75 protein-coding genes and 1 pseudogene are annotated in these 99,197 nt (G+C 44.5%); 30 read left to right on the top strand and 46 right to left on the bottom strand.

What is annotated here, in order from left to right:
* Positions 1 to 388: 388 nt before the first annotated feature.
* The 11 genes and pseudogenes from AB6E85_RS18770 to AB6E85_RS18720 all read right to left on the bottom strand — a co-directional run bounded on the left by AB6E85_RS18770 (position 389) and on the right by AB6E85_RS18720 (position 15,051).
* Positions 389 to 1,933, bottom strand: coding sequence for a ParB-like protein (locus AB6E85_RS18770; RefSeq protein WP_372143636.1), 1,545 nt, complete (start codon positions 1,931 to 1,933; stop codon positions 389 to 391).
* 102 nt (positions 1,934 to 2,035) lie between these two features.
* Positions 2,036 to 2,292 (bottom strand): annotated as a pseudogene (locus AB6E85_RS18765) (alpha/beta fold hydrolase); the annotation flags it as partial.
* A gap of 324 nt (positions 2,293 to 2,616) precedes the next feature.
* A complete protein-coding gene (locus tag AB6E85_RS18760) occupies positions 2,617 to 3,354 on the bottom strand; it encodes a hypothetical protein (RefSeq protein WP_372143634.1) in 738 nt (245 codons plus the stop codon).
* On the bottom strand, positions 3,347 to 4,186 hold the full coding sequence (locus AB6E85_RS18755) for a hypothetical protein (RefSeq protein ID WP_372143632.1): 840 nt from the start codon (positions 4,184 to 4,186) through the stop codon (positions 3,347 to 3,349). The genes AB6E85_RS18760 and AB6E85_RS18755 overlap by 8 nt, the downstream gene beginning before the upstream one ends.
* A gap of 340 nt (positions 4,187 to 4,526) precedes the next feature.
* A complete protein-coding gene (gene pheT, locus AB6E85_RS18750; RefSeq protein WP_372143630.1) occupies positions 4,527 to 6,914 on the bottom strand; it encodes a phenylalanine--tRNA ligase subunit beta in 2,388 nt (795 codons plus the stop codon).
* An 18-nt stretch (positions 6,915 to 6,932) separates the two neighbouring features.
* Positions 6,933 to 7,916, bottom strand: a complete 984-nt coding sequence (pheS, locus tag AB6E85_RS18745) for a phenylalanine--tRNA ligase subunit alpha (RefSeq protein WP_004734764.1) — start codon at positions 7,914 to 7,916, stop codon at positions 6,933 to 6,935.
* Between the two features lie 309 nt (positions 7,917 to 8,225).
* On the bottom strand, positions 8,226 to 9,377 hold the full coding sequence (locus AB6E85_RS18740; RefSeq protein ID WP_372143628.1) for a GGDEF domain-containing protein: 1,152 nt from the start codon (positions 9,375 to 9,377) through the stop codon (positions 8,226 to 8,228).
* 160 nt (positions 9,378 to 9,537) lie between these two features.
* Positions 9,538 to 10,770, bottom strand: a complete 1,233-nt coding sequence (locus tag AB6E85_RS18735) for a hypothetical protein (protein WP_372143626.1) — start codon at positions 10,768 to 10,770, stop codon at positions 9,538 to 9,540.
* Positions 10,771 to 10,779: 9 nt separating this feature from the next.
* Positions 10,780 to 11,571 carry an outer membrane lipoprotein-sorting protein gene (locus tag AB6E85_RS18730; protein ID WP_048617446.1) on the bottom strand — a complete coding sequence of 264 codons (792 nt, stop codon included), beginning with the start codon at positions 11,569 to 11,571 and terminating at the stop codon, positions 10,780 to 10,782.
* A 43-nt stretch (positions 11,572 to 11,614) separates the two neighbouring features.
* Positions 11,615 to 14,146, bottom strand: a complete 2,532-nt coding sequence (locus AB6E85_RS18725; protein ID WP_372143624.1) for an RND family transporter — start codon at positions 14,144 to 14,146, stop codon at positions 11,615 to 11,617.
* Between the two features lie 119 nt (positions 14,147 to 14,265).
* On the bottom strand, positions 14,266 to 15,051 hold the full coding sequence (locus AB6E85_RS18720) for a TetR/AcrR family transcriptional regulator (RefSeq protein WP_048611674.1): 786 nt from the start codon (positions 15,049 to 15,051) through the stop codon (positions 14,266 to 14,268).
* 410 nt (positions 15,052 to 15,461) lie between these two features.
* Between AB6E85_RS18720 and AB6E85_RS18715 the strand changes: the two genes are divergently transcribed.
* Together AB6E85_RS18715 and AB6E85_RS18710 are read left to right on the top strand one after the other, a co-directional pair.
* Positions 15,462 to 16,259 (top strand): hypothetical protein, encoded by a 798-nt coding sequence (locus tag AB6E85_RS18715; protein WP_372143621.1) that lies wholly within the window; start codon positions 15,462 to 15,464, stop codon positions 16,257 to 16,259.
* Positions 16,180 to 16,962, top strand: coding sequence for a hypothetical protein (locus tag AB6E85_RS18710; protein WP_050643231.1), 783 nt, complete (start codon positions 16,180 to 16,182; stop codon positions 16,960 to 16,962). The genes AB6E85_RS18715 and AB6E85_RS18710 overlap by 80 nt, the downstream gene beginning before the upstream one ends.
* A gap of 153 nt (positions 16,963 to 17,115) precedes the next feature.
* Here the strand turns inward: AB6E85_RS18710 and AB6E85_RS18705 are convergent, their stop codons facing one another.
* The 3 genes from AB6E85_RS18705 to AB6E85_RS18695 all read right to left on the bottom strand — a co-directional run bounded on the left by AB6E85_RS18705 (position 17,116) and on the right by AB6E85_RS18695 (position 23,361).
* Positions 17,116 to 17,610: an outer membrane beta-barrel protein gene (locus AB6E85_RS18705; protein WP_050648749.1), complete on the bottom strand. Its 495-nt coding sequence runs from the start codon at positions 17,608 to 17,610 to the stop codon at positions 17,116 to 17,118.
* A 143-nt stretch (positions 17,611 to 17,753) separates the two neighbouring features.
* On the bottom strand, positions 17,754 to 21,836 hold the full coding sequence (gene hrpA / locus AB6E85_RS18700; protein WP_372143619.1) for an ATP-dependent RNA helicase HrpA: 4,083 nt from the start codon (positions 21,834 to 21,836) through the stop codon (positions 17,754 to 17,756).
* Between the two features lie 196 nt (positions 21,837 to 22,032).
* Entirely contained in the window at positions 22,033 to 23,361 is a 1,329-nt protein-coding gene (locus tag AB6E85_RS18695; protein ID WP_372143617.1) for a MipA/OmpV family protein, read from the bottom strand.
* A gap of 81 nt (positions 23,362 to 23,442) precedes the next feature.
* On the opposite strand from AB6E85_RS18695, the gene AB6E85_RS18690 reads away from it, so the two are divergent.
* The 3 genes from AB6E85_RS18690 to AB6E85_RS18680 all read left to right on the top strand — a co-directional run bounded on the left by AB6E85_RS18690 (position 23,443) and on the right by AB6E85_RS18680 (position 26,620).
* Positions 23,443 to 23,895 carry a hypothetical protein gene (locus AB6E85_RS18690; RefSeq protein ID WP_372143615.1) on the top strand — a complete coding sequence of 151 codons (453 nt, stop codon included), beginning with the start codon at positions 23,443 to 23,445 and terminating at the stop codon, positions 23,893 to 23,895.
* A gap of 101 nt (positions 23,896 to 23,996) precedes the next feature.
* Positions 23,997 to 26,024, top strand: a complete 2,028-nt coding sequence (locus tag AB6E85_RS18685) for an alkaline phosphatase family protein (protein WP_372143613.1) — start codon at positions 23,997 to 23,999, stop codon at positions 26,022 to 26,024.
* Positions 26,025 to 26,170: 146 nt separating this feature from the next.
* Positions 26,171 to 26,620 (top strand): TerB family tellurite resistance protein, encoded by a 450-nt coding sequence (locus AB6E85_RS18680; RefSeq protein WP_372143611.1) that lies wholly within the window; start codon positions 26,171 to 26,173, stop codon positions 26,618 to 26,620.
* Positions 26,621 to 26,653: 33 nt separating this feature from the next.
* On the opposite strand, the gene AB6E85_RS18675 is transcribed toward AB6E85_RS18680, so the two are convergent.
* The 6 genes from AB6E85_RS18675 to AB6E85_RS18650 all read right to left on the bottom strand — a co-directional run bounded on the left by AB6E85_RS18675 (position 26,654) and on the right by AB6E85_RS18650 (position 31,780).
* Entirely contained in the window at positions 26,654 to 27,091 is a 438-nt protein-coding gene (locus AB6E85_RS18675) for a hypothetical protein (protein ID WP_019822532.1), read from the bottom strand.
* A gap of 5 nt (positions 27,092 to 27,096) precedes the next feature.
* Entirely contained in the window at positions 27,097 to 27,801 is a 705-nt protein-coding gene (locus AB6E85_RS18670; RefSeq protein WP_061039239.1) for a helix-turn-helix domain-containing protein, read from the bottom strand.
* Between the two features lie 450 nt (positions 27,802 to 28,251).
* Positions 28,252 to 28,947 carry a hypothetical protein gene (locus AB6E85_RS18665; protein WP_061039193.1) on the bottom strand — a complete coding sequence of 232 codons (696 nt, stop codon included), beginning with the start codon at positions 28,945 to 28,947 and terminating at the stop codon, positions 28,252 to 28,254.
* Positions 28,948 to 28,962: 15 nt separating this feature from the next.
* Positions 28,963 to 29,319: an antibiotic biosynthesis monooxygenase gene (locus AB6E85_RS18660; protein ID WP_372143609.1), complete on the bottom strand. Its 357-nt coding sequence runs from the start codon at positions 29,317 to 29,319 to the stop codon at positions 28,963 to 28,965.
* A 304-nt stretch (positions 29,320 to 29,623) separates the two neighbouring features.
* The gene (locus tag AB6E85_RS18655; RefSeq protein ID WP_017068784.1) at positions 29,624 to 30,154 is read right to left on the bottom strand and encodes a 3'-5' exonuclease; all 531 of its coding nucleotides are present in this window, start codon (positions 30,152 to 30,154) and stop codon (positions 29,624 to 29,626) included.
* Positions 30,155 to 30,241: 87 nt separating this feature from the next.
* Positions 30,242 to 31,780 carry a diguanylate cyclase domain-containing protein gene (locus AB6E85_RS18650; RefSeq protein ID WP_372143607.1) on the bottom strand — a complete coding sequence of 513 codons (1,539 nt, stop codon included), beginning with the start codon at positions 31,778 to 31,780 and terminating at the stop codon, positions 30,242 to 30,244.
* 348 nt (positions 31,781 to 32,128) lie between these two features.
* On the opposite strand from AB6E85_RS18650, the gene AB6E85_RS18645 reads away from it, so the two are divergent.
* From AB6E85_RS18645 to AB6E85_RS18635, 3 genes are all read left to right on the top strand, one after another.
* Positions 32,129 to 32,761 (top strand): DUF2760 domain-containing protein, encoded by a 633-nt coding sequence (locus AB6E85_RS18645; protein ID WP_017091262.1) that lies wholly within the window; start codon positions 32,129 to 32,131, stop codon positions 32,759 to 32,761.
* On the top strand, positions 32,761 to 34,710 hold the full coding sequence (locus AB6E85_RS18640) for an Hsp70 family protein (RefSeq protein ID WP_372143605.1): 1,950 nt from the start codon (positions 32,761 to 32,763) through the stop codon (positions 34,708 to 34,710). Before AB6E85_RS18645 ends, AB6E85_RS18640 begins: the two co-directional genes overlap by 1 nt.
* A gap of 153 nt (positions 34,711 to 34,863) precedes the next feature.
* Positions 34,864 to 37,704 (top strand): Hsp70 family protein, encoded by a 2,841-nt coding sequence (locus AB6E85_RS18635; RefSeq protein WP_372143603.1) that lies wholly within the window; start codon positions 34,864 to 34,866, stop codon positions 37,702 to 37,704.
* A gap of 171 nt (positions 37,705 to 37,875) precedes the next feature.
* On the opposite strand, the gene AB6E85_RS18630 is transcribed toward AB6E85_RS18635, so the two are convergent.
* The 8 genes from AB6E85_RS18630 to AB6E85_RS18595 form a co-directional block, all read right to left on the bottom strand.
* Positions 37,876 to 38,091 (bottom strand): hypothetical protein, encoded by a 216-nt coding sequence (locus tag AB6E85_RS18630; RefSeq protein WP_012604204.1) that lies wholly within the window; start codon positions 38,089 to 38,091, stop codon positions 37,876 to 37,878.
* 268 nt (positions 38,092 to 38,359) lie between these two features.
* Positions 38,360 to 38,833: a DUF2947 domain-containing protein gene (locus tag AB6E85_RS18625; protein ID WP_017060433.1), complete on the bottom strand. Its 474-nt coding sequence runs from the start codon at positions 38,831 to 38,833 to the stop codon at positions 38,360 to 38,362.
* 152 nt (positions 38,834 to 38,985) lie between these two features.
* Positions 38,986 to 39,573 (bottom strand): ribosomal protein S5-alanine N-acetyltransferase, encoded by a 588-nt coding sequence (gene rimJ / locus AB6E85_RS18620; protein WP_017060432.1) that lies wholly within the window; start codon positions 39,571 to 39,573, stop codon positions 38,986 to 38,988.
* 18 nt (positions 39,574 to 39,591) lie between these two features.
* Positions 39,592 to 41,136 (bottom strand): transcriptional regulator TyrR, encoded by a 1,545-nt coding sequence (gene tyrR / locus AB6E85_RS18615; protein ID WP_048611644.1) that lies wholly within the window; start codon positions 41,134 to 41,136, stop codon positions 39,592 to 39,594.
* A gap of 123 nt (positions 41,137 to 41,259) precedes the next feature.
* The gene (locus AB6E85_RS18610; RefSeq protein WP_372143600.1) at positions 41,260 to 42,312 is read right to left on the bottom strand and encodes a YcjF family protein; all 1,053 of its coding nucleotides are present in this window, start codon (positions 42,310 to 42,312) and stop codon (positions 41,260 to 41,262) included.
* Between the two features lie 14 nt (positions 42,313 to 42,326).
* Positions 42,327 to 43,700, bottom strand: a complete 1,374-nt coding sequence (locus AB6E85_RS18605; protein WP_372143598.1) for a YcjX family protein — start codon at positions 43,698 to 43,700, stop codon at positions 42,327 to 42,329.
* 211 nt (positions 43,701 to 43,911) lie between these two features.
* Positions 43,912 to 44,097: a hypothetical protein gene (locus AB6E85_RS18600; protein ID WP_004734731.1), complete on the bottom strand. Its 186-nt coding sequence runs from the start codon at positions 44,095 to 44,097 to the stop codon at positions 43,912 to 43,914.
* Between the two features lie 164 nt (positions 44,098 to 44,261).
* Complete coding sequence (locus AB6E85_RS18595) at positions 44,262 to 45,779, bottom strand: fumarate hydratase (protein ID WP_017068776.1); 1,518 nt, start codon at positions 45,777 to 45,779, stop codon at positions 44,262 to 44,264.
* Between the two features lie 254 nt (positions 45,780 to 46,033).
* On the opposite strand from AB6E85_RS18595, the gene pabB reads away from it, so the two are divergent.
* Complete coding sequence (gene pabB, locus AB6E85_RS18590; RefSeq protein WP_372143596.1) at positions 46,034 to 47,413, top strand: aminodeoxychorismate synthase component I; 1,380 nt, start codon at positions 46,034 to 46,036, stop codon at positions 47,411 to 47,413.
* A gap of 162 nt (positions 47,414 to 47,575) precedes the next feature.
* Here the strand turns inward: pabB and AB6E85_RS18585 are convergent, their stop codons facing one another.
* Entirely contained in the window at positions 47,576 to 49,294 is a 1,719-nt protein-coding gene (locus AB6E85_RS18585) for an ATP-binding protein (RefSeq protein ID WP_372143594.1), read from the bottom strand.
* A gap of 1 nt (position 49,295) precedes the next feature.
* Positions 49,296 to 49,838: a heme NO-binding domain-containing protein gene (locus tag AB6E85_RS18580; RefSeq protein ID WP_017060423.1), complete on the bottom strand. Its 543-nt coding sequence runs from the start codon at positions 49,836 to 49,838 to the stop codon at positions 49,296 to 49,298.
* A 303-nt stretch (positions 49,839 to 50,141) separates the two neighbouring features.
* Between AB6E85_RS18580 and AB6E85_RS18575 the strand changes: the two genes are divergently transcribed.
* The 3 genes from AB6E85_RS18575 to AB6E85_RS18565 all read left to right on the top strand — a co-directional run bounded on the left by AB6E85_RS18575 (position 50,142) and on the right by AB6E85_RS18565 (position 53,786).
* On the top strand, positions 50,142 to 50,759 hold the full coding sequence (locus AB6E85_RS18575; RefSeq protein WP_372143592.1) for a CoA pyrophosphatase: 618 nt from the start codon (positions 50,142 to 50,144) through the stop codon (positions 50,757 to 50,759).
* Positions 50,760 to 51,050: 291 nt separating this feature from the next.
* A complete protein-coding gene (locus AB6E85_RS18570; protein WP_048609200.1) occupies positions 51,051 to 52,304 on the top strand; it encodes an aromatic amino acid transport family protein in 1,254 nt (417 codons plus the stop codon).
* Positions 52,305 to 52,424: 120 nt separating this feature from the next.
* Positions 52,425 to 53,786: an L-serine ammonia-lyase gene (locus AB6E85_RS18565; RefSeq protein WP_048609201.1), complete on the top strand. Its 1,362-nt coding sequence runs from the start codon at positions 52,425 to 52,427 to the stop codon at positions 53,784 to 53,786.
* 154 nt (positions 53,787 to 53,940) lie between these two features.
* On the opposite strand, the gene AB6E85_RS18560 is transcribed toward AB6E85_RS18565, so the two are convergent.
* On the bottom strand, positions 53,941 to 55,083 hold the full coding sequence (locus AB6E85_RS18560; RefSeq protein WP_017060419.1) for an amino acid permease: 1,143 nt from the start codon (positions 55,081 to 55,083) through the stop codon (positions 53,941 to 53,943).
* A gap of 831 nt (positions 55,084 to 55,914) precedes the next feature.
* Here AB6E85_RS18560 and AB6E85_RS18555 point away from each other — a divergent pair.
* Positions 55,915 to 57,537 (top strand): methyl-accepting chemotaxis protein, encoded by a 1,623-nt coding sequence (locus tag AB6E85_RS18555; RefSeq protein ID WP_372143590.1) that lies wholly within the window; start codon positions 55,915 to 55,917, stop codon positions 57,535 to 57,537.
* An 86-nt stretch (positions 57,538 to 57,623) separates the two neighbouring features.
* Here AB6E85_RS18555 and AB6E85_RS18550 read toward each other — a convergent pair whose 3' ends face one another.
* The gene (locus AB6E85_RS18550; RefSeq protein WP_050634570.1) at positions 57,624 to 59,114 is read right to left on the bottom strand and encodes a SulP family inorganic anion transporter; all 1,491 of its coding nucleotides are present in this window, start codon (positions 59,112 to 59,114) and stop codon (positions 57,624 to 57,626) included.
* A 558-nt stretch (positions 59,115 to 59,672) separates the two neighbouring features.
* Between AB6E85_RS18550 and asnS the strand changes: the two genes are divergently transcribed.
* Positions 59,673 to 61,073: an asparagine--tRNA ligase gene (gene asnS, locus AB6E85_RS18545; protein ID WP_017060416.1), complete on the top strand. Its 1,401-nt coding sequence runs from the start codon at positions 59,673 to 59,675 to the stop codon at positions 61,071 to 61,073.
* A gap of 134 nt (positions 61,074 to 61,207) precedes the next feature.
* Here asnS and AB6E85_RS18540 read toward each other — a convergent pair whose 3' ends face one another.
* A complete protein-coding gene (locus AB6E85_RS18540) occupies positions 61,208 to 61,414 on the bottom strand; it encodes a hypothetical protein (RefSeq protein WP_004734707.1) in 207 nt (68 codons plus the stop codon).
* Between the two features lie 127 nt (positions 61,415 to 61,541).
* Complete coding sequence (locus AB6E85_RS18535; RefSeq protein WP_372143588.1) at positions 61,542 to 62,945, bottom strand: PLP-dependent aminotransferase family protein; 1,404 nt, start codon at positions 62,943 to 62,945, stop codon at positions 61,542 to 61,544.
* 218 nt (positions 62,946 to 63,163) lie between these two features.
* Here AB6E85_RS18535 and AB6E85_RS18530 point away from each other — a divergent pair, with 218 nt between their 5' ends.
* From AB6E85_RS18530 to AB6E85_RS18520, 3 genes are all read left to right on the top strand, one after another.
* The gene (locus tag AB6E85_RS18530; RefSeq protein WP_372143586.1) at positions 63,164 to 63,463 is read left to right on the top strand and encodes a hypothetical protein; all 300 of its coding nucleotides are present in this window, start codon (positions 63,164 to 63,166) and stop codon (positions 63,461 to 63,463) included.
* Between the two features lie 249 nt (positions 63,464 to 63,712).
* A complete protein-coding gene (locus tag AB6E85_RS18525) occupies positions 63,713 to 65,254 on the top strand; it encodes an HD-GYP domain-containing protein (RefSeq protein WP_052878180.1) in 1,542 nt (513 codons plus the stop codon).
* Between the two features lie 202 nt (positions 65,255 to 65,456).
* Positions 65,457 to 66,647 carry an amino acid aminotransferase gene (locus AB6E85_RS18520; RefSeq protein ID WP_372143584.1) on the top strand — a complete coding sequence of 397 codons (1,191 nt, stop codon included), beginning with the start codon at positions 65,457 to 65,459 and terminating at the stop codon, positions 66,645 to 66,647.
* A 124-nt stretch (positions 66,648 to 66,771) separates the two neighbouring features.
* Here AB6E85_RS18520 and AB6E85_RS18515 read toward each other — a convergent pair whose 3' ends face one another.
* Positions 66,772 to 67,413, bottom strand: a complete 642-nt coding sequence (locus AB6E85_RS18515; protein ID WP_029405474.1) for an outer membrane beta-barrel protein — start codon at positions 67,411 to 67,413, stop codon at positions 66,772 to 66,774.
* 150 nt (positions 67,414 to 67,563) lie between these two features.
* Between AB6E85_RS18515 and AB6E85_RS18510 the strand changes: the two genes are divergently transcribed.
* Both AB6E85_RS18510 and AB6E85_RS18505 read left to right on the top strand, forming a co-directional pair.
* A complete protein-coding gene (locus tag AB6E85_RS18510; protein WP_048609207.1) occupies positions 67,564 to 69,453 on the top strand; it encodes a DUF294 nucleotidyltransferase-like domain-containing protein in 1,890 nt (629 codons plus the stop codon).
* A gap of 5 nt (positions 69,454 to 69,458) precedes the next feature.
* Positions 69,459 to 70,175, top strand: a complete 717-nt coding sequence (locus AB6E85_RS18505) for a 3'-5' exonuclease (protein WP_050634574.1) — start codon at positions 69,459 to 69,461, stop codon at positions 70,173 to 70,175.
* 75 nt (positions 70,176 to 70,250) lie between these two features.
* Here AB6E85_RS18505 and AB6E85_RS18500 read toward each other — a convergent pair whose 3' ends face one another.
* A complete protein-coding gene (locus AB6E85_RS18500) occupies positions 70,251 to 70,943 on the bottom strand; it encodes an MOSC domain-containing protein (protein WP_372143582.1) in 693 nt (230 codons plus the stop codon).
* Positions 70,944 to 71,094: 151 nt separating this feature from the next.
* On the opposite strand from AB6E85_RS18500, the gene AB6E85_RS18495 reads away from it, so the two are divergent.
* Positions 71,095 to 71,910, top strand: coding sequence for a helix-turn-helix domain-containing protein (locus AB6E85_RS18495; protein WP_372143580.1), 816 nt, complete (start codon positions 71,095 to 71,097; stop codon positions 71,908 to 71,910).
* A gap of 25 nt (positions 71,911 to 71,935) precedes the next feature.
* On the opposite strand, the gene AB6E85_RS18490 is transcribed toward AB6E85_RS18495, so the two are convergent.
* The 4 genes from AB6E85_RS18490 to AB6E85_RS18475 all read right to left on the bottom strand — a co-directional run bounded on the left by AB6E85_RS18490 (position 71,936) and on the right by AB6E85_RS18475 (position 77,866).
* Entirely contained in the window at positions 71,936 to 73,825 is a 1,890-nt protein-coding gene (locus AB6E85_RS18490) for a diguanylate cyclase domain-containing protein (protein WP_372143638.1), read from the bottom strand.
* A gap of 20 nt (positions 73,826 to 73,845) precedes the next feature.
* Positions 73,846 to 74,994, bottom strand: coding sequence for an extracellular solute-binding protein (locus tag AB6E85_RS18485; protein ID WP_061039212.1), 1,149 nt, complete (start codon positions 74,992 to 74,994; stop codon positions 73,846 to 73,848).
* A gap of 351 nt (positions 74,995 to 75,345) precedes the next feature.
* The gene (serC, locus tag AB6E85_RS18480) at positions 75,346 to 76,440 is read right to left on the bottom strand and encodes a 3-phosphoserine/phosphohydroxythreonine transaminase (RefSeq protein WP_017065411.1); all 1,095 of its coding nucleotides are present in this window, start codon (positions 76,438 to 76,440) and stop codon (positions 75,346 to 75,348) included.
* A gap of 163 nt (positions 76,441 to 76,603) precedes the next feature.
* On the bottom strand, positions 76,604 to 77,866 hold the full coding sequence (locus tag AB6E85_RS18475) for a DUF945 family protein (protein ID WP_372143578.1): 1,263 nt from the start codon (positions 77,864 to 77,866) through the stop codon (positions 76,604 to 76,606).
* Positions 77,867 to 78,049: 183 nt separating this feature from the next.
* On the opposite strand from AB6E85_RS18475, the gene AB6E85_RS18470 reads away from it, so the two are divergent.
* The 3 genes from AB6E85_RS18470 to AB6E85_RS18460 all read left to right on the top strand — a co-directional run bounded on the left by AB6E85_RS18470 (position 78,050) and on the right by AB6E85_RS18460 (position 81,313).
* The gene (locus AB6E85_RS18470; RefSeq protein WP_372143576.1) at positions 78,050 to 79,993 is read left to right on the top strand and encodes an ATP-binding protein; all 1,944 of its coding nucleotides are present in this window, start codon (positions 78,050 to 78,052) and stop codon (positions 79,991 to 79,993) included.
* Positions 79,986 to 80,483, top strand: a complete 498-nt coding sequence (locus tag AB6E85_RS18465) for a response regulator (RefSeq protein WP_122082471.1) — start codon at positions 79,986 to 79,988, stop codon at positions 80,481 to 80,483. The genes AB6E85_RS18470 and AB6E85_RS18465 overlap by 8 nt, the downstream gene beginning before the upstream one ends.
* A 287-nt stretch (positions 80,484 to 80,770) precedes the next feature.
* Complete coding sequence (locus AB6E85_RS18460) at positions 80,771 to 81,313, top strand: hypothetical protein (protein WP_372143574.1); 543 nt, start codon at positions 80,771 to 80,773, stop codon at positions 81,311 to 81,313.
* Positions 81,314 to 81,463: 150 nt separating this feature from the next.
* On the opposite strand, the gene AB6E85_RS18455 is transcribed toward AB6E85_RS18460, so the two are convergent.
* On the bottom strand, positions 81,464 to 82,045 hold the full coding sequence (locus AB6E85_RS18455; protein ID WP_017060401.1) for a TfoX/Sxy family DNA transformation protein: 582 nt from the start codon (positions 82,043 to 82,045) through the stop codon (positions 81,464 to 81,466).
* A 358-nt stretch (positions 82,046 to 82,403) separates the two neighbouring features.
* On the opposite strand from AB6E85_RS18455, the gene AB6E85_RS18450 reads away from it, so the two are divergent.
* From AB6E85_RS18450 to AB6E85_RS18430, 5 genes are all read left to right on the top strand, one after another.
* Positions 82,404 to 83,324, top strand: coding sequence for an HDOD domain-containing protein (locus tag AB6E85_RS18450; protein WP_050643191.1), 921 nt, complete (start codon positions 82,404 to 82,406; stop codon positions 83,322 to 83,324).
* Between the two features lie 54 nt (positions 83,325 to 83,378).
* Positions 83,379 to 84,284: a lysine exporter LysO family protein gene (locus AB6E85_RS18445; protein WP_372143572.1), complete on the top strand. Its 906-nt coding sequence runs from the start codon at positions 83,379 to 83,381 to the stop codon at positions 84,282 to 84,284.
* Positions 84,285 to 84,458: 174 nt separating this feature from the next.
* Positions 84,459 to 84,986: a hypothetical protein gene (locus AB6E85_RS18440; RefSeq protein ID WP_017065407.1), complete on the top strand. Its 528-nt coding sequence runs from the start codon at positions 84,459 to 84,461 to the stop codon at positions 84,984 to 84,986.
* 118 nt (positions 84,987 to 85,104) lie between these two features.
* A complete protein-coding gene (panP, locus tag AB6E85_RS18435; RefSeq protein WP_372143570.1) occupies positions 85,105 to 86,748 on the top strand; it encodes a pyridoxal-dependent aspartate 1-decarboxylase PanP in 1,644 nt (547 codons plus the stop codon).
* Positions 86,749 to 87,107: 359 nt separating this feature from the next.
* A complete protein-coding gene (locus tag AB6E85_RS18430) occupies positions 87,108 to 87,962 on the top strand; it encodes a MurR/RpiR family transcriptional regulator (protein ID WP_004734686.1) in 855 nt (284 codons plus the stop codon).
* A gap of 123 nt (positions 87,963 to 88,085) precedes the next feature.
* Here AB6E85_RS18430 and AB6E85_RS18425 read toward each other — a convergent pair whose 3' ends face one another.
* Complete coding sequence (locus AB6E85_RS18425; protein WP_372143568.1) at positions 88,086 to 89,378, bottom strand: iron-containing alcohol dehydrogenase; 1,293 nt, start codon at positions 89,376 to 89,378, stop codon at positions 88,086 to 88,088.
* Between the two features lie 406 nt (positions 89,379 to 89,784).
* On the opposite strand from AB6E85_RS18425, the gene AB6E85_RS18420 reads away from it, so the two are divergent.
* Together AB6E85_RS18420 and AB6E85_RS18415 are read left to right on the top strand one after the other, a co-directional pair.
* Complete coding sequence (locus tag AB6E85_RS18420) at positions 89,785 to 90,048, top strand: GrxA family glutaredoxin (protein WP_009847069.1); 264 nt, start codon at positions 89,785 to 89,787, stop codon at positions 90,046 to 90,048.
* Positions 90,049 to 90,297: 249 nt separating this feature from the next.
* On the top strand, positions 90,298 to 91,980 hold the full coding sequence (locus AB6E85_RS18415) for an aspartate:alanine antiporter (RefSeq protein WP_017060395.1): 1,683 nt from the start codon (positions 90,298 to 90,300) through the stop codon (positions 91,978 to 91,980).
* Positions 91,981 to 92,295: 315 nt separating this feature from the next.
* Here AB6E85_RS18415 and fabV read toward each other — a convergent pair whose 3' ends face one another.
* The 4 genes from fabV to AB6E85_RS18395 all read right to left on the bottom strand — a co-directional run.
* Positions 92,296 to 93,498: an enoyl-ACP reductase FabV gene (fabV, locus tag AB6E85_RS18410; protein ID WP_048664789.1), complete on the bottom strand. Its 1,203-nt coding sequence runs from the start codon at positions 93,496 to 93,498 to the stop codon at positions 92,296 to 92,298.
* Between the two features lie 209 nt (positions 93,499 to 93,707).
* A complete protein-coding gene (locus AB6E85_RS18405; RefSeq protein WP_372143566.1) occupies positions 93,708 to 95,990 on the bottom strand; it encodes an acyl-CoA dehydrogenase in 2,283 nt (760 codons plus the stop codon).
* A gap of 55 nt (positions 95,991 to 96,045) precedes the next feature.
* A complete protein-coding gene (locus AB6E85_RS18400) occupies positions 96,046 to 96,675 on the bottom strand; it encodes a TetR/AcrR family transcriptional regulator (protein ID WP_017065403.1) in 630 nt (209 codons plus the stop codon).
* A gap of 444 nt (positions 96,676 to 97,119) precedes the next feature.
* A partial coding sequence (locus tag AB6E85_RS18395) for a VCBS domain-containing protein (RefSeq protein WP_372143564.1) occupies positions 97,120 to 99,197 on the bottom strand: 2,078 nt, incomplete at its 5' end.

The following is a 99,197-nucleotide window of genomic DNA, read 5'->3' as shown; positions in this document are numbered from 1 at the left end:
TAGGAGGGCAACTAAGGAGTGCCGAGATGCGAGTTCGGAAAAGAAAAGAAGTCCCTACTAAGCGGTAGGGAGAAAAACCACAATAACACACTTTCTAGACTTTTGTTGGTTATTATTAATACGCTTTCAACATCTATCCCTTTAAGACTTAACCCATACTCGACAATTGATTAGAGATTTAAGACTTATTGTTCAACGCTTCCATATCAACCTTTCAGATACTTTTTCTAATATCAATCGGTCGGATTAGAGCTTTTAATTTAACGCGTTTATGCCCAAAAGCTTCATAGACCCAGTATATGTCGCTACATTTCCACAGCGCCAAAGAAAAAGCCCTCATTGCAACGCAACGAGGGCTTAAATCAAATTCCAATAATCAAACCGCAGTTTAATTCACAGCGTAGTGTTTTCTTGCTGCCTCAAGGATCTTGTTGGCTTCCACATCATCGCCCCAGCCTTGCAGTTCCATGCCACCGTCTGGGCCTTTGTAGTTTTCAAACCAAAGGCCAACGATGTCTTGAACACCTGGGTAGGTATTGTTTAGCTCGTTTAGAGAAGAAACATCTTTAAATGGTGAATCGTTAGTGAGAACGGCCACGAGTTTGTCGTCTTGCTCGCCATCATCTAGCATTTTCATCACACCGATCAGACGTACAGGAACAACTTCACCACGTGGTACAGACTGACCAAGAACAATCACATCTAATGGGTCGCCATCACCACCAAACTCTTTTGGTAGTGCAGTACGTGGGATAGAGCCGTAGTTACCTGGGTAACCAAGGTAGTTAACCACGCGTGGAGCGCCTTTTTTGTGTTCCCAGATAACTTGCTTGTCATTGTCTTTGCTTAGTTCCCACTTAGCGGAAGTACCTGTTGGGATCTCTACAATAGCATTGACGATGCCATCAGCAGAAGCTGCTGGGTAATCATTAAAGCTTGAGTTTGCTTCAAGGGTAAATGAGTCTAATTGTTTTAGTGCAGGCGCTGACGCCGCTGCTAAGTCATAGCTTAAACCGTTGGCGGTCGATGTTGTTTTGTATCGCAGCATGTAGTCAACCTTGCCACGCTCTTTGAACAGTTTATCGAAGCCTTTTTGGTTGTATGCGCTAAACTGCCCCATCTGTTTAACCGAAAGATTTGAGCCACCAACGTTGTTCGTATCCATAGATAGGATATGGTTGCTGACCGCATTGACTGCCTTTGCGTAACCTTCGGTAGAATTCAGATCAAAGTCTGCTGCATTAATCGCTTTACGTACTTCTTTAGACCAGTAAAACTCTAAGAACGGGACTGGCTGACTTGGCTTGTTCCAGCCCACACCACGAGAAAAGTACATCAGTGAGCGGTATTGATCGTTAGCGAAGTTGGTTAGCCCAAGAGAGGTTGGAAGTTGTTGATAGCTAATCGCTTCACCGTTGTTATCAAACAGCCATGTATTGCCGTCTTTTGCCATTTGGTTCCAGAACGCGTCCATGTTTTTGAGGTTGCGGTAATCTTTATCAACCACCACATTCACATTGAACGATGCACCACCTTGCGGCATGCGGTAGAACACATTGAACGTATGGTGACCGTCTGTCAGGTAGTATTCACCGTTGGGTGCGATAACCACAGTCTTCATGTCTTTTTTACGTGCACCTGTTTCCATTTCACAGGTGAAAGTCGAAGGAATATTCGGGTGGGCTTGGTCTTTGATGCTCACTACGCCTTTTTGACCGTTGGCTTCACAGATTTCATCAAACATCTTTTCTTGGTCAAATTGGTAACGACCCAGCTTGTACATAATTTGATCATAACCCACAGATGGTTGAGTTGGTTTTAACTCATGGAGACCAAGATTAATAACATCGCCTTCAGAGACATTACTTGCGTGAGTTGGTAAAGCGAAGATAGCCAGAGCGCCAATCGTGGCAAAAATCCCAATTTTTTTCATAAGTCCTTCTATATACGGAATAAAAATTCATACGCTAAATTAATATGCTACCGTGACATTAATATTTCACTTTAATAAAGAAGATGTTGCACTCGTTCTGTGGCGGTTGAACGATGAGTTGCCGTGGCCTGCTAAATCCTTAAACCACTCACTTGGTTCTGCCATAGCCTGCTGTCTAAGCTCCAGCCGTGAATGAAGATCAGCGCCGTACCCCCGCTCCCACTTTTACCATACGAAATTTGCTCACCATCGTGAGATATCGCAATACCGTACTTAACCGTTGAATCATGAGCCATGGCACTCATGCTACCAAGTGTCATGAATACCAAGAATGTGATGTTTAGAATTAAACGTTTCATAGTGTCTCTCTGCTTACTTTGGAGGGACTACAGAAAGCGCCCCTCTATCAATGTAGTCACTATAAAGTGTGAAGTTATAGACAGGTCAAGACATCCAGCTTCAGTTGCTCAAATCGAAAGAGAGCTTATCAGAGAACGTCAAAGAGAAGGCTAAAAGCACGTAAAGCCAAAAGGAAAGAAACTAGGGAGGCCTACAAAGCCTCCCTGTTCAGGTTAAACAAATAATAAAGAAGCTATCAATAGCAGAAGCAGCCAAGAGCTATGCATATCTAGAGCGACTATAAACAAGCTTCACATGTACTAATTTGTACTAATCCAGAAGGGCTAGTAAAGATCCGCACCACCTCCTAGTTCTTCTAGTACCTTCATGAACTCATTGTGGCCTTTGAGGTACTTCGCTGGTTCACAGTCCATAAACTGCATACTGATCATAACTAAGCGTAGCTGGGATAATTCTGTAAAACTAATAAGGGTCTGGAATTGTCCCTTTCTGATGCTCTCATCGAAACCATTAGCATCAGTCAATCTGTCAGTGACCATTCTGACTATATTGTAGAAAATGCGAATCGTATTATGAATACGCTCATCTTTATCTATCTCATCCAAAGCCAGCTCAATATCTGAGTCTTGAGCGTTGTTATCTCGCATCAACTCAATCTGATCCTCTAACTCTTGAATAGCGCAGACTCCCTCAAGTTTTTTTTCCCCAAGGTGGGGGGGAAATTCTAATTTGAAGCTAGCAAAAGAAGCTTTTTGTGCTTCTATCAGCCCAAAGAAGTAAGTTTCAAACGATCGTAGCTGTTCGTTCTTTTGATTACGCTTTACCTCAGCTCTCAGGTCTATATTAGCTTGATTCTGTAGATTCAAGGAATGAATCAGCAACACCAAGGACATAAAGCTTAGTAGTGGACTGACAATCCCATTAAAGAAGTCACTAAAATCAACCCAATCAGAGGGCTGATCTGAGATCCCATATCCTAAATTGAAGTAAAATTGGATTACAAAAGAGGTAACAACCACAACCATCAAGACGACAGCTGTAATAAAATACCTATTAAGCATCTAGTATACCTTGTACGATATATTTAATTATTCGACCATTACTCGTAGTTTGAGTGCTGGCACGAAGCTTGAGCGTTTTCCATTTATCACGATCAGCTCCCAGCCCATTATTCACATGCAAGTTATCAGAGAATTTCTGCTTCAGTGCCTTATTCTGCTCTATAAACTTTACCTGCTGAGGAAAACCAAACGCTATAGTCTCATTAGCACCTTTTAACTGAAGCCTGCCATTTCCCGTATTGATGTTCAGACGAGTAATACTAGCTTCGATCTCAATTACCTTTGCATTCATACAGGTTTTCAAAGTCGAGCCAGTCCCTCTGTCTAGCTTAGCGAGCACTCTATGTTCAGTTCGGTTTTGACGATATCTTAACTTCACGTCTTTGTTGAAATGAGTGGCAACAGAATGTAAATGGCTAAGTGCAGAAACTCTCAACTCTTCGATCAACTCTTCAGCTAAATCATCTCCAAGGTTATCCAAAGCCTTAGAAGCCTTCTTAGATAACTCAGGGCTTTCTTTATACAGTGCTTCATGCACAAAATAACCCACCAGTTCAGTGAATGGGACTTTACCGATCTTTCTAAAGCGAGTTTGTAGTTCGGGGTCATCAAGCTCAAGAGTAAAGGTTTGGATAAATGAGCCTTTAAAGTTTTTTCTGAGTTTGGTTCTCACTTTACTATCGCTAGTAAGTTGCTTAGGTACTTTATCGGTCAAAAGTGTACCAGCGACTTTACGCGTAACTTCGGAAGCACCTCGAAATGTCTCCAAGCCCGCATTCATATCAACAGAGAAATCATCACCATCAATCCAAACATCAAAATTGACGCTCATACGCATCCTTAAACCAGTTATAAATACGCAGTCAGTATATATATGACAGCTATTATTACTAGGTATGATAGTAACTTACAGACAAATCTTTGATCTAACTAATCGTTCTTCGATAAAAATGCTCAGCGATATACTCTATGCAATACATATCTGTAAGCAATTCCCTTCTACCCCCTAAACTCTTCGATCGAAGTTTACTTTTGAGCTTCTGTTAGTTCAACTTTAGGATTTCGTAACAATGAATTATCCAATGATGATTGCGCATCCGATTCCTTACCCAACAAAAACAAAAAAGGCCTCGCAATGCGAGGCCTTTGATTTTTCTATCTATCAGAAAAGATTAGTCGCGAAGTGCTGCGCCAAATTTCTCTGAGATTGAAGCTACGATAGCATCTACTGAACCAGCGATGTCTGCATCTTCAAGTGTGCGCTCTACAGACTGTAGGCTAAGTGCGATTGCTAGGCTCTTCTTACCTTCTTCAACGCCTTGACCAACGTATACGTCGAACAGTTTAGCGCCTGTTAGGAATTCGCCACCAGCAGCGATACACGCTTCAACGATGTCGCCAGAAGCTACTGCTTCGTCAACAACAACGGCGATATCACGACGGTTTGCAGGGAACTTAGATACGGCTACTGCTTCTGGAAGCACGCGAGTGTTGATAGCTGCCCATTCGATTTCGAATACGATAGTGCGGCCGTTAAGACCAAACTTACGCTCTAGTTCTGGGTGAACAGTACCAATGATACCCACTTCTTTGCCGCCTACTACGATAGCCGCTGTTTGACCCGGGTGAAGCGCTGGGTGCTTAGCTGCTTTGAAGCTGTATGCGATTTCGTTTGCAGAAAGCTCAAGAACTGCTTCTAGGTCACCTTTAAGATCGAAGAAATCTACAGTGTTAGTTGCAATGTCCCAGTGCTCTTCGCCACGAGTACCAGAGATAACGCCCGCAAGCATCATTTCTTGGCGCATGCCGTTTTCAGCCGTTGCTTCAGGGATGAAACGTAGGCCTGATTCGAATAGACGAACGCGAGACTGTTGACGCTTCTGGTTGTGAACAACTGTGTTTAGAAGACCTTGGATTAGCCCAAGACGCATTGCTGACATGTCCGCAGAGATTGGGAATGGCAGGATTAGCGGCTCAACACCAGGTACAACAAGTTTTTGCTGTTCTGGTTCTACGAAGCTGTATGTGATTGCTTCGTGGTAGCCACGGTCTACAAGAAGGTCACGAACGCGCTTAAGCGGTTGGTCAGCTTCTTTGTGGTCATTCATTTTAAGTGCCGCTTTAGGCGCTTGGTTTGGAATGTTATCGTAACCGTAGATACGACCTACTTCTTCAATTAGGTCTTGTTCGATTGCGATATCAAAACGCCAAGATGGAGACGTTGCCGTCCAACCTGCGTCCGTAGTCTCAACTTCACAACCTAGGCGAGTAAGAATTTCCACTACGTCTGTAGATGGGATTTCGTGACCTAGTAGGCTGTCTAGCTTAGCGCGACGTAGAGCAACTACGTTTGCTTTAGGAAGATCAGCTTCAGATTCGCTGCCGTTTACTGGCGCTACTTCACCACCGCAGATTTCAACTAGAAGTTGTGTTGCACGCTCCATTGCTGCTGCTTGAAGTGTTGAATCAACACCACGTTCGAAACGTAGAGAAGAATCAGTGTGAAGGCCGTAAGCACGTGCGCGACCACGGATGTGATCCGGTGCGAAGAATGCTGCTTCAAGAAGAACGTCTGTCGTTTCAGTAGTAACACCTGAATCTTGACCGCCAAAGATACCAGCGATTGCTAGTGCTTTGTTGTGGTCAGCGATAACAAGTGTGTTGCTGTTTAGTTCAGCTTCGTTGCCATCTAGAAGTGTTAGTTTTTCGCCCTGCTCTGCTAGACGAACCACGATACCGCCTTCGATCTTAGCAAGATCAAATGCGTGCATTGGTTGGCCTTGCTCTAGCATCACGTAGTTTGTGATGTCTACAACTGGGTCGATTGAACGGATACCACAACGGCGCAGTTTTTCTTGCATCCAGATTGGAGATTCCGCTTTCACGTTTACGTTCTTAACCACACGGCCAAGGTAACGTGGACAAGCATCAGTTGCTTTGATTTCAACAGACACTGTGTCTTCAATGCTTGTTGCAACAGCTTCAACTGTTGGCTCTGTAACGTCTGCGCGGTTTAGTACGCCAACTTCACGAGCAAGGCCACGGATGCTGAAGCAGTCTGCGCGGTTTGCTGTTAGGTCTACGTCGATAGTTACGTCGTTAAGCTCAAGAAGCTCACGAACGTCCATACCTAGCGTTGTGCCTTCAGGCAGCTCAAGGATGCCGTCAGACTCTACGTCGATACCTAGCTCAGAGAAAGAACAAAGCATGCCGTGCGATGGAACGCCACGTAGTTTTGCTTTCTTGATTTTGAAGTCACCAGGAAGTACTGCACCAACTGTTGCTACTGCTACAGTTAGGCCAAGACGACAGTTAGATGCACCACATACGATGTCTAAAAGTTCTTCTTCGCCGATATCAATTTTTGTAACTTGTAGTTTGTCTGCGTCTGGGTGCTGACCGCACTCAACCACTTTACCTACTTTAACGCCGGTGAATTCACCAGCAACAGGTTCTACATCGTCAACTTCCAAACCAGCCATAGTGATTTGGTGAGCTAGCTCTTCGCTGTTAATTGCAGGTTTAACCCACTCGCGTAGCCAAGATTCACTGAATTTCATAGTTTTGACTGCCCCGGATTACTTGAATTGTTTAAGGAAACGAAGGTCGTTCTCGAAGAACGCACGAAGGTCATTTACACCGTAACGAAGCATCGTTAGACGCTCTACACCCATACCGAATGCAAAACCAGAGTATTTCTCAGGGTCGATGCCAACAGAGCGAAGTACGTTAGGGTGAACCATGCCACAACCTAGAACTTCTAGCCATTTGCCATCTTTACGTTTCACGTCAACTTCAGCTGAAGGCTCTGTGAACGGGAAGAATGAAGGACGGAAACGCACTTCAACTTCTTCTTCAAAGAAGTTACAAAGGAAATCGTTAAGAATGCCTTTAAGTTGTGCGAAGTTTACGTTCTCATCAACTAACATACCTTCCACTTGGTGGAACATTGGCGTGTGAGTTTGATCGTAGTCGTTACGGTAAACACGACCCGGAGCAATGAAGCGGAATGGCGGTTTGCCGTTTTCCATCGTACGGATTTGAACACCAGAAGTGTGCGTACGTAGCATTAGATCAGGGTTGAAGAAGAAAGTATCGTGATCAGTACGAGCTGGGTGATCGTCTGCGATGTTTAGTGCATCAAAGTTGTGGAATGCATCTTCGATCTCAGGGCCAGACTCAGTGCTAAAGCCAAGCTCACCAAAGAACTGTTCGATACGCTCAACTGTGCGTGTAACTGGGTGAAGACCACCGTTCTCAATGCGACGACCTGGTAGGCTCACATCGATAGTTTCTTCAGCTAGTTTCGCTTCAAGCTCTGCACGTTGTAGTGCGTCTTTGCGAGCTGCGATCGCTTGTTGAACAGCACCTTTCGCTTTGTTGATCTCTTGACCAGCAGTGCGACGCTCTTCAGGTGGAAGTTTACCTAGGCTTTGTAGTTGAAGAGTTAGTTCACCCTTCTTACCTAAATACTGAACTCGCACTTCATCAAGTGCGACTAACGAATCTGCTGTATCAATAGCAGTCGTTGCATTAGCAATGATCTCTTCTAGATGTTGCATCATTTCCTCATCTACCAGTTGGTAGTGTCCGTATCGGATGATTAGTTTTTTTAGATAGCTACACATAGTAATCAAACACGCATCCAATGCCAAATTGAATCGCTAAAAGAGCAAGTTATTGACTAAAAACACGGCAAATTTAACAGGATATTAATGAGGAGTAAGAGGAAGTGGCACAAATACGAGTGCCACTCCTTTGTTTGGAAGTGAGCGAGGCTCTAGATTTGCAGAGAGCTGAGTTCTAAATCTCTAGTGAACCGAGATCTAAAACTAAAGCGAACTTGGATCTGAACTTGAAATAAACCAGTTTTAAATCTGAATCGAACAAACACTGTTTTTGCCTGCGTTTTTCGCTAAATAGACGGACTCATCGGCGGCTTTTATTAACTCGTTCATTGAGCCGAATTCTTGGGTTATTTCAGCCACACCGACACTAATACTGCCAATCCAAACTTGATGACTGGTTTCAACCTCTAATTCAGACACTTTCTGTCGAGCCGTTTCCGCGATGTGTATGCCACCTTTGAGGCCGGTGTTAGGGCAAATAACCAAGAACTCATCGCCACCTAACCGGCAAACAATATCATCATTACGGAACGTATTTTTCAGTTCACGCGAGAGGGTTTGTAGCACCAAGTCACCTGCATCATGACCACTGGTGTCATTAATGCGCTTGAAGTTGTCGGCATCAATCATAATGCACACTAAAGGCATACCCAGTTCTTTGGAGTCTTGCCAATGTAGCGCTAACTGTTTAAAGGCACTGCGGCGGTTAGGCAAATGAGTGAGTGAGTCTGTTAACGACAGTTCTTCAAGCTTCTTACTCGCTCGTTTCAATTCTGCCGTCCGTTCCTCGACTTTGTCTTCGAGTAACTGATTGAAGCGTAACAACTGCTTGTTTCGTTCAGAGACTTGTTCAAACAGGCCGTTAAGGGCAGCCAACAGCGGGACAGTCGCAGAGTCTTGTTGTTTTTCTTCAGCTTCAAAGGCTTGTAGAGGTGTTGCGCCCTCTTCTATGGCGGTCATTTGTCGCGCCATGTTTTGGTCGATGCCGAGGATATGGTAAGCAAGCCAATGGATGAGGAAGTCCAATAACTGCCGTGCTGACACCTGATCTTCTTCCAAGATGAACGCTTGCATACTGTAGATATCTTGCATAAACACACGATGCACTTTGATGTGCTCTTCAATGTGTAACTGATGTACACCGCAATCTCTCATCAAAGATTCTTCTTCTTTAAAGTGAAATTCGGCATAGCGTGTGAGATCAAGTAAAGCGATGTTAATGTCGTCTATAGAGATAGTATTCTCTGACAAAAGATTTCCGTAGTGGTTGATAAAACCAACAAGGTATTGATGTTGTTCATCGACAACACCAATGCCTGTTTCAAAGTTTTGATCCCAATTAAATAAACTCATAGATCCCTTAGGGCCGATACCACCAGCACAATTCACATGCATATTCGGAGGTTATAGATACTCAAAAAATATAACCATCTTACCTGTGGGACTATTCGATTATTTGCTCTATTTTATAAAAAGAAGACGTTGAACATTATAAATACAGCGCGTCTTAAATCTGAGACACACCCTTTAACAAGAACGCCCCACCAAACTAACACTAGAAATAATATTCCAACGCTACCTCAACAAAATCATCCTTTCGAGCGAAGAACAACAAGTCTTCTGGGGTTTCGTTCTCAAACAACCAAGCGTTCAATCGCCACTTGAGGTTGTTATTGATGCGGCTTGATGCTTCGAGCTTTGCGCTGTAGACATCGCTGTTATCTAAGTCTTGAGTAATGCCTGTAAGCACTTCGGTGCCGTCTTCATCATTCAAGGCGAAACGCGCGCCAAGGAACACATCGTTTTGACCGATGGTTTGGGCATTGTTACCTCTGCTGTCATACAAGTATTCCGCGATGAAGCCGATGTCCCAATAGGATTCAAACGCCCCAACCCATGTGTATTCAAAGCCTGTCGCCACGCCTGTGTGGTTGTCGTAACTGTCGCGATAAATACTTTCCAGCTTCCATAACCAGTCACCGATAATACCTTGTACATCGAGTCCGAAATGTTGCATTTGCGCGTAATACGGCTTGAGTTGATTGCCTTCTACACGGTAGTAAGGGTCACGGTTCGTACCACCTAAATAACTTAAACCGACATCCCAATCGCCGTACATTTGGCTATAACGCAATGCCACATCGACGTGCTTTTCTTCTCTCGACGATTCGTAAAGCGCATCATCCGATACAGGTACAGTTGGCCTTAATCGACCATCTTCCCCTGCGAAGGTACGTTCACGAAAATACGGCAATAACATGGCATCAATGGTTCCCCAATCTTTGATCGAGGTGAAGTGCACCATAGGCTGACCCAATTTCGATTCACCATCGACCGATTCAATAGCATCGGTTTGGTTTACCACATCGACCAAGTGCGCCGATTCGGTGACGCCCCAAAACACCTTGCCTACACCGGCTCGCAGTTCGTAATCATCCCAATACGTGAGATACAGAGCTTCACGAACGTCTCCATGGGTTCGCTCATCGTCTTCGCTGTCTAGGCGGTAAAAGGGCGTGAAGGTAAAGCTGCCGTTGCCCTCTTGTTGTTCCCAATAAAACTCTGGTTGCAACACCAACGAGCTTTGCCCTTTATCTTGCCCTTGTAAGCCGTCGCTAAAAAACTGCCTGTGCTCAAGGTTAACCTGCCCTGCGAGCTGTGGGCTGACCTGTTCTACGAACTCAGAGCTAAATCCAGCCGCCACACATGGCAACGACACCTGCATAAGCCCTACTGTCGCTGCCAAGGTTAAAGATAACTGCGTTCCTGTTAACACAATCCTTTTCATATTCTTGCCTTACTTTGCACGTTTCAGTGTGTTTTTCTGGAAATCTTTGTCCTTAAGACCGGTTTGGAACGCTAAATCTGTCGTGGTTAAAACGGTGCTTTTGCCTGTTTGATGGTTTTGCATCGACATGGTGTGTGCGCGCCAGTATTGGTTTAGGTATTGTTTGTAGTCTTGGAACGAGAGGGTTTTCAGTAATGCGCCTTTACGGTCGTAAAACTCCACTTGAACGGGGCGGTAATATTGTTGGTCTAACCATACTTTCTGCATGGTGTAGCCAGAGTTTTTATCGGTCGGTACTTGCTCCAAGACAAAGGTATCGACGCCTTCGATTTTGGCGTCTTCAATGTAGTTGAAGGTGTACTTTTCTAGCTCAAACGAGCTTAAGTCTTCGTAAGCAAATTCACTGCCCATAAACGGGCCCGACTTGTTACGTGAAGAGATGCGTTTTACACGTTTCAGAGCCGGCAAATACAACCATTGGTCATCCGATTTAGAGATGTGTGAATGGTTTAAGAAAGCCGTGCCTTTTACGTCACGTGGCTCATCAAAAATGGTTAAACCTTTGTCGCCATCGTCATCGACTTCTAATGACTTCAATCGCATTAGACGTGTGCTGCTTTCGCCTTGTTTGTTGCGAAGTAGCATTTCCATGGTCGCAACAGAATCGCCCCACCCCATATCGACGGCTTTGCGTTGCTCGGCTATTTCTAGGCCTTTCGCTGGGTCTGCTAATGCTGGGAAAGCGGCGAATGAGCTCAGCGTGAATAATGTAGTAACGAGAGTTTGTTTAACGCTTTTCATAAATATCTCCTTGAGTCAGCCCACCGTAGCGGGCTGACGATTCCTATTTGGTCGAAGTAGACAGTTCGCCAGCTGGGTTAGCTTGCGCTGATTTAGATGGCTCTGTTTTAGATGATTGTGGTTCGTGCTGAGGTTTATCTGAGTAGTGCGTCTGCTTGTCGAAGATCATCAGTAAGCTCGGTAGCAAGATGAAGTCGACCACCAGCGCAATGAAAATCACAATCGCGCTGAGCAAGCCCATGTCAGAGTTGAGTCTGAAGCTCGACATCGCCAATACAGAGAAACCCGCCACAAGCACGACTGTGGTGATCCACAATGCCCGGCCGACTGTGTGGAAGGCGTATCGAACCGCTTCTTCCGCTGATTTCCCTTCTAATCGTGCACGTTGGTATTTACTTAAGAAATGCACCGCATCATCGACCACGATACCCAGTGTGAGCGTGACCACCACGGACAAACCTAGGTTGATTTCACCGGAGATGAGCGCCCATAAACCAAAGCCAATGATCGCTGGGGCAATGTTTGGCACTAGGCTGATCATGCCTAAGCGAACCGAGCGCAATGCAAAGATCATCAAGCCAGAGATAAGTACTAAGGTGATAGGCAGAGTCGATAACATGCTCGCCATGTTGGTTTCGCCAATGTGAGCAAACATCAGTGATGGACTCGACGCGACTACTTCATACTGAGGTGCATTGGCTGCAAACCATGAGTAAATGCGCTCTTCGAGTTCAACCAATTCCACACTGCCTAGGTTGTCGACCGTGAGTACCATTTTGATCGATGACTTATCGACGTTGATCTGGTTGTTCAAGTCCAAGCCGTACGGCAGAGACATCTCGTAAAGCAGTAGGTATTGAGCAGCAAGTTCACGGTTAAGTGGCAGCTGGTAGTAGCTGTCATCGTCGCCATGCATGTTCTTGTTCAAGCGCATGTAAACATCAGAAAGCGTGGCGACATGGTCGGTCTCAGGTTGAACGCGTAGCCACTCAGTAAAGTCACCAATTGCTTGCAAGAACACAGGATCAGCAATCGCTTGAGACTCGTTAGTTTTCACTGCGATACTGAGAGTCGTCATGCCGCTTACTGTCTCTTCCATGAAGTCGGCCGCTTGTCTGAATTCGCTTGAGGTATCGAAATACTTCACCGACTCATCGTTCACTTTGTTGAGTGGAATTAACGCGGCAGCACCAACAATCACTAGCGTAGAAATAGGCAGCAGTGCTTTGCGGTTAGCAACGACAAAATCACCGAGCTTATCCATGAAAGTGACTTTGTCTTCCGCCTTAGGATTGGCAGATAGGCGTTTAACTGGCAGCAGTTTTAACAATGCAGGCAGCATAGTTACAGATAGGAAGCACGCGATGAGTACGCCTAGTGCCGACAAGTTACCGAAATCACGCAGCACTGGAGAGTCCGACATGTTCATCATCAAGAAACCAATCGCAGTAGTCACTGAGGTGATCAGAATCGGCATCGCATTGAGCTTGATGCTGTATTGAATAGCTTGTGCTTTCTCCATCCCGCGTTGCATGGCTTGTCTCATGGTCACAATCACGTGAACACAATCGGCAACGGCAAGGGTTAATACCAAGGTTGGAACGTTGACCGTTGCTGTGCTGAGAAACATCCCTGCCCAGCCAGACAAGCCCATGGTTGCGACAATAGAGGAGATGATCACAATAAGCGTGGCCACCACACTAAAGAACGAGCGCAGCATAAAGGTCAGGAACACCAACACCACCAATAGCATTAATGGCACCAGCGTTGAGCTGTCTTCTTGAGCCGAGGTCATAAAGGCGTTATTCATGGCTATGATGCCCGCTTTATGGAATTCGACATTTGGGTACTGAGCTTGGTACTTGCCAATCATGGCGTTGATGGCCGCAATCACCTCTTGCACTTCCGCGGTTTTATCCACTTCTGGCAATTGCACGGTGACGTTCACAATGGTCACATCGCCAGAGGCTGATACTAGAGCATTCTTAAGCAGTGGTTCGTTTAGGGCGATCTGTTTGACTTTGGCGATTCGCTCAGGCGTGTGCTCGTACTCTTCATACAGCAGGTCTTCCACTAACAGGTCATCTTCAACGGCTTCGGTATGCTGATAATTGGCCAGCGAATCGACACGGCTTGAGTACGGGATCTGCCACGCATCGACCGTGAGGTTTTGAATTAAGGTGAGGGTTTCTGGGGTGAAGACATTGCCGCCTTCAGGTGCGACAACAATCGCGAGGTTATCGGTTTTCGCAAAGGTAGTTTGGATTTCATCGAACGCCATCAACTGTTTGTTGGTGCCTTCGAAGAAGATGTTGTAGTCCCCTCTAAAGTAGAGGTTCTTTGCCCCTAATGCAGAGAGAATGATGATTGAAAAAACCACCAGCAGAACGATAAACGAACGCTTGGTCGGTATTGAGTGCCAACTGTTATTTAGATCCCCGTTTACGCTATCGACGTTACGGTTATCTCGATTTTGGTGATCGAAAGCTGGCTTCTGGCTGTCATGTTCCATCACAGTCTCCATTTGTGACGATTCGTCATAGTTGTGTCTTAAAAAGCCAGCCGAAGCTGACAAAAACACAATTCTTAGTCATATACTCAAGAAAACCAAAACCACACTAGGCTAAACTTAAGTTTATGACGAATCGTCACTAATGGTTATTAATAAACCCACATGAGTGGGCTTAATGGAAGCTATCGACCTACAGATTCTAAGTAGGCAATCTCTTCACTGAACAGTTCTTGTTCTACTCGACGCCAAGTTTTGCGGTAGTCCCAATCAGTAGAAAGAGGCTGCCAGTTGAGGCCGTCTAGTAGCATGTTCGCGTTGTATAATACTGAATACGGGTCTTGTAACCGTTTAATACAATGACTGTTTGAAGCATTCTGTGACAAGGCATTTGAACCAAATGCAATTGACCAGTTTGCAAACACGATGGCGTCAGAACCCATACCGGAAGGGAACTTTAGGTCACCAGCATCAACTGCTTGGTTAACCATTAAATCGGCTTGTTCAATCACCAACTCTTCTAGTTCATTCATCTCGGCTACGCGTGCACTAGACGCTTTCTCTAGTACCCACGGGCTTTTTGCCATGATCGCACAGGTTGATAATACCGGCTCCATGCGAACATAGATTCGGTAAGCAACGTGTAATGCAACGACCTTTTCGCGTGTGTTGCCTTCAAACTCTCCAGAACGAGCAAACATTAATGCTTCGGCCTTTAAAGAGTGAATACACAAGGCTAAAACTACGTCTTCTTTGCTGCAAAAGTGATTGTATATTGTACCTTTTGAATAAGAGCTCGCTGCCGTTAGCTTATCCATCGTGAGGTTTCCGAACCCTTGTTCTCGAACCAGATCTTTTGCTAACAACATCAATTCTACTTCTCGGTCTGCGATAGACTGCTGCTTTTTAGACAACACGCCTTTGCAACCAAAGATACCTTGTTTATCGCCTTTACAACCAAAGCCAAACATAATTTCTCAGTCCGTATTTTAGCTTAGCTATCATCTAAGCTTCGCCAGTATTTAAAACACTCCTATCCAATATATTAACACGAATAGTAAATTCATGTAGTTAACCATTTTGTGACGCTTCGTCATTTCTGACTTATCGTCATAATAGCGCAAATATTGATCATATCAAGGTGTTTTATAAATTAAATACAATTTGTGAATAGGTAGTGAAATTATCAATAGTCAAAAGGTGTGATGATGATGTGAGCGTGCTACGAGAAAATTGGCGAGTCATGCTGCCTTTATGGGGCAGACGTCTCCTTATGGTCAATATTTGGCTTACTAATGCCGTTTTCTGTTAAGTTGCTATAAATTCAGTAAGGGGTGACTTACAATAGTGACAACGACTTACCTTTTTTGAGAACACGATATTGAGCGCCAAATATTCTTATTTAGCTTGGCAAGTGAATACTTCTAGCCCTGCAGAAAAGCTGGTTTTATTGATGCTTGCAGACGGTGCTGACGAATTCGGCTACACCAACGTGTGCCTACAAACAGCAGGTCAACTTTGTGCTCTCTCTACGTTTGGTTTAGCCGACTGTCTTAAGTGTTTAGTCGACCAAGGTTTTCTCGATAAGGTGAAAGTAGATTATCGAGATAAAAAAGAGATTCACGTTTTCAAAATGCTCATTGAGCAAGAGCAAGCTGGGGCGCACGTTGAGGTTCAACCGACCAATAGTATTCCGGTCTACTCTACTGCACCTGCACCTGCACCTGCACCTGCACCTGCACCTGCACCTGCACCTAAGTTTCAGCCTGCTCCGGCGCCAATGCAACACATGCAACAGGCCCCTCGCCCACAAGGCCGAGGCTCAATGAACAGCAACACCGTTTCAACGCATGATTTGGATGAAGAGATCATTCCAACATGGGCGGAACGTGCGTTTAAATTCTCCGGCCTTGCTGGTGACCATAGTTTAGTATGGAAAAAATTTGTCCTCTGGTATAAAGCCAAAGCCAATGAACTAATGCCAATATCACGCATCGAATCTAAGTTGCAGTACTGGTTAGTTAACGAGAAGCAAAATGAAAGACAACAACAGCAGAAGACCTCTCAATATTCAGGAAATGCAGGACAAGCTCAAGGAAATGGGTATAGACAAAAGCTTAGCCCATCTGAACGCTTCAGGCAGCAGCTCATTCAAAAAGGCAAAAAGCCAACCTTCTGAGCCAGCTCAACCTGTTGTACCTGACGCTACAGGTCCATTAGTACCTGAAGTGATTGAAGCGCAAAGTACCGAAGTGAAAGTAGCGGCTGCACAAGCTGCGGATTCTGGTGCGTCTCAACAAGTGCCTGTTGTTGATCAAGATCCTGCAGAATTAGAACTAACGGATTGGTGTATTCACGTGTTCGGCTCTTTCTTGAGCGTGTACGAAACACAGTGGGAATATCAGTACGGTAGTGAGCCAAGCGGTAAGTTCATTGAGTTTGCTAACTCTGTTGATTCAGACGGCCTTAACCGTGTGCTAATGCACTGTCACGAGCGTATTCAGCTTGGCAACAGTTGGCCGCCACAAATGGGTGAGCTTTGGATCCTGAAAGATTCTTTGACGGAAGAAGAACTGCTAGACAGCCGTATCCGTGTGTTGTCTCGCACTGCGGTGAACAAGATTGAAAAATGGTTAATCCAAAACAAACTGTACGACTTGAAGCGCACCGCTGAGAACAAGTTGGATGGTCTGTTTAAGAAGTACTACTTGGAAGCAAAGCGTTTGGATGAGAAAGGCATGCTAGAAACGGAGTTGCCGCAATTCCTGCTTGCCGCTAACTCAGTGAAGAACCTGAACGATTTAAAACGTGAAGAGTACGAAAGCCAACACGGCAAAGCGATTAACCCAAGAATCCAGCGTATTCTAAACAGTAAAAAGTAACCGTCCGCTCGCTACCTGTTATAAGAAAACAGAGTTGCAATTACCCGGTTAACAGATACAAAAATGCCAGCTATCAAGCTGGCATTTTTTATGAATTCTCACGAACCCTTTAACGACTATCCGACCGTTATCTACGATCGTTTTACTGTTTAATTACAGTAGGTGGATAGTTGCGTTTAGCGTGAATACGCCTGAGTCGTCATCTTTCATTTTGAAGTTTTGGTAGCTAGCGCCTACAGATAGTGGACCAAAGATGAAGTATTCTGCGCCTACACCGTACATTACATCTTCACCTGATTGCTTGAAGCCGTCAGATTTAAGATCGTAAGAGTGAAGACCAGCTTTCGCGTATACGTGAAGAGGACCGAAATCGATGCTTGGTTTGATCGCTAGGTAAGCAGTGCTTGCATCTAGGTTTGTTAGGTCACGGTTGCCGTACTTAATGCTGTCGAAAGAACCTAGATCCCAGTAACCCGCTTCAACACCGATTAGTGGAAGGATGCCTGTACCCACGTGGATACCCATCGCTGTTTCTTCTTTGTTGCCTAATGAGTTTTGACCACCCATTACACCGCCGTACAACCAAGAATCAGCCATTGCTGTTGAAGATGCACCTAGTAGTGCTAGTGCCAATAACGTTTTTTTCATATTCGACCTTTTTCGTCCTAGTGGCAGGCCTTGAGTGGTAATAAATTGCCACCAAGTCGCCCTGTATGTAATAACTATTCAATTAGTAATGCAATAAGCAAGATTTATACCCAAACCTTGCCATTGCGTCTAGCTTTATTCCTTTAGCAAGCATCAATCGCGTTTTTAACACGCTTATCTGATACTGGGTAAGGCGTACCGAGCTGCTGTGCGAAGAAGCTTACACGAAGCTCTTCTATCATCCAACGCACCTCTTTTACATTTTCTGGAACCGCGATCCCTTTTGGAATTTTATTCAGCAGTTCTTTGTAATCATTCATTACTGACTCAACTTTGATCATATGAAGACGATCTTTATTCGGGTCAATTGGCAGTTTTTCCATGCGGCGTTCAATCGCTCTCATATAGCGTAGAATATCCGGCAAGCGTTTCCACCCACATTCTGTGGCAAAACCCTTAAAAATCAAACCTTCTACTTGAGCTTTTATGTCAGAAAGTGCGAATGCCATAGAAAGATCCACGCGTCCTTTCAGCTTTTTACTGATGCTGAATGCCGTGGTTAGGATGGTTTCAACCTGTTGAGCAATCTCAACAACCGTATCACCCAGCTCTGCACGCACGTGTTCTTTCAGAGCTTCAAACTGCTCTGGTTCCCAAACCAAGCCGCCCTTCTCTTCAATCAGCTTATCAATACCACAAGCGATACAGTCATCGATAAGATCGAGTACCTGTCCGTATGGGTTGAAGTACAAGCCAAGTTTCGATTTGTTTGGCAGGTTCGAGTGCAAGTATTTGATCGGTGATGGCACGTTCAACAGGATTAAACGACGCTGACCCGACTTCATTGCTGAGATCTGCTCTTGCTCGGTTTCGAACAGTTTGATCTCTACGCTGTCTTTGGTATCCACCAGCGCAGGGAAGGCTTTAACATCGTAGCCGCCACGTTTCTGTTGGTAGACTTTTGGTAATTCACCAAAGCTCCACGTATGCAGGTTCTGCTGCTCGATGTCATCGTCTGCCACTTTAGAAAGCGTTTCTTGAACCTTGTCTTTCAGGCTTTCTTTCAGCTCATGCAGGTCTTTCTGTTCTTTCAGCTTACGCTTGCGATGATCGACAGCGCGGAATGTTACCTTTAAGTGTTCTGGAATCTGGTCTAACTTCCAGTCATCACGGACCACTTCTACACCCGTCATGCGACGTAGCTCTTTCTCAAGAGAATCCAATAACGGTACTTCAAGTGGTGTCACACGTGCCAAGAATGCATCAGCGTAGTTTGGCGCAGGCACAAAGTTACGGCGTAGCGTTTTAGGTAACGACTTAATCAGGCTAATCACTAGCTCTTGACGTAGACCCGGGATCTGCCAATCAAAACCGTTCTGGTCGATCTGGTTCAAGATAGGCAGCGGGATGTGTACCGTTACACCATCGTTGTCGTCGCCCGGCTCAAATTGGTAGCTCAGCTTCAGTTTGATACCATTTTGGTGCCAGAAGTTCGGGTAATCCAGATCGGTAACGTGGCTAGCATCGCCTCGGAACAGCATCGACTTTTCGAAGTTCAGCAGCTCAGGGGTTTTCTGACTGGTCTTCTTCCACCATGTATCAAAGTGACGGCCAGATACCGCCTCTTCACCAACACGCTGGTCATAGAAATCGAACAGTTCATCATCGTCGATCAAGATGTCACGACGACGCGATTTATGCTCTAGCTCTTCGACTTCTTGTAAAAGCTTACGGTTCTGCTTGAAGAAAGCATGTTTGGTTTCCCACTCACCTTCTACTAATGCACTGCGTACAAACAACTCACGGCTGACGGTTGCGTCAATCGCGCCGTAGTTCACAAGGCGCTTAGGTACGATTGGGATTCCGTAAAGCATCACTTTTTCGTGTGCCATTACCGCTGCTTGTTTCTTCGACCAATGTGGTTCGCTGTAGCTACGTTTAATCAAGTGTTTCGCTAGTGGTTCAATCCATTCAGGTTGAATCTTCGCGATAACACGCCCCCAAAGTTTCGAGGTTTCCACCAGCTCAGCAGACATGATCCACTTCGGTTGTTTCTTAAATAAGCCAGACGCAGGGAAGATATGGAAGCGCGCATTACGTGCACCTTGATACTCATTCTTCTCTTGGTCTTTCATACCGATGTGCGAAAGCAGACCTGATAGCAGTGACATGTGAATGCCATCATAGCTGCCCGGTTCTGTATTCAACTTAGTATCCAGTTCACGCATTGCTTGGTGAATTTGGAAGTACACATCTTGCCATTCACGGATACGTAAATAGTTGAGGTAATCTTGCTTACACTGTTTGCGGAACTGGTTACTCGACAGCGCTTTTTGCTGCTGCTTGATGTAATCCCACAAGTTCACAAACGTGATGAAGTCAGACTCTTTATCGAAGAAGCGCTTGTGCTTGTCATCAGACGATTGTTGCTTATCTGATGGACGCTCACGCGGATCTTGAATCGACAACGCAGACGCGATCACCATCACTTCGTGTAGGCATCGGTTACGTGGTGCTTCGATAACCATACGCGCTAAACGTGGATCGATAGGCAGCTTCGCCAGCTTACGACCAATTGCGGTTAGCTTCTTCTTGTCGTCGCCGTGGTTCTTGTTTTTGTTTGCAGCTGGTTCAGCTGTTGCGATCGCACCCAACTCTTCAAGCAGTCTTACACCATCTTGAATGTTGCGCTTATCGGGCGCTTCAACAAATGGGAACGCTTGAATGTCGCCTAGGCCTAGCGCTGTCATCTGAAGGATAACCGACGCTAGGTTAGTACGAAGAATTTCTGGGTCAGTAAACTCTGGACGTGACTCGAAATCTTCCTCAGAGTACAGACGAATACAGATACCTTCCGCAACACGACCACAACGACCCTTACGCTGGTTAGCACTCGCTTGAGATACTGGCTCAATCGGTAGGCGTTGTACTTTAGTACGGTAACTGTAGCGGCTGATACGCGCCGTACCCGGGTCGATAACATACTTGATGCCCGGAACGGTTAACGAGGTTTCTGCCACGTTGGTTGCCAGAACGATGCGTCGACCAGTATGAGACTGGAAGATTCGGTTCTGTTCACCCGCCGATAGACGCGCGTAAAGCGGGACAATTTCGGTATCACGAAGGTTGCGTTTACTTAATGCATCTGCGGTATCACGAATTTCTCGCTCACCGTTCATGAAGATCAAGATATCGCCAAGGCCTTCATCACACAGCTCATCAACGGCTTCAAAGATGCCTTCGATTTGATCGCGGTCTGAATCACTTTCATCACCACCTAATGGGCGGTAACGGGTATCAACTGGGTAAGTACGGCCAGACACTTCAATGATCGGTGCATTGTTAAAGTGCTTAGAGAAACGCTCTGGATCGATGGTTGCCGACGTGATGATCACTTTCAGATCAGGACGCTTTGGCAGTAACTCTTTCAGGTAACCCATGATGAAATCGATGTTCAGGCTACGTTCGTGCGCTTCATCGATGATGATGGTGTCGTACTGATTTAAGAATCGGTCGTGTTGAATTTCCGCCAGTAGAATACCGTCGGTCATCAATTTGATTTGTGTGTTGTCAGAAATTTGGTCGTTGAATCGAACCTTATAACCAACGAACTCACCCAGCTGCGTTTCCATCTCTTCAGCAATACGGTTCGCAACCGAACGCGCCGCAAGACGACGAGGTTGAGTGTGACCAATTAAGCCAAAGCGGCCGCGGCCAAGCTCAGAACAGATTTTTGGTAACTGAGTGGTTTTACCCGAACCCGTTTCACCCGCCACGATAACCACTTGGTTTTCAGCGATGGCTTTCGCGATGTCTTCGCGTTTTTGGCTAACCGGTAGAATTTCTGGGTATTCAATCGTTGGTTTCTGTGCCGCACGCTGAGTTGCCGTCATCATCGACTTAGCAATGTCTAACGCAATCTCATCAAAGACAGCATGCTTAGCTTGTTCGTTCTTAATTTTGCTCGCACCAGCAATTCGCTTACTCAAACGGAAGCGGTCGCGCATCATACATTCGTTGAGCGCTTTACGAAGAGAGGCTGGGCTATTCTGAGATGATTTGTTGTTTGTCGCTGATTGATCAGCTTTTTTGGTATTTGATTGTTCAGCATTTAATTGTTTAGCAGGTCGGTTCGATGCAGGCTTATTTGATTTCGCTTCGTTCTGTGAAGAACTTGGCTGTGCTGCATTCTTGTTGTTATCTGCTTTTTCCGGAGACGAAGTCAAAGCGTGTCCTATTCTTGTACTTATTAAACTCGCGCGATTATATCACAAGTCTCAAACAAAAAAGCCTGACAGCAAAGGGAAAACCTTTTGCTATCAGGCTGATTAATCTCGCTAACACTCGCAGGAGCTATGAAAGCGAGGTCAAATGTAAGTCGTACTTAGTCAACTACGGTTAAACGACATTTCAAAACTAACCTTAGAACTCGTACTGGAAGTAAACCGTGTTGTAGTTACTGCCGCCTTTGATTCGTCCGAACTGGGACGCGTTTTCAAAGATTGCAGAACGGTGATGCAATGAGTAACCGAACCACAAGTTGTTCAAGTCATTCTTACCTATCAAGTCGCCGACGTTGACATCAAATGAGAAGTCTAAGTAGTTCAACAAATGGCTTGCGGTGTAACCTTTACGGTCCATCTCAGAGCCTTCGATGTAGGTAATCGAATCAATATAAGACATGCCTTCTGCCACACCAACACGCCACTGAGTTGGCCAATCAAAGGTGTAGTACGCCTTGATTGCGATAATGTATTCGGTGCTGCTTGATTGAACGTCTGAACTCCAGTGATGCGCAATACCTGGGGTCAAATAGATGTCCAATGGGAAGCCAAAGATCTCATCGGTTAACGGGTGTCCATAGAAGAACGAAGTCAACTGGTTGTTGTATTCGTCTTTCTCTGTATTGAACTTCATGATGTCGCCAATATTGGATGGCGTTGCCCAGCCGTGTGCGACACGTAAATACGGCGCATTGCTCAGCTTAGGTTTCGGCGCTTTCTCTTTGTCGTTAAAGAAACCAAAGCCAAGATACAATTCACCTTGATAACGGTCTTCAACAATCGAAGAATCGTAAGCGTTGTCGTCCAATCGAGTCACACTGGTTGAACCCAATAAGTACAAGTTTGAAACCACATGGTAACGCGTTTCAACACCGACATTTAAGTCCACACCAGCACCAATGGTTTCATTAGACGCGGAGTAATACTCACTGTTGAAGTCAGCACTTTTATAACGAAGTGTCGCGCTCGGGTAAAACTCCCAATCTCCGGTTTCATACTTAGCTTTAGCACGTAAGTTACCGTGGAAGTTGTATTCACTGTCGCTCATTAATTCCGTCTCAACTGACCAAAAATCATCAAGTTGGTAGGTCAGTTGAGCACCGAAATCCGCCGTATCGCCTTCAATCGCGTTCTGCTCAGATGCCGGGATATCAATAAAGCGCATGCGAGAGATAGCATTGAAAGACCACTTCTCATCGTCAGTTTGATAGAGGTATGCCCCCATCTCGGTACCGTCAATGAACACATAATCGTTCTTAAAAAACAGCATCGGTACGAATGAGCTAACCGATTGGTCACCACCAGACGTGTCATAAGGGATGCTCGCTGTACGGAACATTGCTGCGATGCCCCACTCTTGCTCTTCAGCGGCCCACGCATTAGCACTTACGAAAATGCTACTTAAGAAAGCACTGCCTAGTAAAACCACCCCAGATGAAGGGAGAGTCGGTAAATATTTGAGCTTCATTCTTATCTAATTACTCTTTGTAATAAATATTGTGTTACTGAATAGACATTTATTAACCATGACGGCTAACTATTTTTAGGTTTGCTCGGCATTGGCCGTTACAATGTAGAATATTCTCGGTTAAATGAAAGTATTGTGAAAGTCTCCGAATTACAAAACATTATAGATCACTTACCCAAATATTCCGATCCAGATATTGTTATGGGTGAGGCGTGGTTGCCCGAGCGTTTGGTGGATACCAACCTAGACGGTGACATGCTATTTCTTGAATTCGATAATGCCCCTGAAGACAATCAAGGGGATGAAGAAGGCCGTGGCTTTGTTGAGCACGAAATCGCTATGATTCGAGAAAAGCTCGAACTGTTATTAGACGAGCCTTCCGATACCAAGACCAAAGCCGATGCCCTATTGGCAATATTTCTAATGGGCCATGAACTTTCTAGCTCGGAAGTTATCGAAATACTTGAATCAACGGAATCTGAAACGACAGAGCCTGAGATTGCAGAGCATAAACAACAGAATCTGACTCAGTAGAACTTGAAGCATCACAGCTTCAAACCACAAAGCCAGACACGAACAAGCTCGAAACAAAAGAACACCACGACGACTAACCACCAACGATTTTAGGTACCGTATTGAAACCCTCTACGACATCATCTCTTCCCCTGTTACTCGCCGGACCCATTTTAAGAAAAACCACCGCGACTGAAGTGGTACTTTGGTTAGCCACCAGCTCGCCTCTTACAGGCAGAGCTGAACTTCACATTCAAGAAACGGGCTTTTCGAACGAAAAAGAGCATTCTGAAGCAGAACAAGACCAGCCGTTTTATACCTCATCGCTTGAAGAGCATGATTCGATTCAAATCGGTACACATGCGTGGGTAACGCTAATTCGCTTACAAGGTGAATTTCCGACTGATACGCTGCTTGAATATGACATTCACACAGAGTCAGGTTCACTAAAAGAGCTCGCCCCTCACCTTGTTTACAACGGTAAATCTCGCGTTGAGTTTAAGATATCGACCTCGGCTAATTACATTCTGCATGGCTCTTGCCGTAATCCCCATCATCCAAGCAAGGACAGCCTAGTCGCAGCCGACAACAAGATGGCCGAGCAAACCGTCGCTGAAAGACCCGACATGCTGATGATGAGCGGCGATCAAATCTACGCCGACCATGTGGCAGGCCCAACACTTGATGCTATTCAACAAGTTATTCGACTGCTTGGCCTTGTAGGCGAGAGCTTACCGACTGACTCGCAAATTAAACAAATCAACAGCAGTGACGCTCTGTATAACAGTGAATATCACTTATATCAGCGTCATCACTATTTACCGCACCACACCGCTTCAGAATCGATGCTCGATAAGTTCTTCCCGAATCGTGGCGTGCCGATTTTTAGTTCTACCGATTGTGAAAACCACTTGGTCACGCTGTCTGAGTTTATCGCGATGTACTTGTTGGTTTGGACTCCGACACTGTGGCAATGCGTCAATCGAGAGCGTCTAATTGAGAATAACTTCACTCAAGGGGAACGCCAATTAACACCGACTGAGCAGCAACAGTGGCGTGATGAAAGCGTCATCATGGATGATTTCATTGCTGGCTTACCGCAAGTACAACGTCTATTCGCGCATATTCCAACGTACATGATCTTCGACGATCACGATGTGACTGATGATTGGAACCTTACCGTGGGCTGGGAACATGCCGTCGACCAAAACCAGTTCGCAACTCAAGTCATTGGCAACGGCCTCGCGGCTTACTGGATGTGTCAGGGTTGGGGTAACAAACCGGAGAGCTTCGACGAAACGTTTATCGAGCAAGCAAAACAGCTTTTTGTTGATCAACCGCGCATTACTAAACAAACTCATAATGAAACCGGCAATGCAGTGACTACTCACTCTGTTAGCAACATCGAGCCAGACAAGCATCAAGCCTTTATTGAGATGCTGAGTCGCTTTGAAGAGTGGCACTACACAATAGATACCTCACCCAAAGTCATTGTGTTGGATACTCGAACGCGTCGTTGGCGTTCAGAGTCTCGCATGAATAAGCCTTCAGGTTTAATGGACTGGGAAGCCTTGATTGAATTTCAACACCAGTTAATGAATCAAGATAAAGTGGTGATCGTTTCTGCTGCACCGATGTTTGGCGTGAAGTTTATTGAAACACTGCAAAAGATGGCGACCACAATCGGAAAGCCATTAGTGATTGACGCTGAAAACTGGATGGCACATCCGGGCAGTGCAAATACGCTGATCAGTATCTTTACCCATACCAAAACACCGACCAACTTCGTGGTACTTTCTGGTGACGTTCACTACTCCTTCGCTTATGACATCAAGCTTAGGTATCGTCGCAACAGCCCGAACATCTATCAAATCACCTGTAGTGGTATTAAAAATCAGTTCCCTGCTCCGCTGCTTAAATTCTGCGATGTATGGGACCGCCTGTTATACAGCCCTCGCTCAGTTTTGAACTACTTCACTAAGCGTAAACGCTTGAAGATCGAAAAGCGAAGCCCCGACAATCAAACCTTCTATCGCCTTTCAAACCGCAGTGCGATTGGAGAATTGAGGCTAGACACTGATGGGAAACCGCAATCAATCACCACCCTGAGCGGCGATGGTAAGGTTACGCGTTTTCCGGAACCGGACTAAGAAGTGCTCCTTATCGCTCGCGTATCCGTAATGTCAGTTTTTAGTAAAGACGCTTGCGATCACACTCTGTAGACCCAATAGTTATGTTTATAGTTGATAGCTATCAGCGTTACGGAACCCGATACAAATTTTAACTGGAGCTCGTTATGTTCAATTCTCTCACATCAATGTTTAAACAATTGATTGAAGGCCAGGACCTAAGCAAAAACCAAGGCACATCACCTAATATCGCCATCGCGAGTTTGTTGTGTGAAGTCGCGGGAGCCGACCATCAGATCAATGAATCAGAAAGAGTCGCTAAGCTTCAGCTTCTGCAACGTTTGCTGGATTTAGATGAAGAACAAGCAAAGGTTCTGCTCGCGCAAGCAGAACCAAAAGTAGAGCAATCAGTATCGCTGTATGACTTTACATCGCAACTCAGAGACCTATCTCAGCCAGTGAGAATCGACTTAATCAAAGCGATGTGGGAAGTGGCGCATGCCGACGGGGAAATTGACCCTATCGAAGACTCTGTGATCCGTAAAACAGCAGAACTGCTCTACGTTGGCCACAGTGACTTTATCAAAACTAAGCTGAACGTCCTCGGTAAAAGCTAACCAAAGGTTTTCTATTCGCGTTAAGCCTCTGTATTAACGTAATCGATCGCCATGCATGATGCCTTTAAGTTCTAATGGCGCGCCTTTTTTCGTTACATAAAGGCCGCGCTGATTCGATACCAACACACTGCGCTTACCTTGGGTTTGTTGAATATATAAGTGCTTGATATTGAATGTCTGTTTATCTTGGGCCTGCTCTTGGTCCAATTGATAAAGGTAGTAGTGATTCCCCCAGCGTAAGAACACACCAAACATTTGCTTGGTTTGAGCGACGTTTCCATCCATATCGTAACCAATGTACTGCATTTTAACTCGACCATTTTCCAATCGAAGTGAGATTTTCTCCCAGCCTATCATCGGGTATTCTGCGGTGAATTTATAAGTACTTTTGGTTGCGAGCCCAGAAATCAAGCCTACATTTAGAATCACAAAAAGCGTCAACAAGATAGGCATCCAAAACTTACGATTCATATCGGCTATCCTCGCTCATCGTCATTGTCGTCGTCACAAGAGAGCGACTTAAACTGATGGCTCATCTCTTTCCAGCGCCCGTTTATCAAAGCAACAGCTTGAATGTTCTGGCACCCAACACCAATGCGATGCAGGTAAAGTGACTCAACACCGAGTTCTGACACAGTATTCAACTCAGTTAAAAGCTCTTGATCAAAATTCAAACTGTCGTGATAAACATCCATGCCGTGATAACTCGTCTTATCCATAAAAAAAGCAAACTGATAAAACAGCATGAGAAGAAATCCGCTGGCTAATATTCCTGCGATGCGAGAGCGATGACGCGCGGCAAAATGCTGCACCTGACGCTGTTTATAGAAGTCTGGTTGCTTCGTTAAGGCTGGCTCATGTTCATTGTCACCACGTTCAGTACTCGAGCTCTTTGATGCTGAGGTTACGTTAAGCGCTTCAACTTTAGGCGCTTCATATTGAGGTACTTCAACTTGAATAGCCGAGGTGGGTGTAGATAGGTAGCCACCAAGCTGTTGAGGTCTATTAAAACTGTACCCTTCCTTTTGCACCGTTAAGATTTTGCAATCACACTTAAGTGAACCTAATGCTGTACGAATATTCTTAACTGCAACATTAAGCGAACTGCCCGTCACCACCCTGCCCGGCCAACAATGCTCAAGCAAGAAGTCGCGACCCACGGCTTTGGGGCTATTCTTCACTAGGAACTCAAGAATCAAGGCTTCTGAGGGAGACAAAGTCACCCGCTTGTCCAAGTTCGAATCAATGAGTGTGTTGTTAATCATCTCAATACCCGAAGCGTCTAAGATGATTTTTTCAGGGCTACTGGCGTTCATTCCGGCGAGGTGTTCATAAATAAAAAGGTCATCAAAAAGGTGTTTGTTTGGTCGAGCTAATGCCAAACCATACATAGAAAAGAATGGTGATAAGTTTAGCCAATAATTAAGCCAAATATAAGCTCAGCAGGTAACAAGATAAAATAACAACAAGGTGAGTGAGTCATGTAGACCCACTCACCTTAGTACAAAGCCTAGCCATTAGAACAACTAATGAGGTCTATAGAAAGAAAGCTACATCGATTGATTTTGATAATTCTCGTTTTCGATAGCTTTCATTTTCTTTAGTTCTTATCGTCTATAGAACTCATTTATTTATAGGTCTAGTTTAAAGCCCAGTTCACTAACCATGACCTCAGCAAAGCCTAGCTTTACTGCATTCAACTGACTGGCAACTTCGCGAGCTTGTTGTTCGTTTTTAGCCAATATTGCCATTGAGTAGATAGGTCTGATCATCGCTTTTTGGTTTGGCTTCTCTTGGGCTATTTGTTGATGTTTTAAGTAAGCAGACGTAATCACGCCTTGAGCGCTCCAATCGACAACCATTTGTAAATCTTGACTGATAATCTCATCGACAATGAATTGATTCTCAGGCTCTGTCCAAGCGAGTTCGACTGCGTAGTTTTTGAAAGCAACTTCGGTGTTTAACCACTTATTGCCGATGTCTCTGATTTCGGTAACCTCGACAAGCTCTTTAAATTGGAATGGTAAGTTACCAATCAACTCACGAACGTGCTGTTCACTGTCCGCTTCAATCACAAACTTGATGATCGGAAACTTCTTATCTCCGACAAAGCTTTCTGATACGAACATGTCGTGGACCAATCCTGCATCAACTAAGTTAGCAAAGGCTTTTTGCTGATGAGGCATTGCCTCAAATACCGCTTGAGCATCATCGGTTTTCCAAGCCACTGACACGCCGTATGCCGCAGCATGGCTATAACTAGAGAATAGAATCGCTGAAAATAGAAAGCTAAAAATAGCTAAAAAGGTTCCTCGAATTGTTTTCATTATGTGGTTTCCTAATTAGTCGCGAATAATTTCGTACAAGTTAGGGTCAGCAGAAACCCCTTCGATTTTTAAAGGAGGTAGCTCTTTTCTCATCACTTGTATTGCATCATGGAATTGCTTCTTACTTTCCCATTCAGCGACATTGATAAAGCGGTATGTCGCGTCCGAGCTTAAAGAGCGGTGCAATTTGGTAGAGATATATCCAGGTTGCTTCACCAAAACATCTCGCGCATCTTCCCAATACGTTAATGTCGCAGCTTCATGGGCTGGCTCGACCGAAAAAGTGTTTATCAATACAACGGGTTGTGCCGAAACCAACGCTCTTACGCTTAGCGCCCCCAGTGCCAATCCATACTTAATTATGTTCTTCATCCTATTCTCCTTGTTTTGGGTGAGCTAACGCTATCATCTAGCCCTGCCCAATCAAGGCTGCTACCTGCGATTTAATATTAATTAAAAAGCTAAATTCCAAACCAATATTATTCATTCGTAAAATAAGCGATGTAGCCATTCACTATTGATAAGCTACTCGCTGAAATGAGTTTTCTTTTGAAGGAAATTTTCCTTAAATTACAGGCACAAAAAAGCCACCTAATAGTAGGTGGCTCTTAATTTGAATAACTCACAAGAGTCTTGCTGGTTTGAGTTTTAACCAAGCGCCGTTTAATGCAAACGACTACAGCATCGTCAGCGTTAGCTTAGCCAAGTTATAAGCATCGACATAACCCGAGTGCTGACGACCTTCCCACTCAATGTTTTTCGCTTCTTGTGCGGCGCGGTGACCAATGCGTTTGTCTTTCAATCGATTCTGAACTCGATAAAGCGTGGCGATATTCAAGAATTCGCTGAACGGCGGTTCGATGCCTTTTTCAATACACTCTTTGTGTAAGATGAGGTCGTCACGTCCCCACGCTGCATAGATTTTTTTTGGACCGCCGAAGTTCTTAATCATCGACTTGATGACAGACTCTAATGGGCGACCCTGCTTTTCGATTTTACGAGGTGTAATGCCCGTTAACTCGGCACAGAATAGAGAGACTTCGTCTTTCTCTGGCTTAACGTAGTATTGCGCTCGCTTCACGATAGTGCCGGATGCTAGATCAATCTCAGCAAGACCAACTTCAATGATCTCCCCTGTTGTTCCCACACCGTCTTCGCTCCAACAGCACATTTCCAAATCGAAACACACCACTCGATTGTGATTCATACGTCGCCTAATTCTCTCGTCAAAAATTTCGTGAAATTGTACATGAGCCCAATACAGAACTCGACCCTAGTTGTATCAAGTGCTCATTTAGCCTGCAATTGTCACTCGATTTCGGCCATTCGACTTACTTTGATAGAGCATACTGTCTGTTTTTTGTAGAATCTCTTCCGTGTTTTCGTTGGCTCGAATGGCAGCACCAATACTCAAAGTACAACTGAGCTGTCGACCTTTATGCTCACAATGAGAGTGACTCACTGTACTTAGAATGCATTGTAGATACCTGTCTAGGGCTTCATGGTTTGTAATACTAGAAATGATACAGAACTCATCTCCACCTATACGAAACAGGTTATCACCCTCTTTCAGGCTCACTGAAATCAGCTTGATGACATGAATGAGTAAAGCATCCCCTGCAGGGTGGCCGAATTGGTCATTAATGCCTTTGAACTTATCGACATCAAATCCGATAAGACTAAAGGGTTCATTTCGCTGTATCGCTTTATCTAACATCTTATTGAAAGCACGTCGGTTATAAACTTCCGTAAGACTGTCATGGTTGGCTAGAAAGCGAAGCTCTTCTGTTCTTTTATCAAGCATTTGATACAAACGCTCTTTCTCTCGGATTTGCATGTTAACGATATACGCCAACAACAATGAGATGGTTGTCCCCACCAAAACAATTCCGGTTAAGACCAAATAGCCATAGAAAGAGATGCATGAATCTATTTTATAATCGACCTTCCAATCACGGTTAGTCAATTCAATCGTCTTTGTTATATGGTGGCCAGAAACAGCTTCATAACCCTCAGTTTCAAATAGGATTGGGGAGTCTTCTGCTTCGAAGCCCGTATCGGTAACACGAATATAGACATCCATGTCACCCACTGCCGAAGCCAGTAGATTTTCAAAGTAATAAGTCGTGCGAACCACACCAATTACAACACCGAGCAGGTTGTCGCTTTCACCCTCAAATACAGGGTGATAAACCAGCATACCTGTCTTTGGTGTGTCTTGATCTAAGCCGTCTTGAAGCAAGCGAACTTTGTCTGAAATATTCGCTTTACGCGTCTGTCTGATGTTATCTAAAACCAGCTTGAAGCGCTCACGAGAAGAGTAAAAACCAAGAACGTTGTCGTTTGCTTGTGTATTGGGATACAGGTCACTAGCAATGAACGCCGGCTCGCCATCTAAGATGTAACCAAAGGCTTTTGCTTCGTGTTTTGGAATCGTGAACAGTTCGTAAGACGGGTATTTTTCTTTCATCTTAGCGGTATGCTCGGCAATCTCGTCTGCCGGCACTTTTTGCATCCACTGTAAGCCGATTAAGCTTTTTGAGTCATTAATCGTTTGCTGAGCAAAACGGTCAAATTTATCCCAGTTTTCAGGTTCGTTAGAATAGAAAAAATTAGCTCCTGAACCGATATAAGCCACATCATTGGCGATAAACGCTTCCAAGCTCAATGTCTGGTGAGTAGCAAAGCTATCCAGATTCATATTTAGCGCGCGGTTTTGGTTTAGCGCGACTAATATAAAACACAACACAGTAATCAAAAAACTGACCGAAAATACGACCAATGGGAGAGTTCGTCTCTTCAACCCTGTTAGTGGGTCGGTGGTGTGGGGCATGTGGCTTCCAAATAGGCTCTAATGAGTTAAAAGTATATAACGGAAGGGAATGATGCTCCATTTAAGTTTGGTTTTAAAAATGACATAAAATGGGCATTGTTTACCTCGCTCTTACATCGGCGACCAATATTCGACCGAATCTCGACTAAATTTCAAGCTAACACACCAAAAACCCACTTGATTAAAAACATTAAATACCACTCTTAAGCCTTGAATATGCTAGTATCCATCCATATTTATAGCTTGAAAGTGACCGTTTCGGCCTAGTGCCAATGAGTTTCTTTCCAACCTGTATATTCCTTTGAACCGACGAATATACCGTTAAATCAATTTTAAAGAGAAATCACTATGATCGTTGATTTGAACCTAATCCCACAGACGTTTGATATGCTTCACGCAGGCCTAACTGCATCAAGCGTTTTACTGCTGCTAATTGCCGTTTCTCGTAAAACCAAAGTGGTTGAGAAAGTCGTAGAAAAACCAGTAGAAAAGATCGTTGAAGTTGAAAAGCCAGTTGAGAAAATTGTCGAAGTAGAGAAAGTTGTTGAAGTTGAACGTGTGATCGAAAAAGTAGTCGAAGTTGAATCTAAGCTTGCTACAGCACCAACAGACTCTGCAATGCAGCTACTGTCTATCATGCAGCAAGAAGCGCGTCTTATCGACTTCCTAAAAGAAGACCTAACGTCATTCTCTGATGAAGAAGTTGGCGCAGCAGCTCGTGTTATTCACACTGGCGGTCAAAAAGTATTAGCTGATTACGTAACGCTGTCTCACATCCGCACTGAAGATGAAGAAACACGTATCACTATCGCTGAAGGTTTCAACCCTCAAGAAATTCGCCTAACTGGCAACGTAACGGGTAATGCGCCATTCAACGGCACACTGGTTCACAAAGGTTGGAAAGCAACTGACATGAACCTGCCTAAGCTTGCTGAAAACTACGATGCATCTGTAATTGCACCGGCAGAGGTGGAGCTATAATGGAACACCAAAGTCATTCAGCTCAAGAGCTATCTTCTCAAGAGCAACATCAAGCGCCTAAGTTCAGTGTTGGTATCGATTTAGGTACTACACACTGCGTTTTGTCTTACATCGACACAAGCAATGAAGACGCTCGCGTAGAGGTGATGCAAATCCCTCAACTGACGGCGCCAGGTACAGTAGAAACTCGCAGCCAACTTGGCTCGTTCCTATACCAACCGCACGAACATGAAATGAATGCGGGCTCTCGCGTTCTTCCTTGGTCTTCAGAGCCGAAAGCGCTAGTGGGTGCAATTGCTCGTAACCTTGGCTCTAAAACCCCTATCCGTTTGGTAGCCAGCGCAAAATCTTGGTTATGCCACGGTGGTGTTAACCGTCGCGATGCTTTCCTTCCTGCAGGTAGCCCTGAAGAAGTTGAAAAAGTATCTCCGCTTAAGACAACTGAATTGTACCTTGAGCACCTTAAAGACGCATGGAACCACGCAAACCCAGAACACAAACTGGCAGACCAAGACGTAACGATCACGGTTCCTGCTTCGTTTGATCCTGCGGCTCGTGACCTAACAGCAGAAGCTGCACGTAATGTTGGTTTCACTCACCTAACGCTTCTTGAAGAGCCACAAGCTGCTCTTTACAGCTGGATTGATAACAGCAACGACACATGGCGTGATGAAGTAAACGTTGGTGACATCGTTCTTGTTGTCGATATCGGTGGTGGTACAACCGACCTTTCGTTAGTTGAAGTAACACAAGATGACGGCAACCTAAGCCTGAACCGTATCGCAGTAGGTGAACATATCCTACTTGGCGGCGACAACATGGACTTAGCACTGGCTTACCGCCTGAAAATGAAACTGGCTCAAGAAGGCAAAGAACTGGCTCCTTGGCAGGTTCAAGCGATGACTCACGCATGTCGTGATGCGAAAGAAGCACTGCTAAACGATGCTGAACTGCAATCTGTACCTATCGTTGTTCCAAGCCGTGGTTCTAAACTACTTGGCGCAACACTGAAAACAGAACTGACTCAGCAAGAAGTACAACAAACATTGGTTGATGGCTTCTTCCCGAAAGTAGCTGTGACTGAGCACCCAGTACAAAAGACGCGTGGCGCACTGACTCAAATGGGTCTGCCTTACGCTCAAGACGCAGGTATTACTCGTCACATTGCCGCATTCCTTTCTAAGCAAGCGAACGCGCTTTCTGGAAATAGCGAAACGGCTCAGCAAGATTTCAACCCGTTTGCAAACATGCCAGGTATGCCAGGTGCAGAAGCGCCAGCGGCAGACTTCATCAAACCAACAGCAATCCTGTTCAATGGTGGTGTTCTAAAATCGAACCTACTTGCTGATCGTCTTTCAGATACTATCAACGAATGGTTGATTAATGCAGACGAAGAGTTCGCTAAACAACTTTCAGGTTTAGATTTAGACCTAGCGGTTGCAAGCGGCGCTTCATACTACGGCGCAGTTCGTCGTGGCCAAGGCGTTCGTATCCGTGGCGGTATCGCTTCTTCTTACTACGTAGGAATTGAAAGCGCGATGCCAGCAATCCCAGGTATGGCTCCACCAATGGAAGCACTGTGTGTTGCCCCATTTGGTATGGAAGAAGGTTCAAGCGTTCAAGTACCTAGCCAAGAGTTCGGTCTAGTGATAGGTCAGCCAGTACACTTCCAGTTCTTCGGTTCAACCATTCGCCGTGAAGATGAAGCGGGTACGCACCTTGATCACTGGGCGCCAGAAGAGCTTGATGAGCTTCCTGAAATTCAAGTGACACTGCCGGTATCTGAAGGCCGTCGCGAAGGTGAAGTCGTTCCAGTAACTTTGGCTTCTCGCGTTACTGAGCTAGGTACCTTATACCTAGAAGCGATTGCTACTGACAACGGTCAGAAATGGCACGTTGAGTTCGACGTTCGTGAAGACTCGAATAACGACTCAAACGAACAAGCATAATGAATCAACGGCACCTTAGCGGGTGCCGTTTCTTTATCAATACGGTTCTCAATCTAGTCCTGCCTGTTTCTCAGGAATGGCGTTTACGAATAACAACAATAAGACCAAAGCTATCAAAAAACTGGTCATCACTCTGGAAGAATAAGGTTTTGTATGGCAACTCCTCGTTTTTTAGTCGGCATTGACTTAGGCACAACCAATACGGTTGTCGCTTACTGTGAAATCAACGACGACCTACAACATGCTCCCGTTTCTCTTTTCGATATTGACCAACTCATCGGCCCCGGTGAAGTGGTTCGCAAGCCCCTACTCCCATCCTTTCGTTACCACCCAGCACAAGGTCAAATCTCCCCTTCTGACCTGACGATGCCGTGGGAACCAAGCCCCGTTGAAGGCGATATTAAGAACGTTATCGTCGGTGAATGGGCTCGTGAATTAGGCGCTAAGGTTGAAGGCCGCCAAGTATCGAGTGCTAAGAGTTGGCTATCACACCAAGCGGTTGATCGTAACTCCGACATTCTGCCTTGGGCTGGCGCAGCTGATGTCGATAAAGTCTCGCCAGTTGTCGCAAGTGCAAGCTACCTCAACCACATTCGCCAAGCATGGAACTACCGTAACCCGAGCAACAAGCTTGAAGATCAAGATGTTGTGGTTACCGTTCCTGCTTCCTTCGATGAGACAGCACGTAAGCTGACACTCGAAGCCGCATCACTGGCGGGCTTAGGTAAGATTCTATTACTCGAAGAGCCGCAGGCCGTTTGTTATGACTGGTATGCCCGTCACCAACAAACCGCAGCAGATGAACTTCAACAAATCCCCCTTATTCTAGTGTGTGATGTTGGTGGTGGTACTACTGACTTGAGCTTAATTGAAGCCAAATTCGATGCGAACAGCGACGGCAATAACGAACTCGCACTCGACCGTATCGGCGTTGGTGAACACTTGATGCTTGGTGGTGATAACCTCGATTTAGCACTTGCTCACCTTGCAGAGCAACGCTTCAATCAAAACAAAAAGCTGAATGCCTCTAGCCTAACCAAGCTAATTCAACAAACTCGCGCCGCAAAAGAGAGCCTACTTTCTGCCAATGCACCCGATGATGTGAAGATCACCATGCTAGGCAGCGGTTCTAAACTGCTTGGCGGTACTAAGAGTATTGGCTTAACCAAACAAGAAGTTCATCAAATCGCATTGGAAGGTTTCTTCCCGCTTTCTGAGTTTACTGAAACACCCGACAAGCGCCGCAGTGCTGTGGTTGAGTTTGGCCTACCTTACGTGGCTGACCCTGCAGTGAGTAAGCACGTTGCCGAATTCCTGGCAACACACCAACAAGTGTCTAAAGCCGCATTAGTAAACTCAGACTCTATTGAGTTCGATGACACCAAACCTGCAATTCCAGTTGGCGTGCTGCTCAATGGTGGTGTGTTTAACAGTGAATTGGTCACTGAGCGAATCACACAGCTAATTGGCAACTGGAACGGTTCTCCGATCACAGTGCTTGATAACCCTCATCCAGATTGGTCTGTTGCCCTTGGCGCGGTTGCCTTTGGTAAAGCCCGCCGTGGTGCACAACTGAAAATCGGTGGCGGTGCCGCTCGTTCTTACTTCTTGCATCTACAAGAGAAGAACAAGATGGGCAAAGCACTTTGTCTGCTTGCCAAGGGGACTGAGGAAGGACAAGAGATACGCTTAAGCAGCCGTCGTTTCTCGCTGACTTTAGGTGAGCCAGTACGATTTAATCTACTGACTTCAACACACGATCAAATTGCTCATGACACCGCCATTCAAAACGGTGTGATGGTCAATGTGGATGCCGACTTGTTCTCCCCTCTTCCACCGTATATTTCTACCTTGGAAGGCTCAGGTGCTGCAGAACTTCAAGCCAACCAAAAAGAGCGTGTTGAAGTACTGCTCGCTTGTCAGTTAACCGAAGTCGGCACACTGAAAATGGAGTGCGTGAGTACAGAAGATGACTCTAAGCGTTGGTTGCTTGAGTTTGAAGTAAGAAACAAACAAGGCGATGAATCTGATACCTCCGCGCTTCACCCAAGATTAGAAGAGTGTAAGGAGTTGATTTCTCGCCTGTATAGCGGCAACAAAAAGAGCGCTGAATCGAAAGAGATCAAAACGCTATCGAAAGATCTTGAGAAACGACTAGGTAAACGCGATGAATGGGACTTCACGACCCTTCGTCACCTGTTTGACACCTTCTCATTAGGTCGCAAGCGTCGTCGCCGCTCAGAAGCACACGAAAAGAACTGGCTGCGTTTGGCGGGTTACTCGCTACGTCCTGGCTTTGGCGATCCGACTGACTCCTGGCGTATCGAACAAATTTGGGGCCTTTACCAACAGAACATTCAGTTCAAGAACCACCAAGGCTGGACAGACTGGTGGGTATTCTGGCGTCGTGTCGCTGGTGGACTAAACCAAGAGCAGCAAGAGAGTATCTTGGCGGACATCGCTAAATACCTTCACCCAGGTGCAATGAAAAACCCTAAGACAGCCAAAGATGCGCAAGACAATGGTTATGAAGCCATGGTTCGTTTAGCGGCGTCACTTGAGCAACTTGAGGTTGAAGACAAAGTACTGCTGGCAAGTTGGTTCTTAAGCAAAGCGATTAACCATAATCAGTTTGAGCAAGCGCACTGGTGGGCGCTAGGTCGATTGGCTTCAAGAACGCCTTTGTATGGTAGCCAACACAGCGTGATTCCTAGAGAACAAGCTGAACAATGGTTACCGAAACTGCTTGAGCAGAACTGGCATAAAGAGCAGATGATCGCCTTTGCCGCGGTGATGATTTGTCGTAAAACCGGTGACCGTCAGTTTGATATCTCTGATGACTATCGCAATCAGGTGATTGAGAAGCTTAAGCAAAGCAAGGTACCTGACTCATGGTTAACACTAGTGAGTGAAGTGACTGAACTTTCTGAGAGCGAATCTAAGCGTGTATTTGGTGATGCGTTACCAAGCGGATTAAGCCTGATAAACAACTAGGTTTAAAAACGATTAGCTTTCGTTACTAATGGTAAAGAAGCTAGCAAGAAAAGAAAAAGCCACTTTCGATTCGTTGAAAGTGGCTTTTTTATTGGTGGCTTAAGGCTGGTATGTGTAATCGACTTATAGCTTTTTGGTTAAGAGCCTTAGCCGTGTTGCAGTTCATCATTGTTAATGTTTGGTTCCAGTTGGGTTGATAGGAAAATCCGTATTTTCATAAATGTCAGATAGTTTTTTCGGTTTTTTCTCTTTTGCTCCTTTGTTTGATTGATTATGAGTTTCGCTTAAAAGCCATTCCTCATGCATTTTTGCTGAATCCAAAAACTCTGGATCCTCCATTGCTTCCTTGCGAAGTTTATTTACACGTTCGAGAGTATCCCAAATCATAATACTTCACCTCCACTAAGGCAGTAATATAAAGATAGCTCAACCCCATAAAACTTCAACTAACCCAATGAGATAGCGATCTCAATTTCGTAATTTACCCGCATTGAACGAATGGAAATGGTCACCTTTGTCAGCGCTCAAATAGTGGGTACTTTTCCATGATCTTCGAAGATCATCAGGCACAAAAAAAGCGAGCTCAATGCTCGCTTTTTGTTTATCTATCTGTTTCTCGAATCACCAACACCTGCTCGATTAAATCACACCGAGGTTAAGCACGGTTACCGATTTTCACCTTGCCATTGGTAGCAAACCAAAGGGCTTCTGAACGACGACGACCGATTAGAATCGGGCCATCATCGTAGAACAAAAAGTTCTTCCAATGCTTCTTGAAAATCGCCCATTTGGTTTCAAGAACATTGTATTTTTCGTAACAAAAATAAACAGTTACGTCATCTTGCCAATCGATAAAGTTAAGAATCTCTTCTGGCATTTCAGGCTCATCCGCTTCCCAATGCGCCATCCAGCTGATCTCTTCATTCCAGTTCGATGCCTTGCTTGGCCAGTCTTGCGAGCTTAGTCGTTCTGCGTCTGGGCTTTGAGGGCTCACGTTCTCTTTCCAGAACTGAGATGCTCTCGCCTGTGTCATTGGCTTAATCTTTTCCAAGTCCTCTGCCGGCAGCGGCATTGACTGGTGTGTGAAAATCCATTTTCTTTGGTATTCGTCCAAAGTTGTGTATGACATCAAAATTCCTCAAATATCTTCTCAGGCTGATGTATTTACCATGCCTATCTGTTCTTTTTGATGCAGTGACGGTTTCATTTTATCTATGTCGTCACTGCCTCTAAATCTGTATTTACGTTTAATTGATACTTACGCCTAATGACTATTGCTCTCTATACAGCGCGCCTATCTTCCCAGTTTGGGTTAACTAATGCCGTCAGTATATGGTCTTCCCATTTACCGTTAATCTGTAGGTAGTCTTTAGCAAAACCTTCTCGTACAAAACCAAGATGTTCTAATACACCAGCACTGCGTTCGTTGTGAGGCATGTAGCCCGCCATTAAGCGGTGCATGTTCTGCACATCAAACATATAGTCTTTAGCCATGCTCAAGCCTCTGCGCATGTAACCGTGGCCCTGTGCACTTTGCGCTAATGAGTAACCGACATTACAAGCGTAGAACGGGAAACGCGACAAATTACTGAACGATATGGTGCCTAACATTTCATTAGAGTCAGCGTTAATCAGTAGACAGTAATAGCCTAGCCCCATTTTATGAAGCTCATTTAACTTGATCAGTCGCTGCGCCCAACTCGCTCTATCAAAGAACGCGTCTTCGCGAATCGGTTCCCAAGGTTTCAGGTACTCTCTGTTAACCTGAAAGTACTCGCTGATCATGCCAGCGTCATCAATTTCAGCCGTGCGTAGAATCAGATTACCATCATGCTTATAAATGCGCTCTGGTGTACTCAAATCTTCCATAATCTTGTTCTTATTCGATCAGTTCTTTCTGATACCGTAATCACGAAGCTTATTCGCAATTGAGGTATGAGATACATTCAAACGTTTTGCTAGCTTACGGCTTGATGGGAAAGACTGATAAAGCTTCTCTAGAATCTGAGATTCATAGTCTTTCATGATTTCATCGAGCGAGCCGTCTAAGCTCAGGTTCGCCATTCCAGCCGTCATTGTTTCAAGCTGTGGCAAATGGAATTGCTCAACCGTTAGTGTGTCTGAATCTAGCTCTGTTAGTGCACGTAGAACCATGTTGTCTAACTGGCGAATGTTGCCCGGCCATTGGTAATTACCAAGCTGGTCGACTAACTCTTGAGTCAATTTTGGTTTTAACATACCTAACTGCTGCGCGTACTTTGCAACGAACAGTTCCAACAGCGGTGCTACGTCGTTTGAGCGTTCACGCAATGCAGGGATAGACAGAGTCAGTACATTCAAGCGGTAAAACAAATCTTCACGGAACGAACCCGAGTCGGCTAATTCAGAAAGACGGTGGCGCGTTGATGCAATAATACGAACATCAGCGTGCATCTCTTCTTCTTCACCAACACGACGGAATGAACCATCTTGTAAGAAACGCAGTAATTTGATTTGTAGATGCGGGCTCATCTCGCCAATTTCATCTAAAAATACGGTACCGCCATTCGCTTGTTCGAAAATACCTTTATGACCTTGCTCATGGTTGAATGAACCCGGCGCATGACCAAACAATTCCGTTTCCGCTACGTCATCAGGCATCGATGCACAGCTTAGAATCAAGAATGGGAAAGACGATCGATTTGAACGGTTATGACACGCTTTCGCCAACATCTCTTTACCTGTACCCGTATCGCCTTCAATTAATAGAGGCTGATCCAGCATAGCCAATTTCTTAGCTTGGCTGATCAAGGCTTTATGGCGATTAGAGACACCAACAAAGTGTTCGAAACCTAGGTTGTTCTGTTCTGGGATTGAATCTGGCGAGTTCATCTCTTGATTACAAGAGCGAATCGTCATTACTGCGCTTGCCAGTACCGCTTCGTTGACATCACCACCAAGGTAAATCGGCAGGATCTCAATAGAGAAATCTAAACCATCCAACACGACAACTTCACGATGACGCGTTACATCGCCTTCGATCCAGCGAGCAAAGTTAAAGCTAGGAACAAACGTCGCTAGCGGTTCACCGATGACTTCATCTTCTTGTTTGTTGAAGAGGTTCAATGCAGCGTGGTTAGCCATATCGACTGAGCCTTTAAGGTCAATCGCAATCACAGGATCAGGTAGGTTTGCCAACAGAGCAATCAGCTCTGTGTTATGCCTTTCGCTTGGCATAAATTGGATTTTACGTACATCCTTCACACCTGAAATTCGGCGAATTTCAGCCATAAGTTCACTAAAAGCATCAAAATCGATATCAGGGCAGTTTAGGTAAATAATGCCTTTAACATCAATTTCGATTCCTCTTAAATCAATGCTTTTTGAGGCCAAGATATCGAGCAACTCACGCGTTAAGCCGAGTCTGTCTTCACACAATACTTCAAGACGCACAAATAGTCCTATTATAGGTGTCAGGATAAGTTGACAGTAGTGTGGATTAAGCTCTGAGTTCAGTCAAGAAGAAGAGTAAACATATGTTTACTCTTCTTCTCAAACTATTGAGCTTCAAATGCTTTATTTGAGAGTGATACGCTTTATTTCAGAAAGGACGGCTTTGCGAAGATCTGATATTTTTACTTTTCGCTCATTATGCCAAGGCATAGGACGCAGCAATGTCATGGCTTTTAAACCCAGTCTCGCAGTGAGAATACCGACACCGAGCCCCTGCCCTGCTCGAGCTGAAACCTTGCCTGCAAGATCCATCGAGACGAGATCCATACTTGCATCAATCGCGAGCTCACTGGCTCCCGCTGCTGCCATGTTGATTAACACCAATTTAAATAGCTTAATCCGAGACCAGTAGCCAAGCTCAATGCCATACACATCAGCAAGCTTGTCTATCATGGTGAAGTTTCGCCACGCCACCAGCAACATATCCGCAGCCGCCAAAGGACTCACAGCAACCAAAGCTGCCGATTCGGTCGAAAACTTAGTGACGATTTGAGTCGCTACTTTGTCTTGTTGACTCACGACTAACGCATCGTACATATCCAACACTTCTGCATCACTGTGTGCTGGGTTAATGCTGTTTCGCCACTTATCGTACGAAGGCGATTCAGCGACAATACCGCCCTGCTTCGCAATGTGTTCACAGAACGATTTGCCTTTACCGACACTTTGGCTTTGGAGTAGTTCTTCACTCTGCTCTTGCACACTAAAGTGATCTTTAAGCGAGCGCAGTTTCCACAGCTCTTTGCCTATTGCGCCTAAACCCAATGAAGCAATGGCAGCAATAAAGCCAGCCCAACCTAACGCAAGCCAGTCAGCCGTTTGAATCGCGGTAATCACCGAATCAATTGCCTGCCATCCAACTAGGCCAGAGAAAGCGACCAATAAACCCGTTCCAAACCATTTCTTCTTTTTGCTCGGTCGAATCACTTGTTCCAATTGCTGCTCAGCTTCGCCATCAAGTTCGGCTTCCACTTTCGGTGCAACAGGGACAAATTTCTCTTGTTCTGTGAACAGTTGTTGAGCGTCTAAATCCGGGCCAACTTCGCTCTTATCTTGCTCATCAAAAGAGGTCTTCAACGGCTCATTAAAGACCTGCTTTGTTTTTAATTCACTCATTTTGATTGCCTCAATTACTTCAACTTGTCGCCAATGAGATACTCTAAAACCTTGTCGACTCTTAGATGTTGGCAAGGTTCATCGGAATGTTGCTCCATCGGTCTAAAGCTCGTGAAATCAAACTGGTTGGTTTCCCAATACTGTTTGTTGGGCAACTTACGCGGCACCTCTCCCGGATACATGGTTTGAGGGACATTATCCAAAGTCACACCTTGCAACGCCGGAACATTGTCTGAGCCAGACGAGATATAACCTGCGCTGGTCGCTTGAATAGACGCGATGCTCATACAACTCATGTCTATGTGTTCAAACGCCGCCTGTTGCCAAGCCGGATGCACCATCTGTTGTAACAGTGACACCAAGTTCGGATGTTGATCCGGTGTCACGTGGTCAGCCTTGGTGGCTGCAAACAAGATCTTGTCGATCTTCGGCGCGAATAAACGTCTTAAGATATTGCTTCGACCGTACTTAAAGCTCTTAAGTAACTGTTCTAACGCGCCACGCATATCCATGAAAGAGTCATAGCCCGCATTAAGTGGTTGTAAGCAATCCACCAACACGATTTGTCTGTCGAACGTCGCGAAGTGATTCTTGTAGAACGCTTTCACGACCTTCTGTTGATACTCTTCATAACGCGCTTTCAGTACCGCATAGTTACTTGTTTTGGAGAACTTACCTTCAGGCGCGATACACGGAAAGAATTGCAACACAGGCGCGCCTTCAAGCTCACCGGGTAATACAAATCGACCCGGCTGCACCCAATGCAGTCCGTTACTTTTACAAGTATGAAGGTACTGAGCGTAGCTATCGGCAATCGCGACCAGTTTCTTTTCGTCCGCTTCTGCTAGCAAATCGATATCACCACGCATTGCGTTCCACTGTTGGGAGTAAGTTTCTCTGTCGCCTTTCAATGCGGCAAACTGAGATTGGCTCCAGGTATCGAAGTCCATATCCAGTAACGGCAAATCAAGCAGCCACTCTCCTGGATAATCGACAATATCGAGATAAAGCGTACTGTTTTTGCTCAGTAGCTTTTTCGCGCCCTTCGCAGGCTTATATTTAATGGCTAGACGAATCTCACTGACATCACGCGTTGGCACTGGCCATTCTGGTGGCTGTGCATTCAACGACTCCATCGCTTCATCATAAGAGAAGCGTGGAATCATCATGTTGTGTTGCGGGATGCGCTTTGCGCCAATAATTCTTCCATCTCTCGCTGATGCAAGTAGCGGTAGATTTTTGTGGGTAGACGTATGAAGAAGCTGATTAACCAGCGAAGTAATGAATGCTGTCTTACCCGCACGAGAGAGCCCCGTGACCGCTACTCGAATATGAGAATCCGTTCCTCTGCTTATAAAGTCACTCATTTCTTGAGTTAGGTGTTTCATTTGAACGACTCCGTGATAGTTAGGCTAGCTGGTTATGATAATAGAGAGGCAAGCCTATGTTCTTTCCCAGTTGGGATAGTTTGTATGCTTTTGTTTGTTCTTTTGCTAATAGTGGTGAGTATGCAATATCCATTCTTAATGCTAGATGAATAAAAGCCCCTGACTACATTCATAATCAGGGGCTTTAGAATTTTTGCACGATATCCGACGTTTAATCGTCTTCAATCAACTTGTAGATAACAAACAGTGCAATCTCTGCAATTAGCCAAAGCGCACATGTAATCGTCACGTATTTATTATCAAAGATACTGATCCCTTTCAAGATCAGGTCGTAGCCAACAAAAGCACCAATCACCACTGCCAAGATAATTTGTAGGATCTGAATAAAACGAGGCATTCCTCTCTCCTATGTTCTTATATCAAACTATGTGTTTATCACTATATCATTGATAATATGACAAAAGTGCAGATAATGCTGCACTTTTGTCTTTAACTTTCTGTCAAAAATTGCAATTCAAACACTGAAGTTAACGACAATTACAATTTTTTGGCGTCGGTTAATTACGCTTTCTCAGCTTCAGCAATCTTCACTTTCCAAGTGTCAGGGCCGATCTGGTGTGCGTTCACGCCGTTAGAGTCAACGGCTACCGTTACTGGCATATCTTCAACTTCAAACTCGTAAATCGCTTCCATACCGAGATCTTCAAACGCAACTACGCGTGCTTTTTTAATTGCTTTCGCGACTAAATAAGCTGCACCGCCAACCGCCATTAGGTAAACCGCTTTGTGCTCTTTGATTGATTCAACCGTTGCAGGGCCACGTTCCGCTTTACCGATCATGCCCATAATGCCAGTTTCGTTCAGCATCATGTCAGTGAACTTATCCATACGTGTTGAAGTTGTTGGACCTGCAGGACCTACCGCTTCATCACCTACAGCATCAACAGGACCCACGTAGTAAATGAACTTACCTTTGAAATCAACGCCAGCTGGTAAGCCTTCGCCGCTTTCTAGCATGCCTTGAATACGTTTATGAGCAGCATCACGACCGGTTAAGATCTTACCTGACAGAAGAACCGTTTCGCCGGTCTTCCACTCTTGTACGTCTTCTTTAGTCACTTCATCAAGGTTAACACGGCGTGTGTTTGCGCCCGCTTCCCAAGTGATGTCTGGCCACTCTTCTAGCTTAGGTGGCGTTAGCTCTGCTGGGCCGCTGCCGTCTAGTGTGAAGTGAACGTGACGCGTTGCTGCACAGTTCGGGATTAGGCAAACTGGCTTAGATGCTGCGTGTGTTGGTGCTGTTTTGATTTTCACGTCAACCACAGTCGTTAGACCGCCAAGACCTTGTGCGCCAATACCCAGCTTGTTTACACGGTTGAAGATATCTAGACGAAGCTCTTCTTCTGCGTTCTCTGGACCTTTCTCGATAAGCTCTTGGATATCGATGTGTTCCATCAAAGATTCTTTCGCTAGAACTGCTGCTTTCTCAGCCGTACCGCCGATGCCTATACCTAGCATACCCGGTGGACACCAGCCCGCCCCCATAGTTGGTAACGTCTTCTCTACCCACTCTGCAATATCATCAGAAGGGTTCAGCATAACCATCTTGGTTTTGTTCTCAGAACCGCCGCCCTTCGCCGCGATTTGAATTTCAACTTTGTTGCCTGGAACCATATTAATGTGGACAACCGCTGGTGTGTTGTCTTTGGTATTAATACGCTTACCTGCAGGGTCCATTAGGACAGATGCACGCAGTGGGTTATCTGGGTTGTTGTAAGCTTGACGAACGCCTTCATCAACCATCTGTTGTACTGTTTGATCCGTTTCCCACCTAACATCCATACCGATGTTCACGAAACAAGTAACAATACCCGTATCCTGACAAATTGGACGATGACCTTCCGCAGACATACGCGAGTTGATAAGAATCTGAGCAATTGCATCTTTAGCTGCTTGGCTCTCTTCTTTCTCGTACGCTTTTTCTAGGGCTTGGACAAAGTCTAAGGGGTGATAATAAGAAATGTACTGAAGTGCGTCAGCGACACTGCTGATCACATCTTGCTTACGAATAACCGTCATTGCATGCCTCTTTATTGTTCTGGTTCCATGTGGGTTCACAGTTTGGCTATCTATGCCAAATCGAATTAGGTGGTTTAGCTTTTTATTGTGTTGAGCTGTATTTAGTTGCTTTAGCAATCGCTTGCATAGCTTTAAACTAAACCACTTGGATTACTCCGTTCTAATCAAGAACCCATTTTATTTTCAATTTATGATACTCTTGCTTCCTCTCACACGCCATGCAGTGATCGAACTCTTTGTCACAAATTAAACAAATGAATAACAACGAATTTCGCTCTATCCAAATCAAGCCGCTTGAATATCAATCAACTTTAGCTAAACAGCTGTTTTCCCATATTGAAAACCTGCCGTGGGCAATGCTATTACGCTCCGCTTCAGAAAGCCACGTTGATAGTCGATACGATATTTTAGTTGCTCAACCCATCGCCACCTTCGAAACAATCGGTGCAAAAACCACCGTTAATGTTAATGAGACGTGCGAGGTTTCAGACTCCGATCCTTTCGAACTACTCGACCAATATCAGCAGCAATTATTGCCTGCGACTAAAGAGCACACTGAGTTGCCATTCGTTGGCGGCGCTTTAGGCTATTTTAGTTATGATTTAGGGCGCAGAGTCGAGACACTTCCATCACTCGCAACGCGTGATATTGAAGCACCTGATATGGCGGTTGGCTTGTATGAATGGGCAGTTATCGTAGACCACCAATTGAAAACGGCGTGTATTGTCGGTAACAATATCGATGAACATCATGATTGGCTGATGCAGCAAATGGCTCAATCACACCTAACACATGCGCCCTTTGGATTAACCACACCGTGGCAATCCAATATGAGCGAAGCGAGCTACGCCACCAAGTTCGATAGCGTTCAAGAGTACCTGTTATCCGGCGACTGTTATCAGATTAACTTAGCTCAGCGCTTTAATGCCCAATACCAAGGCAGTGAATGGCTGGCTTATGACAAGTTAGAACAGTACAACTCAGCGCCCTTTTCTGGTTTTATCCGTTTGGCCGACTGCGCAATCATCAGTGTTTCGCCAGAGCGTTTCTTAGAACTCAAAGACAATGTGATTGAAACCAAGCCAATCAAAGGCACACGCCCTCGTTCTGAGGACCAGGTGATTGATGATGCTAACGCGCAAGACCTAGCAAGCGCCGATAAAGATCAGGCGGAGAACCTAATGATCGTCGACCTGCTTCGTAATGACATTGGCCGAGTGGCAAAACCGGGCACAGTGCATGTACCAAAGTTGTTCGATATTGAGAGCTTCCCTGCCGTGCACCACTTAGTAAGCACGATACGAGCAGACCTTGATGATCAATATTCTGCGACTGACCTTCTGAGAGCGTGTTTCCCTGGAGGGTCGATTACTGGCGCGCCAAAAGTTCGCGCGATGCAGATCATTGAAGAGTTAGAACCGCATCGACGTTCAGCGTACTGCGGAAGTATTGGCTACATCAGCCGAAATGGCAGAATGGATACCAGCATTACCATTCGTACATTAGTCGCCGAGAACAATACGCTTTATGCATGGGCCGGCGGTGGTGTGGTGTTTGATAGTGATTGTGCTTCTGAATACCAAGAAACACTGGATAAGCTGAGTCGAATTCTACCGGTACTTGAAGATTGCTAAACCTAATGTCATTAGCTGCGAGTTCCGCGATTTAATGACGAGTTCCGCTGCTTAGCGCTCAGCAAAAGCTCTATATAAGAAGAAACCGAAGGATCATAAGATCACTTCGGTTTTTTAGTCTTTGAACTAGAGCGCATGATTCATAACGCATTATTAGCATGTTTAAGCGACCTTCACCGCAGAGACACCCCACTTCTTAAGCATCTCTTTGAGATCATTGGCGGTGTAAGGCTTACTCAAAATGTCATCCATTCCACATTGAATACAACGTTCGCGTTCTTCAAGTGTCGTTCCGGCGGTCAGTGCCACAATAGATTTAACGTAACCTTTCTCTCTTAGCTTCTCTGTTGCTTCAAACCCGTCCATAACAGGCATTCTGCAATCCATGAATACAATGTCGTATTCATTGTCTGACGCGAGCTCAAACCCTTCGACACCATTACTTGCAATAGCAGGTTCAATCTCATGTTTACGGAGCATCTGTTGGATGATGATCTGGTTCATCTTAATATCATCAACCACCAGCACTTTAAGTAGTGACAATTCAGCCTCAGACTCAAAGCCTTTAGTGACACTATCACTCTCAGCCGGAACATCGACAACTTGAAGAGGAATCGAGATGGTAAAGGTCGTGCCTGAGCCAACAACACTGGTCACCCCAATATCGCCATTCATCAGAGCCACCAATTTGCGACAAATCGCTAACCCAAGCCCGGTGCCCTCATAGTTCCGGCTACTTGAGTTATCTGCCTGCGTAAAAGGTTCAAATAGCGTCTTATGTGCTGATTCAGCAATTCCGACTCCGGTATCTTCTACAGAGAAAACAAATTGGTTTTTGTCCCACTCAATATCAACATTCACATGCCCCTCTTCTGTAAATTTAATCGCATTACCGATTAAGTTCACAAACAGCTGTGTGATGCGCTCTAAATCGCCTTGGAAATGGGAGGGAACATTTGACGCAACACTGATATTGAATTCAAGCTGCTTCTCGATTGCTCGATTGACGAAGATACTATCAATCGTATTTCGCAAGTCATTCAGGGCAAATTTCTTTGGAATCAGCTCTAACATCCCTGCGTTAATTTTGCTGAAATCCAGCAAGTCATTAATGATGGTTCTGAGAAACTCTCCAGACTGGCTCAGGTTGTTCACTATTTCACGTTGAGAGCTGTTGAGTTCGGTATCACTGATCAACTCGGCACTACCTAACAAGCCATTAAGCGGAGTTCTTAACTCATGGTTAATCATGGCCACAAAGTCACGCGTTGCCCTTTCAGACTCTTCCGCTCGTTTACGTGATTCAATATTTCGGTTGATTGCTAGTTGATGGGTTAAGGCACTGCAGATAAGGTCCGTGACCAACAACAGTTGGCTTTGTATAAACTCGTAGTCTTGGTCTAACAACCTGACTCTGACGATTAACGCGCCAACTATGACTTTTTCAACCTCTAAGGGCACGGTCAGTAGGTTGTCTTGCCAATGAGGTTCTTGAATGTCTTGCTCTAACACCTCGACAGTCTCATCGCCATAATCATAGGTCTGTAACTGAGGGATGAGCTTGGGAGGTAGAATTAAACGGCTGGCTTCGATTAAGTAACTGTTAGTCACGTTGGTCGTTAGTTCAGATAGCATGACATCATCGAGATCATTTCTTAGAAACGCGCGCCCAAAATCAATCAACAGGTTGTCGATTTGTTCTTGGAATTCAATGCGGCGTATATTCGCGTTGGAGCGCTTTTCTAACTGACGCAAAGCAAGCTCAAGTTGTTGGTTAGCCTCGAACAGTTCGAGGCTCTTCTGTTCCAACAATCCTTCAGCCGCTTTCCTTGCCGCGATTTGACGCTTAAGCTTCTTCTCTAGGGCAGATGCCAGATCCATATTACTTTTCTACTTTGAGATTAAACCTAACCACGCTTTGGTCATCATTTTGTGGCGTCATCTCGACCGCGATAGATTCACCGTGGTATTCAGCGCATCCTTCTATAAGTCCTAAGCAAACATGAGACATACACCTTGCGCTTTTGTAGTCAAAAACAAGTTGTGCTTCGGTCGTGGTGATAAAACTGAATTCAGGTGGCTCAGCATCTGGATAGAGCTTCTTCACTTCAACGTGAATGTAGCGCTCTACGTGCTGAATAAATTGAAAGGTGGTATTGCTGTGAGCAAGGCTCGCTTTATTCGGTAATGAGGCCAGTAAGTTCTTAAATACAGACTGCCCAAACACGCGTTGCAAGCTTGCCGCATCAATATCGGTTTTCTTACTCAAGTTGATAATCAACCTGACAAGGTCTTTGTGGTCGTAACTGCCGACCGACGTATAGATCCCTTCATCTTCTGACATTTCTAGAACTTCTTCCAAAAGCTCTAGCCCAAACTTGTCTTCAACAAGCTCTAAAAATTCGGTGAATATGATTCCTTTCATCTCATACCTTTTCTTCTATTTCTTTTTAGAATGGTCCACTAAGTTATTGTTATCAAATTCTTAAACAAAAAATCTACGTTTCGTCACCCAATTTTATGACATCGATAACGCTTACTCGCCTGTATGCACATATTGAATATAGCAAAAATCGTCATTTTGAGGAGATTCAGTGGTAAAAAGCCCCTCATGGCCTCCAATTGATAACTAAAAGAGGGAAAGTAAATGAAGAAAAACTCAATATTGGTAATCAACCCACGGTTATGTCTATACTTAAAATCATAATAATCAATATATTGGCTTGATATGAATAAAGAAAACTTCCTTCAGCAATTCCAACTTAACCCTACCGTTGGCTATCACCCAGAGTCAGTAGAGCGTGTTTCGCACATCAGTGGCGAGCAATTACGTAAAGCGGCAGTGGTGGTAGGTTTAGTGGAAAGGGAAGATGGTTTACATGTCATTTTTACTAAAAGAGCGGCTCATTTAAAGCATCACCCCGGCCAAGTCAGCTTTCCTGGTGGTAAACACGAACTTTCTGACCCTTCTATGCAATTCACTGCACTCAGAGAGCTCCATGAAGAGGTGGGAATTCGATCGGATCAAGTTAAAATTGTTGGGCAATTACCTGCATTGAGTACTATTAGTAAATTTTCTGTGACACCGATTGTTGCCATGGTCGATCCTGACTATGAAGCCATCATCGATGAGAACGAAGTTGCCTCAATTTTTGAGGTGCCCGCTACCTATGTTTTAGACCAAGCCAAGTTACACAGCCACACTGTTAACTTTAAACAAATCAAGCATCGTGTTTTTGCGATGCCCTTCCAAGAGCACCTAATTTGGGGCGTTACGGCGCAAATCATCCAATCACTGCAGCAACATGTAGTGCAACAAGTCACATATCAACTACGTTTTGTTTAATCTCTGTTAACAAAATCCAGACTTTCTATGGAACAGATTTATTAATGCAATTTTACGCAAACGTTTCCCTGGTATAAATCTATACAACCCCGCCTTTCGCATAAATAAAACTAATACCAAGCATAAACATAAATCACCTGTGGCACGCTATTTTCGTGATCAAAAATCCGTTTTTCGCATATCATGTGACACGCCGTTTCATTACATGATTTAGATCTATTTTTTGCAGAAGAAAATTCTGCAGAATTAGCCCCGACTTATTTCCTGTTCCCAAAAAATGAGTAATTTAACATGAACACAACAACTTCTTCGGCAAATGCCGTTAAAGATTCAAGCAAGTTTAACTATAAAGATTTTACCTGGTGTTTATCACTATTCGGTACAGCAGTTGGTGCTGGCGTACTATTCCTTCCAATCAAAGCTGGTGCGGGTGGTTTTTGGCCATTAGTTATCCTAGCTCTAATTGCGGCACCAATGACTTGGTTCGCACACAAATCTCTAGCTCGTTTCGTACTGTCTGCTAAAAACCCTGAAGCTGATATTACAGACACAGTTGAAGAGCACTTCGGTAAGACTGGCGCAAACATTATTACTTTTGCTTACTTCTTCGCTATCTACCCGATCGTTCTTATCTACGGTGTTGGTATCACAAACACGGTTGACTCTTTCCTAGTAAACCAAATGGGTATGGAATCTATTCCACGTCCTCTTCTTTCTGGTGCACTTATCCTTGCTATGACAGCAGGTGTTGTATTCGGTAAAGAGCTAATGCTTAAAGCAACTTCAGCAATGGTTTACCCACTAGTATTCATCCTACTAGCGCTATCTTTCTACCTAGTTCCTGATTGGAACACTTCAATGATGGACGTAAGCCCAGAATGGTCAACAATGCCTTCTATTATCTGGCTTGCTATTCCAATCATCGTGTTCTCTTTCAACCACAGCCCAATCATTTCACAGTTCTCTAAAGAGCAACGTCGTGTATACGGTGATGACGCAGTTAAGAAAACTGACGCGATCACTGGTGGCGCAGCAATGATGCTGATGGGTTTTGTAATGTTCTTCGTATTCTCTGTAGTGCTTTCTCTATCTCCAGAGCAACTAGCAACAGCGCAAGCACAGAACATCTCTGTTCTTTCTTACCTAGCTAACGTTCACGAGTCTCCACTTATCTCTTACATGGGTCCTCTTGTAGCATTCGCAGCGATTACATCTAGCTACTTCGGTCACTTCCTAGGTGCTCACGAAGGTCTTGTTGGTCTAATCAAGTCTCGCTCTGGTTCTTCAATCTCTAAGATTGAGAAAGCATCTCTAGCGTTCATCGTTGTTACAACTTGGATTGTTGCGGTAGTTAACCCAAGCATCCTAGGTATGATTGAAACAATGGGTGCTCCAATGATTGCAGCTATCCTGTTCCTAATGCCTGTATTCGCGATGCAGAAAGTACCAGCTATGGCTAAGTACAAAACTTCAGCACCTGTACAAATCTTTACAGCTTTATGTGGTCTAGCGGCTATTAGTTCTGTAATCTACGGCGCTCTTTAATCTCAAGTCCTTTTTATAAGATGGCATCCATCTTATATCGCGAGATTAGACAAAAAATATAATGATAATAAATGAGCCTCCCTACTCCCCTTGGGAGGCTCTCTTTTTGAGGTAATCGCTATGATTAGTGTATTTGATATCTATAAAATCGGTGTTGGTCCATCGAGCTCACACACAGTTGGACCAATGAAAGCGGGTAAAGAATTTATTGATGACCTACGCTCAATGGGAAAATTGCGCGACATCACTAAAATCACCGTGGACGTATATGGATCACTATCACTGACAGGGAAAGGTCACCACACAGATATCGCAATCATCATGGGTCTTGCTGGCAATACTCCTGAGCGTGTTGATATCGATTCTATTGCTGGCTTCATTGCTCGCGTAGAAGAAACTGAGCGCCTTCCTGTTGGCATGCACTGTCATACAGTATCGTTCCCACGCGATGGCGGTATGAACTTCCACACTAGCAACCTTTCTCTACACGAGAACGGCATGAGCATTCATGCGTGGGTTGGTGACGAAGTTGCATACTCAAAAACGTACTACTCAATTGGTGGCGGTTTCATCGTTGACGAAGAGAACTTCGGCAAAGAAGAAGAAAACCCAATCAAAGCACCTTACGAATTCACAACAGCTGAAGAGCTGGTTAATCAGTGTAAAGAAAGCGGTCTTTCTATCAGTACACTGGTTATGAAAAACCAAGCAGCATTCCACTCAGACGAAGAGTCTCGCACTTACTTCGCTAACATCTGGAAAACGATGCGTGAGTGTATGGATCGCGGTATGAATACTGAAGGTATCCTGCCTGGTCCACTGCGTGTGCCTCGTCGTGCAGCAGCACTTCGCCAACAGCTGATTACTTCAGAAAAAACAACCAATGATCCTATGACGGTTGTTGACTGGGTAAACATGTTTGCTTTCGCAGTAAACGAAGAAAACGCAGCTGGCGGTCGTGTAGTAACGGCACCAACAAACGGCGCATGTGGCATCATCCCTGCTGTATTGGCTTACTACGATAAGTTCATCCAAACAGTGACAGAGAAAGACTACATCCGTTACTTCGCAGCTTCTGGCGCGATCGGTGGTCTTTACAAGCGTAATGCTTCTATCTCTGGCGCTGAAGTTGGCTGTCAGGGTGAAGTTGGTGTGGCATGTTCTATGGCTGCTGCTGGTCTTGCTGAGCTTATGGGTGGTAGCCCGGAGCAAGTATGTATGGCTGCAGAAATCGGCATGGAGCACAACCTAGGTCTAACATGTGACCCAGTTGCTGGCCAAGTACAAGTACCATGTATCGAGCGTAACGGTATTGCTGCAGTTAAAGCAATCAACTCAACTCGTATGGCACTTCGTCGTTCTTCTGCTCCTACTGTTTCTCTAGATAAGGTTATCGAAACAATGCTAGAAACAGGTAAAGACATGAACGCTAAATACCGTGAGACGTCTCAAGGTGGTTTGGCTGTTAAGGTAGTTTGTTAATTAGCATTAGTTTGCTAATAGCCTCTAACACCGCTTGCTTGGTAACGAGCAAATAATAAAAAAGGAACGCATATGCGTTCCTTTTTTTGTGTCTGAATTCCGGTCACTTATATCTAAGATGCTCGATTCGCATCTTAGATAATGGACCAAAGAGCTAGATCACTTGTGAGATAAGCAGGAAACAACCAAACAGCAGTGAGAACAACATCATTGCACTGCCACCTTCTGCTCGGTATCGGTCATCAGCAACTTTCATGAAGCGCTGCTTGTGAACCATCACCAAAGGAACGAACACCGCTAGGAACACCAAGATGATACCTGCGTAATTCAGCACTTGTAGGAACTTGTCTGCAGCAAGCAGTGAACCCGCCAACGGCAAGATAAAGCTAATACAGTACGTTACTGCCGTATTTTGGTTGAACATGTCTTTGTTCTGGTTGAACAACGCCATCGCCACACCAAAGAAAGAAGTCAACAACGCCAAGCCCGTGAAGGTAGACAGAACGTTACCCACCCAAGGAGACTGAGCCTCAAACGCCGCCATCAAATCTGATACGTTCTCAAAGCTTCTGAATTGCTCTTCACTCAAGTTACCCACTACCGCAAACAACCAACACAAGTAACACACTAATGGGATCAGAGAACCGATAATCACCATGTTACGCAACTGTTTGTCTGTCGCTTCGTGGTTGTAAGAAACCAAGGTTGGAATCACCACCATAAAGCCAAAGCTCGTAAACAGGATGGCACTGGTTTTGATTAGATCAACGTGATCATGGCTGGTTACCTGCATCAAGTTTTCTTGAGTCATGCTCGGCGCTAAGAAGGCCATGGTTGCAAACAAGCTAGCAAGCATCACGAAGAACAATGCTCGGTTGAGCTTATCAATCACACCAGTACCACTTGCGACTACAGCACCAGCAAGCAAGGTAAACACGGTTTGGCTGGTAGTCGCGGTGATTTCAACGCCAAAGTTAGACAGTAACTTACTCAGCAAGTCACCTGCGCCCAGAATGTAAGCCATTAATAGGCAAATCAACAACGCGTATAGCAAGCCGTTGGTAAGCAACTGACCTTGTTTACCCAAGGTTTTTCGGGCAATAGAGTTTAATCCTAGACCGCCACCCGCTTTGATGGTCGCTTCTAGAAGTAGTAATGCTGCGTAAGTCGTACCGAAACAGATCAGTACCATAAGCAGTGTGCCGTAAAGCAATCCGAATTGAGCTAATACCATTGGGATCGCAAGCATACCAGCACCGAGAGCGGTACCAGCGATAATTAGGGAGCTACCCATCATTTTAATATTCATTGTTTTTAACTTATTTGTTTAGTTTTTATAGATGTGAGTCTTCGTTCATCGAGCGGATGACAAAGGAGTTCAGATAGAAATAAAGTTATAAAACGAATAACAATAGGAGCGATAAGCGGTAAAGAAGCGTGCAGAGACGTTGTCGAACAGGGCGTTCAAAGGGGAGCTTGTCTTAAAAGAGGTAAAACGAGAAGCGTGAGTAAGCATTAACTGATGTGGTGAACCTTCCGTAGGTTCAATAATCGGCGATGTAATCTTGAATTTCATGTATGTGTCCAATAAGTCACATTCCATAGCATTTGAAGCAGCGTATCCGTTGCTGCCCTACCTCTATCATAGAGGTCTTTTCATCTTATCGAATGAGCCTCGAAACACAACGCTATAACCACAATTTTTGCTATTAAATTGAACAAAACAGCCATTTGGATATAAATTGACCACTAAGTCGTCTAAAACAATAGTCTTTATCGATAAAAGACAAGCGGACAAATACATCGAGCTAATTAACAACCTAGGCTTTTCTAACTATCAGCAAACTCACAACCCGATGCTGCACTTCAATTTTCCCAAAACAACAGTCTGTTTCAATAACAGCTGTATGTTTTACAACACGATGTTGTAGGAACAACACGTGTTTAAGAACAGCGACTAGCTTGAAGCGCGTTCCAATTCAACATCAGACACAACACAAACTCGCTACATCACAGAAACATAACCACAACCGGAGTGTGGTCACACAATTCGTCATAGCCCATAGGTGGTAGGAATTCTTGCTAGTACAGTATTTGCGTCATTATAATTAATAAAAACAACCACCTTATGCGCTCAACAATCACCTTCAAAATCCTAGTGGCCCTCACCATCGTGTTCACTTTTTTGCTGGCAATATCGACCTATTTCCAATACTCGCAGCAAAAACAACTGGTTAACTCGGTGTTGAGTGAACAGCTACACGACAAAGCAAGTAACTACTTCGATAGTCTCAACATGATGATGCTCACCGGCACCATGGCACAGAAAGAGACCCTTCGTCAGAAAGCACTGGCTCAAGAAGGCATCGAAGACGTTCGTGTTTTGCGCGCCGACGCTGTCAGTAAGTTATACGGCTCAGGTAATGACAACCAAACACCGGTTGACGATATTGATAAACGAGCGCTAGCGGGCGAGACCGTTATCGAACCTTTTTCTGCTGATTGGGGCAAAGGCTTGGTTATTGCTCTGCCAATGAAGTCGAGTGAAGATTACCGAGGAACCAATTGTGTCGCCTGTCATATGGCAGCAGAAGGTGAAGTGTTGGGTGCGATTCGTCTCGAATATAACCTCAACCATGTTAACTCGCTGATTAACACTCAAACCATGGCTGCTATTGGCATTATGGCGGTGATCTCGTTTGCCGGATTTGTGCTTACGATGGGATTAATTCGTAAGATTATCGTACGCCCTCTGCAACAGACTTCTCGCTTTATGACTCAAGTCAGCAACGATAAAAACCTATCCACTCGTCTGCCGGAACAAAGCAAGGATGAGATTGGCACGCTGGCTAACTCCATCAACTCGTTCATGGGAACCGTATCTGACAGCTTAGAAAAGGTACAAAACACCTCGCACAAGTTGAATGCCTCAGCAAACCAACTGACTAGCGTCGCGCAAATTACCGAGCAAGCCGCCAGCGACCAGCAAAGCGAAACCGCTGAAGTGCAACACAATGTTGAAGGGATACAGGCACAGCAAGTCAACGTAGAACAAGCGACTTTAACGGCTTCAGAGCTTATCAACCACACCGCCGATGTGGCGTGTAAGAGTGCCAACCAAGCACACGACGCAAGCAGTGAGATAAAGAACCTCGTCAGTAGCATAGAAGAAGTGAAACACAAAATACTGACACTCAATGAGCAAACCGGAGAGGTCTCTTCAATATTGAGTGTGATTCGTGGCATTGCCGACCAAACCAATCTTCTGGCCTTGAATGCAGCGATTGAAGCAGCTCGTGCGGGAGAGCAAGGTCGTGGGTTTGCGGTTGTGGCAGATGAAGTTCGCCATCTTGCATCGCGAACCGCTGAAGCAACAGGCAGTATTGAGTCAATCATTCATCAATTCCAACAAGGCAGTGAAGAGTCGCTGACTTCTGCCGATCGCGTTTGCGAACAAGCCCATCAAAGCTCAACCGATATCGACGCACTTTCAATTGAAATGAATGGTGTGGGCGAAGAGATGAAACAGGTGCTGGCTCACGCACAGAATATTCAGCAGCAAACGCAATCCACCACACAAGCAACTCAGGATGTTCAACAAAAGGTTGAGACCATCACCTCTCACGCCAACAACACGTCGCAATCCGCGGCTGAAACTCGAAACATCAGCAATGACTTAGAAGAACTGTCTGATCACCTTGAATCACTGATTAATCAGTTTACTTTGTCGAGTACAAAGAAGAAGTCATAGTTCGCCAACAAAAAAGCGCTCAACAATGAGCGCTTTATCTTCATAACAATGTCTAGTTCAGGCTTTCAAAGTACCTTAAACCAAGATTAGTGCGTAATAGAAACCGCGGTTAAGTCTTTATGCTTGTGATACATCGCGTGTTTGACTATCAGATTCGCACTCACGCTATCCATTCCTGACACTTCAACGTAAGCCCCTTTTTTACGGAACTTGAACACAACCTTATCAAGCGCCTCGACCGAGGTATTATCTAAGAATGACGCATCCGATATATCGATGGTCACTAAAGAGGTCGCGTTGTCATAATCAAATAAGTCGACAAACGCATCTGACGAAGCAAAGAAGACATGGCCTTTTACTCGGTGAATGGTGTGCATTTCGTTGGTCACGACTTCATCGGATATAAACACCATAGATTTGCTGGCATGTGCGTAAAACAGAGCCGACAACACCACGCCAACCGCAACACCTATTGCTAAGTTATGAGTAAACACCACCACCGCCACGGTTGCTAGCATGGTTACATTGGTTGGCAGTGTGTGATCTTTAAGCTCAACAATGGAACGCCATGAGAATGTGCCGATAGAGACCATGATCATCACAGATACTAAAGCCGCCATCGGTATCAGCTTCAACCAATCAGAAACAAACACCACCATTAGCAACAAAACCACTCCAGCGATCATGCTGGATAATCGGGTTAAGCCACCTGATTTGATGTTAATGATCGACTGACCGATCATCGCACAACCCGCCATGCCACCAAAAAGGGAAGCCACGATGTTCGCAACGCCCTGCCCTTTACACTCATTGTTTTTATTGCTTTCAGTATCTGTCAGATCATCGACTATGGTCGCTGTCATCAAGGATTCCAGCAAGCCAACCAGAGATAGAGCAATCGAATATGGCAGGATGGTCGCAAGCGTATCAAACGTGAATGGAATATTAGGGATCAAAAACACAGGCAGTGAATCGGGAAGCTTGCCCATATCGCCAATCGTTCTCACATCTAAGCCGAACAGCAAACTAATGATTGTCAGGGTAACAATCGCGACCAGTGGAGAAGGTATTGCGCGACCAAACTTGGGAAAATAAGGAAGCAGATAAATGATCGCCAAACCCAAAACGACTAACACGTAAACGCTTGATGGGACGTTGATTAATTCAGGAAGTTGGGCCATGAAAATTAGAATGGCGAGCGCGTTAACAAATCCAGTAATAACCGATTTGGAAACGAAATTCATCAGATTACCAAGCTTTAGGTATCCAGCCGCGATTTGAATGACGCCAGCTAGAAATGAAGCGGCGAGTAGATATTCTAATCCGTGCTCTCTCACTAAGGTGACCATTAATAGCGCCATAGCACCTGTTGCCCCAGAGATCATTCCCGGACGACTGCCAACCAAAGCAGTGACGACACAAATACAGAACGAGGCATAGAGCCCTACTTTAGGGTCAACGCCTGCAATAATTGAAAATGCGATGGCTTCAGGGATCAATGCGAGTGCAACCACAATCCCAGATAATGAATCTCCTTTAACGTTTGATAACCAGTGTTTTTTTAAATAATTAAGCATGTAATTCTCTTTTACTTGTACAGCCAGTCCTGCCTTGTTGAGACATAATTTGATCGACTGTTTTTCTTGAATGAGCGAGCGCTCGAAAAGTGCGGGGGTAGAGAGAATGCAGGGGTTAAGGCGGCGTAATTAACACGTAGATATTAAACTCCTCTTGTTGCTTTATTGGGGAAATAAGAAGGTGATCAAGTCCAATATGACTGAATCCGCGCCAATATAGAGTGAGTCTCAACACAATCACACTCCCATTATTGAAAACAAAGGTTTCGATTACGCCATGCTCGTTCAACAGCTCACATAGGGTCAAAGGTAAGGCTGACGCTAAGATCGAACAAAAAACACACCCTCAAACCTATTTATCGTCAGTAGACACAATATTTCTTTCACCAAGCAAGAATAAAGGTTGAAGCTGTCGGTATGACAGGTAATATGTTCAATCGATTTAAAAAGTTTATACAACTTAATGTTTCGGCTAATTATTGTGCAAATGTATGTTTATTTGCATCAATGCCAGAGACTTTGAGTTGAATTTGTCCCTCAATGGAGAATGAAATCAACATGACTTACGCGCCTGTAACAGACGTACTTGGCGGCAAGCTAGCGGTAGACAGTGAAGTAACTGTTCGCGGCTGGATCCGTTCACGTCGTGATTCCAAAGCTGGAATCTCTTTCCTTGCCATTTATGACGGCTCTTGTTTCGACCCGATTCAGGCCGTGGTTCCTAATAATCTTAATAATTACGAAAACGAAGTATTAAAGCTAACAACTGGCTGCTCTGTTGAAGTAACGGGTAAGATTGTTGAGTCTCCTGCGAAAGGTCAAGACTTCGAACTAGCAGCAACTGACGTTAAAGTTGTAGGCTGGGTTGAAGACGCTGACACTTACCCAATGGCTAAGACACGTCACTCTATCGAATACCTTCGTGAAGTTGCTCACCTACGTCCACGTACAAACGTGATTGGCGCAGTAGCACGTGTACGTAACTGTCTATCTCAAGCGATTCACCGTTTCTACCACGAGCAAGGCTTCTTCTGGACTTCTGCTCCGCTTATCACTGCATCTGATGCAGAAGGCGCTGGTGAAATGTTCCGTGTTTCTACGCTAGACATGGAAAACCTACCACGCACTGAAAAAGGCGACGTAGACTTCAACGAAGATTTCTTCGGCAAAGAGACGTTCCTAACAGTATCTGGCCAACTTAATGCTGAAGCTTACGCTTGTGCACTAAGCAAGGTTTACACGTTCGGTCCTACGTTCCGTGCTGAAAACTCAAACACAAGCCGCCACCTAGCTGAATTCTGGATGGTTGAGCCTGAAGTTGCGTTTGCAGACCTTAACGATGTAGCGAAACTGGCTGAAGACATGCTTAAGTACGTTTTCGCTGCTGTTCTTGAAGAGCGCCGCGACGACCTTGAGTTCTTCGCTTCTCGCATCGACAAGCAAGCAATTACTCGTCTTGAGCAATTCGTTGACGCTGACTTTGCACAAGTTGACTACACTGACGCAATCCAAATCCTACTAGACTCTGGTAAGAAATTTGAGTTTGACGTTGAGTGGGGCATCGACATGTCTTCTGAGCATGAGCGTTACCTAGCTGAAGAGCACTTCAAAGCACCTGTTATCGTTAAGAACTACCCGAAAGACATCAAAGCTTTCTACATGCGCTTAAACGACGACGGCAAAACAGTTGCAGCAATGGACGTACTTGCACCAGGCATCGGTGAAATCATCGGTGGTGCACAACGTGAAGAGCGTTTAGACATTCTAGACGAGCGTATGATTGCTATGGGTATCGACCCTGAGCACATGAGCTGGTACCGCGACCTACGTAAATACGGCACAGTGCCACACGCTGGTTTCGGTCTTGGTTTCGAGCGTCTAGTATCTTACGTAACAGGTATGGGCAACGTTCGTGACGTGATTCCATTCCCACGTACACCACGCTCTGCAAACTTCTAATTCGAAACCTATTCGATATTAAAAGTTAAGAACAAATAAAAACCTCCGCACTTGCGGAGGTTTTTTTATGTTCGGAATAAAACGAGACGACGGCTGTTTCAGCATGCCACCATCTAAGACTCGTTATTCAAAAGCTAATCCACATCTTGGTCGATAGCGTATTTTATTGCGAGACCGCAGATTGCCATCATAACGAATGGGATCGCGGCAGTGGTGTATTCCGCCCACGCCATATCAGCGAATGCTTTTGCCAGCAGTACGTGGCCGAGAATAAGCAGAAGCGCACACACAATCGCGACAATAATCAGCTTAACTTCATTTCCCATAGTCATTTTCAACATAACGGTATCTCCAATATTTGGTCTACCGTTATTGAATCATAACTCTCTTGCCAATTAGGCGTACAGTTACGCCACAAACAACCCGTACAGTTGGAATGATTGTCTTTTTTATGAGGGACTTAAGGTTTTACGAGTTAGTGAGTTGATATGCAAGTTTACCAAGCAAGATAAGCGCTTGTTCTTTCTCTTCTGTCAGTTCATAAGAGAAGTTCAATCGTATCGCGTTATCCACTCTGCCCTGCTCACTGAACAGATCGCCAGATGCGACGCTAATACCTTGCTCAATAGCCAGTTGATAAAATTGTTGGCTGTCGAATTTTTCAGAGAAACGAATCCATATAAAGTAGCCACCAGCTGGTTCTTCAATCTCGATTGAATGTGGGAAGTACTGCTTAATGACGTCTATAAATCGCTCTTTCCTGACTAGCAGGTTTTTACGTAGTTTACGAAGGTGATTGTCGTAGCTTTCATGCGTTAAAAAATGGGTGACACCAAGTTGAACGGGAGCGCTACTCGATAACGTAGAAAGAAGCTGCAACTTTTGAATCGCATCGTTAAAACGCGTGTTCACAACCCAACCTACTCGATAGCCCGGACATAAGCTTTTTGAATACGACCCACACAGCAAAACAGAATCTGTCTTATCGAAAGCCTTTAGTGGTTTCGGTTTATGACCTTCGTAATAAAGGTCGCCATACACGTCATCTTCAATAACGTAGGTTTCGTGTTGTTCTGCAATCTCTACCACACGGCGCTTCGCCTGTTCCGACAAACTGGTTCCCGTCGGGTTCTGAAAAGTCGTCATCAGCCAACACGCTTTGACATTGTGGTTTTGTAGTGCGTTTTCAAACTGCTCTATATTCAACCCATTAATTGGGCAAACATCCACTTCGATAGGGTTAAGCCCTAGCCTCTCTACGGCCTGTAGAGCACCATAGAATGCGGGAGATTCTATCACTACGTTATCACCCGGCTTAGTGACCGTTTGCAGGCTCAAGTTAAGCGCTTCCATTGCACCTGACGTAATCACGATGTCTTGATGATTAACTGTAATGCCTTGCTGCAGGTAACGCTGTGCGATTTGCCTTCTTAAAGACTCACTTCCAGGAGGCAGATTGTTAATCACACTGGCACCCGTCATCTTCCTGCCGGCACTGGCTAAATTTCGAGTCAAGATAGGTAATGGGAAAAGATCGGGATCTGGAAATGCAGAACCGAAAGGAATCACCCCCTCGGCTGAACTCGACTTCAAAAAATCAAATAAGCGGTCATTAATGGCTTTCTTTTCACGAACGAATGGCTCTACGTAATCAACGCCGTCCAGTCTCGGCGCGACAAAGTAGCCCGACTGAGGTTTAGCGATGATCCACCCTTCGCTTTCTAGCAACTGGTAGGCTTGTAAGACAGTACTATTGCTGACGTTGTAATTTCGACAACTCATGCGTACCGAAGGGATCTTCTCTCCGGGTCGCCACGTATTGTTGGCTATCTGAGTTCGAATATCCTTTGCAAGCTCTTCATAACGCGCCATCTAATTGTACTACCTAGAGAAATTCTGTGAGCCGGTGATTTTATCACTTACGCTAACAACTATTGCTGCTATCCATATGATCGCACCTAATTTCCACAATAGTGTGAATTAGTTCACAGATAACTTTGTAAGCTTTGCTAAGTTTGTACCCAAGGTAGGAGCTAAGTTGGCTTTCTACCTCAATAATTTGATGTAACCCAAAAACATGCGAGATAACAATGAAAAAAATAGAAGCAGACCAATTAAGTTATAAAGGAGAGTCAAACGGTGTTCACAGTTGGACAGCACCGAGCGGCCAGCCATATTACTGGCACCCCGATTGGCTCCATATTGCTGAAGATGCGACAGGCTCACATCCAAAGCAAAAGATCGATGTCGAACAAGACCAAGCACCAACGGAAAAACACGCGGTGTCTGCTATTCTGAAACACATCAACCAATGGGCTGCAGACAAACTAGCGTCTCACCCTGAGATTGAAACCGGCTCAATCGAAGCTGAAATCAATCTCAAAAAGTAACGGGTAAAGTAGATAGCGAACTCAATCACTCGCGATTCTAACCCAGTACACAGACTGAATAGCCTCGACCCTCGACCGGGGCTATTCAAGTATTTTCATAAAAATGCTGCAATAACCCCCACCTAGCTAACAAATCTCTAACACAAACCAGTTTCTTGTATCAATCCACGAAAGCTATCGATAGAATTTCCGGTCTTATTCACGTCAGTTATGCTAATCATTCGCAATTCTAAAGTCGTGAATCAATGAATGCGTAAATCTAATAAGAATGAGAACAAAGGCTTATCGATGGATACTTCAAATTACAATCAATCGCTAACGACTAAGTTATACGTCATTGCTGGCGTGCTGTTTGGTACCTATGGCAGTCGGGTGTGTCCTATGCTCGAGAGCTTAACGACGTTAGAGATTTTCACACAAGTCAGTATTGTATTTGTCTTATTATGGCTCGCGCGTCGTTACCTATTGGCGCAACATACCTTGGTCAAGCAAGGCCGATTCGCGCAACTCGATACCCTGCTATTTTTTGCTGCAAGTGTACCTTTCGCACTCTACTACAACTTAAGCTATGAATTTACCATAGACAGTAATTTGAAGGTGCTGTTTGGCATGAGTCTATTCGGCTTCTTTACCGGAACCATTCTTCAATTGAACGCCAAGCTCAGCCAAATGGATAAAATGGAGACGACTGGGCAATTTGACTTCCAACTGGTTGGTGAAAGAAGTTCACTGGTCAAGCAGATGATAGGCTTGGTTATCGTGCTTCTGGTAACACTGACGACTATGTTGACGATGATTGCCGTCAAAGACATCTTCTGGCTAGAACATAACCCTGACCGCTTATTAGATGGCACCGGCAAGATCAGCGTGATCAAAGAGTTTATTTATTTGGCTGTGGTACTGGGTGGCTACGCGATAACCATCATGACGCTTTGGAGCAAGCTAATTAAGCGCATTCTCTTAAGCCAAGAGCACGCATTAAACAAAGTCACCAATGGCGAGCAAGGCGTTCGCTTACCCATTTTCGGTTACAACGAGCTTGGCTCAATGGCATCTATGACCAATACCATGCTTGATAGCCTCGAAACCGCGCAAAACGAAGTCAAAACCACACGTGACGTTGCCATTGTGAGCTTATCGGCATTGGCTGAATCTCGAGACAATGAAACAGGCGCTCATATCCTAAGAACTCAAGAGTACGTCAAGGTACTCGCACAAGAACTCAGCAAATCAGAAACCCACTCAAGCTTGTTAACACCAAACTACATCGAGTTGCTTTACAAATCTGCACCTTTGCACGACGTAGGCAAAGTCGGTGTACCTGATAGCGTGTTATTGAAACCGGGTAAATTGACGGACGAAGAGTTTGAGATAATGAAAGGTCACCCCGCGATCGGTGCTGAAGCGTTATCTATTGCAGAAAAGCAACTAGGAAGCAGCTCTTTCTTAAGAGTCGCAAAGGAGATATCTCTGACTCACCACGAGAAATGGAATGGCAGTGGTTATCCTAATCAGTTGTCTGGTGAAGATATCCCGTTATCTGGCCGTTTGATGGCATTAGCCGATGTATATGATGCGCTAATATCGAAACGCGTTTACAAGCCAGCCTTTACTCACGAACAAGCTAAACAGATTATTTTAGAGGGCAATGGGACGCATTTTGATCCGCAAGTTGTCCAAGCTTTTCTAGCGGTTGAACAAGCGTTTGTTTCAATTGCCGCGACCTACAAAGATGGCAAAAATGTAGCCAGTGAACTCGAGCGCGAAAGCTTTATTGCTCAACCTGCCTAATCTATTCAAAAACCACTAACTTCTTGCACCCTATAGGTTAATCCGTAGGGTGTTTTGTTATCAAATACCCTCTTTAGTCAATAAATCTGATTGAAATGGATTTTTTTTAGCCTTTCTGTTCACTTCGTATTGTCTTAAAAATTCCATACAGGTATAACTACCCATAGATACTATCCCCTCTCAATTGACATGGATGAAGATTATGTTTGAAAAAGTGTTAGCTGCTCCCGCCGATCCTATCCTCGGCCTTACTGAAGAGTTTAAAAAAGACTCTCGTGCAGAGAAAATCAACCTTGGTGTTGGCATCTACAAAAATGAAGATGGTCAAACGCCTGTACTTAAAACAGTAAAGAAAGCAGAAGCTGCACTTCTTGAAAACGAAAAAACCAAATCTTACCTAACGATTGAAGGTACGGCTGAATACGGTCTAGCGGTTCAGAAACTTCTTTTCGGTTCAGACGCTGAGATCGTTGCATCTCAACGTGCGAAAACTGCACAAGCTCCAGGTGGTACAGGTGCACTTCGCGTAGCGGGTGAATTCATCAAGCGCCAACTGGGCGATGTAAAAATCTGGATCAGTAACCCAACTTGGGCTAACCACAACGGCGTTTTCGCAGCTGCGGGTATCGAAACTGCTCAATACAGCTACTACAACGCTGAAACTAAAGACAAAGACTTCGCAGGCATGGTTGCTGACCTAGAGAAAGCTTCTGAAGGCGATATCGTTCTTCTTCACGGCTGCTGTCACAACCCAACAGGTATCGACCCAACAACTGAAGAGTGGGAAGTTCTTGCTAAACTGGTTGCTGAGAAGAAACTGCTTCCTCTATTCGATTTCGCTTACCAAGGTTTTGCAAAAGGCGTTGAAGAAGATGCTGCTGGCCTACGTATTTTTGCTCAACACAACAAAGAGATCCTTGTTGCTAGCTCGTTCTCTAAGAACTTCGGCTTGTACAACGAGCGTGTTGGTGCATTCACTCTGGTTGCAGAATCTGCAGACGTAGCAACAACAGCGTTCTCTCAAGTTAAGAGCATTATCCGCTCTATCTACTCTAACCCACCAGCGCACGGCAGTGCTGTAGTAACTCACATCCTTGGTGATGCTGATCTACGTGCTGAATGGGAAGCAGAAGTAGCAGAAATGCGCGACCGTATCCAAGAGATGCGCGAGCTATTCGTAACAACACTGAAATCTGAAGGTGTTGATGCAGACTTCACATTCATCGAACGTCAAAACGGCATGTTCTCTTTCTCTGGTCTAAGCAAAGAGCAAGTAACTCGCCTAAAAGATGAATTCGCAATCTACATTGTTGGTTCTGGCCGTATCAGTGTTGCTGGTATGACTAAGTCAAACATGGGTCCTCTATGTAAAGGTATCGCTGCGGTTCTTTAATCGTAAAGTGAAACCTGCACTTGCAGACCAATAGATATGCAAAAGCCAGCAATTAAGCTGGCTTTTTTGTGTCTGTCCCTTTGTATATAAGAGCTATTAGGGCTCGTAGCCTTTTCGTTACTGGCTAATACTCTAGGAAAAATTCCACTCCTAGCTCGTTAGTACGCTCGCTACGAATTTTACCTTCACCATCTCGATGTTGATATGACCCACCAATCGCAAACTTATTGGTCACTAGATAACGTAAACCTAAGTGATAGATCTCTTCATCAAACAGGTCACTTCGATTCACTTGCACACTCCCGTTAGCTATCCAACGTTTCGCAAATCCATAGTTAAGCTCAGCTTTTACCCCTTGGATGAACTCAGTGTCTGAAGATTCAGTTCGGTTGGTGTCATTATCTTCAACCTTACCTTTAGTGATACCAAGCAGGTAGTAAGCCACTATATCTAAATCTTTCTTAATGCTGTAACGGTAACCAACACCTGGCATTAGCGTATCAATTCGAGTTGTGGTGTCATCAGGGTGAATAAAGCGTGCGCTGTAGTCTCCCAGCAACAACCAATCATCCGTCATCGCGTAACTGACGCCTAATCCATACGACGAGGCATTGTTATTACTGCCTGCATCTTCATTTAAACTGCCCGAATGCGCCGTGGCATAAATATGGTCGTAATCTAAAATATCCACCGCGTTAGTGTCCGCCCACAAACTTGGAGAAAACATAAAAACCGCAGATACAAAACTAAGCTTCCACTTCGACATTCCTATCATCCTTAAACTGTCACTCCATTAATTGAAAGGTTAGTCTATCCATAAGACTTTAAAAAGGTTTTAGCTCACAGATTGATTTGTGACGGCAAAATATTATCAAATGTTGTACCATGAAATCATACAAACCAATGGATGATCATTATGGATGCTGAGTTATTAGAGATTCAAAACTTTCTGGCACAATACCCCCCTTTCACAGAACTCCCTGAGGAGATGTTGGCGAAAGTGACCAGTAGCGTGGAAATTTCTTATTACCGCCAAGATACCCCTATCATTCACTTTGGTGATCAAATTCATGACTTATACATAGTTCGAAGTGGCGAAGTCGAAGTCTACCGTCGTAAAGGCGAGCTCTATAACCGCCTGGATGAAGGCCACTTGTTCGGTCAAATGGGCCTACTGACTAACAACAAGGTGCGTTTCCCAGTTAAAGCGACGGAAGACACCCTACTCTACTGCATTCCTGAGCCTATCTTCCAAGAGCTCTACGACAACTACGACTCCTTTGCCGACTTCGTAGAAGTAGAAGATAACGCGCGACTGCGCCAAGCCAACTCCGACAGCAACGACGCTAACGACCTAACAACATCCAAGGTTAAAACGCTACTGACCAGCGAAGCGCCAATGATCGAAAAAACGCGCACCATTCAGCAAGCTGCAACCATGATGGCACAAGATAATGTTTCGTCCTTGCTGATCATCGACCCAGACATTGTGGAAGATGATGAAGATGACTCAACACCCGTGATTGGCATTATCACCGACCGAGATTTGTGTACGCGTGTCCTCGCCGAAGGTCTCGACCCATCGGATGAAGTATCTAGCGTGATGACACCCGAGGTTATCTCACTCGACCACAACGCCTATGTATACGAAGCCATGATGACCATGCTTCGCTACAACGTGCACCATTTGCCAGTACTTAAAGATAAGAAGCCGATTGGTATTATCGAAGCGACCGATATTGTTCGTTACGAATCTCAAAACTCGCTGTTATTGGTAAGTAGTATCTTCCAACAACAAAGTATCGAAGATCTGAAGGTACTTTCCGAGCAAGTGAAAGACAGCTTTGTGCGCTTGGTTAACGAAGATGCCAACGCCCACATGGTGGGTACTGCAATGTCGGTAATTGGTCGTAGCTTTAAGCAGCGAATTATCGAACTGGGTGAAGAGAAATTGGGCAAGGCGCCTATTCCTTACTGTTTCCTCGCACTCGGCTCTATGGGGCGTGATGAGCAGTTGCTGGTTACAGACCAAGATAACGCAATCATTCTTGATGATACCTACGACGAGAAAAAGCACGGTAAATACTTTGAGGAGCTATCGACCTTCATTTGTGATGGCTTAGACCAATGTGGTTATGTGTATTGTACTGGCGACATCATGGCGACTAACCCAACGTGGCGTATGACTCGTCGACAATGGGAAGAGTGCTTTGCCGATTGGATTGATGATCCAAACCCGAAAGCCCTATTGAATGCTTCAATCTTCTTCGACTTAGATGGCGTTTATGGTCGTCTGAAATGGGCTGAGCAATTGAACAGCTTTATTGTTCGACGCGCACGTAAGAACAACCGCTTCTTAGCGTGTCTTGCACGTAACGCACTCAACCGTACACCTCCGCTCGGCTTCTTCAAAGATTTCGTGATGGAGAAAGATGGCCGCCACAACAACTCAATCAACCTTAAGCGTCGTGGTACTGCGCCACTGGCCGATTTGATTCGTGTTCACTCACTGGCGGTAGCGTCTCGCTCTAAAAACTCATTCGAACGTTTAGATGACATTATCGACGCAGGTATTCTGCCAAAAGGTCGAGCTCAAGATTTGAAAGATGCGATGGAGTTTATCTCTCTGGTTCGTATTCGCCACCAAGCTCACGATGTCGACAACAACATCGAGCCTGATAACAACATCGAGCCAGAGAACCTGTCTGACTTCGAACGACGTAACCTAAAGGATGCATTCCAAATATTAAGTAATGCGCAAAACTTCCTTAAGTTCCGTTATCAAGCCAGCAATAAGTTTAAGTAGGGCCTATGAACAAACTATTCAGATCACCTGCAGTCGATTGGCCATTTAAGTTTGCTCAGAAGCTAGAACGAGCGAGAGACGAGCGCTTAAAGCACTTTTACAGCCAGCCTCTTCCTGCGCCTGATACGCCACTTTCAGAAGTGATGTTCTTGGCTGTCGACTTTGAAACGACGGGTTTAAACCCAAACAAAGACGGTATCATTACTATTGGTTTAGTGCCATTTACGCTCAATCGCATCTACTTGCGACAAGCCAAACACTGGACGCTAAGACCAAAACAGAAGTTAGAAGAAGAGTCTGTCGTGATTCATGGCATCACGCACAATGACATCATTGATGCGCCAGACCTTAGTGAAGTGTTGGGCGAGATCTTAGAGTCAATGGCGGGACATATCCCAGTGGTTCACTATCGTCGTATCGAACGTGACTTTTTGGACAATGCATTGAAAGTGCGACTCGGTGAAGGCATTGAGTTCCCAGTCCTCGACACACTGGAGATTGAATCTCAGATCCAAAATAAACTGGCTGGTGGCTTGTGGAATAAGCTAAAAGGTAAGAAGCCAGCTTCAGTGAGACTGGGTCAGAGTCGTCGTCGATACCACCTGCCCGACTACACGCCGCATCATGCATTAACTGACGCTATTGCGACCGCTGAGCTCCTTCAAGCGCAGATTGCTCATCACTTTGACGCTGAGATGCCTTTGAAGAGTTTCTGGCTCTAGCTGGCGTTGAACAGAGCGCACATGTAAAGCCCACTACTTCCCATAAGTGGGCTTTGTCATTTTTATCGTCCGTGTTTATACGGCAGTAGGCCCAACTAAGCGCATCTCCCAATCTTCAACTTCGCCCGTTTCGAGACGACGCCCAACCAGTTTCCCCCAAGACTCGACCAAAGGAAGTTCAGCCATCTGACTCAGTTCTTCTCTATCTAGGCTTCCGGTAAAGACAGCGCCCATAATGCGCGCGAGCGACCAATCAGGGTATGGTCTTTCATACAGAGTAATCTCATCACCTGCGCCAATATCGCCCTCTTCCAATACTCGGAAGTACCAGCCTGTTCGAAGTGTGTCTTGCAGTCTTCTCGCCATATCGTTTTGCTCGAATCGCACATTGAGCTTCCAACAAGGCATGCGCCCTTGCGAAACTTCCAACAATGTTGAACCAATCCGAATCTTATCGCTTAAACAAATAGACGCTTCAGTCACTCCACTTGAGCTTAGATTCTCGCCAAATGCGCCTGCAGATTGGAAGATGGCTTTGCTGCCCAAGTCCTTTTCCCAAACTGGGTAATGTTCGCTTGGGTAAATATGAAGGGCTTTTTGAATGCCACCATGAAAACGAGGGTCACCTTGTTCGTCATTGGTAAAACCAAGCTCTGTGGCGTGTTGACGTTCCGACAAAACCTGTTTGTTGATGGCACTCTGTGTACCGTGAGCAAAGGCAACGGTTTTACCTACCAATACGCTGTTGATTACACCTAACTTCTTCATATCCCTTCCTTATTAATGGAAACTTTCTTACTGAAAACATATTTGCTGAACTGTATGAGGTAAGACGGCATCACACTCGACTTCATTCACTATGCCGAGCATGATAGCCTAACAAGCCAATGTCAGAGTAGAGATGTAAGGACAATTAACAATGCCAACCCGCCAAATAGATTCTCACTCCGATGTCATGACTTCCAACGAGATGATGACTGCCAACCCCAACTCACCAGCGCTAGTAAAGACCATCGACATGCCTAAAGGTTTCATCGATGCAATGCACCAACATACTTGGCATCAAGTGATCTTTCCAATCAGAGGTTTATTGCAAACTAAGACTGATCACTACCAGCATCTTGTTCCGCACACTTCTGCGCTGTTGGTACCTGCGGGTATTCAACATGAATCTATCGCATTGAGCCATACGACGTTTGTCGGCATCTACCTTAACCCTGCGTTTGGCAATGAATATGAACGTGAAGTGCGAACCATTACCCTCACGCCGTTTCTAAATGAACTATTGCAAGAGATCCGAAGTCAGTGCGAAGGGTTGGTGAGTGATGATGAGGTATCGCGTTTACTTGCAGTACTGCACGACCAAATAATGAAAGATAATGTGCAGACCTTTCAATTATTGTTACCTGAAGACCGGCGCTTAAAGCTGATATTCGAAGCGCTGACAGACACACCAAGATTAGATTATTCGCTAAAAGATTGGGGAGAAAAAGTCGGCGCATCGGAGCGAACGTTATCTCGCTTGTTCTCAAAAGAGTTCAACACGTCATTTCAGTTGTGGAGACAACAAATCCGACTGATTTATTCGTTATCTTTGCTTGATGAAGAGCTCGCGATCCAACGTATTGCTGACCAAGTTGGCTATCAAAACGACTCATCGTACATCAAAGCCTTTAAAGCATATTTTAATCTCACACCGCAGCAGTTTCGCTCTAATGGGCGTCGAAAATCGTGATCGCTATTTGTCAGCGTGATTAGCGTTATTTCCCCACCATAGACAACGTTTGATAATAACGACGCTTTTGCTGATACATATTCTCATCAGCGACTGAGAACAATTGCTCAACGTCTGTTGAATCACTTGAGGCTGTACCAATCGAGAATCTGACAGGAATAGAGATACCCGCTTTAGTCTCGATTGCCTGTTGCTCCTGAGCAATGTACAACTGCTCAGCCATCTCTGCGACATTGAGCGAATTCGACTCACCAGACGTTAAGGTAAGCACCGCAAATTCATCTCCACCCAAACGATATAGATTACTGGCAGGTGTCAACCCGTGGCTGATTACGTCTACGCAGCGTTGTATCAACTCATCCCCGACTTCATGTCCATGAACATCATTCGTGGTTTTCAAGCCATTGATATCAATAATGATCAAAGAAATCTTATTTTGATTGTCGTTAATGCTGCGTTTACTAAATTCGAGATCTTCATTAAAAGCTTTACGATTCAAACAGCCAGTCGGCATGTTAATCCGTGTAATATTTTCGAGCTCTAGCCAACCTGCTAACTGTTTTTGGTACATGTCAAAAATCAGAAGATCTTCTTCACTGAGTAGATCAAATGAACGTGAACAAAAATACCCGATTGCCGTCCCCTGTGAGTCACAGAGTCTCAAGTCAGCCTCGCCAGCACGGTTAAAATGAAACTGAATTGAATGTTGATCAAGTAATGTCTTTAACTCTTGATCGACCATTTGAGGAATCAGCCGATATTCAGCTGCCTGTCTCGATGATGCAAACTGCACGATCTTCAAAATACGATGCTTCTGGGATTCTTCACGCGCGAGCGAATACGTTAACTTGCTGGTTTTCTCTTCAACTAAGTCCTCTAGCTGAACATTAAATCTTTCGAGTTTATCGTTGCTTTCGGTAAGCTCACGGACTTGGTACTGTATGCGACCCCACATGGTTTCCAATAAACGACTTAGCGTGACGAACTCTGTAAAACGATGTTCATCCACACTATGAGTCGGTGACTGGTTATGCGAATACGACGTAACAGATTCAGCCAACAGGTTTAACTGCCCTGAGAACCAGCGGCTTAGGAACAGAGCAAACACTATCGCGATGGCAAGCGTCGCCACCAATATTCTGACAAAGACCACCTGAGCTTGTTGCATCTCTAATAAGCGCGCACTGTCGGAAATATGATGTTTGACGTTCAGCACCAATTTGTCGGTAAAGAATTTACTGTCGATAGAGATAATGTTCGCACTTTGTTCAGAAGATTGAGCATCCGTTGAATCAACATAGTTAAACTCAACCGACTCATTTTGATACAGGAAAGGCGTCACTTTAGTGTTGAGCCTGTCATACCCCATAAGAACCACAAGATAACCCTGCGGCGTGTATGTAGAACCTTCAATCAAACGATAAGGTAAAATCGGCGCGACAAAAGCAATACCGGCAGTGGCATTATCCGCCACTTCCGTTTCGGTAAACTCGGTGTGGAACAATTTCCCTTGCCCATAAACCGATTGAGGACGCTTCAAGCTTTCTAATAACTGGCTCTGCTCAAAATGGTACAAGCTGCCTTTGCTGTCATAAATGGGCTTCCAGTTTTGGTCAAGAATATAAGTCGCGGACACACTCTCCGCTAGCGCATTGAAGCTATCCATCTTGTCCCAAACCACACTCGAGAAAAAGATATTACCACCCGCTTTAATCAGTGATCGGTCTTGCGAATACCATTGGGTTAGGCTCGCCGTCAGCTTAATTTGCTCTTGTACGGTTTGACGAATACCGGTCGTAGAGTTGTCCAGCTTGGTTTCTTTTTGCTCTAAAGAACTTTGGTTTTGTTTATTGAGAATCAACTGTCCCGCTAGGTAAACAGGGAGCATTGAGCAAGCCAGCAACACCAAGCCCATGGTGTATTTTAATGATAGCTTCAATCTCTTACCCTCATATTCGCCGAGTAATATTGAACAAAATCATTGTAAAACTTATGCAGTTCACTCTTTGGCATCCCTGACTTGTAACGTTGATACGCCCGAGCCGATGCCTCCCAAACGATCGCCATCTTGTAGTCACTCGACATCATTTGCGATGCTTGAAACTCATCGTACATATTTGAAAATGTCTGGTTACCTTCCTCAACGCGGCGTTGATTAACCTCATAAAACGGCGAAACCATGGCACTCGAGTGAGCTAAATAGGTGAAACTGTTTGATTGCAGGTATTGAACGACTTCTTTCAAAGCCAATTTCTTATCTGGGTCTTGCATGCCTTTTTCCGTGACAGCAAATATCTTTGCGCCACTAAATGAAGACATACTTTCACCACGGTAGGTCGGCAACGAATTGATGTACAAATCTCGACCAAAAGCGGCATCGAGTTCGCTGAACGCCCAATCACCGTCAATCAAAAACTCGACTTCCCCATTGATGAATCTCTGCCTCGCGCAAATATCACTGCACGATGATTCGATGACTTTTTTCTGCTGCAACAAATCGATGAAATCAAAAATGGCAACTAACCCTTCACCGTTAACATTCTTCGACGACAATAAGTCTTCAGAAAAAAGCTGATAGAAAGCTAGATAGAAGTACATGTTTGGATTGGGAAAAAGCACACTCACTTGATCGGACTGAGCAGAGCGTTCAATTAGGCTCTCCCATGTCACGACTTGCGCTTGAGGCTTGCTCGAATACAGAACGACCTGGTTTCCAATACCAACCGGTAACGCCTTAAGCTCACCATTGATGACCACCGCATCGAGCGCTTTTTTCTCATAACGTTGGGTATCTACCCAGGCCTCAGGAAGTGTCGCTAAATCGATATATTCAGTTAGACCTAAGAAATCAGAAGGAACCCAAATAGCGTCGGGAAAGGTATTGTCTCTAGGATCAGCGACAAGAAGTTCAGAACGAATACTGTTGACGTCAAACGAACGAATTTCTACACGATGATCCGTCATCGCTTCGATATGTTCTTTTACATAATCGGCCGTTTCATAATTAATACCAGCCCATATTTCAAGTGTGGACGAACAAGCAACGGCTGGAAATAGCATCGCAAATAGACTCAATAACCTCACACTTGATTCCTTGTGGTAAAAATTAGACGTTGGATTTTAATTGCCCACCAATAAACCGGGCGATGCGGCTTATTGCTCGCAGCTCATGATTAGATATTCAGTTTTGGGCGACACGTTATATAGTAAAAAGTGTCTAAAAAACAGTTGGTACTCTCGCTTTAAGAGAAAGGTCTGCTCATTCCGATACATCCGTCATATCTCTGGATGACTGTTCTTACAATAAATCAACATACCATACCCTTTATTATTAACGACAAAAAAAATGCCGCAAAAGCGGCATTTATCTCGTTCGGTGCATTCGACACAATAAAAATCAAATAAGCAATTTATCGGTCAAAGCCCTGTCATCGATTAAGCGTACTTCTCTTCGAAATCTTTCATGAAGCTAACCAGCGCTTGAACGCCTTCCAGAGACATTGCGTTGTAAAGTGAAGCTCTCATTCCACCTACTGCTCTATGGCCTTTCAGTGATTTCAGACCTGCAGCATCAGCCAACTCTAGGAACTTGCCATCTAACTCAGGTTTCGCCAGTTGGAACGGCACGTTCATTCTAGAACGGTTTGCAGTGTGAACATCGTTTTTGTAGAAAGCTGAGCTATCGATTGCATCGTAAAGCAGCGCTGCTTTCTCTTTGTTCACCAACTCCATCGCCTCAACGCCACCTTGAGCTTTCAGCCACTTGAACACAAGGCCTGATAGGTACCAAGCGTACGTTGGTGGTGTGTTGAACATTGAGTCTTTTTCAGCAAGCACTTTGTAGTTCAGAATACTCGGCAACACGTCGTTTGCGAGTTCGAGTAGATCATCACGTACGATTGCAATGCAGATACCCGCTGGGCCAATATTCTTTTGTGCGCCCGCGTAGATAACACCGTACTGAGACACATCAATCTTACGAGACAGAATGTTAGATGACATATCTGCTACGATTGGCTTATCCGTTTGAGGAAGCTCGCTGATTTCAATACCATCGATGGTTTCATTTGGACAGAAATGTACATACGCCGCTTCCGGGTCGATTTTCCAATCTTTAGCTGGAACAACCGCTGCTTTGCCATCAATTGACGTCTTCGCGTTGAATACATCGATTTCGCAATATTTGCTCGCTTCAGTCACTGCACTTTCTGCCCAGTAACCCGCATCAATGTAAGTCGCTTTGGTCGCGTCACCTAAAAGGTTTAGAGGAACAGCAGCGAATTGAGCACGAGCGCCCCCCTGACAGAAAAGAACTTTGTAGTTGTCTGGGATGTTCAGAAGATCACGCAGGTCCTGTTCGGACTCGTCAGCAACTTGAATAAATTCCTTGCTGCGATGGCTGATTTCCATCACGGAAGTCCCTAAACCATTCCAATCAATAAAGTCCGCTTGCGCTTGTTTCATTACCGGTTTAGGCAGTGCAGCTGGGCCAGCACTGAAGTTGAATACGTTATCTAATGTAAGTTCCATGGGGATGATTGCTCCTGCTAAATAATAACTATGCAAGTAATACCATGTTTTACCCAACATAAAAACAACAAAAGAGGTCTTAAGACCTCTTTTGTTTTGTACCGTATAAAATGTTTAAGCTTAACCTGCTAAATCACCCTATCAGTATTCAAGCCTGCTCTGTTTATTGAACAAAAACCGGCATAAGTAGAGCGATTAATGGAATTTCTTGTCCATTTTCGAACACTAGGTTTCCATTTTCTAAGTCAGCGCTGATTTCATAACCACTTTCTGTTTCCTTGATCATTTCCATCACAAGCAATTCATCGATACCTTCACGGATGAATGGGTACTCTTCAACAAGTTCATTTGAAAAGCTAGAGTGAACGTTACCCGTTAATGCAGGCATGATCATCGAAGGGTTGCTGCTGATGTTTTCTGTCCCTTCCGGTACGCTCACCAACCACTTAGATTCGAACTGCCCTTTACCTAGCTCTAGTGACATGTTGTTCATTGAAAGGTCGAAACCTTTAGCAAACAAGATATCGATAAATGGAATGATCTCTGCAACGTCTTCTTGCGTCATCACAGGATTAGATTGGTAAATCTCAAAGATTTTCTCAAACGACTCGCTATCCAACTTCGACATTTCAAAATCGACGTTTAGGTTGTTCAACTGGCCTTCACTGGTCTCGATGTTTGCGATATCCAGCTTGAGGTTGCTGCGCAGACGCTTAGTTGCTTCATCTAGATGTGATTCAAAATCGTACTTAGAGTTTTCAATGGTCATGAAAGGCTGCATTGCAGAGTCTGAAACCAAGAAGCTATCGATAGTAAAATTCTGAGTACCTAACCAGTAGCCTTTCGCTTGCTGGCCTGAACCCACACCTTTCAGATTAGACAGCGTTACCTCTTCACCGGTTTCAAAATCAATTTGAACTGAAGGGATTGAAAGCTCGTAATCAACTTGACCTAAAACAGTCGCATGGCCAGAAAGATTCGATTTAGTGATCGATACCGACGTACCATTCTCATCAGAACCTTGATGATTGAACTGGCTTAACTCGAAGTTAAAGTCAGTGTTGCCGTTTAGCTCAGTGCTGGTAGTCAGAGTTAAAGGCAGAATATCGGTATTCTCAAACGTCGACAGTGCATTTAAGCTCACCAAACCGTGGCTAACCGCACTGTTGATGACAAACTCACTCAGCAGCCCATCAATCGCAAGTTGCTCTTTCAGGTTTTCATCCGTCACAGTTAGACGTGTGGTTACGTTGGAAGACAAGTAACCTCTATCGTATTCCACGATCTCAGCTTGAATGCTTGAATTGTTAAGCTTTGCAACGCCATCGGTAATTGCATTTTGTCCAATTTGGCCAACCGCTAGTGGCCAACAAAGTGCCAATGAGATTGCGCCGCCAATTGCACCAATTTTTCTTAACTGTTCCATGAGTTCTCTTTCTACACGTGTCTGTTTTTTTTAGTCTAACCCATCAGTAGCAAACAAGAAACATTGAGTTAAATCAGTCTATTGCTCGATACTTCGATTGCCTCAATAAATTAACGGCTAGCTCTCATCCTTATTAGGCGGTTCTTGCTAGGCTAGAGACGTCGCTACTATTAAGGTTGAGCTGTGAATCAATACGCTGTTATCTGTTTGGACAATAATCCGGTTAGCATTGAAAGAATACGTTCGGAGCTGGCTCCGTTGGCTTCTGTATTCGATATTTATACTGCCGAGAACATAGAAGATGCTCATCACGCATTAGAAGATATTCATGATCACAACCAAACCGTAGCCTTGGTGATCACTCATCATCATTCTGAATTTAATGGCGTGCAATTTCTGATTGAACTTGAACAGCTGCCCCATAGTAATACCGCAAGAACGATATTAGTCAGCGCTTCGTCAGACATTCAATCCATTCTAACCGCTGTAAATGAAGGCAGGCTCAACCACTGTCTAACCAAACCGGTTCAAGATCAGGTTCTATTCAAATCAGCACAAAAAGAGCTTACTTCTTTTGTTATCCAATACGACTCAGAAAACCTGCTCTCTTACAGCGATGCATTGGATCAACAGCGCTTACTCAGAGCGCACATTGAGCAAAAGATTCACTCTTTCCAATCGGGTTTCATTCACGACTACCACCAGCTTTCTGATAATGCCCTTGCAGAGCGTGTCGTCAGTGCCTTACAAGATGTGTTTTCAAAAGATGACAAAACCAAAGCCATTCGTGATTACTCGCCCGAACATCTGCTCACTGTGGAAGGCGAAGACAATCGCTTTTTATGGCTGATCATTGAAGGTGAAGCGGCTCTATATAAGAAAGATGAACTCGGGCAACAGCGGGAAGTGGTACGTCACTCCAAGGGGAATATTGTCGGAGGGATGTCATTTGTGACAGGCGAGCCTTCGTTTTCTACCGCGATCACCCTAACGCAAACACGTGTAATCAAGCTGGATAAAGATAGCTTTGCTCAGGTGATGCACTCAAACAATACCCTGCTGCCTTTATTTACCAATCTATTGCTCCGTCATTTTAATCGACGTTTGCAACGCAGCATCACCAATAAGATCAAACTGCAACAAACACTAGAATCATTAGAGTCTGCACATCAACAACTGATCGAAAAAGAGAAAATGGCGATGCTCGGGCAGCTAGTCGCGGGAGTCGCACATGAGCTAAATAACCCGATTGCAGCCATATTAAGAAGCATCGAAACTCTGTCAGAACATCTCGACCAGATATTGGCAAACCTATCCGTTCCAGAGTCCAATAAAGGGACTGACGTACTGGCACATTCAAAGTTAGCTAAGCCACTATCGACGGCTCAAGAAAGACAGCTCGTAAAGCATCTTACGTCGACGATTGATGACCGTGCTTTAGCAAAAAAAGCCGTGAGACTAAACCTAAGCCAAGACTCTACGGTTCTAAACACATTAAAAGAGTCCCCTGTCGCAGGCAAAGAGCTGCTCAATGACTTAGAGCATTACCATTATGTTGGAAACTCTATCCGCTCAATTCAAGTGTGCAGCAAGCGTATTGCCGATATGGTCAAAAGCCTAAAAAGCTATGCTAGAGAAGATGAAGAAGTTCGCCACTACACAGATATCCACGAAGGGCTTGAAGATACCTTAGTGATCTTTGAAAACAGGCTCAAACATCACCAATTAGAGAAGCATTACGACACCGACTTACCGCCTTTATTGTGCCAGTCGCTATCACTGCAACAAGTGTGGACCAACCTTATCTCCAACGCGCTCGATGCCCTTTCTGAACGAGGAAAAGTGTCCATCACCACTTCTCAACAGACAAAAGGCGACGACACGTTTCTTGTGGTGCAAATCTCCGATACTGGCCACGGCATTGCCAAAGAAGACATCAACACCATTTTCAACCCAAATTTCACGACCAAAAAAGAAGGCAACTTTGGTTTAGGGATTGGGTTATCCATTTCTCAACAAATCGTTTCGGCTCATCAAGGGTTTATTTTGGTGGAGTCAGAGGTAGGCAGTCATACAAACATGCAAGTGTGGCTTCCATTCAAACAAGAAGGAGTACCTCATGAATAAGTACCTAATTTTATGTGTCGATGATGAACCTGAAGTTCTCAATAGTGTCCTTCAGGACTTGGCAATATTTGAAGAGAACTTTCTGGTTGAAGGTGCTGAGTCTGTCGATGAAGCCAAGCAAGTCATCAAAGAAATGGGACAAGATGGTATTAAGCTCGCGTTAATCTTGTGCGACCACATCATGCCAGAAGAGACCGGCATCGATTTTCTGATCGAACTCAACCAACACGACGCGACTAAACCAACGCGTAAGCTGTTGCTCACAGGGCAAGCTGGGCTAGAAGATACCGTCACGGCCATTAACAACGCAGCACTTGATTTCTATATTTCAAAACCTTGGCAAGGCGACCAACTGAGAGGCACGATTACTCAACAATTGACTGACTATGTCATTGCCAACGACAAGCAATTGCTTAACTGGACTTCCATCTTAGATACCGAGCGCATACTGACTTCAATGGCGGATAAACGCACCAGTTTTGGTGAATAGCACTGATTGGTTAATGGATACGGAGAAAAGCGGCATCCGATATAAGAACCGTTCGAACACATACAAATTTTGGATAATTCGCTCGTCTATTTTTCTCATTCGCCCTAAAACATGAGATCTCCGTTACATACTGATCCTTAATTTGCTTGTTTTTTAACTAAATGAGTAAGGTTTTACATTTTAAAGGATTACTTTTCCGTGAGTTAGATTAAACTGTCTCAATGTTTATGGTTTGCCGATTTGTCTCAAACCAAAGGAATTAACACTAATATAGGTTTACGGTCGTTATGCGCAAAATTCTACTTACTACCGCTATGCTATTGGCTTCTGGTCAAGCACTAGCTGTTGATGAACAACCACAGGTAATGAGCAACTTTAACTACGATTACTTTGAAGCACGTATCGGTGCTAGCCCAGTAACATTTGGTGGTGCGTTCAGTAAGTCCATTCACCCGAACGCTCACGCTATAGCACGTATCGATTCAGAATTTGAAGGCGATTACGACTCAGCTGTAGGTCTTGGTTTCCACGCTCCATTAAACAACTGGTCAGACCTAACAGGTGAAATGCTAGCTCGTATCGTTCAACCTGAGAACTCAAGCTCTACTGATATCGGTATGGAAATCAACGTTGGTGTTCGCCAATGGCTTGGTCCACAACTAGAAGTTGGTGGTAAAGGTGGTTACGTTTCTATCGATGACAACGATGATTGGACAGGTTCTGTTTACGCGCGTTTCCACTCTACAGAGCTTTTCTCTCTAGGCGCTGAAGCTCGTATTAACGACTTCTACGGTGACCAACTTATGTTCACTGCTCGCTTCAAGTACTAATACTTAAAGCCAAGCTAGCTCTTAACGAGCACTTAGCCTTTTGATACTTAGTCTTTTAAGAAATCCGGCTAAGACAGAAACAAAAAAACCGAGGACATTCCTCGGTTTTTATTTATTAACAGTAATCTTAAGCATATAAGGCAAACTTCTTTAGTGGCAGCTCTTTAGTAATTGCTGCTTACGTGGCTCTTGTAATAGTTTCCAATGAATACCATCAATTGCACCCGCAAATTTCCAAAGTAGTTTTAGGTCAACATCGTTTCCGTACGCTTCGCGAACCTTATTAAACACTTCAGGCGCGCCCAACTGCATAAACATTGAAACATCATCCACACCCGCCTTTTTAACCATGCGCTCTAACGTAAGCTGCATGTTTGGTAGATCTCTTAATCTACGGCTAGCTGATGATTTCTTGAAGCTACGCTGCTGAATTGAATTATCGATTGAAGTACGAATAATACTATCCAATTCAGGATGTTCACAGGTAAACAGATCCGTAATGTCGTAATAGTTTACGGTTGCTGTTGTCTGCTTCTTTACATGACGATACTTTTCACAATCAAGATCGGTCAGTTTTTTATCTAATGATTTTCCACCTCTAATGAATAAACAACCTTCACTCAATAAAGCGAACATAGCGTCATTTTGAAAGAGGCCAATACCTCCGAACATAGAACGTTTTTGATGCTCACCAAATTGATTCACGTAATTAATAAATGCTGTCTCGGTCATATCCGTTGATCCTTAATCAAATTACCCCGATTAGGTTGATCACCAGACAAGCAGCTTGTTATGCGAAAAATTTTAAATCTATTTTATTATTCTATAGGTGAATATTATGGTTTCGTTTTTCACCTTTAAATAAATCATACTTCGAAAAGAAAAATAAGTCTGGACTTAGTTCACATCAATCAATTGAGTATTCTGGTTTTTCATGATTGACGTCACAGTAAACTATCAAACCATGCTTGAATTTGGACACCTAGTGATACACCGGTTCAAATTATTAAAGGTTATGTGGACGGATGAGTATTGCCTCGCAGCATCGCGGCTTGTAAAATGGCAAGACATACATGTTTTTACTTTTTATATGAATCATTTATCGTTTTTCTGGCTACCTCAAAATAAGGCTCTTCTCTTAAAGGGTCTAGAATCAGAGTTTGCCCAACTTGTTGGACATTCTATCTCAGCGGGAAAAATAACACTTCCTCCTATCCCTAACGTTGTACTGAAGATTCAATCGCTTTGTACCCTTGAATCAACTGGGATTGCTGAAGTTGCCGAGTGCTTACTCGAAGACCCAGGCCTCGCTGCTATTGTCATTCGTGTGGCTAACTCTGTCGTCTTTAACCGACGCAATATTACTTGTGTTGATATCATGACGGCTGTGTCGCGCCTTGGCATATTAAGAGTACGTGACATCGTGACGGCTCAGGCTATTGAGCAGCTCAAACACTCAGTCAACCTCAGTAAAGAGTGTAATAAGTTATTGGTTCAGAGCGCTTCTGTATCAAAAGAGCTAGGCGCTACTATGGTGCTTGTTACCAACAGCTTCAAAGAGCTCTCCCCTACTGAATACCGTTACCTTGAACATGAAAAATCTCTGCTTGTTGGATTACTGGCTGACATTGGTTTGTTCTGTTTGGTTAGCGAATACCACCTCTACCTCGAAAATGGCAATTACCTAGATCACGACATCGCTCTACAAATCTTCCAAGGCCAATGTTCTGCTACCAGTAAATTAGTACTTAACCGTTGGGGCTTCGACAGCGACTTCATTGATGTGTGCAGCAATACCATCAATAACCACGAACAGCGTGAAGTGTCTTACTTGGATATCGCTCGAATCGCTAACCACCTGCTGATGTTCAGAAACAAGGATGAGAACATCGATGATCACGAAGTTGAACTGAACGTGACAGGTGCAGAGGTGCTTTATAAATTAAGCAACTTGAGCAAGCATGATTTTAATGCAAAGCTAAGCGACGTGATCAATACTAGCGGCTTCTAAGTCACTGTTAAATTACAAGTAAGTGTAATATGAAGTAAATGCAATGGGGAAAGCATGTTTACAGGGATGATCTTTATATTTGCGCCACTCGTCGTGGGGTATCTTTTTGCAATTTCGAACGCTCAGACATTAGAATTTATCAACCGCTCAACATCGCGGTTGATCTACGTGATTCTGGCGTTGATGGGACTAAGCTTAGCCGCCCTCGATAACCTAGGCAGTAATCTGCAGACAATCCTTCTATATACCGTCACTTTCTTTGTCTGCTTAAGCGTTTGTAACCTAATGGCACTGCCCGCTATTGATAAGTTATTGCCACTCAAAACCGACAGTACCAAGAAGAAGCTTCCCCTCTCTTCTATGGCGATGGAATCTGCCAAACTCATCCTAGTGGTAGGTTCAGGGCTAATCGCTGGCTTAGTGCTGCCTATTAGCCTTGATTGGGTTGATACCGCAAGCGAATGGATTCTGTTTGTTCTTCTGTTCTTTATCGGCATTCAGCTGCGTAATAGCGGACTCACACTTCGTCAGATCTTACTCAACAAGCACGGCATGGTTATCGCAATCACCATTATCATCACCTCAATGTTAGGTGGTGTCATCGCGGCTTACATCCTAGATATCCCTCTGTTCAAAGCCTTGGCAATGTCTTCTGGATTTGGTTGGTATTCTCTGGCTGGTATCTTAATGGGTGACGCCTTTGGCCCTGTCTATGGCGGCGCTTCTTTCATGCTTGAGCTGTTAAGAGAGTTAGTTGCCTTGGTACTGATTCCAGTGCTGATTCGCAGCTACCCATGTACTTCCATTGGTTATGCTGGTGCGACTGCAATGGACTTCACCCTACCGGTCATTCAAACAACAGGCGGCGTTCGATGTGTGCCTATCGCTATCGTCAGTGGCTTTATCTTAAGCTTGCTTGTTCCGATATTGATGTTGTTCTTTGTATCTCTTGCTAACTAGATCGCAGGAATAGCGTTTGTTTTAGATTAGAATGCAACTCGAATACCAATGCCCAAGACACCGATACAGTTACCGAAATAAAAAGACACTAAGTGTCATTGCTCAACAAATAACGATCACGGTAACCTGTAACGACAAAGTTATAAAAAGAATAAACTTACAAAAGGAACCACTATGAAACGCCTTTGCGTCGCATTACTGCTAGCTTCAACTTCTACTTTCTCTTTTGCAGCAGATTCAATGTCTGAGACAAACCAGTGCCAAGCAAAAAAATATGATGCGTACATCGACGCTTCTTTGAATTGGTATGCCGACCTTGCTGCATTAACCTCTGAGCAATATCCAGAGCTAACAGAAGTGAGTGAGTGGTTCCTAGAAGGCCGTAAGCACCACTTTGAGCTTAACCGTGCTGCGGTTAACTACTACCTTGTGAACGATTCAAGCAAAGTGGCAACAGAGCAACCTGTAGAAGGTTGGTTGCAACTTGAGCAACACGACATTAAAACGCTATCAACACGTGATGATGAGCTTGGTAAAATCGCGAAAACAACGTTCGATGACCGCCAATCAACGCCTCACGCTCAAAACTACGAGCTACGTTCTGCCTTTGCAGAGCTGCTTAGCCACCCTAAGCAAATCGACTCAGCGCTGCAGCGTTACAACCAGTCGATCAGTAAACTTGAAGCGATTAAGTGTAAATAACCCCGCATTTAATATGCTTTTTTGAGAAGTTGGATTTCATAATTAAGACGGGACATTGTTCCCGTTTTCGTTTAGATTGTCCCGCTCGCGTCAATATTAGAAAAATAACTCGCTTGCTATGGTTACGGAACAAAAAACAGCAGATGTTAGCTTCGACAGTCTTCTACGTATCTTCACGGTACCTGAAGGCCCAGATTCAACACTCACTCAAATTGAAGACAAACTTTCACGAAACCTGAATCAATTCTTACGTGAACATATTGTGGCTGAAGAAAAGCCGCTGCGTGAAATTGAGAAAGATTTTTCAAATGCTCATATCCCAGAGCAGCCTGAGTTTGTTTCTGAACATACTGAGCATCTCCTCGATTCTCTTGTGTCTCATTCGGTTCACACGTCTTCGCCAAGTTTTATTGGCCACATGACCTCTGCGTTGCCGTACTTCCTGATGCCGCTTTCAAAAATCATGATTGCGTTGAATCAGAATCTAGTAAAAATCGAGACCTCAAAAGCTTTCACTCCCCTAGAACGTCAAGTTCTGGGCATGTTACATCGCCTGATTTATCAAGATAGCGACCAGTTTTATTCTCGTTGGATGCACAGCGCAAACCACTCTTTAGGTGCGTTTTGTTCTGGCGGTACCATCGCGAACATTACGGCGCTTTGGGTTGCACGTAACAACGCACTAAAAGCGCAAGGTTCGTTCAAAGGTGTAGAAAAAGAAGGCCTATTTAAAGCCATGAAGCACTACGACTACGAAGGCCTTGCCATCTTAGTCTCTGAACGTGGTCATTACTCTCTGAAAAAAGCCGCGGATGTTCTTGGTATTGGTCAAGAAGGTCTAGTGTCTGTTAAAACAGATAACGACAACCGTATTTGTACTGATGATCTAAGACTCAAGATTGAGCAACTCAAGAAGAACAAGATCAAACCTTTCGCCGTCATTGGTGTGGCTGGTACAACCGAAACCGGTAATATCGACCCGCTAAGAGACATTGCCGAGGTGTGTGCCGAATCCGATTGTCATTTCCACGTTGATGCTGCTTGGGGCGGTGCGACTCTGATGTCTAACAATCATCGTCACCTGCTTGATGGTATTGAACTGGCGGATTCAGTCACGATTGATGCGCATAAACAGCTTTATATCCCTATGGGTGCGGGCATGGTTCTGTTTAAGAAGCCAGATGCGATGACAGCGATTGAACATCATGCTCAATACATTCTTCGTAAAGGCTCAAAAGATTTAGGTAGCCATACGTTAGAAGGTTCTCGTTCAGGCATGGCAATGTTGGTTTACGCCGCAATGCACATCATTAGCCGCCCAGGCTATGAACTGCTGATCGACCAAAGCATCAACAAAGCGCGCTACTTTGCCGACCTAATTAAAGATCAGAACGACTTCGAACTGGTTTCAGAACCTGAGCTTTGCCTACTGACTTATCGCTATGTACCTGAATCAGTCAAAGCTGCCCTGCTTAAAGCTGAGCCTGAACATCGTGTCGAACTGAATGAGTTGCTCAATGAGTTGACTAAGTTTATTCAGAAGAAGCAGCGTGAAACAGGTAAGTCTTTCGTGTCCCGTACACGCTTAAACCCTGAAGCATGGGCACATCAGCCGATCATCGTTTTCCGCGTGGTGTTAGCAAACCCACTAACAGGCAATGACATTCTTTCATCAGTGCTTGAAGAACAACGTGAGATCTCTAAACTAGCACCAAACTTGATGGGCAAAATCAACAAACTGGTTACGCAAATCAACGCATAGTCATTCAATTTTAGTTGCATCAAATTGAAAATTTCTTTCTTTTTGATGTAACTAAGCTGTCAGTTCATACTCATTTTGCATTCTTTTTGCTCAAACTCTCTTCCAATTCTGTAGTTTTCTAAAATTTTGTTGAGGTTTGTCATATTCTTAAGCATTCATGCCCTGTTTTTGTATTAGTAAATAGTATGTTGGGTTTATACTGACTCTATGGTGCTAGTTAGCTTGATATCTATTTGACGCAGCAGTATTTACGATACCAAATATACATTTGGTTTTGTGTTTACTGATATTTGCTTCAGCCATACCCCCTGGTAAAAGATATTAACTAGCAAGTTGTTCTCTATACCCTTGTGAACACTATGAATACATTAGAAAAAATACAAAAAAACCTGGAAAATTTCAGCAAGTCTGAGCGTAAGGTAGCCGAAGTAATTATGGCTTCCCCTCAAACTGCAATTCATTCTAGCATTGCTACCTTAGCTAAAATGGCTGACGTGAGTGAGCCTACAGTTAACCGCTTCTGTCGTCGATTAGACACAAAGGGCTTCCCTGACTTCAAACTTCACCTAGCTCAAAGCTTGGCGAACGGTACACCTTACGTGAACCGTAATGTTGAAGAAGATGATGGTCCAGATGCTTATACGCATAAGATTTTCGAATCAACTATGGCTTGTCTAGACGTTGCTAAAAACAGTCTAGATGCGATGCAAGTAAACCGTGCGGTTGACTTGCTGACTCAAGCAAAACGCATTTCATTCTTCGGACTGGGTGCCTCTTCTGCTGTCGCCAAAGATGCTCAAAACAAGTTCATTCGTTTTAATATCCCAATCACGTGTTTCGAAGACATTGTGATGCAACGAATGAGCTGCATTAACTGCAGTGATAACGACGTTATTGTTCTTATCTCTCATACTGGCCGCACTAAAAGCCAAGTTGAGATTGCAAACTTAGCGCGTGAAAACGGTGCGACAGTTATTGCTATCACAGCAAAAGATTCTCCACTGGATAAAGCGAGCTCGTTGTCTATTTCTCTGGATGTTCCAGAAGACACTGACGTTTACATGCCAATGGCAAGCCGCGTTGTTCAGATGACGGTTATCGATGTGCTAGCGACAGGCTTCACGCTTCGTCGTGGCTCTGGTTTTAGAGAGAACCTAAAGCGCGTCAAAGAGTCACTTCGTGATTCACGTTACGAGAAGTACTCTCAGTTCTAATCAGCTAAGTCATGAATTGAAAACAGATGACCAGAGAACAAGTTAAATTAAAAAACGGAGCCTAGCGCTCCGTTTTTATTTGTCTGTTTAAAATAGTTTATACAATGAGCAGATTGAAGACTATTAGATGGTCCAACTATTACCCTTCTCAACCACGCTGTTCTCGGACGCATAAGAATTGATAATGGTAAAGCTCGACTCGACAGCAGGTTCATGGCCAATTTGATTCATTGAAGCTCCCTCATGATGCCCTTCTCCACAACTGCACTTCTCGCATACCTGCTTCAAAATATGCACGAGCCTCTCTTGGTTCAATGGCAAAGGGTTTCCTTTAATCGCCACTGACTTGAGCGCATCGGCAGACACCTCATCAAACTGGGCTTCACAGACACCAAACTCCAGCAAGTTGGGTAACTTAAGCGTATCAAGCACTTCCGACAACCAAGAAATTGCGTCTTCTTCTGTTGCTTCTACGTTACCTGTCACTATCTGAGCGATTCGCTGATAACGCGCTAGGATGTCGCTTCTTTGCTGCTCTTTTGTAACGGCTATGTTCTCCAACATCACAAACGGCGCTAAACGCGCGGTAATCACACTATGAGGCGCAGAAATCTTACCTCCTAGTGCGGAGGCTAAACCATGGGCTGCGCCAAGCTTGGCATTGGTTATCGCCATTCCACCGAGCATAGAAGCGAAAGCAAGATCAGAACGCGCTTGAGGCTCATCATAAACACACGCTTTAACCACAGAACCACTCAACTTACGCAGCCCTTCTTCACAAATCATATCGGTTAACGGATTCGGCTCACCACACACGTAGGCTTCCATTAGATGAGTAAAGGCATCCATCGCACCTCGTCCAGATAGATAAAGATTAGTTCCATGAGTTAGGGTTGGGTCGACAATCGCAACGTCAGCCAGCATATCTGGGCTTCTAAGGCTGATTTTCACTTGGTCTTGGCCTGATTTCAGCACCGCGTTTTTAGTAACCTCGGCGCCGGTACTCGCCGTAGTTGGAATAGCGATAAACGGAAGTGGTTTGGTTTTAAGAGGAACATTACGCCCGACCACTTCAACATAGTCATATAAATTGCCTTGATTAGGTAAAACCGCGGCTAACGCTTTGCCCATGTCGATGGCACTGCCACCACCCATCGCGACGACCATATCTGGCTTAAATCGACGTGCAGAAATAGCCGCCTCTTCCACCATTTTAATATTAGGTTCACCAGAAATGGCAATGTGCTGATAACGCATACTCTGCGCATCCAGATAGTCAGTAACAATTGAAGTGCGCTCTAATGTATTGCCTGTAACCAATAGCACGCTGTAGCCGTATTGATTAAAGAGAGACAATGAAGCGGAAAGTGCTCCATCACCAAAGATGATCTTTGTAGATGTCATAAATTGAAACATGGTGCCTCCTGCGCCTATGACCGAACAAAATTGCGAACTCTTGGTTATTGGAATTTAGCCTTTATATCGTGCATCAGTATTAAGATGCCTCGTTCTGTATGCGCTTTTTTTGACGAGGTGCAACTTGTCGCATTAAAGATAGATTAATGTCGTATTTCTAGGGGTAATTCACACTCTTAAATTAAGGGTAATCAATCTAGATACCCATCAGAAATCAGCATGGTTCCTTTTTGTGACCATTATTTGCTCTGATAGACAAAACCTATTGTATTAAGAGGTAATTCCATCTTTATTTCCCCATGGCATTGAGGCATAGTTGGTTTTAAGAAATTTTGAGTGGCATTCACTAAAGAATAGTTAACATAATCGAGTTAACGAGCCTCATCCCGTATTTAGGAGAAATTAAATGTTTGTAGTTATTTTTGGTCGCCCTGCTTGCCCATTCTGTGTTCGTGCAAAAGAGCATGCTGAAACTCTTAAAGCTAAACGCGATGACTTCAACTACCGTTACGTTGACATCCACGCTGAAGGTATCAGCAAAGCTGATCTAGAGAAGACTGTTGGCAAACCTGTAGACACAGTGCCACAAATCTTCATCGACCAAGACCACATCGGCGGCTGCACAGAATTTGAAGCATACGCAAAAGAAAACCTAGGTCTTTTTGACTAAGCTAGGATTTCTCAGACGAGAATCGAGGCTAAGGCCTTAAACAGCTAGCCCATTTAGGCGTTAGACTGTACGATTTATAGAAAGCCCGCTCACTTTAGCGGGCTTTTTTATGACCAGTTTTCATACGGAATAAGAATAAGGTCAAAATCAAGTAAATTAGCAAAATATTGCTTATAATTTATTTATATTTAGATACAATTCACATCTCAAACTTACCCTGTGTTCCACGCTAATTATTGAGCGACCACCGTGAATATCGACGTTGTTTTTCTGTTAGAACAAAACCCCATTCTCCTCATCTTTGTTGTTTTATCGATTGGATTAGCCATTGGTAAAATTCGTTTCGGTAGCCTCCAACTTGGTAACTCAATCGGTGTTTTGATTACTTCCCTTATCATGGGACATCTTGGCTTTTCTTTTAACGCAGATGCGCTCACCATTGGTTTCATGCTGTTCATCTACTGTGTTGGCATTGAAGCTGGACCAAACTTCTTCGGTATCTTCTTCAGAGATGGTAAGCACTACCTCATTCTGAGCCTTGTGGTTCTCTCTACCGCAATTGCTTTAACCTATTTCAGTAGTCATTACCTTGGCCTCGGGTTTGGTTTATCCGCTGGTATGATGGCGGGTGCCTTAACAGCAACGCCGATATTGGTAGGTGCTCAAGATGCTCTGAATTCTGGGCTTGCAGAATTACCAAGAAATATGGATTTGAGCCTGATTATCGAAAACCTATCAGTGGGTTACGCGATGGCTTACTTGGTTGGCTTAATCAGTATGATTATGTTTGCACGCTTGATTCCAAAGCTTCAAAAAGTAAACCTACACGACTCGGCAGAGCAAATCGCCCAAGAACGTGGTTTAGGCGCTTCAGGTCAGCGTAAGGTTTACCTACCCATTATTCGTGCTTATCGAGTGGGCCCAGAGCTTATCTCTTGGACTGACGGTAAGAACCTGCGTGAACTGGGCATCTATCGCCAAACAGGCTGTTACATCGAGCGTATTAGACGTAATGGTATTCTTGCCCATCCAGATGGTGATGCAATTTTGCAAGAAGGCGATGAGATCGCATTGGTTGGTTTCCCAGACAGCCACGCTCGCCTAGACCCAAGTTTCCGTAACGGTAAAGAGGTTTTCGACCGTAACCTTCTCGACCTGCGTATCGTGGAAGAAGAGATCGTCGTTAAAAGTGACAGCATCGCAGGTAAACGCCTATCAGACTTAAACCTGTCTGAATATGGCTGTTTCCTTAACCGCGTAGTACGAGCTCAAATTGAAATGCCGATGGACTTAAACATCGTGCTGTCTAAGGGTGATGTACTGCAGGTGAGTGGCGAAAAGAGTCGTGTGCACGGCCTAGCAGAGAAAATTGGTTTCATCTCAATCCACAGCCAAATGGCGGATTTGATGGCCTTCTGTAGCTTCTTCATTTTGGGTATTTTGTTTGGTTTGATCACCATGACATTCGGTCAGGTGTCGTTTGGACTAGGTAACGCAGTTGGCCTGCTTCTATCGGGCATCATGCTTGGTTTCCTACGAGCGAACCACCCTACTTTCGGTTATGTGCCTCAAGGTGCTCTGAACATGGTCAAAGACCTCGGTTTGATGTTCTTTATGGTCGGTATCGGATTGAGCGCCGGTGGTAAGATATTTGAGCACTTAACCCAAGTTGGTCCGCAGGTAATAGGTATCGCTCTGGTGGTCAGTGTCTTGCCAGTATTCTTCGCGTACTTGGTTGGCGCTTACGTATTGAAGATGAACCGAGCCCTACTGTTTGGTGCGATAATTGGTGCGCGAACTTGCGCTCCAGCGATGGACATCGTAAACGACCATGCTCGCTCAACCATTCCAGCTCTGGGTTACGCAGGTACTTATGCGATAGCCAATATTTTGATGACCTTAGCAGGTACTTTCATCATCATAATTAGCTAGCTTATTCAGCGTTATAGATTAGATATTTTAAATGCACTAGTTCATCTTTGGGTTAGTGCATTTTTTATGACTTCTTTTCTCTCACTTGCTCTTAGAGTTCGTCGAACCTCGAATCCCATATCTGCTCTAAATTCTTTTCGAATCTCGTCACCCGAATATCTCATCCGTTATTAAATCTCTTCGTATCCCGCGACTCGAATCTCTCATTCGCTCTTAAGTCTTTTCGCATCTCGCCACTCGAATCCCTCATCTACTTATGAGCAAAAAAATAGGCGCTCAATGAGCGCCTATTTCGTTTTGATTCGATTATTTGAATTAGATGTCAGCTACATCAAATTCAACAGCTGGGTTAACATCAGCTTCGTAATCAACACCTTCAACACCGAAACCGAATAGCTTCAAGAACTCTTCTTTGTACTCTACGTAGTCAGTCAGTTCTTTTAGGTTCTCAGTTGTGATTTGAGGCCATAGGTTACGACAGTGGTCTTGGATGTCTTCGCGAAGCTCAAGGTCATCTAGACGTAGACGGTTCACTTCATCTACTTCTGGCGCGCTGCCGTCTTCTTTGTATAGACGTTGGCTGAACATACGGAAGATCTGTTCCATACAACCTTCGTGAATACCTTCTTCACGCATCTTCTTGAACACCATAGCGATGTAAAGAGGCATAACAGGGATTGCAGAACTTGCTTGAGTTACAACAGACTTAAGAACAGCAACGTTTGCAGTACCGCCAGTTTGGCCTAGTTTCTCGTTCAGCGCTGAGGCTGCACGGTCTAGATCCATCTTAGCTTTACCTAGCGCGCCATCCCAGTAGATTGGCCACGTTAGTTCAGTACCGATGTAGCTGTAAGCAACAGTCTTACAACCGTCAGCTAGAACACCGGCTTCAGATAGAGCGTTGATCCAAAGTTCCCAATCTTCACCGCCCATTACAGTAACAGTGTCTTTGATCTCTTCTTCAGATGCAGGCTCAACACTTGCTTCGATGATAGTGTCTTTGTTGGTATCAACCGCTGTTGATGTGTACGTTTCGCCGATAGGTTTTAGAGCTGAACGAATCACTTCGCCAGTCTCTGGCATTTTACGCACTGGAGATGCCAGTGAGTACACAACCATATCGATTTGGCCTAGATCTTCTTTGATCAGGTCAATCGTTTTCTGTTTCGCTTCGTTAGAGAAAGCATCGCCGTTCAGGCTTTTTGAATACAGGCCTTCTTCTTTAGCTAGCTTGTCGAACGCCGCTGAGTTGTAAAAACCAGCTGTGCCCGGCTTTTTCTCAGTACCGGCTTTCTCAAAGAAAACACCGATAGTTGAAGCGCCGCCACCAAATGCAGCCGCAATACGTGAAGACAAGCCGTAGCCACTTGAAGAGCCAACAACTAGTACACGCTTAGGTGCGTTTGCGATTGGGCCTTGAGCTTTTGTGTAAGCAATTTGTTCTTTTACATTAGCTTCACAACCGACTGGATGTGTTGTAGTACAGATGAATCCGCGAATTCGAGGTTTGATGATCATATTCAACTTCCTTAAAAAATCAGGTTAAGGATAAAAGTTTCGTACGCAAATGGCATCTAATTTCTGTAAAAATGTGGTGAAAATGCAAGTGGTTGGAGCACTCAGCTGATATTTGCTGACTAAGTCACCATTTGTTAACGCATCTATTGCGACTTCTACGACAAAAACAAAAAAGGCACCTAATTAGGTGCCTTTTATCGTTTCTTTATCTAAGCAACGCTATTTAGCTTAGGTTTTAACTCTTTTCGCGTCAAAGTTTCACTAAAGTCATGACTAAAGTGGTCAACTTGAATCGCAGCGTAACGCAGTTTATCGGCAGCCACAATTTGGTCGACTTCTTCTTGCGTTAACACATCAGCAGCAAGTGCTTGAGCTAACTTGTCTTGCAGTAAGCCTTTACGAGCCACTTTGCCCTCTTTCACTGCTTTGAAGATCTTACGCTCAAGAGGCTTAATGCCGTACATCGCATTGAACGCGTTCTCCATCAGACCAACACTATCCTCTTCTTCTTTACCGATGTAGCAAAGATGAGTCAGACGTTCACGGTGTGCACCCGGAGTCATCAAGCTTTCAGCTAGTTGCACCGTTAGGTTGTCGCTTGGTTTTTCGAAGTGGTTACCAACAGGGAAAACTAACCCTTTTAGCACTTTCCCAACCATCTTGTTCGGGAAGTTTCTGTACGCTTCTTGTAGCGACTTAGCTGCATTATGGAAACAGTGTTGAACCGCGTAGTGTACGTAGTCTAGGTCAGCTTGTTGACGACCTTCGTCTTCATACTTCTTAAGTGCTGCAGATGCCATGTATAGGTAACTTAGACCATCACCCAAACGTGCAGAGATAAGCTCTTTACGTTTCAGTTCTCCACCTAGCGTCAGCATTGCGAAATCCGCACTTACTGCAAGTGCACGGCTCAAACGAGTCAGATCTTGGTAGTACGGCTTAGTTGGGCCACTCATGTCGGCTTTAATGAACTTAGAGCCAGTTAGTGCCGCACCAAAAGCACCGAACGTGTTTTTAGTCGCGTGTGAAATGTGCTTGAATAACAAGTTATCAAAGTCTTTCGCACCTTGCTTCTCATCTGGGTTTGCTGCCGCTTCCATTTCGCTCAGTACGTATGGGTGACAACGTGTCGCACCTTGACCAAAGATCATCAGGTTACGAGTCAGGATGTTTGCACCTTCTACTGTAATAGCAACAGGGATACCTAGATAAGGCGCTGCCAAGTAGTTCATAGGACCATCTTGGATTGCACGACCCGAGTGGATATCCATTGAGTCATTTAGAATAGTACGTGCCATCTCTGTCATGTGATATTTAGCGATAGCGGTTACGATACCCGGCTTCTCTTTCATGTCGAGAGAAGTAGTTGTCAATGTACGAGTTGCTTCCAGTAGATACGTTAAGCCACCAATACGGCCTAGGCTCTCTGCAACACCTTCAAACTTACCAATCGACATACCAAACTGCTTACGAACATAAGCGTACGCACCGGTTGTTTTTGCCGTTAGGTGACCCATCGCTGTGCCAAGTGCTGGTAGTGAAATACCACGACCTGCAGACAGACATTCCACCAGCATACGCCAACCTTTACCTGCGTAATCTGCGCCACCGATTAGCCATTCCATTGGGATAAACACATCGTGACCGCGTGTTGGACCATTCATGAATGCAAGACCAAGTGGATCATGACGCTCACCAATCACAACACCTTCATGATCAGCCGGAATTAGCGCACACGTGATACCGATATCTTCTTTATCACCAAGCAGTTTTTCTGGATCGTGCAGTTTGAAAGCCAAACCAAGTACCGTCGCAACTGGTGCTAGCGTAATGTAGCGTTTGTTCCAGTTAAGCTTGATGCCTAGTGTCTCTTTACCTTCATGCATCTCCATGCACACAGTGCCGACGTCAGGGATACCGCTCGCATCAGAGCCTGCTTCAGGGCCTGTTAGTGCGAAACATGGGATATCGGTACCGTCAGCAAGACGAGGTAGCCAGTAGTCTTTTTGATCTTGAGTACCGTAGTGAGACAATAGCTCACCAGGACCTAGAGAGTTTGGAACCATTACCGAAACCGCAGTACTGATACTACGAGTCGCAATCTTAGTTACGATGGTTGAGTTTGCATGTGCTGAGAATTCACGACCGCCATACTCTTTTGCAATAATTAGCGAAAAGAAACGCTCTTTACGTAAGAAGGTCCATACCTCTTCAGGAAGGTCTCGATCTTCTTTTACAATTTGGTGGTCATCAAGCATAGCAAGCAAAGTTTCAAGTTCATTATCCATGAACGATTGCTCTTCTGCTGTCAGCTGAGGTTTTGGGTATTGGTGAAGCTTAGTGAAATCTGGTTTACCAGAAAACAGCTCTCCGTCCCACCACACGCTACCCGCTTCCATCGCTTCTTTCTCAGTGCTAGATAGTGGTGGTAGTACTTTTTTAAAGAGTTTAAAAGCTGGGTCACTTACCCATTTTTGTCTTAGAGAGCTCATAGTTCAGATCCTTTTGTTCACTATATTGGTTGTGAATGTTTCGCTTTTTATTGTTTTATTCTTCTGCTGACATGCCAGCGGCAAGATATGGAATAAGAATATCGACCACTGCCTTAGCATCAATCTTTCTGTCATAGTCATTCTCTGCAATTTCTACCAGAGCTTGACTCGATGCCATGGTGAATACACAAGTCCCTAGGGTGAAGTGTAATCGCCAAAATAACTGTTCTTGAGTGAGGTTCGGATTTGCCTTCATTACTGACGTCGTAAACAAAGAAAGTACTTCGCTATAACGAGTGGTAATGAACCAACGTAGATGCCCTTGCACATCCGTATACCCCCTGCCGATAAGTAACATGAATCGGCTTGTACCATTTGGCCTAACATCATTAAGTGCTCTTAGTGGCTGTCTCAAAGACTCAAACACGTCACTCATAGAATACGTTTCGTTCAAGTTTAAGTTCACTAATGCATCTTGCAGTGCTGGCATAAATGCTTCTAAGTAACGATTGAGTACTGCACGAACCAGAGTCTTCTTATCGCCAAAGTGATAGTTCACTGAAGCCAAGTTGACATTCGCTTTACTCGTAATCGTACGTAAAGAGGTGTCATTAAAACCGTGCTCAGCAAATAAGCCTTCAGCCACATCTAAGATTTTGTCTTTGGTTGTACTTCTTGGTGCCATTTCAATCACTCGTATTAAACAACTGTTTGAAATATACGCTCAGTACATTTATTTAACAAGCAAGCAACATCACATTTTCACAAATTGGTCGTACCAGTTAGTAAAACTCAGCACTAACCGATTGAATCGCTGTGTGTTTACAAAAAAAGAAAAAAATAATGAATTTTCTTGGAACTGAAATAGAAATGGAGAGTCATAAATTAGGTAGAAAACAGCGTATTTAGAAGTTTAACAGGCCGTCAAACTTGTTCTTCTCACTGCTTTCTTAATTACTGCATTTTCCTTATTAACTCCTATACTTGTATCCGCCCAAACCACGTTGGTTTGGGCTTTTTTTTGTGTGTTGTTCCGATACCTTTTCTTTAGCGGGTACTCGACACAAAAAAGCCCCCGAAATCGAGGGCTTTTCTTACGTTAAGCGTTAGAACCTTTCACATTATCTAATTAAGCAGCATCATTTTTTATCAGCTCTCCCAGCACGGCTAGGTCATTACCTAGGTCAACCGAACCACCCAGTTCAGTCGCAATCCCCTCAACAACGATAGTTTGGACATCATCCCCTCCATTGATTGGAATGGACAACGCGATATCTTCTCCGTCGACAGAGACCTCAATCGCATCAAGTAGCTCGGCCATTTGAGTCTCATCTTGAGGGTCTTCGACCAAATCATTGAGGTCAATCAGATCCCCAGAACCACCTGTATAAAGCTCGAAATCTTTAATAATATCAGTACCGTTGTCGAGCGCAGAGTCTAGCCAAGTGAAGATGTTGTCTCCGCTATCTCCAATAAGCAGATCGTTGCCAGACTCGGCATACAAAGGTTCATTACTCGCAGCACTAATAACGTTATATTGCTGCGGTTCTTCGATATCTATGGTGACCGTCTCTACCGCGCTTTCTGCACCATTAGAGTCGACCGCGACATAATCAAACTGCGGGTCTTCAGTTACCGCCTCGTTACCTTGGACATAGCGTAACTCCCAACTGCCCCCTGTCGATGACAGCTCCATCCCAACAATCGGATTGTCTGGTGAAGAATAACTAAAATCATACAGAATTTGGCTATTCCCTGTATCTCCTGGATCTTTTTGATATTGCTCCGTCTGAGTAGTGCCATCAGCAAAGGTATAGAGCACTTCAACATAAACATTACTATCAGTGTTAAATGAACCACCCAACCCATCTAAACCAAAATCAACAACCTCTAATGGATTATTAGTAAAGTCGAGGACCAAGGTCTCCTGTTTGTTCATACCTCTACCATCGGTATCACCAATACCAAAACCAACATGAGATTGTTCGCCTTGATACTGCTTCAACGGTTTATTATTGTTATCTTCGATCGTTAGTGTAATCGTATTACCGTTATCTAGCGTAATAAGTCTCTCTGTTGGTGAAACTTCCACCCCCCAATTATAGAAACCATCAACAAGCTCTGGCATATCCTCAGGATCGCCACTAAAGCCCATTTCAAACATTTCTCCAGGCCCAGCTACAAAACTGATATTGTTCGGAACAAACAACTCACCATTATCAACATCAGACTGTACGATTTCTCTCGTGACGCCATTTTCATCGGTATACAAAAGGCTGCCGTTGGTTGGCAAACTTTCGATTCGAATATTAAGCGGAATGTCGTCATGGTCATCTTCTATATCCGAGATATAATCTGGCATGCCGCCATCTTCAGAATCGAAGAGAATAGGTATAATCGCGTCCTCATCATTAACGACCGTAAAGCTGGTCGCTTCAGGTGCGTCATTGACACCATTGATTGTTATCTCGATAACATGCTCTACACCATCAATCGCGGTTACCACATATCTTTCAATAACCGTGTCATCATCATTCAAGTATTGAACCGCATCGTTATCAACGACATAACTCCATGCGCCCTCTGGAGTAATCGTTAACATACCCAAAGCAAGTGCATAAGTAGACCCAATAGGGGTAAACACACCATTAGGTTTAAAGGCGGGCATGTCACTCGTGTCGACATCAGTAATCGTTAAAGTACCTGACGCTGAAAGTTCGTTGGTATCAGGATCGACATTAACATCTTCCGTCACCTCACCCATATCAGAATCACCTTCACCAACGGTAATCTCAGATGGATCATCGGCACCATTGATGGTAATCGTCACTTCGCTTGTGGTTCCGTCAATCGCAGTAACCGTGTAAACCTCAGTAACGAACTCATCGTCATCAAGATATTGCACATCATCGTTATCTACAACGTACGTCCATTCGCCATCATCGGTTATGGTCAACATACCTAACGCGGTATCATTGGTCGAACCTTCTGGATTAAACGTTCCGTTCGGTTCAAAGGCCGCAACATCATTGGCATCTACATCAGTAATCGTCAGTGTTCCCGTCGCCATCAAGTCATTGCTTTCAGGATCGACATCGACATCTTCCGTCACCTCACCCATATCAGAGTCACCTTCTCCAACGGTGATCTCCGACGGATCATCGGCACCGTTGATGGTGATGGTCACTTCACTTGTGGTTCCGTCAA

It is taken from the genome of Vibrio sp. 10N.247.311.51 (genome assembly GCF_041467855.1).
In the GTDB taxonomy this organism is placed as follows: domain Bacteria; phylum Pseudomonadota; class Gammaproteobacteria; order Enterobacterales; family Vibrionaceae; genus Vibrio; species Vibrio coralliirubri.
Note: the sequence above shows the minus strand (reverse complement) of the source record. Positions and strands in the feature narration are given on the sequence as shown.

What these genes read in the sequence shown, in the direction of transcription:
- AB6E85_RS18445 (WP_372143572.1), top strand. Translation starts at nt 83,379, where the DNA reads ATGTTTACAGGGATGATCTTTATATTTGCGCCACTCGTCGTGGGGTAT.
- pheS (WP_004734764.1), bottom strand. Translation starts at nt 7,916, where the DNA reads ATGCAACATCTAGAAGAGATCATTGCTAATGCAACGACTGCTATTGAT.
- AB6E85_RS18490 (WP_372143638.1), bottom strand. Translation starts at nt 73,825, where the DNA reads ATGGGCTTGGTGTTGCTGGCTTGCTCAATGCTCCCTGTTTACCTAGCG.
- AB6E85_RS18625 (WP_017060433.1), bottom strand. Translation starts at nt 38,833, where the DNA reads ATGTCATACACAACTTTGGACGAATACCAAAGAAAATGGATTTTCACA.
- serC (WP_017065411.1), bottom strand. Translation starts at nt 76,440, where the DNA reads ATGGAACTTACATTAGATAACGTATTCAACTTCAGTGCTGGCCCAGCT.
- AB6E85_RS18515 (WP_029405474.1), bottom strand. Translation starts at nt 67,413, where the DNA reads ATGTCGAAGTGGAAGCTTAGTTTTGTATCTGCGGTTTTTATGTTTTCT.
- AB6E85_RS18505 (WP_050634574.1), top strand. Translation starts at nt 69,459, where the DNA reads ATGAACAAACTATTCAGATCACCTGCAGTCGATTGGCCATTTAAGTTT.
- AB6E85_RS18585 (WP_372143594.1), bottom strand. Translation starts at nt 49,294, where the DNA reads ATGGATCTGGCATCTGCCCTAGAGAAGAAGCTTAAGCGTCAAATCGCG.
- AB6E85_RS18455 (WP_017060401.1), bottom strand. Translation starts at nt 82,045, where the DNA reads ATGACCGAGACAGCATTTATTAATTACGTGAATCAATTTGGTGAGCAT.
- AB6E85_RS18405 (WP_372143566.1), bottom strand. Translation starts at nt 95,990, where the DNA reads ATGAGCTCTCTAAGACAAAAATGGGTAAGTGACCCAGCTTTTAAACTC.
- AB6E85_RS18450 (WP_050643191.1), top strand. Translation starts at nt 82,404, where the DNA reads ATGAATCATTTATCGTTTTTCTGGCTACCTCAAAATAAGGCTCTTCTC.
- AB6E85_RS18695 (WP_372143617.1), bottom strand. Translation starts at nt 23,361, where the DNA reads ATGAAGCTCAAATATTTACCGACTCTCCCTTCATCTGGGGTGGTTTTA.
- AB6E85_RS18580 (WP_017060423.1), bottom strand. Translation starts at nt 49,838, where the DNA reads ATGAAAGGAATCATATTCACCGAATTTTTAGAGCTTGTTGAAGACAAG.
- AB6E85_RS18500 (WP_372143582.1), bottom strand. Translation starts at nt 70,943, where the DNA reads ATGAAGAAGTTAGGTGTAATCAACAGCGTATTGGTAGGTAAAACCGTT.
- AB6E85_RS18770 (WP_372143636.1), bottom strand. Translation starts at nt 1,933, where the DNA reads ATGAAAAAAATTGGGATTTTTGCCACGATTGGCGCTCTGGCTATCTTC.
- AB6E85_RS18655 (WP_017068784.1), bottom strand. Translation starts at nt 30,154, where the DNA reads ATGAATCACAATCGAGTGGTGTGTTTCGATTTGGAAATGTGCTGTTGG.
- AB6E85_RS18460 (WP_372143574.1), top strand. Translation starts at nt 80,771, where the DNA reads ATGCGCAAAATTCTACTTACTACCGCTATGCTATTGGCTTCTGGTCAA.
- AB6E85_RS18510 (WP_048609207.1), top strand. Translation starts at nt 67,564, where the DNA reads ATGGATGCTGAGTTATTAGAGATTCAAAACTTTCTGGCACAATACCCC.
- AB6E85_RS18550 (WP_050634570.1), bottom strand. Translation starts at nt 59,114, where the DNA reads ATGCTTAATTATTTAAAAAAACACTGGTTATCAAACGTTAAAGGAGAT.
- AB6E85_RS18640 (WP_372143605.1), top strand. Translation starts at nt 32,761, where the DNA reads ATGGAACACCAAAGTCATTCAGCTCAAGAGCTATCTTCTCAAGAGCAA.
- AB6E85_RS18665 (WP_061039193.1), bottom strand. Translation starts at nt 28,947, where the DNA reads ATGAAAACAATTCGAGGAACCTTTTTAGCTATTTTTAGCTTTCTATTT.
- AB6E85_RS18730 (WP_048617446.1), bottom strand. Translation starts at nt 11,571, where the DNA reads ATGAAAAGCGTTAAACAAACTCTCGTTACTACATTATTCACGCTGAGC.
- AB6E85_RS18755 (WP_372143632.1), bottom strand. Translation starts at nt 4,186, where the DNA reads ATGAGCGTCAATTTTGATGTTTGGATTGATGGTGATGATTTCTCTGTT.
- AB6E85_RS18710 (WP_050643231.1), top strand. Translation starts at nt 16,180, where the DNA reads ATGGGTATAGACAAAAGCTTAGCCCATCTGAACGCTTCAGGCAGCAGC.
- AB6E85_RS18595 (WP_017068776.1), bottom strand. Translation starts at nt 45,779, where the DNA reads ATGACGGTTATTCGTAAGCAAGATGTGATCAGCAGTGTCGCTGACGCA.
- AB6E85_RS18645 (WP_017091262.1), top strand. Translation starts at nt 32,129, where the DNA reads ATGATCGTTGATTTGAACCTAATCCCACAGACGTTTGATATGCTTCAC.
- AB6E85_RS18495 (WP_372143580.1), top strand. Translation starts at nt 71,095, where the DNA reads ATGCCAACCCGCCAAATAGATTCTCACTCCGATGTCATGACTTCCAAC.
- AB6E85_RS18540 (WP_004734707.1), bottom strand. Translation starts at nt 61,414, where the DNA reads ATGTTGAAAATGACTATGGGAAATGAAGTTAAGCTGATTATTGTCGCG.
- AB6E85_RS18440 (WP_017065407.1), top strand. Translation starts at nt 84,459, where the DNA reads ATGAAACGCCTTTGCGTCGCATTACTGCTAGCTTCAACTTCTACTTTC.
- AB6E85_RS18525 (WP_052878180.1), top strand. Translation starts at nt 63,713, where the DNA reads ATGCGTAAATCTAATAAGAATGAGAACAAAGGCTTATCGATGGATACT.
- AB6E85_RS18420 (WP_009847069.1), top strand. Translation starts at nt 89,785, where the DNA reads ATGTTTGTAGTTATTTTTGGTCGCCCTGCTTGCCCATTCTGTGTTCGT.
- AB6E85_RS18735 (WP_372143626.1), bottom strand. Translation starts at nt 10,770, where the DNA reads ATGAAAAGGATTGTGTTAACAGGAACGCAGTTATCTTTAACCTTGGCA.
- AB6E85_RS18675 (WP_019822532.1), bottom strand. Translation starts at nt 27,091, where the DNA reads ATGAATCGTAAGTTTTGGATGCCTATCTTGTTGACGCTTTTTGTGATT.
- AB6E85_RS18520 (WP_372143584.1), top strand. Translation starts at nt 65,457, where the DNA reads ATGTTTGAAAAAGTGTTAGCTGCTCCCGCCGATCCTATCCTCGGCCTT.
- pheT (WP_372143630.1), bottom strand. Translation starts at nt 6,914, where the DNA reads ATGAAATTCAGTGAATCTTGGCTACGCGAGTGGGTTAAACCTGCAATT.
- AB6E85_RS18630 (WP_012604204.1), bottom strand. Translation starts at nt 38,091, where the DNA reads ATGATTTGGGATACTCTCGAACGTGTAAATAAACTTCGCAAGGAAGCA.
- AB6E85_RS18535 (WP_372143588.1), bottom strand. Translation starts at nt 62,945, where the DNA reads ATGGCGCGTTATGAAGAGCTTGCAAAGGATATTCGAACTCAGATAGCC.
- rimJ (WP_017060432.1), bottom strand. Translation starts at nt 39,573, where the DNA reads ATGGAAGATTTGAGTACACCAGAGCGCATTTATAAGCATGATGGTAAT.
- pabB (WP_372143596.1), top strand. Translation starts at nt 46,034, where the DNA reads ATGAATAACAACGAATTTCGCTCTATCCAAATCAAGCCGCTTGAATAT.
- AB6E85_RS18565 (WP_048609201.1), top strand. Translation starts at nt 52,425, where the DNA reads ATGATTAGTGTATTTGATATCTATAAAATCGGTGTTGGTCCATCGAGC.
- AB6E85_RS18400 (WP_017065403.1), bottom strand. Translation starts at nt 96,675, where the DNA reads ATGGCACCAAGAAGTACAACCAAAGACAAAATCTTAGATGTGGCTGAA.
- AB6E85_RS18560 (WP_017060419.1), bottom strand. Translation starts at nt 55,083, where the DNA reads ATGATGGGTAGCTCCCTAATTATCGCTGGTACCGCTCTCGGTGCTGGT.
- fabV (WP_048664789.1), bottom strand. Translation starts at nt 93,498, where the DNA reads ATGATCATCAAACCTCGAATTCGCGGATTCATCTGTACTACAACACAT.
- AB6E85_RS18465 (WP_122082471.1), top strand. Translation starts at nt 79,986, where the DNA reads ATGAATAAGTACCTAATTTTATGTGTCGATGATGAACCTGAAGTTCTC.
- AB6E85_RS18530 (WP_372143586.1), top strand. Translation starts at nt 63,164, where the DNA reads ATGAAAAAAATAGAAGCAGACCAATTAAGTTATAAAGGAGAGTCAAAC.
- AB6E85_RS18425 (WP_372143568.1), bottom strand. Translation starts at nt 89,378, where the DNA reads ATGTTTCAATTTATGACATCTACAAAGATCATCTTTGGTGATGGAGCA.
- AB6E85_RS18430 (WP_004734686.1), top strand. Translation starts at nt 87,108, where the DNA reads ATGAATACATTAGAAAAAATACAAAAAAACCTGGAAAATTTCAGCAAG.
- AB6E85_RS18635 (WP_372143603.1), top strand. Translation starts at nt 34,864, where the DNA reads ATGGCAACTCCTCGTTTTTTAGTCGGCATTGACTTAGGCACAACCAAT.
- panP (WP_372143570.1), top strand. Translation starts at nt 85,105, where the DNA reads ATGGTTACGGAACAAAAAACAGCAGATGTTAGCTTCGACAGTCTTCTA.
- AB6E85_RS18555 (WP_372143590.1), top strand. Translation starts at nt 55,915, where the DNA reads ATGCGCTCAACAATCACCTTCAAAATCCTAGTGGCCCTCACCATCGTG.
- AB6E85_RS18720 (WP_048611674.1), bottom strand. Translation starts at nt 15,051, where the DNA reads ATGTTTGGCTTTGGTTGTAAAGGCGATAAACAAGGTATCTTTGGTTGC.
- AB6E85_RS18605 (WP_372143598.1), bottom strand. Translation starts at nt 43,700, where the DNA reads ATGAAACACCTAACTCAAGAAATGAGTGACTTTATAAGCAGAGGAACG.
- AB6E85_RS18575 (WP_372143592.1), top strand. Translation starts at nt 50,142, where the DNA reads ATGAATAAAGAAAACTTCCTTCAGCAATTCCAACTTAACCCTACCGTT.
- AB6E85_RS18650 (WP_372143607.1), bottom strand. Translation starts at nt 31,780, where the DNA reads ATGCCCCACACCACCGACCCACTAACAGGGTTGAAGAGACGAACTCTC.
- AB6E85_RS18740 (WP_372143628.1), bottom strand. Translation starts at nt 9,377, where the DNA reads ATGCATGTGAATTGTGCTGGTGGTATCGGCCCTAAGGGATCTATGAGT.
- AB6E85_RS18705 (WP_050648749.1), bottom strand. Translation starts at nt 17,610, where the DNA reads ATGAAAAAAACGTTATTGGCACTAGCACTACTAGGTGCATCTTCAACA.
- asnS (WP_017060416.1), top strand. Translation starts at nt 59,673, where the DNA reads ATGACTTACGCGCCTGTAACAGACGTACTTGGCGGCAAGCTAGCGGTA.
- AB6E85_RS18475 (WP_372143578.1), bottom strand. Translation starts at nt 77,866, where the DNA reads ATGGAACAGTTAAGAAAAATTGGTGCAATTGGCGGCGCAATCTCATTG.
- AB6E85_RS18610 (WP_372143600.1), bottom strand. Translation starts at nt 42,312, where the DNA reads ATGAGTGAATTAAAAACAAAGCAGGTCTTTAATGAGCCGTTGAAGACC.
- AB6E85_RS18570 (WP_048609200.1), top strand. Translation starts at nt 51,051, where the DNA reads ATGAACACAACAACTTCTTCGGCAAATGCCGTTAAAGATTCAAGCAAG.
- AB6E85_RS18600 (WP_004734731.1), bottom strand. Translation starts at nt 44,097, where the DNA reads ATGCCTCGTTTTATTCAGATCCTACAAATTATCTTGGCAGTGGTGATT.
- AB6E85_RS18660 (WP_372143609.1), bottom strand. Translation starts at nt 29,319, where the DNA reads ATGAAGAACATAATTAAGTATGGATTGGCACTGGGGGCGCTAAGCGTA.
- AB6E85_RS18760 (WP_372143634.1), bottom strand. Translation starts at nt 3,354, where the DNA reads ATGCTTAATAGGTATTTTATTACAGCTGTCGTCTTGATGGTTGTGGTT.
- AB6E85_RS18680 (WP_372143611.1), top strand. Translation starts at nt 26,171, where the DNA reads ATGTTCAATTCTCTCACATCAATGTTTAAACAATTGATTGAAGGCCAG.